Origin of the sequence: Pantoea sp. ICBG 1758, from assembly GCF_002928325.1 — a bacterium.
Taxonomy (GTDB): domain Bacteria; phylum Pseudomonadota; class Gammaproteobacteria; order Enterobacterales; family Enterobacteriaceae; genus Pantoea; species Pantoea eucrina.
Genome location: NZ_POWL01000007.1, coordinates 1 through 114,916, shown reverse-complemented (window position 1 = coordinate 114,916; position 114,916 = coordinate 1). Strand labels below are relative to the sequence as shown.

At 58.0% G+C, this 114,916-nt stretch carries 99 protein-coding genes, 2 tRNA genes and 1 riboswitch; of the genes, 40 read left to right on the top strand and 61 right to left on the bottom strand.

The genetic code is table 11. The features are described from left to right. Positions 1–72: 72 nt before the first annotated feature. From aroB to pilM, 7 genes are all read right to left on the bottom strand, one after another. Entirely contained in the window at positions 73–1,161 is a 1,089-nt protein-coding gene (gene aroB / locus C1Y41_RS17900) for a 3-dehydroquinate synthase (RefSeq protein ID WP_039380926.1), read from the bottom strand. 39 nt (positions 1,162–1,200) lie between these two features. Then, complete coding sequence (gene aroK, locus C1Y41_RS17895; RefSeq protein WP_039380929.1) at positions 1,201–1,722, bottom strand: shikimate kinase AroK; 522 nt, start codon at positions 1,720–1,722, stop codon at positions 1,201–1,203. Positions 1,723–2,205: 483 nt separating this feature from the next. Continuing rightward, positions 2,206–3,465: a DNA uptake porin HofQ gene (gene hofQ, locus C1Y41_RS17890; RefSeq protein WP_071669289.1), complete on the bottom strand. Its 1,260-nt coding sequence runs from the start codon at positions 3,463–3,465 to the stop codon at positions 2,206–2,208. After that, complete coding sequence (locus C1Y41_RS17885; RefSeq protein WP_039380932.1) at positions 3,383–3,790, bottom strand: HofP DNA utilization family protein; 408 nt, start codon at positions 3,788–3,790, stop codon at positions 3,383–3,385. Before C1Y41_RS17885 ends, hofQ begins: the two co-directional genes overlap by 83 nt. Further along, complete coding sequence (locus tag C1Y41_RS17880; RefSeq protein WP_233207461.1) at positions 3,780–4,268, bottom strand: hypothetical protein; 489 nt, start codon at positions 4,266–4,268, stop codon at positions 3,780–3,782. Before C1Y41_RS17880 ends, C1Y41_RS17885 begins: the two co-directional genes overlap by 11 nt. After that, entirely contained in the window at positions 4,261–4,803 is a 543-nt protein-coding gene (locus tag C1Y41_RS17875) for a PilN domain-containing protein (protein WP_104086021.1), read from the bottom strand. The genes C1Y41_RS17880 and C1Y41_RS17875 overlap by 8 nt, the downstream gene beginning before the upstream one ends. Continuing rightward, positions 4,797–5,612, bottom strand: coding sequence for a pilus assembly protein PilM (gene pilM, locus C1Y41_RS17870; protein ID WP_039380938.1), 816 nt, complete (start codon positions 5,610–5,612; stop codon positions 4,797–4,799). The genes C1Y41_RS17875 and pilM overlap by 7 nt, the downstream gene beginning before the upstream one ends. A gap of 153 nt (positions 5,613–5,765) precedes the next feature. Between pilM and mrcA the strand changes: the two genes are divergently transcribed. After that, entirely contained in the window at positions 5,766–8,315 is a 2,550-nt protein-coding gene (gene mrcA, locus C1Y41_RS17865) for a peptidoglycan glycosyltransferase/peptidoglycan DD-transpeptidase MrcA (protein ID WP_104086020.1), read from the top strand. Between the two features lie 30 nt (positions 8,316–8,345). Here the strand turns inward: mrcA and nudE are convergent, their stop codons facing one another. Then, positions 8,346–8,912 (bottom strand): ADP compounds hydrolase NudE, encoded by a 567-nt coding sequence (gene nudE / locus C1Y41_RS17860; protein WP_104086019.1) that lies wholly within the window; start codon positions 8,910–8,912, stop codon positions 8,346–8,348. Between the two features lie 388 nt (positions 8,913–9,300). Between nudE and C1Y41_RS17855 the strand changes: the two genes are divergently transcribed. The 4 genes from C1Y41_RS17855 (at position 9,301) to pckA (ending at position 14,961) form a co-directional block, all read left to right on the top strand. Next, complete coding sequence (locus tag C1Y41_RS17855) at positions 9,301–11,436, top strand: intracellular growth attenuator family protein (RefSeq protein WP_071669286.1); 2,136 nt, start codon at positions 9,301–9,303, stop codon at positions 11,434–11,436. A 337-nt stretch (positions 11,437–11,773) separates the two neighbouring features. Next, on the top strand, positions 11,774–12,175 hold the full coding sequence (hslR, locus tag C1Y41_RS17850; protein ID WP_039380949.1) for a ribosome-associated heat shock protein Hsp15: 402 nt from the start codon (positions 11,774–11,776) through the stop codon (positions 12,173–12,175). A gap of 25 nt (positions 12,176–12,200) precedes the next feature. Beyond that, positions 12,201–13,073 (top strand): Hsp33 family molecular chaperone HslO, encoded by an 873-nt coding sequence (gene hslO, locus C1Y41_RS17845; RefSeq protein ID WP_039380951.1) that lies wholly within the window; start codon positions 12,201–12,203, stop codon positions 13,071–13,073. Positions 13,074–13,341: 268 nt separating this feature from the next. After that, the gene (gene pckA / locus C1Y41_RS17840) at positions 13,342–14,961 is read left to right on the top strand and encodes a phosphoenolpyruvate carboxykinase (ATP) (RefSeq protein ID WP_039380954.1); all 1,620 of its coding nucleotides are present in this window, start codon (positions 13,342–13,344) and stop codon (positions 14,959–14,961) included. 55 nt (positions 14,962–15,016) lie between these two features. Here pckA and envZ read toward each other — a convergent pair whose 3' ends face one another. Together envZ and ompR are read right to left on the bottom strand one after the other, a co-directional pair. Then, positions 15,017–16,375, bottom strand: coding sequence for a two-component system sensor histidine kinase EnvZ (gene envZ / locus C1Y41_RS17835; RefSeq protein WP_039380956.1), 1,359 nt, complete (start codon positions 16,373–16,375; stop codon positions 15,017–15,019). Next, on the bottom strand, positions 16,372–17,091 hold the full coding sequence (gene ompR, locus C1Y41_RS17830) for a two-component system response regulator OmpR (protein ID WP_001157751.1): 720 nt from the start codon (positions 17,089–17,091) through the stop codon (positions 16,372–16,374). The genes envZ and ompR overlap by 4 nt, the downstream gene beginning before the upstream one ends. Before the next feature lie 498 nt (positions 17,092–17,589). Between ompR and yjbE the strand changes: the two genes are divergently transcribed. Beyond that, a complete protein-coding gene (gene yjbE / locus C1Y41_RS17825) occupies positions 17,590–17,835 on the top strand; it encodes an exopolysaccharide production protein YjbE (protein WP_039380960.1) in 246 nt (81 codons plus the stop codon). 53 nt (positions 17,836–17,888) lie between these two features. Here the strand turns inward: yjbE and greB are convergent, their stop codons facing one another. Then, complete coding sequence (gene greB / locus C1Y41_RS17820) at positions 17,889–18,374, bottom strand: transcription elongation factor GreB (RefSeq protein ID WP_039380962.1); 486 nt, start codon at positions 18,372–18,374, stop codon at positions 17,889–17,891. Positions 18,375–18,565: 191 nt separating this feature from the next. Here greB and C1Y41_RS17815 point away from each other — a divergent pair, with 191 nt between their 5' ends. Continuing rightward, the gene (locus tag C1Y41_RS17815) at positions 18,566–20,887 is read left to right on the top strand and encodes a Tex family protein (RefSeq protein ID WP_104086031.1); all 2,322 of its coding nucleotides are present in this window, start codon (positions 18,566–18,568) and stop codon (positions 20,885–20,887) included. 126 nt (positions 20,888–21,013) lie between these two features. Continuing rightward, positions 21,014–22,699 (top strand): alpha-amylase family glycosyl hydrolase, encoded by a 1,686-nt coding sequence (locus C1Y41_RS17810; protein WP_094111189.1) that lies wholly within the window; start codon positions 21,014–21,016, stop codon positions 22,697–22,699. Here C1Y41_RS17810 and bioH read toward each other — a convergent pair. Continuing rightward, entirely contained in the window at positions 22,680–23,453 is a 774-nt protein-coding gene (bioH, locus tag C1Y41_RS17805) for a pimeloyl-ACP methyl ester esterase BioH (RefSeq protein WP_104086018.1), read from the bottom strand. The genes C1Y41_RS17810 and bioH overlap by 20 nt on opposite strands. Positions 23,454–23,488: 35 nt before the next feature. Here bioH and C1Y41_RS17800 point away from each other — a divergent pair, with 35 nt between their 5' ends. Both C1Y41_RS17800 and nfuA read left to right on the top strand, forming a co-directional pair. Then, positions 23,489–24,157: a phosphoribosyltransferase family protein gene (locus tag C1Y41_RS17800; protein WP_104086017.1), complete on the top strand. Its 669-nt coding sequence runs from the start codon at positions 23,489–23,491 to the stop codon at positions 24,155–24,157. A gap of 58 nt (positions 24,158–24,215) precedes the next feature. Beyond that, the gene (nfuA, locus tag C1Y41_RS17795) at positions 24,216–24,791 is read left to right on the top strand and encodes a Fe-S biogenesis protein NfuA (RefSeq protein WP_039380973.1); all 576 of its coding nucleotides are present in this window, start codon (positions 24,216–24,218) and stop codon (positions 24,789–24,791) included. 38 nt (positions 24,792–24,829) lie between these two features. On the opposite strand, the gene malQ is transcribed toward nfuA, so the two are convergent. The 4 genes from malQ to glpE form a co-directional block, all read right to left on the bottom strand. Beyond that, positions 24,830–26,884 (bottom strand): 4-alpha-glucanotransferase, encoded by a 2,055-nt coding sequence (malQ, locus tag C1Y41_RS17790; RefSeq protein ID WP_104086016.1) that lies wholly within the window; start codon positions 26,882–26,884, stop codon positions 24,830–24,832. Between the two features lie 132 nt (positions 26,885–27,016). Continuing rightward, entirely contained in the window at positions 27,017–27,775 is a 759-nt protein-coding gene (locus tag C1Y41_RS17785) for a DeoR/GlpR family transcriptional regulator (RefSeq protein WP_039380978.1), read from the bottom strand. A gap of 32 nt (positions 27,776–27,807) precedes the next feature. After that, the gene (glpG, locus tag C1Y41_RS17780) at positions 27,808–28,638 is read right to left on the bottom strand and encodes a rhomboid family intramembrane serine protease GlpG (RefSeq protein WP_039385660.1); all 831 of its coding nucleotides are present in this window, start codon (positions 28,636–28,638) and stop codon (positions 27,808–27,810) included. Between the two features lie 28 nt (positions 28,639–28,666). Beyond that, positions 28,667–28,993: a thiosulfate sulfurtransferase GlpE gene (gene glpE / locus C1Y41_RS17775; RefSeq protein ID WP_104086015.1), complete on the bottom strand. Its 327-nt coding sequence runs from the start codon at positions 28,991–28,993 to the stop codon at positions 28,667–28,669. Between the two features lie 228 nt (positions 28,994–29,221). Here glpE and glpD point away from each other — a divergent pair, with 228 nt between their 5' ends. Next, complete coding sequence (gene glpD / locus C1Y41_RS17765; RefSeq protein ID WP_039380983.1) at positions 29,222–30,730, top strand: glycerol-3-phosphate dehydrogenase; 1,509 nt, start codon at positions 29,222–29,224, stop codon at positions 30,728–30,730. Between the two features lie 144 nt (positions 30,731–30,874). Here glpD and iolE read toward each other — a convergent pair whose 3' ends face one another. Genes iolE through iolD form a run of 3 tightly spaced genes read right to left on the bottom strand, consistent with a single transcriptional unit; the run spans position 30,875 to position 34,838 of the window. Next, on the bottom strand, positions 30,875–31,771 hold the full coding sequence (iolE, locus tag C1Y41_RS17760) for a myo-inosose-2 dehydratase (protein ID WP_094111187.1): 897 nt from the start codon (positions 31,769–31,771) through the stop codon (positions 30,875–30,877). A gap of 59 nt (positions 31,772–31,830) precedes the next feature. Continuing rightward, positions 31,831–32,844, bottom strand: coding sequence for a Gfo/Idh/MocA family protein (locus C1Y41_RS17755; protein ID WP_039380988.1), 1,014 nt, complete (start codon positions 32,842–32,844; stop codon positions 31,831–31,833). Between the two features lie 59 nt (positions 32,845–32,903). Further along, complete coding sequence (gene iolD, locus C1Y41_RS17750; RefSeq protein WP_104086013.1) at positions 32,904–34,838, bottom strand: 3D-(3,5/4)-trihydroxycyclohexane-1,2-dione acylhydrolase (decyclizing); 1,935 nt, start codon at positions 34,836–34,838, stop codon at positions 32,904–32,906. 537 nt (positions 34,839–35,375) lie between these two features. Between iolD and iolC the strand changes: the two genes are divergently transcribed. Then, positions 35,376–37,289 carry a 5-dehydro-2-deoxygluconokinase gene (gene iolC / locus C1Y41_RS17740; protein WP_104086011.1) on the top strand — a complete coding sequence of 638 codons (1,914 nt, stop codon included), beginning with the start codon at positions 35,376–35,378 and terminating at the stop codon, positions 37,287–37,289. Between the two features lie 262 nt (positions 37,290–37,551). Further along, positions 37,552–38,397 carry a MurR/RpiR family transcriptional regulator gene (locus C1Y41_RS17735; protein WP_039380996.1) on the top strand — a complete coding sequence of 282 codons (846 nt, stop codon included), beginning with the start codon at positions 37,552–37,554 and terminating at the stop codon, positions 38,395–38,397. A 57-nt stretch (positions 38,398–38,454) separates the two neighbouring features. Here the strand turns inward: C1Y41_RS17735 and iolB are convergent, their stop codons facing one another. The 3 genes from iolB to C1Y41_RS17720 all read right to left on the bottom strand — a co-directional run bounded on the left by iolB (position 38,455) and on the right by C1Y41_RS17720 (position 42,413). After that, positions 38,455–39,273 carry a 5-deoxy-glucuronate isomerase gene (gene iolB / locus C1Y41_RS17730; RefSeq protein WP_104086010.1) on the bottom strand — a complete coding sequence of 273 codons (819 nt, stop codon included), beginning with the start codon at positions 39,271–39,273 and terminating at the stop codon, positions 38,455–38,457. A 20-nt stretch (positions 39,274–39,293) separates the two neighbouring features. Continuing rightward, a complete protein-coding gene (locus C1Y41_RS17725; RefSeq protein WP_104086009.1) occupies positions 39,294–40,799 on the bottom strand; it encodes a CoA-acylating methylmalonate-semialdehyde dehydrogenase in 1,506 nt (501 codons plus the stop codon). A gap of 405 nt (positions 40,800–41,204) precedes the next feature. Continuing rightward, a complete protein-coding gene (locus C1Y41_RS17720) occupies positions 41,205–42,413 on the bottom strand; it encodes an MFS transporter (protein WP_104086008.1) in 1,209 nt (402 codons plus the stop codon). Positions 42,414–42,617: 204 nt separating this feature from the next. Here C1Y41_RS17720 and C1Y41_RS17715 point away from each other — a divergent pair, with 204 nt between their 5' ends. From C1Y41_RS17715 to C1Y41_RS17695, 5 genes are all read left to right on the top strand, one after another. Further along, entirely contained in the window at positions 42,618–43,685 is a 1,068-nt protein-coding gene (locus C1Y41_RS17715; protein ID WP_104086007.1) for an AI-2E family transporter, read from the top strand. A 251-nt stretch (positions 43,686–43,936) separates the two neighbouring features. After that, complete coding sequence (locus C1Y41_RS17710; RefSeq protein ID WP_104086030.1) at positions 43,937–45,526, top strand: EAL domain-containing protein; 1,590 nt, start codon at positions 43,937–43,939, stop codon at positions 45,524–45,526. A gap of 314 nt (positions 45,527–45,840) precedes the next feature. Then, the gene (gene proP / locus C1Y41_RS17705) at positions 45,841–47,346 is read left to right on the top strand and encodes a glycine betaine/L-proline transporter ProP (RefSeq protein WP_104086006.1); all 1,506 of its coding nucleotides are present in this window, start codon (positions 45,841–45,843) and stop codon (positions 47,344–47,346) included. Between the two features lie 135 nt (positions 47,347–47,481). Beyond that, on the top strand, positions 47,482–48,459 hold the full coding sequence (gene hemB, locus C1Y41_RS17700; protein WP_039381009.1) for a porphobilinogen synthase: 978 nt from the start codon (positions 47,482–47,484) through the stop codon (positions 48,457–48,459). 273 nt (positions 48,460–48,732) lie between these two features. Further along, positions 48,733–49,167 (top strand): helix-turn-helix domain-containing protein, encoded by a 435-nt coding sequence (locus C1Y41_RS17695; protein WP_104086005.1) that lies wholly within the window; start codon positions 48,733–48,735, stop codon positions 49,165–49,167. A 48-nt stretch (positions 49,168–49,215) separates the two neighbouring features. Here C1Y41_RS17695 and C1Y41_RS17690 read toward each other — a convergent pair whose 3' ends face one another. Continuing rightward, positions 49,216–49,563, bottom strand: coding sequence for a hypothetical protein (locus tag C1Y41_RS17690; protein ID WP_039381011.1), 348 nt, complete (start codon positions 49,561–49,563; stop codon positions 49,216–49,218). 269 nt (positions 49,564–49,832) lie between these two features. On the opposite strand from C1Y41_RS17690, the gene C1Y41_RS17685 reads away from it, so the two are divergent. Beyond that, positions 49,833–50,777 carry a glycosyltransferase family 32 protein gene (locus C1Y41_RS17685; protein WP_052246458.1) on the top strand — a complete coding sequence of 315 codons (945 nt, stop codon included), beginning with the start codon at positions 49,833–49,835 and terminating at the stop codon, positions 50,775–50,777. Between the two features lie 3 nt (positions 50,778–50,780). Here the strand turns inward: C1Y41_RS17685 and C1Y41_RS17680 are convergent, their stop codons facing one another. After that, positions 50,781–51,965: an NAD(P)/FAD-dependent oxidoreductase gene (locus tag C1Y41_RS17680; protein ID WP_071669272.1), complete on the bottom strand. Its 1,185-nt coding sequence runs from the start codon at positions 51,963–51,965 to the stop codon at positions 50,781–50,783. Between the two features lie 241 nt (positions 51,966–52,206). Between C1Y41_RS17680 and pitA the strand changes: the two genes are divergently transcribed. Continuing rightward, positions 52,207–53,706 (top strand): inorganic phosphate transporter PitA, encoded by a 1,500-nt coding sequence (pitA, locus tag C1Y41_RS17675; RefSeq protein WP_104086004.1) that lies wholly within the window; start codon positions 52,207–52,209, stop codon positions 53,704–53,706. 77 nt (positions 53,707–53,783) lie between these two features. On the opposite strand, the gene uspB is transcribed toward pitA, so the two are convergent. Then, complete coding sequence (gene uspB / locus C1Y41_RS17670) at positions 53,784–54,119, bottom strand: universal stress protein UspB (protein WP_039381017.1); 336 nt, start codon at positions 54,117–54,119, stop codon at positions 53,784–53,786. A 416-nt stretch (positions 54,120–54,535) separates the two neighbouring features. Here uspB and uspA point away from each other — a divergent pair, with 416 nt between their 5' ends. Continuing rightward, positions 54,536–54,973 carry a universal stress protein UspA gene (gene uspA, locus C1Y41_RS17665; protein WP_039381019.1) on the top strand — a complete coding sequence of 146 codons (438 nt, stop codon included), beginning with the start codon at positions 54,536–54,538 and terminating at the stop codon, positions 54,971–54,973. Positions 54,974–55,028: 55 nt separating this feature from the next. On the opposite strand, the gene rsmJ is transcribed toward uspA, so the two are convergent. Together rsmJ and prlC are read right to left on the bottom strand one after the other, a co-directional pair. Continuing rightward, positions 55,029–55,778, bottom strand: a complete 750-nt coding sequence (rsmJ, locus tag C1Y41_RS17660) for a 16S rRNA (guanine(1516)-N(2))-methyltransferase RsmJ (protein WP_071669270.1) — start codon at positions 55,776–55,778, stop codon at positions 55,029–55,031. A gap of 8 nt (positions 55,779–55,786) precedes the next feature. Then, a complete protein-coding gene (prlC, locus tag C1Y41_RS17655) occupies positions 55,787–57,829 on the bottom strand; it encodes an oligopeptidase A (protein WP_039381023.1) in 2,043 nt (680 codons plus the stop codon). A 357-nt stretch (positions 57,830–58,186) separates the two neighbouring features. Between prlC and C1Y41_RS17650 the strand changes: the two genes are divergently transcribed. Next, positions 58,187–59,029 (top strand): 23S rRNA (adenine(2030)-N(6))-methyltransferase RlmJ, encoded by an 843-nt coding sequence (locus tag C1Y41_RS17650; protein ID WP_039381025.1) that lies wholly within the window; start codon positions 58,187–58,189, stop codon positions 59,027–59,029. 12 nt (positions 59,030–59,041) lie between these two features. Here the strand turns inward: C1Y41_RS17650 and rnz are convergent, their stop codons facing one another. Continuing rightward, positions 59,042–59,953 carry a ribonuclease Z gene (rnz, locus tag C1Y41_RS17645; protein WP_094112214.1) on the bottom strand — a complete coding sequence of 304 codons (912 nt, stop codon included), beginning with the start codon at positions 59,951–59,953 and terminating at the stop codon, positions 59,042–59,044. Between the two features lie 125 nt (positions 59,954–60,078). On the opposite strand from rnz, the gene gorA reads away from it, so the two are divergent. Further along, a complete protein-coding gene (gene gorA / locus C1Y41_RS17640; RefSeq protein WP_104086003.1) occupies positions 60,079–61,431 on the top strand; it encodes a glutathione-disulfide reductase in 1,353 nt (450 codons plus the stop codon). A gap of 45 nt (positions 61,432–61,476) precedes the next feature. Here gorA and C1Y41_RS17635 read toward each other — a convergent pair whose 3' ends face one another. After that, positions 61,477–62,493 (bottom strand): NAD(P)-dependent alcohol dehydrogenase, encoded by a 1,017-nt coding sequence (locus tag C1Y41_RS17635; protein ID WP_104086002.1) that lies wholly within the window; start codon positions 62,491–62,493, stop codon positions 61,477–61,479. A gap of 102 nt (positions 62,494–62,595) precedes the next feature. Beyond that, on the bottom strand, positions 62,596–63,006 hold the full coding sequence (gene tnpA, locus C1Y41_RS17630) for an IS200/IS605 family transposase (protein ID WP_104086001.1): 411 nt from the start codon (positions 63,004–63,006) through the stop codon (positions 62,596–62,598). Positions 63,007–63,052: 46 nt separating this feature from the next. Between tnpA and C1Y41_RS17625 the strand changes: the two genes are divergently transcribed. Next, positions 63,053–64,144 (top strand): RNA-guided endonuclease TnpB family protein, encoded by a 1,092-nt coding sequence (locus tag C1Y41_RS17625; RefSeq protein WP_104086000.1) that lies wholly within the window; start codon positions 63,053–63,055, stop codon positions 64,142–64,144. Positions 64,145–64,230: 86 nt separating this feature from the next. Here C1Y41_RS17625 and C1Y41_RS17620 read toward each other — a convergent pair whose 3' ends face one another. The 4 genes from C1Y41_RS17620 to C1Y41_RS17605 form a co-directional block, all read right to left on the bottom strand. Then, positions 64,231–65,127 carry an alpha/beta hydrolase gene (locus C1Y41_RS17620; protein ID WP_039381033.1) on the bottom strand — a complete coding sequence of 299 codons (897 nt, stop codon included), beginning with the start codon at positions 65,125–65,127 and terminating at the stop codon, positions 64,231–64,233. Positions 65,128–65,316: 189 nt separating this feature from the next. Next, the gene (locus tag C1Y41_RS17615) at positions 65,317–65,658 is read right to left on the bottom strand and encodes a hypothetical protein (protein WP_104085999.1); all 342 of its coding nucleotides are present in this window, start codon (positions 65,656–65,658) and stop codon (positions 65,317–65,319) included. 25 nt (positions 65,659–65,683) lie between these two features. Next, positions 65,684–67,033 carry a sodium:proton antiporter gene (locus C1Y41_RS17610; RefSeq protein WP_039381038.1) on the bottom strand — a complete coding sequence of 450 codons (1,350 nt, stop codon included), beginning with the start codon at positions 67,031–67,033 and terminating at the stop codon, positions 65,684–65,686. A 54-nt stretch (positions 67,034–67,087) separates the two neighbouring features. Continuing rightward, positions 67,088–68,293 (bottom strand): MFS transporter, encoded by a 1,206-nt coding sequence (locus C1Y41_RS17605; protein WP_104085998.1) that lies wholly within the window; start codon positions 68,291–68,293, stop codon positions 67,088–67,090. Between the two features lie 92 nt (positions 68,294–68,385). Between C1Y41_RS17605 and C1Y41_RS17600 the strand changes: the two genes are divergently transcribed. Then, complete coding sequence (locus C1Y41_RS17600; RefSeq protein WP_039381040.1) at positions 68,386–69,318, top strand: LysR family transcriptional regulator; 933 nt, start codon at positions 68,386–68,388, stop codon at positions 69,316–69,318. Between the two features lie 5 nt (positions 69,319–69,323). On the opposite strand, the gene C1Y41_RS17595 is transcribed toward C1Y41_RS17600, so the two are convergent. From C1Y41_RS17595 to C1Y41_RS17560, 8 genes are all read right to left on the bottom strand, one after another. Beyond that, the gene (locus C1Y41_RS17595) at positions 69,324–69,830 is read right to left on the bottom strand and encodes a TIGR00645 family protein (protein ID WP_039381043.1); all 507 of its coding nucleotides are present in this window, start codon (positions 69,828–69,830) and stop codon (positions 69,324–69,326) included. 54 nt (positions 69,831–69,884) lie between these two features. Then, a complete protein-coding gene (kdpD, locus tag C1Y41_RS17590; protein WP_039381045.1) occupies positions 69,885–72,560 on the bottom strand; it encodes a two-component system sensor histidine kinase KdpD in 2,676 nt (891 codons plus the stop codon). 97 nt (positions 72,561–72,657) lie between these two features. Continuing rightward, positions 72,658–73,230 carry a potassium-transporting ATPase subunit KdpC gene (gene kdpC / locus C1Y41_RS17585; protein WP_039381048.1) on the bottom strand — a complete coding sequence of 191 codons (573 nt, stop codon included), beginning with the start codon at positions 73,228–73,230 and terminating at the stop codon, positions 72,658–72,660. Positions 73,231–73,241: 11 nt separating this feature from the next. After that, the gene (gene kdpB / locus C1Y41_RS17580; protein WP_104085997.1) at positions 73,242–75,290 is read right to left on the bottom strand and encodes a potassium-transporting ATPase subunit KdpB; all 2,049 of its coding nucleotides are present in this window, start codon (positions 75,288–75,290) and stop codon (positions 73,242–73,244) included. 7 nt (positions 75,291–75,297) lie between these two features. Further along, positions 75,298–76,977, bottom strand: a complete 1,680-nt coding sequence (kdpA, locus tag C1Y41_RS17575; protein WP_071669266.1) for a potassium-transporting ATPase subunit KdpA — start codon at positions 76,975–76,977, stop codon at positions 75,298–75,300. Further along, on the bottom strand, positions 76,977–77,066 hold the full coding sequence (kdpF, locus tag C1Y41_RS17570; protein WP_071669265.1) for a K(+)-transporting ATPase subunit F: 90 nt from the start codon (positions 77,064–77,066) through the stop codon (positions 76,977–76,979). Before kdpF ends, kdpA begins: the two co-directional genes overlap by 1 nt. A gap of 108 nt (positions 77,067–77,174) precedes the next feature. Next, on the bottom strand, positions 77,175–78,338 hold the full coding sequence (locus tag C1Y41_RS17565; protein WP_039381059.1) for an HD-GYP domain-containing protein: 1,164 nt from the start codon (positions 78,336–78,338) through the stop codon (positions 77,175–77,177). A gap of 146 nt (positions 78,339–78,484) precedes the next feature. Further along, positions 78,485–79,879: an MFS transporter gene (locus tag C1Y41_RS17560; protein WP_104085996.1), complete on the bottom strand. Its 1,395-nt coding sequence runs from the start codon at positions 79,877–79,879 to the stop codon at positions 78,485–78,487. A 420-nt stretch (positions 79,880–80,299) separates the two neighbouring features. Between C1Y41_RS17560 and C1Y41_RS17555 the strand changes: the two genes are divergently transcribed. Beyond that, positions 80,300–81,214 (top strand): sugar ABC transporter substrate-binding protein, encoded by a 915-nt coding sequence (locus C1Y41_RS17555; protein WP_094112260.1) that lies wholly within the window; start codon positions 80,300–80,302, stop codon positions 81,212–81,214. 88 nt (positions 81,215–81,302) lie between these two features. On the opposite strand, the gene C1Y41_RS17550 is transcribed toward C1Y41_RS17555, so the two are convergent. Then, entirely contained in the window at positions 81,303–81,803 is a 501-nt protein-coding gene (locus tag C1Y41_RS17550) for a GNAT family N-acetyltransferase (RefSeq protein ID WP_071669262.1), read from the bottom strand. Between the two features lie 63 nt (positions 81,804–81,866). Between C1Y41_RS17550 and C1Y41_RS17545 the strand changes: the two genes are divergently transcribed. Next, positions 81,867–83,699 (top strand): ABC transporter ATP-binding protein, encoded by a 1,833-nt coding sequence (locus C1Y41_RS17545; RefSeq protein WP_039381067.1) that lies wholly within the window; start codon positions 81,867–81,869, stop codon positions 83,697–83,699. Here C1Y41_RS17545 and C1Y41_RS17540 read toward each other — a convergent pair. Next, the gene (locus C1Y41_RS17540; RefSeq protein WP_039381070.1) at positions 83,696–84,820 is read right to left on the bottom strand and encodes a GNAT family N-acetyltransferase; all 1,125 of its coding nucleotides are present in this window, start codon (positions 84,818–84,820) and stop codon (positions 83,696–83,698) included. The two genes, C1Y41_RS17545 and C1Y41_RS17540, sit on opposite strands and share 4 nt — an antisense overlap. Before the next feature lie 523 nt (positions 84,821–85,343). Between C1Y41_RS17540 and C1Y41_RS17535 the strand changes: the two genes are divergently transcribed. From C1Y41_RS17535 to C1Y41_RS17525, 3 genes are all read left to right on the top strand, one after another. Further along, a complete protein-coding gene (locus C1Y41_RS17535) occupies positions 85,344–86,243 on the top strand; it encodes a LysR family transcriptional regulator (protein WP_104085995.1) in 900 nt (299 codons plus the stop codon). 99 nt (positions 86,244–86,342) lie between these two features. Beyond that, positions 86,343–87,284 (top strand): glutathione S-transferase family protein, encoded by a 942-nt coding sequence (locus C1Y41_RS17530; protein ID WP_039381074.1) that lies wholly within the window; start codon positions 86,343–86,345, stop codon positions 87,282–87,284. Positions 87,285–87,293: 9 nt separating this feature from the next. Next, the gene (locus C1Y41_RS17525; RefSeq protein ID WP_094112041.1) at positions 87,294–87,899 is read left to right on the top strand and encodes an alpha/beta hydrolase; all 606 of its coding nucleotides are present in this window, start codon (positions 87,294–87,296) and stop codon (positions 87,897–87,899) included. Here C1Y41_RS17525 and C1Y41_RS17520 read toward each other — a convergent pair. The 4 genes from C1Y41_RS17520 to mntP form a co-directional block, all read right to left on the bottom strand. Continuing rightward, positions 87,896–88,693: a sugar phosphate isomerase/epimerase gene (locus C1Y41_RS17520; RefSeq protein WP_071669260.1), complete on the bottom strand. Its 798-nt coding sequence runs from the start codon at positions 88,691–88,693 to the stop codon at positions 87,896–87,898. The two genes, C1Y41_RS17525 and C1Y41_RS17520, sit on opposite strands and share 4 nt — an antisense overlap. Before the next feature lie 56 nt (positions 88,694–88,749). After that, positions 88,750–89,127: a fluoride efflux transporter CrcB gene (crcB, locus tag C1Y41_RS17515; RefSeq protein WP_039381082.1), complete on the bottom strand. Its 378-nt coding sequence runs from the start codon at positions 89,125–89,127 to the stop codon at positions 88,750–88,752. Between the two features lie 86 nt (positions 89,128–89,213). Beyond that, a riboswitch (Fluoride riboswitch) is annotated at positions 89,214–89,287 on the bottom strand. A gap of 56 nt (positions 89,288–89,343) precedes the next feature. Continuing rightward, positions 89,344–90,180, bottom strand: coding sequence for a fumarylacetoacetate hydrolase family protein (locus C1Y41_RS17510; RefSeq protein ID WP_104086029.1), 837 nt, complete (start codon positions 90,178–90,180; stop codon positions 89,344–89,346). Between the two features lie 359 nt (positions 90,181–90,539). Beyond that, positions 90,540–91,112, bottom strand: a complete 573-nt coding sequence (gene mntP, locus C1Y41_RS17505) for a manganese efflux pump MntP (protein WP_039381085.1) — start codon at positions 91,110–91,112, stop codon at positions 90,540–90,542. Between the two features lie 284 nt (positions 91,113–91,396). Here mntP and C1Y41_RS17500 point away from each other — a divergent pair, with 284 nt between their 5' ends. Next, positions 91,397–91,642, top strand: coding sequence for a DUF1158 domain-containing protein (locus C1Y41_RS17500; protein ID WP_104085994.1), 246 nt, complete (start codon positions 91,397–91,399; stop codon positions 91,640–91,642). A gap of 498 nt (positions 91,643–92,140) precedes the next feature. Continuing rightward, positions 92,141–93,751, top strand: coding sequence for a malate dehydrogenase (quinone) (mqo, locus tag C1Y41_RS17495; protein ID WP_104085993.1), 1,611 nt, complete (start codon positions 92,141–92,143; stop codon positions 93,749–93,751). Positions 93,752–93,786: 35 nt separating this feature from the next. On the opposite strand, the gene C1Y41_RS17490 is transcribed toward mqo, so the two are convergent. Further along, positions 93,787–94,374: a LysE family translocator gene (locus C1Y41_RS17490; RefSeq protein WP_104085992.1), complete on the bottom strand. Its 588-nt coding sequence runs from the start codon at positions 94,372–94,374 to the stop codon at positions 93,787–93,789. A 135-nt stretch (positions 94,375–94,509) separates the two neighbouring features. Between C1Y41_RS17490 and C1Y41_RS17485 the strand changes: the two genes are divergently transcribed. Beyond that, entirely contained in the window at positions 94,510–95,970 is a 1,461-nt protein-coding gene (locus C1Y41_RS17485; RefSeq protein WP_071669258.1) for a PLP-dependent aminotransferase family protein, read from the top strand. Here the strand turns inward: C1Y41_RS17485 and C1Y41_RS17480 are convergent. Continuing rightward, entirely contained in the window at positions 95,967–96,590 is a 624-nt protein-coding gene (locus tag C1Y41_RS17480; protein WP_039381100.1) for a glutathione S-transferase family protein, read from the bottom strand. The genes C1Y41_RS17485 and C1Y41_RS17480 overlap by 4 nt on opposite strands. Positions 96,591–96,697: 107 nt before the next feature. Between C1Y41_RS17480 and C1Y41_RS17475 the strand changes: the two genes are divergently transcribed. Next, a complete protein-coding gene (locus C1Y41_RS17475; protein WP_104085990.1) occupies positions 96,698–97,546 on the top strand; it encodes a PhzF family phenazine biosynthesis protein in 849 nt (282 codons plus the stop codon). Positions 97,547–97,572: 26 nt separating this feature from the next. On the opposite strand, the gene C1Y41_RS17470 is transcribed toward C1Y41_RS17475, so the two are convergent. Then, positions 97,573–98,331: an SDR family NAD(P)-dependent oxidoreductase gene (locus tag C1Y41_RS17470; protein ID WP_104085989.1), complete on the bottom strand. Its 759-nt coding sequence runs from the start codon at positions 98,329–98,331 to the stop codon at positions 97,573–97,575. A 115-nt stretch (positions 98,332–98,446) separates the two neighbouring features. Here C1Y41_RS17470 and C1Y41_RS17465 point away from each other — a divergent pair, with 115 nt between their 5' ends. The 3 genes from C1Y41_RS17465 to C1Y41_RS17455 all read left to right on the top strand — a co-directional run bounded on the left by C1Y41_RS17465 (position 98,447) and on the right by C1Y41_RS17455 (position 102,039). Further along, on the top strand, positions 98,447–99,346 hold the full coding sequence (locus C1Y41_RS17465) for a LysR family transcriptional regulator (protein ID WP_104085988.1): 900 nt from the start codon (positions 98,447–98,449) through the stop codon (positions 99,344–99,346). A gap of 69 nt (positions 99,347–99,415) precedes the next feature. After that, complete coding sequence (gene yhjD, locus C1Y41_RS17460; protein WP_104085987.1) at positions 99,416–100,417, top strand: inner membrane protein YhjD; 1,002 nt, start codon at positions 99,416–99,418, stop codon at positions 100,415–100,417. Between the two features lie 287 nt (positions 100,418–100,704). Beyond that, complete coding sequence (locus C1Y41_RS17455; protein ID WP_039381113.1) at positions 100,705–102,039, top strand: MFS transporter; 1,335 nt, start codon at positions 100,705–100,707, stop codon at positions 102,037–102,039. A gap of 300 nt (positions 102,040–102,339) precedes the next feature. Here the strand turns inward: C1Y41_RS17455 and ilvC are convergent, their stop codons facing one another. After that, positions 102,340–103,815 (bottom strand): ketol-acid reductoisomerase, encoded by a 1,476-nt coding sequence (ilvC, locus tag C1Y41_RS17450; RefSeq protein WP_039381116.1) that lies wholly within the window; start codon positions 103,813–103,815, stop codon positions 102,340–102,342. 164 nt (positions 103,816–103,979) lie between these two features. On the opposite strand from ilvC, the gene ilvY reads away from it, so the two are divergent. Beyond that, positions 103,980–104,861 carry an HTH-type transcriptional activator IlvY gene (gene ilvY, locus C1Y41_RS17445; RefSeq protein WP_039381119.1) on the top strand — a complete coding sequence of 294 codons (882 nt, stop codon included), beginning with the start codon at positions 103,980–103,982 and terminating at the stop codon, positions 104,859–104,861. Here the strand turns inward: ilvY and ilvA are convergent, their stop codons facing one another. The 6 genes from ilvA to ilvL form a co-directional block, all read right to left on the bottom strand. Next, positions 104,862–106,409, bottom strand: a complete 1,548-nt coding sequence (gene ilvA / locus C1Y41_RS17440) for a threonine ammonia-lyase, biosynthetic (RefSeq protein ID WP_071669255.1) — start codon at positions 106,407–106,409, stop codon at positions 104,862–104,864. Positions 106,410–106,413: 4 nt separating this feature from the next. Beyond that, positions 106,414–108,264, bottom strand: a complete 1,851-nt coding sequence (gene ilvD / locus C1Y41_RS17435) for a dihydroxy-acid dehydratase (protein WP_039381124.1) — start codon at positions 108,262–108,264, stop codon at positions 106,414–106,416. Positions 108,265–108,325: 61 nt separating this feature from the next. Further along, positions 108,326–109,255 carry a branched-chain amino acid transaminase gene (locus C1Y41_RS17430; RefSeq protein WP_039381127.1) on the bottom strand — a complete coding sequence of 310 codons (930 nt, stop codon included), beginning with the start codon at positions 109,253–109,255 and terminating at the stop codon, positions 108,326–108,328. Positions 109,256–109,273: 18 nt separating this feature from the next. Next, complete coding sequence (gene ilvM, locus C1Y41_RS17425; RefSeq protein WP_104085986.1) at positions 109,274–109,531, bottom strand: acetolactate synthase 2 small subunit; 258 nt, start codon at positions 109,529–109,531, stop codon at positions 109,274–109,276. Beyond that, on the bottom strand, positions 109,528–111,174 hold the full coding sequence (ilvG, locus tag C1Y41_RS17420; protein ID WP_104085985.1) for an acetolactate synthase 2 catalytic subunit: 1,647 nt from the start codon (positions 111,172–111,174) through the stop codon (positions 109,528–109,530). The genes ilvM and ilvG overlap by 4 nt, the downstream gene beginning before the upstream one ends. A 149-nt stretch (positions 111,175–111,323) precedes the next feature. After that, positions 111,324–111,422, bottom strand: coding sequence for an ilv operon leader peptide (gene ilvL, locus C1Y41_RS17415; RefSeq protein WP_071669254.1), 99 nt, complete (start codon positions 111,420–111,422; stop codon positions 111,324–111,326). Between the two features lie 327 nt (positions 111,423–111,749). Between ilvL and C1Y41_RS17410 the strand changes: the two genes are divergently transcribed. After that, positions 111,750–113,270: a YifB family Mg chelatase-like AAA ATPase gene (locus C1Y41_RS17410; protein ID WP_071669253.1), complete on the top strand. Its 1,521-nt coding sequence runs from the start codon at positions 111,750–111,752 to the stop codon at positions 113,268–113,270. 28 nt (positions 113,271–113,298) lie between these two features. On the opposite strand, the gene C1Y41_RS17405 is transcribed toward C1Y41_RS17410, so the two are convergent. Continuing rightward, a complete protein-coding gene (locus tag C1Y41_RS17405; protein ID WP_039381138.1) occupies positions 113,299–113,637 on the bottom strand; it encodes a DUF413 domain-containing protein in 339 nt (112 codons plus the stop codon). Between the two features lie 121 nt (positions 113,638–113,758). Here C1Y41_RS17405 and hdfR point away from each other — a divergent pair, with 121 nt between their 5' ends. Continuing rightward, complete coding sequence (gene hdfR, locus C1Y41_RS17400) at positions 113,759–114,580, top strand: HTH-type transcriptional regulator HdfR (protein WP_039381140.1); 822 nt, start codon at positions 113,759–113,761, stop codon at positions 114,578–114,580. A gap of 126 nt (positions 114,581–114,706) precedes the next feature. On the opposite strand, the gene C1Y41_RS17395 is transcribed toward hdfR, so the two are convergent. After that, positions 114,707–114,782: transfer RNA gene (locus C1Y41_RS17395), tRNA-Trp, on the bottom strand. Positions 114,783–114,790: 8 nt separating this feature from the next. Then, positions 114,791–114,867, bottom strand: a tRNA-Asp gene (locus C1Y41_RS17390). Positions 114,868–114,916: the final 49 nt, after the last annotated feature.

The window sequence follows — 114,916 nt, the reverse complement described above, 5'->3', positions numbered from 1 at the left end:
GTTCTTCTTCAGCCTGAACTTGCCTGCCGCAGCGTTATATGACGGTCTGCTGTCAGAACGCTACATTCGCGCTCAGTTACTGCGACAATCGTTAATTGCAGCCAGCACCATATCATGTGCAACACCGGCACGCACTTCAGAGCGACCAATAGCGAGAGGCAGCACCAGACGCAGCTCGCCCCCGATCACTTTTTTGTCGCGCATCATGTGCGGCAGATACGCTTCAGCTGTCATCTCAGCGGGACCGGTTACCGGCAAGCCAGCACGCTGCAGCAGCGCAATCACGCGTTCGCTCTCTGCTGCGGTAAATTGCCCCAGCCGTTGCGCCGTACGCGCGGCCATCACCATACCTGCGGCCACGGCTTCGCCATGCAGCCAGTTGCCATAGCCCATATGCGCTTCAATCGCATGACCAAACGTATGGCCCAGATTGAGCAGCGCACGCTGGCCGTTTTCACGCTCGTCGGCAGCAACCACTTCCGCTTTCAGCTCGCAGCAGCGGCGAATACACCAGGCGATTGCGCGCGCATCCAGCGCCAGCAGCGCATCAAGATTTTGCTCCAGCCAGTGGAAGAATTCACCGTCCAGAATAATGCCGTATTTGATCACCTCTGCCAGGCCAGACGCCAGTTCGCGCGGCGGTAGCGTGGAGAGGCAATCCGTGTCAATGACCACCGAGGCGGGCTGATAAAACGCGCCAATCATATTTTTGCCGAGCGGATGATTGACGGCGGTTTTTCCGCCTACTGACGAGTCAACCTGCGCCAGCAGCGTGGTGGGCACCTGAATAAATCGGACGCCGCGCTGATAGCTGGCAGCGGCAAATCCGGTGAGATCGCCAATCACGCCGCCACCCAGCGCAATCAGCGTGGTGTCGCGGCCGTGCGGCTTCTGCAGCAGCGCGGTAAAGACCTCATCCATGACGGTCAGCGTTTTATACTGCTCACCGTCAGGCAAAATCACCTGATCAACATGGATGCCCGCCTGGGTCAGCAGCGTTGCGACTTTCCCGAGATAGAGCGGGGCCAGCGTCTGGTTGGTTACCAGCATGGCGCGATCGCCTGCCTTCAGCGGCCAAAAAGAAGCCGGATCCTTAAACAATCCGGCAGCAATGGTAATGGGGTAACTACGATCCCCCAGTGAGACAGTGATCTTCTCCATGATGACCGATACCTGTTGCTGAGCCCTCAGGATGCTGGATTAATTTTTTTCCAGCATGTTGATGATCTGATTGGCGACCACTTTGGCACTTTGATCATCAGTGCGAATAGTGACGTCAGCGATCTCTTCATAAAGCGGATTGCGTTCATCTGCCAGTGCTTCGAGCACTTCACGAGGCGGTTCATCAACCTGCAGCAGCGGGCGCTTTTTATCGCGCTGCGTGCGGGCAAGCTGCTTTTCGATGGTGGTTTCCAGATAGACAACCACGCCGCGGGCGGAGAGACGATTGCGCGTTTCACGGGATTTGACGGAACCGCCGCCGGTCGCCAGTACGATGCCTTGTTTCTCGGTCAGCTCGTTAATGATTTTTTCTTCGCGATCGCGGAAACCAGCTTCGCCTTCCACATCAAATACCCAGCCTACATCCGCTCCGGTACGTCGCTCAATTTCCTGATCGGAATCGAAAAATTCCATATTGAGTTGCTGAGCTAACTGACGACCAATAGTGCTTTTGCCGGCACCCATCGGCCCAACCAGAAAGATATTGCGTTTCTCTGCCATTTTGTCGGTATTACTAAGAATTCGTTGATGATACCCCGCGTTCAGCGCGTTGCTGGCGGGACAGGAACTGAGACCTCATAAGCATTAGCAAGAGTCAGATAGAAAATTATCTCAACACTCATGGCCGTTTGGCAACCGAATAAATCGCCTCCGGCAACCTGCACACAGGTATGGTCTTTGGTTCGCGAGACGGTAACGCTCTTCCTTACGTGCCTTCATTAAACGGGCTACAGCTGCGCAGGCCGGGGGTTGCCGGTGCTTATCATCGGCTGATATTAGCGCTGAAAACGGCCCTTTATCTGCTTGCTGCTGCCCACTTTATGCTGGCATATTTCTTTTTTGACGCCAGTATCGCTTGTGACTGACGCCCGTCGGAAGATTATCCTGCCGCGTACCGCTACACCGTTTTAAAATCGCTAAACCTTGTAAGCTAATTCCTCTCTGGCGTCAACGCGCACGGCACTACAGAACGAATTTTCCGCTTTATCCGGCAGAAAGCGCTGCTTCCCTGACCAGTCTGGGGGTAATAAAGATAACCAGCTCACGTTTTTTCTGCTCCTGCAGCTGCTGCCGGAACAGCGCGCCCAGCAGGGGCACTTCTCCCAGCCACGGCACGCGCTTTTCACTCTGCGTGCGCTGCTGCTGAAAAATGCCGCCCAGCGCCAGCGTTTCGCCATCACGCAGCGTCACCTGCGTCTCAATTTCCTGCTTTTCAATGCTCAGCACCTGGTTCTCTCCCAGCGTCAGGCTGCGGCCAGGCATGTTCTGGCTCAGCCGCAGCCGCAGCTGAATGCGACCGTTGCCCAGAACCGTGGGAGTGACCTCCATACCCAGCACCGCCTCTTTGAACTCGATTGCCGTCGCACCGCTGTTGCCTGACTTCACCTCGTACGGAATTTCGGTGCCCTGTTTGATGGTGGCCGTCTGCTGATGCGCAGTAAAGAGCCGCGGGCTGGCGATGATATCGATCTGATTCTCCTGCTCCAGCGCGCTCAGCTCAAGATTCAGCAATTCACCGCTCATTTTACCCAGCGTCACCCCGGCGCGCAGTGCTGGCGTACTGACCGCCAGCGGCAGGCTAAGCTGCGGATTGCGCAGCGTCGCCGCTACCGCATCTGCCGGAGAGAGCTGCCAGCTGACGCCCAGTTCACGCAGATGCTCTTCGTTAAGCGTCACGATATGCGCCTGCAGCTCCACCTGCTCCAGCGGCCGGTCGAGGGCTTTGATCCAGCGCGTCGTGCTTTCCAGAGCCGGTGCCGTGTCGCGCAGCAGCAGTGAGTTAGTACGGCTATCGACCGTGACGCTGCCGCGTGCTGACATCAGTGAAGGCTCTCCCTGCAGGCTGCGGTGAATATCGCTGGCGCTGGCATAATGAAGCGTAACGGTGCGCTGCTCCAGCGTCCGCTGCGCCTGTTTATCTTCCTGCTCCTGCCGGACCCGCTGCATCTGACGCTGCTGCCAGCTTTGCGGATAGACCAGCAGCACCCCCTCCTCTTCTATCAGAACAAGATCGGTCAGGCGGGAAATCAGCGACAGGGCATGCTCTGCGCTTACCTTCTCCAGGCGCAGCGACAGTCGTCCCTCAACCCCGGGCGCAATCAGCAGATTAGTCTGCTGATAATCCGCCAGCGCCTGCAGAATGCGCTCTACCGGCGCATCGTCAAATACCAGGCTCAGCGTGCTGGTCTGCGCCTGCAGCGGGGTGCTTAACATAAGCCCCAGCAGCATCACGATCCGTTTCATAAAAGCCTCCTTTAATTACCCAAACGATCTGTTGCTTCACACAGCGGCGCGGCGCGGTTAACGTCAGCGTGCGCGCGGTTATCCCCGCGACCTGCCAGGGATAAACCGGAAAAGGAATGGATGGCTCCAGCCGGTAGCTTTTCCCCTCGGGCGATATTACCCAGGCGACAAAGTGGGGTGCGCGACCTGCCACGCCCTGCAGACGCCAGTTCTGCGGCGTGGCGGCAGGCGGTTCGCAGGCGCGGGTGGTCAGAGGGACGAAAGGATTGCGTGCTGCGACGGCACCGACCCAGAGCAGCAGGCACAGCAGCGCGCTACTCCGCATCGGATTGCTCCAGCCACAGCTCTGCCGTCAGCAGACGCGCGCCGGACCGCAGTGAAAAACGCTGCGGTACCGGCTGAGCGGTTCCGGCCAGCTCACTGAACAGCGGCATAAATTCACGCCACTCCAGCTGCAGCACCAGTTCTGATGGCTGAGCCTGCGGCTGCCAGTTTTGCAGCTGCGCGCCACGCGTGTTCACCAGCTGCTCCAGCGATGCGCTGGCCGCGCTGCCGCGCTGCGGCATCTGTAACATAGCGATCTCCAGCGAAAGCATGGCGACTGACGGCTGCAGCGCCTGCTGCAGCTGGCTTTGCTGCGCGGTAAGCGCTGTCAGCGCTGTCCGCTGCTGTGCCAGCGCCTGCTGCTGGGGTTGCAGCAGCAGCAGCCAGAGCAGCAGCAGCACGGCTGCGGCAACCAGCGTGCTGCAACCGGCACGCCAGGCAAAAGGCCACAGCGCATAGCGCCACATCAGCTCATTCATTGCGCGGCTCCCGCATCCGCGCCTGCAGCGTGAAGCGGTATCGGCCATCAGACTGCCGGGTTATCGCCCTCTGCCTGACGGCGGCAAACAGCGGCTGTGCCAGCAACCGATGGCGCAGCTCGCTCACCGCAGCCACACTTTCACTCCACCCTTCGACGCGCAGCAGCTGCTGCTGACGATCGATACGCTCCAGCCACAATGCATCCGGCAGCAGCCCCGGCAGCTGCTGCCAGAAACGTTGCCAGTGCTGATACTGCAGCGCCACCTGCTGACGCTGCTGCTGTAAGTCCAGCAGCCTGTCGCGCGCCTGCAGCAGTGATTGCTGTTGCGTGCGCAGGTGCCGCAGCGCGATCAGTCGCTGCCGGGCCTGTTCTGTCGCGCTTTCAGCCTGAGTCAGCTGCTGTCTGCTATATCCTCCCAGCACCAGCGCAACGAGCAGCGGCAGTGTTAACGCGGTAATCAGCAGATATTTCGTCTGCCGGCAGCACTTCTGCCACTGCCGCTCACGCCACGGCAGCAGATTAACCCTTAGCATGAGCTGTCTCCGGGACGCAGCGCCAGTCCCAGCGCCAGCGTAAAGTCGCCCTGCTGTGCGGGCAGAGGCGGCTGCTGGTAGCGTAATAATGAGAGCGGCAGGCACAGCTTCGCCTGTAGTGTGGTCAGGGCTGACGAAGAGGTACAAAGCGAGTCCGATACCTGCGGAAAGAGCTGTGTAACAGTGTCTGCATCGAGCGCGCCTGTGACGCTCCCGCAGCGCAGCGCGCCATCATTAAACACCCAGAACCCGTGCTCGCCTGCCGGGTGGATCAGCAGCGTATGGGGGGCAAGCGGCAGCTGCTGTGCGACCTGCATCAGGGCCTGCGTGCTCAGTTCAAAGATGTCAGGCTCCAGACCCGCCTGCTGCAGCGGCTGCAGCCATTGCGCCATTACGTCCCGCCGTGCCGCCGTAACCTGCAGCCTGTTTTCAGCCGCGTCACACTGATAGTCAAACGCCAGCAGCGCGGTTTCCACCGGAAAGAGGGTACGGGCGGCGGCAGTGACATAACGATTTAAAGCGGGTTCGCGCAGCGAGGTGTCGGGCAGCGGCAAGGTCCGCTGCAGAACCAGCTGTGGCGGCAGGCCAACGCGCAGGGAAAACTGCGCCGGCAGCTGCCGCCGCCACGACGCTAACATCTCCTGTAACAGCGGCGAGCTTTGCAACACGCCGTTGCGTAACGTATCGTGCGGCAGCGCTTGCTGCCACCAGTGTCGCAGCTGCCAGCCATGACGACGGCGTTCAATACCCAGCGCACACAGGTGCCTGTTCTGAATATCCAGTCCAATTTGCCAGCGCTGAAAAGCCATACGCGCGATCTCCTTATCATCAAAGGTAAACGCTAAACCCGGCTATGCTGAATGACAGGCAAATGACGGGTATATCAAAGCGTCAGGCTTGCCTTTATACTACCGCGCGATTGTTTATAAACTGCCCAAACGCCAACAGATGGGAATTCTCAGGTGAAGTTCGTAAAGTATTTATTGATTCTTGCAGTGTGTTGCATTTTGCTGGGAGCCGGTACGGTTTATGGCTTGTACAAGTATATAGAGCCGCAGCTGCCCGATGTGAACACATTGAAAGATGTGCGTTTGCAGACGCCGATGCAGGTTTACAGCGCCGATGGCGAGCTGATCGCCCAGTATGGTGAAAAACGCCGCGTACCGCTGACGCTGAAGCAGATGCCGCCAGAGCTGATCAAAGCATTTATCGCGACCGAAGATAGCCGCTTTTATGAGCATCACGGCGTCGATCCGGTGGGGATTTTCCGTGCCGCCAGCATCGCGCTGATGTCAGGCCATGCGTCGCAGGGTGCCAGTACGATTACTCAGCAGCTGGCACGCAACTTCTTTCTGAGCCCTGAACGTACGCTGATGCGTAAAATCAAGGAAGCGTTCCTGGCCATCCGCATTGAGCAGCTGCTGAGCAAAGATGAGATCCTTGAGCTTTACCTCAATAAAATCTATCTCGGCTATCGCGCGTATGGCGTTGGCGCGGCGGCGCAGGTCTATTTCGGTAAAACGGTCGATCAGCTGTCGCTGAGTGAAATGGCGATAATCGCTGGCCTGCCGAAAGCGCCCTCAACCTTCAACCCGCTCTATTCGCACAGCCGGGCGCTGGCGCGTCGTAATGTGGTGCTGGCGCGCATGCTGGATCAGAACGACATCACACAGCAGCAGTATGAAGAGGCCCGTAATACGCCGCTGACCGCCAGCTATCACGGTCCTGAGATCGCCTTTTCTGCCCCTTATCTCAGTGAAATGGTGCGTCAGGAGATGGTGAAACGTTACGGCGATCGCGCCTATGACGACGGCTACAAGGTGTATACCACCGTAACCCGTCGCCTGCAGGAGGCGGCGCAGCAGGCGGTGCGTAATAACGTTATGGCTTATGATATGCGCCACGGCTATCGCGGCCCGACCGCCGTATTATGGAAAGTGGGCGAGACCAGCTGGGATCAGCCGCGTATTCTTAAAACGCTGAAAACACTGCCCGCCTACGGACCGCTGAATGCCGCAGTGGTGACCAGCGCCAGCGCTCAGGAGGCCACGGCCTTACTGAAAGATGGCAGCACGGTCGCGCTGAAACTCTCCGGCGTGCGCTGGGCGCGCCCTTATAAATCAGACACGCTGCAGGGCCCGACGCCGCGCAGTATCACGCAGGTGCTGCAGGCTGGTCAGCAGATCTGGGTACGTAAAGTGGGCGATGAGTGGTGGCTGGGTCAGGTACCGCTGGTGAACTCTGCGCTGGTGTCGCTGAATCCGGAAGATGGCGCAGTGCGCGCGCTGGTGGGCGGATTCGATTTCAATCAGAGCATGTTTAACCGTGCCACCCAGGCGCTGCGCCAGGTGGGATCGAACATCAAGCCTTTCCTCTATACCGCCGCTATGGATCGTGGTCTGACGCTGGCTTCTATCCTCAACGATGTGCCGATTTCCCGCTGGGACGCCGGCGCAGGCGCAGACTGGCGGCCTAAAAACTCGCCGCCAACCTATGCTGGTCCTATCCGTTTACGGCAGGGGCTGGGAGAGTCTAAAAACGTGGTGATGGTACGCGCCATGCGCGCGATGGGCGTCGATTATGCTGCGGAATATCTGCAGCGCTTTGGCTTCCCGGCGCAAAATATTATTCATACCGAGTCGCTGGCGCTGGGTGCGGCTTCATTCACCCCACTGCAAGTGGCGCGTGGCTATGCGGTCATGGCAAACGGCGGTTTCCTGGTTGACCCCTATTTCATCACCCGCATTGAGGATGAGCAGGGAGGCGTGATTTTTGAAACAAAGCCTAAGATTGCCTGTCCGCAGTGTAATCTGCCGGTGATCTATGGTGATACGAAGAAGTCAGTTGCCCTGAATGAAGAGAGCGTGGAGAACGTCGCCACCTCTGATGAGTCGAAGAATCAGACGGTGCCACAGCCAGCGCTGGAGCAGGTTCCGGCACAGCCGCAGCCAGCAGGCGATCAGCAGTATGCGCCGCACGTGATTAATACCCCGCTCTCTTTCCTGATCAAAAGCGCGCTTAACTCCAATATCTTTGGCGAGCCGGGCTGGATGGGTACCGGCTGGCGTGCCGGACGCGATCTGAAGCGAAATGATATTGGCGGAAAAACCGGTACGACAAACAGCTCTAAAGATGCCTGGTTCTCCGGCTATGGCCCGGGTGTGGTGACGTCGGTCTGGATTGGCTTTGATGATTCACGCGCGCTGGGACGTTCAACCGTATCAGGTGCGATTCCGGATCAGATTTCCGGTTACGAGGGCGGAGCCAAGAGCGCGCAGCCGGCGTGGGATGACTATATGAAATCTGCGCTGGAGGGCGTACCGGTGCAGCCGCTGACGCCGCCGGAAGGCGTGGTCACCGTGACTATTGACCGGGCAACCGGCAAACTGGCTAACGGTGGTGGCAATACGCGTCAGGAGTATTTCATTGACGGCACGCAGCCGGTGGAATATAGCGTGCACGACGTCGGCACAACCATTATGGACAATGGCGAAAGCCACGAACTGTTCTGATAAACAGGCGCCTGCGGGCGCCTTTTCTATTCAGTAATCAAGCCGGCCCTGTTTTACCAGCCATTCGCGCACCAGAAACAGCGCACTGACGTTACGCGCTTCGCTGAAGTCGGGTTCTTCCAGCAGCGCCAGCAAATTCTTCAGCGGCCAGCGTCGTACCACCAGCGGTTCCGGCTCATCCCCTTCCAGCTTCTCTTCATAGAGGCCTTCAGCCACAACGATATTCATTTTGCTGGAGAAGTAAGAGGGTGCCATGGTGAGCTTGCCGAGGGCTTCAAGATGCGTCGCGCCGTAGCCAGCCTCTTCTTTAAGTTCCCGGTCGGCCGCCTCAAAGGCGCTTTCGCCCGGATCGATTAGCCCTTTTGGAAAACCAAGTTCATAGCTTTCCAGCCCCACCCCATACTCCTGAATCAGGATAACGTCGTCGCCGAGAATCGGCACAATCATTACCGCTTCGCGTTCAGAAGGCTTCATGCGCTCATAAACGCGGCGTGCACCATTGCTGAAAGCGAGATCGACGGCTTCAATGGTAAACAGGCGGGAGCGGGCCACCGCTTCTACCTTGAGGATGTCAGGTTTTTTCAATGGAGTGGTCATATCAGCCTCAGACGTTGCACAACCTTGTGAAATGCGATAGCGCCAGCATACCGAAGGCCGCGCAAATGTGCGACAGGCAACGCAGGCTAAGCCGCTGCCGGATTGCGCGGCCCGCCGTATAGCGCGCTATGCGCTCGCTCGCTTTAAGCATAAGTCAACGCCTCAGCGCGAAATTCAGAAAATACCGATATTTAATTGAGTATTGCCTGGTTAACATCCTATCAGGGATTAATCTAATAATTTATAATCCGATGATTTAGCGCATTATTTTATCTGTGTTTCTTCTTGTCAGAACCTCTTCTGCTCGCCAGAATTGACACATCTTACGATTTTCGCCGGGAGTAGAACGTTAACGTGAAGGCATTTCGTTGGCTGGAATGAGCTGAGCATGAGCACTTTTATTGTCATCCTGACAGTGATGCTGATCGGCTCATCATTAGCAGGTATCACTTACTGGTACGCTATGCGGCATCGTCCGCCGTTAGCGCGACCTCTGCCGTTTATCAGTCCGCCCTGCCGCAAACTCTCTGATGATGAGCGCATCGCAGTAGAAAAGTATCTGGCTGCGCTGGCAAAACGTCAGCCGCCGCGCACCCGCGCCCGCTTTGCCACGGAAGCGGAAGCGCTGACGCTGACGGCTCAAAGCAATCATGTCTACCCGGTTACCCGTTCCATCACCCGCTACGGTCTCTCAACCGACGATCCGCACAAATGGCGCTACTATCTCGATGAAGTGGAAGTGCATCTGCCACCGCTCTGGGAACAGTATATTGCCGATGAAAATTACGTTGAGCTGATCCGCACGCAGACGCTGCCGCTGGTCATCTCGCTGAATGGTCACTCGCTGGTTAACTACGCCATTGAGCAACCCGCCCTGCCGCCGCTGATCCAGCCTGCCAGTACCAACGCCTCTATCCGTAAAGCAGAGAGTGAAAACGTTGAGTTACTGCGGGTGCGCAAAGAGTCGCACGAGGAGTACCAGCTTTCGCGGCCTGACGGTACGCGTGAAGCGGTCGTTATCAGCTGCGCTTTTTTGCTGTTTTTTCTCGGTCTGGTGCTGCCGGGCAATCTCCTGCTCTGGCTGGTGGTGCCTGGCTGCGTAATGATCGCCGTCAGCCTCTGGTTCCTCTGTCGTTTTCCCGGTGAGAAAAGACTGCGTGATATTCACTGCCTGCGCGGTGCGCCGAAACGCTGGGGCCTGTTTGGTGAATCGAACCAGGAGCAGAGCAACATTTCGCTGGGCATTATCGATCTCATCTACCCGCCGCACTGGCAGCCTTATATCGCTCACGATCTGGGACAGATCACCGAAGTGGATATCTATCTGAACCGCCAGGTTGTGCGTCAGGGGCGTTTTTTGTCGCTGCAGGATGAAGTCAGGAATTTCCCGGTCCAGCGGTGGCGCAAGAATCTGGTACTGGCCTGCGGTTCACTGCTGGTACTGGCAATGCTGCTGACCTGGATCCCGCTCAGTATGCCGCTCAAGCTGAGCCTGGCCTGGGTCAAAGGCACGGAAAGTCTTGAGGTCGACAGCGTGGATAAGCTCTCTGCCCTGCCGCTGCACGTCGGCGATGTGCTCAGGGTGACGGGAACCGGTATGTGCTCGGTGCCAGGCAATTACCAGAGCAATCGCACCTACGCTTACATGCCTTTTGACTGCTCTGCTATCTACTGGAACAAAGCTGCTCCGCTGCCTCAGCCGCAGTCTGACATTATTGACAAGGCCGCTGCGCTGCTGGATACCACCCTGCGCCAGCTGCATCCGGAAACCAGTACCGATCCCAAGCTTAATCCGCAGCTCGCCTCAGCAATTCAGAAGTCAGGCATGATTTTGCTGGATGATTTTTCCGAGCTGGTGCTAAGGACGCAGGATCTCTGCAGCCAGCAGCAGGATTGCGTCCGGCTGAAAAATGCGCTGGTTAACCTGGGCAATGCAAAAGACTGGGATTCGCTGATCCACCGCGCGGACACCGGCAAACTCAGCGGCATGAATGTGCTGTTAAGGCCTGTCAGTGCCGAGGCGCTGGAGAATCTTGTGAATACCGCGACGTCGACCTTCTTTTCCCGTGAAACCCGTCGTGCGGCGGAAACGCTTAACAGCCCGCCGCCGGGCGGCTTTCTTATCATCAGCGATGAAGGCCGGCAGCTGGTGACGCAGCCGCAGCCTGCCGTCTCCCTGTTTGATCTGGACGCGCCTTCACAGTGGCGCGAGCTGCAGCGTATCGCGGGCATGCTGCTGCATACGCCGTTCAGCGCCAGCGGCATCATTACCAGTATGAGTACCGACGCTAACGGGACACGCCATATCATGCTGCATAATGAACCGGATGCCATGGCGCAATGGCGCTACATCGGCAGCGTTGTGCTGATGCTGATACTGCTGATTTCCGCGCTGGTGAACGGGTTACTGACGCTGCGTCGCATCCATCGTAACCGGCTGCGCATGGCTGAAATTCAGCAATATTACGATAAATGCTTTAACCACAATCTCAGCACTATGCAGAGTGTGCGCTCGCTGTTCTGACCCTCCGCCCTTCTGTGCTACCCTGACGCGCATTTTTTTGCGACGGCTGTCGGGGCCGGCATTTACGCTAAACTGATAGGGTGCGGCATCGCGTCGCACCTTGATTTATCACTTTCTGCCCATATCTCCGGGTATCTGCAGCTTTTCCTCTGCGAAGTTCGCGTCAGAGCCGGTTGCATATAGCGCGACGCGGTGATGAGAGCCCGGCCAGCGTCTGGTGCAGAGGCCCGGGCGTCAGCCGCTTCCGACGCCGACTGGCCGCCACCCTTTTTCAGCGCCGCCCTGCCGGACCCGTTTACCGGTAAAGGTGAAACGCTGCGTTAAAGCAGGAGCCACAATGAAAGAGAAAATCAGCGACGGCGTACGCCTTGATAAATGGCTGTGGGCCGCGCGCTTCTATAAAACCCGCGCGCTGGCACGTGAAATGATCGAAGGCGGCAAGGTTCACTATAACGGTCAGCGCAGCAAACCCAGCAAGCTGGTTGAATCCGGCGCGGAGTTAACGCTGCGACAGGGAAACGATGAGCGGACGGTGATCGTTAACGCCATCAGCGATCAGCGCCGCCCCGCCAGCGAAGCGCAACTGATGTATAGCGAAACCGCCGCCAGCGTGGAAAAACGGGAAAAAACGGCGCTGGCACGCAAACTGAACGCGCTGACTATGCCACATCCGGATCGCCGGCCTGATAAAAAAGAGCGCCGCGATCTGATGAAATTTAAACTGTCGGGTGATGAATAGTTTCCACCCCTGCGAGAGAAAACTTATGTCTGTTCAAGATCAATTACACCGTTACCTGTTCGAAAACGTTGCCGTGCGCGGCGAGCTGGTCAATGTCTCCCACACCTGGCAGGACATTATCCGCAATCATGACTACGCAGAGCCGGTAAAAACGCTGCTGGGCGAGCTGCTGGTTGCGACCAGTCTGCTGACCGCCACGCTGAAATTTGACGGTGATATCACGGTGCAGCTGCAGGGTGACGGTCCGCTGACGCTGGCAGTGATCAACGGTAATAACCGTCAGGAGCTGCGTGGCGTGGCGCGCGTGAAAGAAGGTGCAGAGATTGCGCCCGGCAGCACGCTGAAAGAGATGACAGGTAACGGCTATCTGGTTATCACCATTACACCAGAAAAAGGCGAACGTTATCAGGGCGTGGTGGGTCTTGAGGCGGATACGCTGGCAGGCTGTCTGGAAGACTATTTCATGCGTTCTGAGCAGCTGCCTACCCGCCTGTTTATCCGTACTACTGAGCAGGGCGCAGCCGGTATTTTACTGCAGGTGCTGCCCGCGCAGGAGACCAGTCAGGATGATTTCAATCATCTGGCCATGCTGACGGAGACGGTGAAAGCGGAAGAGCTGATCACGCTGCCGGCAAACGATGTGCTGTGGCGTCTCTACCATCAGGAAGAAGCCACCGTTTACGATCCGCTGCCCGTTATGTTTAAGTGCACCTGCTCGCGCCAGCGCTGCGGTGAAGTGCTTAAAACGCTGCCAGAGAGCGAAGTGGATGAGATCCTCGAAGAAGATGGCAAAATCGATATGCACTGCGACTATTGCGGCACGCACTATGTCTATGACGCAGTTGATATTGCTGCCATCCGGAACGAATCTGTCAGCGACAGCGACCAGCTGCACTGATTCCGCTGCGGGCGGCCACGCCGCCCGTTTCGCGTAAAACTATACCCCCATGTTTTTTCACGGAAATTAACTAATTTTCACTAACTTTACTTTTATAAGTAGCCGATTTCTCCGCTTGTCACGTTCCAGTTCGCATTTTTAACTATCTTCACTTTCCGCTTCTGCTCAGATGTGTACACTGCGCGCGATCTGTCCTGCGCAACCGAGTGCGCCACGCGGCAGACACCCCCTAAAAATGCAATGAAGTACCGATTTAAGGAGCAGTCACATGCGCGTTAACGGCCTGACATCGCAAGACCTCGCCGACCTGGGCATCAGCGGCACTACCGAAGTGGTGTATAACCCTGACTATGACACGCTGTTTCAGGAAGAAACCCGCCCGGAGCTGGAGGGTTATGCGCGAGGCACCCTGACGCAGAGCGGCGCAATCGCCGTGGATACCGGCATCTTTACCGGCCGCTCACCGAAAGATAAATATATTGTCCGCGATGACACGACGCGCGATACGCTGTGGTGGAATGGCACCGGCAACGGTAAAAACGATAATCAGCCGCTTTCGCAGGAGACCTGGCAGGCGCTGAAGGATCGCTGTACCCAGCAGCTTTCAGGCAAACGCCTGTTTGTGGTGGATGCCTTTTGCGGTGCCAATCCTGACTCCCGCCTGAGCGTACGCTTTGTGATGGAAGTGGCCTGGCAGGCACACTTTGTGAAAAACATGTTTATCCGCCCGAGCGATGAAGAGCTGGCCAGCTTCACGCCTGATTTTGTGGTGATGAACGCGGCGCAGTGTACCAATCCGGACTGGCAGGCGCAGGGGCTGAACTCAGAAAATTTTGTTGCATTTAACCTGACAGAACGCATGCAGCTGATTGGCGGTACCTGGTACGGCGGCGAAATGAAGAAGGGCCTCTTCGCCATCATGAACTATCTGCTGCCGCTGAAAGGCATCGCCTCCATGCACTGCTCCGCGAACGTGGGTAAAGCGGGCGACGTGGCCGTGTTCTTTGGCCTCTCCGGCACCGGTAAGACCACGCTCTCCACCGATCCTGAGCGGCAGCTGATTGGCGATGATGAGCACGGCTGGGATGACGACGGCGTCTTCAATTTTGAAGGCGGCTGCTATGCAAAAACCATCAACCTGTCTGAACAGGCAGAGCCGGAAATCTATCGCGCTATCCGCCGCGATGCGCTGCTGGAAAACGTGGTGGTGCGTGCCGACGGCAGCGTGGATTACGCCGATGGCAGCAAAACAGAAAACACCCGCGTCTCCTATCCGATCAATCACATTGAAAACATTGTGCAGCCGGTTTCCAAAGCGGGTCATGCGAAAAAGGTCATTTTCCTTACGGCTGATGCGTTTGGCGTGCTGCCGCCGGTTTCGCGGCTGACGCCAGAGCAGACGCAGTATCACTTCCTTTCCGGCTTCACAGCCAAGCTGGCCGGCACTGAACGCGGCGTCACGCAGCCAACGCCAACCTTCTCTGCCTGCTTTGGCGCCGCATTTCTGACCCTGCATCCGACGCAATATGCTGAAGTGCTGGTTAAGCGCATGGAAGCGGCGGGCGCGCAGGCTTATCTGGTTAACACCGGCTGGAACGGCAGCGGCAAGCGCAACTCACTGAAAGATACCCGGGCGATTATCAACGCGATTCTGGCAGGCGAGCTGGATAACGCCGCGACCGTGACCCTGCCGGTGTTCAATCTGCAGATCCCGACGCAGCTGGCCGGGGTGGACGCCGCCACGCTGGATCCGCGCCGCAGCTGGCAGAGCGAAGCGGAGTGGCAGCAGGCTGCGCAGGATCTGGCACAGCGTTTTATTACTAACTTTGAGAAGTATACCGACAACGACGCGGGTAAAGCGCTGGTACAGGCGGGTCCGCAGCTGTAAGCACGGCTGAACCACTGCAGCGGGCGGCATCACTGCCGCCCTTTTTTCTGTCTGCTCAGGTGCTGTGCGCGACGCTGGCCAGCGCGGTGCTGTTTTCCGGCATCGGCAGCCAGGCGCGGATACGTAATCCGCCGCGCTCGCTGGCACCAATCTCCAGCGATCCTTCATGCGCATCGATTATGCGCTGCACAATCGCCAGCCCCAGCCCGGTGCCGCTGGTACTGCGGGCGCTGTCGCCGCGCACAAACGGCTGAAACAGATGCTGCAGCTGATCGGGTTTAATACCGGGACCATCATCATCAACCTGGAACCAGGCGCGGTTAAGCTCCTGGCCGCTGCTGACTTTGATCCAGCCGTTACCATAACGCGCAGCATTTACCACCAGATTTGCCACCGCGCGTTTAATCGAGAGCGGATTGATATTCAGCATCAGCTCATCGGTCATCACCGCATTCTCAATCTCGCGTTCATAGCCGCTCTCGGCCGCGACCACTTCTCCCAGCACGCTATTGAGATCGGCCCGCTCGGTCTGCATCTCCTGACCCGTACGCAGATAATCGATGAACTGCTCAATGATAGCGTTGCACTCTTCGATATCTTTATTAATTGACTCCGCCAGATAGCCATCCTGCTCACCCATCATCTCGGTCGCCAGGCGGATGCGCGTCAGCGGCGTGCGCAGATCGTGACTGACGCCCGCCATCAGCAGGGTGCGATCGTCAGCCAGCTGCTTGACGCCAGCCGCCATCTGATTGAAGGCGCGCGTCACTGAACGCACTTCAGAGGCCCCGTATTCACGCAGCGGCGGCGGAATAATGCCTTTACCCACCTGCAGTGCCGCGTGCTCCAGATCCACCAGCGGCCGGTTTTGCATCCGGATAAACAGCCAGGCTCCGCCAATCGCCAGCAGCATGATTGCCAGCGTGTAGCGGAACAGCGGCGAGAAGTCGCCCTGATGAATTTCCGTCAGCGGCACCCGCACCCAGATATCGGGCGAAAGCCAGGTTTTCAGCCAGACAACCGGCGAGTTTTTATTGACCTCGACGCGCACATCGGTCGGGCCGCCCAGCTGCTGCGCCATCTGCTCACTCAGAAACTCATAGTGCTGCGCCCAGCGCAGCCCGCTCTCTTCTGCCGCCGCGTTGGTATAAAGCGAAATCCCCAGCTCGCGGTAAATTTCGCGCCGGAAGGCGGGTGGCACTTCCAGCTGTGTCCCATCTTCCAGCTGCAGCCGATCGGTCATCAGCATACGCACTTCGTAGGCCAGCACCTTATTAAACTGCTGCAGGCTGGGAAGAATAGCGAAGTTCAGCACCACCAGATACGTCGTTACCAGGCTGACAAACAGCAGGGTAACGATCAGCAGCAGGGTGCGGGCAAAGGAGCTGCGGGGCGAGAAGCGCAGTCGCCTCATGCTTTACTGCCGTCCGGCACAAAAACGTAGCCCAGACCCCAGACGGTCTGGATATAGCGCGGATGCGCGGGATCTTCTTCCACCATGCGGCGCAGGCGCGAAATCTGCACGTCGATTGAGCGTTCCATGGCGCTGTATTCACGTCCGCGCGCCAGGTTCATCAGCTTGTCACGCGAAAGCGGCTCACGCGGATGACTTACCAGCGCTTTCAGCACGGCAAATTCACCGCTGGTGAGCGGCATAGGCTCATCTTCACGGAACATTTCACGCGTGCCGAGGTTCAGTTTGAATTTGCCGAAGGCGATAACCGCCTCTTCCTGTGAAGGCGCACCCGGCAGCTCGTTGGCCTGACGACGCAGCACCGCGCGGATCCGCGCCAGCAGTTCACGCGGGTTAAACGGTTTGGGAATATAGTCATCCGCCCCAATTTCCAGCCCGACAATGCGGTCAACCTCTTCACCCTTAGCTGTCACCATGATAATCGGCATCGGGTTACTCTGGCTGCGCAGACGGCGACAGATAGAGAGGCCATCTTCGCCTGGCAGCATTAAATCCAGCACCATCAGATGAAACGATTCACGCGTCAGCAGGCGATCCATCTGTTCAGCATTAGCGACACTGCGCACCTGAAAGCCCTGTTCGGTGAGATAGCGTTCCAGCAGCGCGCGCAGACGCATATCGTCATCAACGACCAGAATTTTGTAGTTCTCTTGCATGTTCAACTCCCAAAGGCGCCATTGCCTGAAGCAATATTGTGAGGATAAGGGACCTGTCTGTGACAGATATTTATGGTTTATATTCTAAGCGAAATTGTTACAAAGCATATTAAACAGGAGCTTATATTTAATTTCTTGCCTGAAATGCGGCTCCGCTCCCGCTTTTGCCACCCGATTTTACCCTGATTAGCGCTTGTCTGAAAAAACGGCACTTTTTCTCACTGCGCGTGGCTCGACCGCACTTTTCCCGCTCTGCCAGAGCCTGCCCTGCGCTTTCACATCAATTCAGCGGGATAGCAGACCGCCGGCAGCACAAAACTGCGCAGATTCTGGTTAGCGCCTCATAACGCTCTCGGAAGAGTGCCAGCGGCGGCACAATCCAAGACCATTTATAAATAAAGACAGTTAAATCAGCGAGTAAACACCACTTTCGCCCGGCCCGATGATCTCCGACACTTCTGCTGTATCGACCCGATCGGTGTCATGTGGAGAAGAAAAATGAAAAAAGTTGTTCTGCTGAGCGCGCTGGTTCTCTCCAGCCTTACCCAGGTTCAGGCGGCAACGTCAGTCGGTGAAGCCGCCGGTGCGCAGGCGTCAACGACAGCAAAAGGCAACTCGGATGCAATTGGCGTGGGCGCAGTAGCAGCACTGCTGGGCGTGGCGCTGGCTACCATGGGCGGTGGCGGTGGCGATGGCAATGGCAGCAGCACCTCAACCACTACCGCAACGGTGCCGGGCAAGTAAGCGCTATACCGGGACTGCGCTGCCTGTGGCTCACCACGCGCAGTGCAGTTCACTTACGCCTTGTCGTGATAGGTAATCTGATTCACAAACCAGATCTTTTGTCCTTCAGGCGTGTTAACGGTGACCTCATCATCGACCTCTTTTTTGATCAGCGCCCGCGCCATAGGTGAATCGATCGAGATGTACTCTTTCACATTATCGCCATAGATTTCATCTGGTCCGACGATGCGAAAACGCTTTTGTTCCCCCTGCTCATTCTCCACTTCTACCCACGCGCCGAAAAAGACTTTGCCCTCCTGCTGCGGGGCGTAATCAACAATTTTCAGCTCAGCGAGGCATTTGCGCAGGTAGCGTACCCGCCGGTCAATCTGCCGCAGCAGCCGTTTATTGTAGGTATAGTCCGCGTTTTCTGACCGATCGCCGAGGCTGGCGGCCCAGGAGACGATACGGGTGATCTCCGGACGCTTCTCATTCCACAGATGATCGTGCTCGGCGCGCAGCTTGTTGTAGCCTTCGCGGGTAATCAGTTGAGTTTTCATTACATCGGCTCATTTATGTCAGTTTTGCAGGTCGCCAGCTGCGTACAATAAGCGACGCTGCCGCAGGCAGCAAGATGCGGGCGCGATTCAGAAAAAGATGGATTGCCGCCCGGCTGGCTGGCAATTTACGCCCTCAGTCCGTATAACTGTCCCCTGTTTTTAACCCCGGATAAGCAAGATCGTTACTGATGATGAAAGATTCGCTGAGCCAGATTATCGCAGGTGAGCTGCAGGCACGCGCCGAACAGGTTGATGCCGCCGTACGCCTGCTGGATGAAGGGAATACCGTCCCCTTTATTGCACGTTACCGTAAGGAAGTCACCGGCGGGCTGGATGATACCCAGCTGCGCGCGCTGGAGAGCCGCCTGAGCTATCTGCGCGAGCTGGACGATCGCCGCCAGTCGATTCTGAAATCGATTGACGATCAGGGCAAACTCTCGCCGGAACTGGCGCAGGCTATCAACAGCACGCTGAGTAAAACCGAGCTGGAAGATCTCTATCTGCCTTACAAGCAGAAGCGCCGTACGCGTGGCCAGATCGCCATTGAAGCGGGCCTCGAACCGCTGGCTGACACATTGTGGAACGATCCCTCGCAGCAGCCGGAAGCGGTAGCTGCAGGCTTTGTGGATGCGGATAAAGGCGTGACGGATACGCGCGCCGCGCTCGATGGCGCACGCTATATCCTGATGGAGCGGTTTGCCGAAGACGCCGCGCTGCTGGCAAAAGTGCGCGACTATCTGTGGAAAAACGCCCATCTGGTAGCACGTGTCGTTGAGGGCAAAGAAGAGGCGGGCGCTAAATTCCGCGACTATTTTGATCATCACGAAGCGCTGAGCAGCGTGCCTTCGCACCGCGCACTGGCGATGTTTCGCGGCCGCAACGAAGGCGTACTGCAGCTGTCGCTGAATGCCGATCCGCAGTCTGAAGAGGCGCCGCGTGAAAGCTATGGCGAAACGCTGATTGCCGATCACCTGGGTCTGCGCCTGAATAATGCGCCGGCTGACAGCTGGCGTAAAGCGGTGGTGAGCTGGACATGGCGCATCAAGGTGCTGCTGCATCTCGAAACCGAACTGATGGGCACCATCCGTGAACGGGCCGAAGATGAAGCGATTAACGTCTTTGCCCGCAATCTGCACGATCTGCTGATGGCCGCTCCGGCCGGTATGCGCGCCACAATGGGGCTTGACCCTGGCCTGCGCACCGGTGTGAAGGTTGCCGTAGTTGATGCGACCGGCAAACTGGTGGCCACTGATACGGTCTACCCGCACACCGGTCAGGCGGCGAAAGCGGCGGCGGCCGTCGCGGCGCTCTGTATAAAGCATCAGGTTGAGCTGGTGGCGATTGGTAACGGCACCGCTTCGCGCGAAACCGAGCGCTTTTTCCTCGATGTGCAGAAACAGTTTCCGCAGGTCAGCGCACAAAAAGTGATCGTCAGTGAAGCGGGCGCCTCCGTCTACTCCGCTTCGGAACTGGCGGCGCTGGAGTTTCCTGACCTCGACGTATCGTTGCGCGGTGCGGTCTCTATTGCCCGTCGCCTGCAGGATCCGCTGGCCGAGCTGGTCAAAATTGACCCTAAATCGATTGGTGTGGGCCAGTATCAGCATGATGTCAGTCAGAGTCAGCTGGCGAAAAAGCTGGATGCCGTGGTTGAAGATTGCGTTAACGCCGTTGGCGTCGATCTCAACACCGCCTCGGTCGCCCTGCTTACGCGCGTAGCGGGTCTGACGCGCATGATGGCGCAGAATATTGTGGGCTGGCGTGATGAAAACGGACGTTTCCAGAACCGTCAGCAGCTGCTGAAAGTGAGCCGCCTCGGACCAAAAGCGTTTGAACAGTGCGCCGGCTTTCTGCGCATCAATCACGGTGACAATCCGCTGGATGCCTCTACGGTGCATCCGGAAGCGTATCCGCTGGTGGAGCGTATTCTCTCTGCCACTGAGCAGGCGCTGAATGCGCTGATGGGAAATCCCGGCAGCCTGCGCAATCTGAACGCGCGCGACTTTACCGATGAACGCTTTGGTCTGCCTACCGTGACCGATATCATCAAAGAGCTGGAAAAGCCGGGCCGCGATCCGCGTCCTGAGTTCAAAACCGCGCAGTTTGCCGAAGGCGTGGAAACCATGAACGATCTGCTGCCCGGCATGATTCTGGAAGGCGCCGTGACCAACGTGACTAACTTTGGTGCCTTTGTGGATATCGGCGTGCATCAGGATGGACTGGTGCATATCTCCTCTCTCTCCGATCGCTTCGTGGAAGATCCGCATCAGGTGGTGAAAGCAGGCGATATCGTGAAGGTCAAAGTCATGGAAGTGGATCTGCAGCGTAAACGTATTGCGCTCACTATGCGTCTGGATGAACAGCCGGGTGAGAGCAATGCACGCAGCGGTAGCCGACCTGCTGCCAGAGAACCGGCGCGCGCCGCAAATCCGGCCAAAGGGCGCGGCAAGCCTGCGCCTGCAGGCAACAGTGCCATGGGTGATGCGCTGGCTGCGGCTTTTGGTAAAAAGCGCTGATTTCAGCCTGCTAATCTGCCTGCAGCCGGCAAATGGCTGCAGGTAACAGGTTGCGAAATTGTCCCGTCAGGCTACGCTGAAAAAATCTGTGTGATCCACTGACCTTCCGCGTGGCCTGACAATCTGATGGATAAAATCAACGCCCTGCTCGATGAGATCTATGAAGGAGACCTGCCCGCCATCGCGCGCGAGCGTCTGCTGTCACATATTCGCGCCGCGCGCGACAGCGTGAAAATGCCACGCAAAGCGCACTGGGATGAGAAAGATGTGGTGCTCATCACCTACGCCGATCAGTTTCGTGAGCCGGAGCAGCCCACCCTCGCCAGCTTTACACGCTTTTATCAGCAGCACCTGCAGTCTGCTTTTAACCTGGTGCACCTGCTGCCATTCTTTCCCTACTCGTCCGATGATGGCTTTTCGGTTATCGACTACCACAAAGTCAATCCGATCTGCGGTGACTGGCAGCAGATTGCGGCGCTGCACAGCCAGACGCGGCTGATGTTCGACTTTGTCTGCAACCATATCTCGGCGCACAGCGCCTGGTTTCGTCACTATCTGGCGCAGGACCCGGGCTGGGATGATTTTTTTATCAGTATGCCGCCGGCCACCGATCTCAGCGCCGTGACCCGCCCGCGCACTTCGCCGCTGCTTACGCCTTTTACCCTGGCCGACGGCAGCACGCGCTATATCTGGACCACCTTCAGCGCCGATCAGATCGATCTTAACTTCGCCAGCCCGGATGTGCTGATCCGTATGATCGGCGTGCTGCTCGACTACCTGAAAAAAGGTGCGGATTATGTGCGGCTGGATGCGGTTGGCTATATGTGGAAAACGCCGGGCACGCGCTGCATTCACCTGCATAAAACCCATTTGCTGGTGAAGCTGTTCCGCGCCGTCGCCGATGTTGTTGCGCCGGGCACGGTGATCATCACGGAAACCAACGTGCCGCACCAGGATAACATCAGCTATTTTGGCCGCGGGGATGATGAAGCGCAGATGGTATATCAGTTTTCTCTGCCGCCGCTGGTGCTGCAGGCGATCCATGCCGGTTCAGCGCGCGCGCTGCGTCAGTGGGCCGCCTCGCTGACGCCCGGCAGCGGCAGCACCACCTTTTTTAACTTTCTCGCCTCGCATGACGGTATCGGCCTGAATCCGGCGCGTGGCATTCTGTCAGAGCCTGAAATTGTTGCCCTGGTGCGTGAGCTGGCGCTGGAAGGCGCGCTGGTGTCATATAAAAACAACCCCGACGGCACCACCAGCCCCTATGAAATCAACGTTACCTATCTCGATGCGCTTAACCATCAGACCGATGATGATGAGACGCGCCTGCGCCGTTTCCTGCTGGCGCACGCCATCCTGCTGGCGTTTCCGGGCGTGCCCGCGATTTATATTCAGAGCATCCTCGGCTCGCGTAACGATAACGAAGGGGTGCGCGCTGCCGGCCACAACCGCGCCATCAATCGAGAAAAATATAGCCTGCGTGAAATGGAGCAGTGGATCAGCGGCGGCGACTGGCTGCGTCAGCAGGTGTTTGAACGGCTGAGTGCGCTGATCCAGCTGCGCACCCGCCAGCCCGCTTTTCATCCCGATAACGCCATGACTCTGCTGGAGAGCGACAATGCAATCCTGCTGTTTCGCCGCCACGCGCCAGATGAAGAAGGGCTGCTGTGCCTGTTTAACCTGAGCAGCCGTGAAATTACCGCCACGCTGCCGCAGGCGCGCCACTACCAGGATATCGTCAGCGGGCAAAAGGTGGACGGCAGCGCGCCGGTGACGCTCGCTGCCTGGCAGTTTATGTGGCTGCGTGGATAAACTGCGTCACGTGCCCGCAGAACGCCTCAGGATGTGAGATAAACGGCGCATGCGCTGCCTTTTCCATGACCACTGACGGGGAGCCGGGCCAGCGCGCATCCAGCTCGGCGGCAATACGTCGCGGTACCAGCCCATCCAGCGCCCCATAGAGGCGCAGAAACGGCACGCTAAGAGTGTCCAGCGCCGGGCGCAAATCGCTCTGCCGCAGAATCTCCAGCCCGCTCTGCAGCGCCGCAACTGACGGCATCGGCTGCGACAGCACCACCTCTTTCAGCTGACGCGCATCCTGACGCGCATTTTCTGTCCCCATGGTCTGTAATGCCAGAAAGCGCTCAACGGTGCGCCGGAAATCGTCACTGAGCTGCTGCTGAAAACCGGTCAGGGTGTCGGGCTTAATCCCCGGCCACTCCGCCTGCGCGGTAAAACAGGGCGAGGAGGCTACGCTGATCAATGCAGAAACGCGCGCCGGCTGCAGCAGCGCCAGCTGGCTGGCCACCAGCCCGCCCAGTGACCAGCCCAGCAGCGTGGCGCGTTCAGGCAGCTGCGGCAGCAGCTGTTGCGCCATCTGTATCAGCGTCAGCGGACCGGCCGCTGCGCTGCGGCCAAATCCGGGCAGATCCACCAGATGCAGGCGAAAATGGGGGCTGAGTCGCGGAACAATGTGTTGCCACACTTCGGCATTCAGTCCCCAGCCGTGCAGCAGCACAAGATCGCGATCGCCCGCGCCCGTGGTGTGCCAGTAAAGCGAACTCATCGGTTACACTCCCGAAAAGTGAAAAAGAGGTCGCTATGCTATCAACTCCGGCCCGCTGCTGGCTATGCCATCTTCCGCTGCAGATTGCACACCACGGCTTGTGCACTCTCTGTCTGCATCAGCTGCCGCTCCTGCCGGCGCTCTGCCCCTGCTGCGGCCTGCCAGCCACTGCAGCGCAGCGCTGCCTGCGTCAGCCGCCGCCGTGGCATCGCTTAACCTGCGTCAGCGATTACACTCCGCCGCTGAGTGACTGGGTACAGCAGCTGAAATTTTCCGGCGCGATCGCACTCAGGGTGATGCTGGCGCGGCTGCTTTTGTTAAAATTGTTAACAACGCGCCGGAATGAACCCGCTACGGCGTTCGATCTGGTGCTGAGCGTGCCGCTGCATCATCAGCGCGCCTGGCAGCGCGGCTTTAATCAGTCAGCGCTGCTTGCGCAGCCGCTCGCACGCTGGCTGAGGTGTGAGTATCGTGAAGGTGTCAGCCGGATACGTCGCGGTGGCACCCAGCATCAGCTTAATGCCCGCGCGCGCCGTCATAATCTGCGCAGCGCGTTCCGCCTTGAAATGCCGGTGCAGGATCGCCATATCCTGCTGATTGATGATGTGGTCACCACCGGCAGCACCGTAGCGGAGATCAGCCGCCTGCTGCAGGCTGAGGGCGCCGCCAGCATCCATATTGGCTGCCTGTGCCGTACCTTGTAGAGCGTCGGTGTTGGGCGTATTATAACCAGGTAATTTAGTCAACTATTGAGCAATCGCCATGATCCGTATTACTGATACTGCGCAAGAGCATTTCGCAAAACTGCTGTCAAAACAGGAAGATGGCACCCAGATCCGCGTATTCGTTATTAACCCGGGTACGCCAACCGCCGAGTGCGGCGTCTCCTACTGCCCGCCTGACGCGGTAGAAGCAACGGATACCGAACTGAAGTTCGATAAACTCTCTGCCTATGTGGATGAGCTGAGCGCACCCTATCTTGAAGATGCAGAGATTGACTTCGTTACGGATAATCTCGGCTCTCAGCTGACCCTGAAAGCGCCAAACGCGAAAATGCGTAAAGTTTCTGACGATGCGCCGATGGCAGAGCGGGTCGAATATCTGCTGCAGGCGCAGATCAATCCGCAGCTGGCCAGCCACGGCGGCCGCGTGTCGCTGATGGAGATCACCGATGACGGCATCGCCGTGCTGCAGTTTGGCGGCGGCTGTAACGGCTGCTCGATGATTGATGTCACGCTGAAAGATGGCATTGAGAAAGAGCTGCTGGCTGCCTTCCCGGAGCTGAAAGGGGTTCGCGATCTCACTGAACACCAGCGCGGCGAACACTCCTACTACTGATAGTTTATGCGGCAGCGCCCTGCGCTGCCGCGGTTTTACTACGCTTTACGCGCCTCGCTTACCGTTTTCAGCAGTTTCTTCACGCCCTTATCCGCAAACGCCTCTTCCAGCGTAAAGCTCCACTTGCGTCGCCAGTTAGGATACTCATCTGTTGTGCCCGGCACGTTAACCGGCGTTGTCATGCCCATCCAGTCCTCCGGCTGCAGGCCCAGCAGCGTGCTGCGGGTAAGCGCCAGAAAGCGATGGATAGCCTGATTAAAGGCTGGCGTCAGCGCCTGTTTTTCCGCCTGCTTTGCACTGCGCGCCGGCATGGCCCCGGCCTGATGCAGCGCATCCAGCAGCGCCTGTTTCTGTTCCACGCGCTGCGCCTGCAGCGACTGCAGCGTACTGCCTTTATACATACCCAGCTTCTCGCCCAGTGCCAGATCCTCCGCCTGCCAGAAGCCGCTCAGCGTCGGCAGATCGTGCGTGCTGGCACTGGCGATGGACTGCGGCGGATAGCTGTCGGGCAGGCGATAGCGCCCCTCTTTTTCCTGCTCGAAGAACAGTACTTTCCAGGAGAAAACCCCGCTGTCGCGCAGCAGTTTGACAATTTCCTGCGGCACGGTGCCGAGATCTTCGCCAATCACCATGCAGCGCATCCGCTGGCTCTCCAGCGCCAGAACCGCCAGCAGATCCTCTACCGGATAGGAGACGTAGGCGCCTTTATCCGCACCTTCCCCATGCGGGATCCACCACAGTCGCAGCAGCGACATCACATGGTCGATGCGCAGCGCGCCGCAGTCGCGCATATTCGCGCGCAGCAGGTCGATAAACGGCTGATAGCCACGCGCGCGCAGCACGTGCGGATCGAGCGGCGGCAGCCCCCAGTTTTGTCCCAGCGGTCCCAGCGGATCGGGCGGCGCGCCGACCGAAGCGCCAAGTTTATATAGCTGCGGATCCTGCCAGGTTTCGGCACTATGTTCAGCCACACCTACCGCCAGGTCACGGTAAAGCCCCACCGCCATACCCAGCTCCTGACTGCGCTGCCAGCAGTCACTGAACTGCTGATGCGCCAGCCACTGCAGCCAGCTCCAGAAGCCAATCTCCTCTTCATGCTGCGCGCACCAGGCCTGGACTTCCGGCTGCGCGGCACTGCGTAAACCCTCCGGCCAGGTTTCCCAGCCCCACCCCTGCTCATCCTGCCCGCTGCGCTCAGCCAGAATGCCATCAAACGCGGCCTGATAACGCAACGCGTCGCCGCCCGCCGTCAGAAACGCCTGGTAATCCGCTTCCTCTGCCGCCTGCGGCTGATACTGCTGCCAGGCCAGACGCAGCGCCTCCAGCTTGAGTGCCGCCACTGCCGCATAGTCAACTGCCTCCACCGCGCGCGCCTTCTCCAGCGCCTTGCGGGTTTTCGCACTCTTCCACCAGCGCTGTGCCGCGGCGCTCTGCTGAAATGCTGCCACCTGGCTGACGTCAATATAGAGAATATTCAGCCAGCGGCGCGACGCCGGGCTGTAGGGGCTGGCGAGATCGGGCTGAGCCGGATAGAGCGCATGCAGCGGGTTAAGGCCAATAAAGTCGCCGCCGTGCGCCGCTACCTGCTCCAGCATCCGTTTTAAATCGCCAAAGTCACCGATACCCCAGTTCTGCTCTGAGCGCAGCGTATAGAGCTGCACCAGCGCACCCCAGCGTTTTTCTCCCTGTGCCAGCGGTTCAGGCAGGTAGCAGCGACGCGGCGCAATAATCAGGCGCGACTGCCACTCCTGACGCCCTTTACGCAGGCTGAGCTGATGATAGCCCTGCGTCAGACGCGGCGGCAGCGTCAGCATCTCGCCACCCTGTACCGTGCCGCTGTGGCTTTTGCCCTGCTCAGTGGTCAGCTGCCAGGTAAATTCACCTTTGCCACCCACCGCAAGCTCGCGCCGGGCGCGTGCCACAAAGACCTGCACCGGCGGCACCGGCGGCGCTTTACCTGCCGGCGCCTCCATTACCGCCAGCAGCGCCTCTTTGGTCTCATCGCTGATGGTTTCCTTTTCCCCTCTGGCATTCACAAAACGCAAGGCAATTCCCGCCACTTCTGCGGCCTGATCCAGTTTATTGAGAGACATCAACGCTCCTTTCGCGTCCGGGCTGGCGGATAGAGATCAAAAGGATAAGTAAAGTCGCGCCTGGTGAAAAAAGCGACCGGATCGGAAGGGAGAGGGAAAAAATAGCTGCCGGGCGCGTGGCCCGGCGCAGGATCAGCAGAGTTCGAGATGGACCTCATGCTGCTCAATTACTTTAAGCACGCTGGCGGGAGGCTTCTGATCGGTAAACATGTAATCAATCAGTCCCATATTGCCCAGATTGACCATAGCGTTACGCCCGAACTTTGAGTGATCCACAACCAGCATTACGCAGCGCGAATTGTCGATGATGGCTCGTTTGGTCCGGACTTCATGGTAGTCAAACTCCAGCAGCGAGCCATCCATATCGATGCCGCTGATACCGAGAATGCCGTAGTCGAGGCGGAACTGCGAGATAAAGTCGAGCGTGGCTTCGCCCATGATCCCGCCGTCACGCGTGCGCACTTCTCCGCCGGCGATGATCACCCGGAAATCGGGCTTGCCCATCAGCAGAATGGCAACGTTAAGGTTGTTCGTGACAATCCGCAGATCGTTATGGTTCAGCAGCGCATGGGCAACCGCTTCGGGTGTAGTACCGATATCAATAAACAGCGTTGCGCCATCCGGGATCTGACTGGCCACGCGCGCGGCGATGCGTGCCTTTTCTGCCGACCACATCATTTTACGATCCTGCCAGGCGGTATTTTCCGAACTGGAGGGCAGCGCCGCGCCGCCGTGATGGCGCTGAATTTTATTCTGATCGGCCAGATCGTTTAAATCCCGGCGGATGGTCTGCGGACTGACCGCAAAATGCTCAACCAGCTCTTCCGTACTGACATACCCCTGACGCCGGACCAGATCGATAATGGCGTCATGACGTTGCGTCTGCTTCACATCTCTCTCCTCGGCTTGCAGCCGTGTTCTTTTTATCTCTGATGACGGGCAGCGTGGCGCGTATCCACAAACGCCATAGCCAGCCCGACCAGCAGGCCGGTCACGTGCGCGGCATTAGCAATTGCCAGACCAAATGCGCCGTACCAGCCAATTACCAGCCATACAATAGCGAAACCAATCAGTCCGCGCTCCAGATAAATACCGCTTTCGGGATCGCGCTCGCCGCGCAGCCAGCAATAGCCCATCAGCGCATAGACCACACCCGAAAGACCGCCAAACAGCACGCCGCTGAATTTGGCCTGCATCCAGCCGCTGAGCAGCGCAGAGATCAGCATAATCACAAACAGCTTGCCGCTGCCGAGTCGCTTCTCGACCGCTCCGCCGAGATACCACCACCACATCAGGTTAAACAGGATATGCAGCAACGAAAAGTGCAGCAGCGCATGGCTGAACCAGCGCCAGACCTGAAAATATTGCGAGGCGTCAGCCGGCCAGCCCAGCCAGGCCAGCGCGACATCATCACCCGCAATCTGCATCAGAATAAACACTGCGACGCAGAGCGCCATCACCGAAAGCGTCAGCGGTCCGGCGCGTTCGCGAATCGTGGCCCAGACGTTGCTGCGCTCATAGTGCAGCCCGCTGCGGGTGCTGCCGCTGCGCCAGCTGGCCGCCTGATAGCGCGGGTGATTAGGGTCGCGAACGAATTGCGCAAGTTCGTTTTCGACCATCTGCAGCTGGCTCTCATCATCCAGCACGATCACAAAGTGACTTTCCTGCTCTATGCGCAGCGTCACACCGCGCGTCGCCATATAATCCACAAACGCCTGCGCGGTGCGGGCGTGGCTGAACCGGGTAATACGCATCATGCTGCGCTCTCCTTAAGGTGGCGGGTCAGAGACTACCGGTCGCGGTCTGCGCAGGAAACGCTGCACGCCAGGCGTCAAACCCGCCATCAATGCTGTACACCTCACTGAAACCCTGCCCCAGCAGAAACTGCGCGGCGCCTTTGCTGCTGTTGCCGTGATAACACATCACCAGCACCGGCAGATCGCGGCGCGCCTGCGCGATAAAGTCCGCCAGGTTGTCATTGGAGAGATGCTGCGCGCCAGCGGCATGTCCCAGGGCGAAACTCTGTGGATCGCGAATATCGACTAACTGCGCGCCCTGCGCCAGCTGCGCGTTTGCCTGCTGAACGTTAATACACTCGAAGATTTCCATCGTTATCTCTCATTTCACTGTTCTGTTTGCGCCTAGTTTACCCTGAGAAACAGGTGCCATAACCTGATAAAGAAAAGGGTTATCTGTTTTTTTTCCTGCCGGAATGTTAGCTGCATCACGCAGGAATGTTTTTATTGCGTTAAAGACTGGCGAAAATGTTGGTTTCCGATTATTATTACGCTCGAAAACGAACATTTTAGAACTATTCCGAACATCGGAGGAGATGACGTGGAAACCAAAGACCTGATCGTGATCGGCGGCGGCATCAACGGAGCCGGCATTGCAGTGGACGCTGCAGGACGCGGACTGTCTGTGCTGATGCTGGAGGCGCGGGATCTGGCGTGTGCCACCTCCTCCGCCAGTTCCAAACTGATTCACGGCGGCCTGCGCTACCTTGAACACTACGAGTTTCGTCTGGTTGGCGAAGCGCTGGCCGAGCGTGAAGTGCTGTTAAAAATGGCGCCGCATATCGCTTTCCCGATGCGCTTCCGCCTGCCGCACCGCCCGCACCTGCGTCCGGCGTGGATGATCCGTATGGGCCTGTTTATGTATGACCGCCTCGGCAAGCGCACTACGCTGCCGGGCAGTAAAGGTCTGCGCTTTGGCGCGGAGTCGGCGCTGAAGCCGGAAATTACGCGCGGTTTTGAATATTCCGACTGCTGGGTGGATGATGCCCGCATGGTGGTGCTGAACGCGCAGGAAGTTGAGCGTAAAGGTGGCGAAGTGCGCACCCGTACCCGCGTTAACCGCGCATGGCGTGAAGGCGGCATGTGGATGGTTGAGGCAGAAGAGGTCGATACCGGCAAAATTCTGACCTGGCGCGCTAAAGGCCTGGTTAATGCGGCCGGCCCGTGGGTTAAACAGCTGTTTGACGACGGCCTGAAGCTGAAATCCCCTTATGGCATTCGCCTTATTAAAGGCAGCCATATCGTGGTGCCGCGCGTGCACACCGAAAAGCAGGCTTATATTCTGCAGAACGAAGATAACCGTATCGTGTTTGTTATTCCGTGGATGGATGAGTTCTCTATCATCGGTACCACCGACGTTGAGTACAAAGGCGATCCGAAAAACGTTAAAATTGATGAGGAAGAGACGCGCTATCTGCTGAAGGTGTTTAACGCGCACTTCAAAAAGCAGCTGACCTCAGATGATATCGTCTGGAGCTACTCCGGCGTGCGTCCGCTGTGTGATGATGAGTCAGATTCACCGCAGGCGATCACCCGTGACTATACGCTGGACGTGCGTGATGATAACGGCGGGGCGCCGCTGCTGTCGGTGTTTGGCGGCAAGCTGACTACCTATCGCAAGCTGGCAGAGCATGCGATGGAGAAACTGGCGAAGTACTACCCGAACGCCGGCCCGGCCTGGACAAAAAATGCCGTGCTGCCGGGTGGTGATTTCTCCGGTACGCGTGAGGACTACGCTGCCGGTCTGCGTCGCCGCTATCCCTTTATCAGCGAAAACATGGCGCGGCACTATGCCCGCACCTACGGCAGTCGCACCGAAATGCTGCTTGAGGGTGCCACCAGCCTGACCGATCTGGGCGAGAATTTTGGTCATGAGTTCTATGAAGCTGAACTGCGTTATCTGGTCAAAAACGAGTGGGTACGTGAACTGGATGATGCTATCTGGCGCCGTACCAAGCAGGGTATGTGGCTGAACACGGCCCAGCAGGCGCGCATCAGCGAGTGGCTGGCGCGCAACAGCCAGAAGCCGGCGCTTTCGCTCGCATCGTAAGGTCTGTTATCCGCTTTACCGACCCCGCACCCGCTGCGGGGTTTTTTATGTCGCCGGATAACCGATTCAGGAAGAGCGTGCAGGGATAACAGAACAGCGCCGCTGCCCCACAGAAGCGGCAGCGGCGCTGGCACAGAGCAGCAATCAGAGCCCGGCGTGTTCGCGGATATATTTGCGCGCTTTTACCGCATATTCAAACGGGTTGGCGATAGCCGGATCCTGCTCCGCCTCTACCACCATCCAGCCTTTATAGCCTGCCTCGTCGAGAATTTTAAACACCGGCGCGAAATCGATCGCACCATCTCCCGGCACGGTGAAGGTGCCTTTCTTCACGCCATCAAGAAACGACAGGGATTTCCCGCGCACTTCAGCCACCACTTCGTCGCGCACATCTTTCAGATGCACGTGGAAAATACGCGGCAGATGCGTGGTCAGTACGTCCAGCATCGCCTGCTGCGATCCTTCAGAGTAGTAAATATGGCCGGTATCATAGAGCAGGCCTACGCTGTCGTGGGTCAGCGCCATAAAACGGTCAATCTCTTCCGGCGTCTGGATCCCGGTTCCCATATGGTGGTGCAGCGTCACGCGCATGCCCTTTTCTGCGGCAAGCTGCGCCAGTTCGTTATAGCCTTCCGCCGTCAGGCGCCACTCTTCGTCACTGAACACCGGTTTCTGCTCAAACACGGCCAGCGTGGTACCCTGAATACTTTTGCTCTGCTCTGAACAGCCGATAACGCGCGCGCCCATCGCATGCAGGAAGTTCATATGGTTGATGAACTCATCGATGGTCTTCGCCTTATCGCCGTTAGCAAAAAAGGTGCTGAACCACGCGTTGCAGATCTCAATGCCGCGGATATCGAGCATCGGTTTCAGAATCGCCGGATCGCGCGGGTATTTACTGCCGACTTCGCTGCCGGTAAAACCGGCCAGCGCCATTTCACTGACCGTCTGCTGGAATGTGTTCTCTTTGCCCAGATCGGGCATGTCGTCATTGGTCCAGCCGATCGGCGCTATCGCCAGCTTTACATTCTCTTTGTTCATCTTCAGATCCCGGAATCAGGGCGGCGGAGCAGCCGCGCCGCCGCAAAAAAAGTAGCAGGTTATTTGCTGTAGAATGCCGGACGCGGTGGCATTTCAACCGGCTCAATCGCGCCGCTGTTCTGTGCTTTCAGGCAGGCGTCAGCTGCTACTGAAGCGGCAAAGCCATCCCATGCGGAAGGTCCGGTAAGCTCACCGGCTTTAACATCGTTGATAAACGCCTGCAGCTCGACGTCATAGGCGTCGATAAAGCGATCTTTCCAGTCGGTCAGCAGCGGCGTACCGAGGCGCGCATTTTTACGCGTCTGGATCGCCGACGGTTCTGGCAGACGGGCGATGCCCTCTTCTCCCACCACTTCACACTGGATATCGTAGCCATAGGCGCAGTTCACGAAGATCTCCACATCGATGCGGATCCCTTTCTGCGTTTCAAACAGCACAATCTGCGGATCTTTCAGCTGCGCATGCGATTTTGACGTTACGCGCGGAAAGACCACCTGCACCGATTTATAGTCATCCTCCGTCAGCCAGCGCAGCACATCCAGCTCGTGGATCAGCGTGTTGGTGATGGCCATGTCGGTGGTGTAGTTCTCACCCACGCTCTGATTACGGTGCGCACAGTGCAGCATCAGCGGTTCGCCAATCTCACCTTCAGTAATCACTTTTTTCAGGGCGCGGTAGCCCGCGTCATACGGGCGCATAAAGCCCACCTGCACCAGCCGTTTACCGTGCTGAATTTCCGCATCCACAATACGGCGGCAGCCTTCCGCACTCATCGCCAGCGGCTTTTCACAGAATACCGGCTTGCCGGCAGCGATAGCCGCCAGGGTAAACTCTTCATGCGTCGGGTCCCAGGAGGTCACCAGAATGGCGTCAACCTCCGGCGAGGCGATCACCTGATGACCATCCTGATAAACCTCCGCGCTGATATTCAGCCGCTGCAGCGCCGCCCGGGCCCCCTCAACGTTGATGTCGGAAACCGCCACCACTTTTGCGCCCTGCAGTACGTTGTTACAGCGACGGATATGCTCCTGACCAATTGCACCGGTCCCGATTACCCCGAGTTTGAGCGTCATGATTACACCTGTAGAGTCAGATAAGAGATAAGACGGCCGATCTGCGCCGGCCAGAAGCGTTAATATTTACGTGCCTGCTGAATGTGCTGATTCAGCTTGTCAGCGACCTGCTGCGTACGCTCAGATTCAGAGGTTTGCGCCACGCCAACGTTCCACCAGCTGAAATATTTGTGCACCATGGTTTTTGGCAGCACTTTGATATCAATCAGGGTGGAGATGCTTTGCTGCTGTGCGTCGGCCAGCGCCGCCTTCAGCTGCTCAAGCGTGGTGACGCAGTAGGTTTTGCAGCCGTACCCGGCAGCAATGGCCGCAAAGTTCACCGGCACAAAGCCGCCATCGAGCCGCCCCCCTTCCGGATTACGGAAGCGGAATTCGGTCGTAAAGCTGTCCATACCGTGTTCCATCTGCAGGTTGTTAATGCAGCCGTTGGTCATGTTATCCAGCAGGATGACGTTGATCTTCGCGCCCTCCTGAATCGACGTCACCAGCTCTGAGTGCAGCATCATGAAAGAGCCATCACCGACCATGGCATAGACCTCACGCTGCGGCTGGGCCAGCTTTGCCCCCAGCGCGGCGTTGACTTCATAACCCATGCAGGAGTAGCCATACTCCACGTGATAGTCGTTGTAACTGCGGGTGCGCCAGACGCGCTGCAGGTCGCCCGGCAGGCTGCCCGCTGCGGCCACAATGACTGCGTCATCCGGCAGCTGCTCGTTCAGCGTGCCGAGCACGCTACTCTGCGTCAGCACGGATTGAGTAAGACGCTGAAATTCGGCAAACAGCGCGTCGCGATCGATATGGTCAGCAATTTCCGGAACGAAATCATCGCTGTTCCAGGTAGCAGCATAGACGCGCTGCGTCTCCTGCCGCAGCTGACGCTGCGCCTCTTCTATCTGATCGCCCCAGTGGCTTTCAAAGCCCTGCAGCTGCTGCGCCAGCGCGGTCAGCCCTTCGCGCGCATCGGCGAGCAGCTGCACGCCATCGAGCTTGTAGCTGTCGAAGTTGCTGACGTTAAGATTAAGGAAGCTGACCTCCGGATGGCGGAAAATCCATTTTGACGCGGTGGTGAAGTCGGTATAGCGGGTGCCGATACCGATAACCAGATCGGCCTCTTTCGCCAGCAGGTTAGCGGCCAGAGAGCCGGTTTCCCCCACGCCCCCCAGGTTCAGCGGATGTTCGGAACTCAGCGTGCCTTTGCCCGCCTGCGTTTCCGCAAACGGAATCGCGAAGCGCTCAGCAAATTTCAGCAGCGCCTCGCCCGCTCCGGAGTATTTGACGCCACCGCCCACGACAATCAGCGGCTTGTGCTTGCGCGCAATCAGCGCCAGCGCAGCCTCAAGCTGCGCAGGAGAAGGAAGGCGGCGATCGAGCCGATGCACGCGCTTCTGAAAGAAGTAGTCCGGGAAATCCCACGCTTCGCCCTGTACATCCTGCGGCAGGGCGAGCGTCACTGCACCGGTTTCGGCGGGATCGGTCAGCACGCGCATGGCGTTAATACAGGCGGACATCAGCTGCTCCGGGCGGCTGATGCGATCCCAGTATTTGCTGACGGCGCGGAAAGCATCATTGGTACTGATACTTAAATCGTGGCTCTGCTCAATCTGCTGCAGCACCGGATCGGGCTGACGGGTCGCAAACACATCGCCGGGGAGCAGCAGCAGCGGAATACGGTTGGCCGTGGCGGTTGCCGCAGCGGTAATCATGTTGGCCGCGCCCGGGCCTACCGACGAGGTACAGGCGATAATCTGACGGCGCAGCGACTGTTTGGCAAAGCCGGTCGCAGCATGCGCCATACCCTGCTCGTTGCGTCCCTGATACACAATCAGATCGCCGCTATCCTGCTCCAGCGCCTGACCCATACCGAGTACGTTACCGTGGCCGAAAATGGCGAACACGCCTTTCACAAACTTGCTCTCTGCGCCATCGACATTCAGATATTGATTATCGAGAAACTTCACCAGCGCCTGTGCCGTTGTCAGTCTGATCGTGCCCATATCTCTTTTCCTTTACTTGCCGGCATCCGCAGAGGAGCCTCGCGACCCGGAGCAGGCTGTCTGGCTGCCCCGCGCATAAGTGAAACATGCGGCGATTATAAACAAATATTTTTTCCATAAAATACAATTACAGAAGAAACATTTCATTTTGCGATGGAGATCAAATTCAGCACAGTAAAGTGGCTGAGCAGCCATTTCTGCGTGGCCAAAGTGGAACGAAGCCAGAAAGCGTGGCGCGGTTATGAACTTTTGTTTCACCCGGAGAGCTTCTGCTATTTACCTGATATTTCCTGCGATCGGCTTCACAGCCCGGAGATGCCGCGCCTGTTTACGACGTTACCCCTGCTCTGTTGCGCAGAGCGGTAATTTTACCTGGCTCACAAAATAAAGATGTATGTTTCATTTTATGTTGTTTATGAAATATTCATTCCTCATACTGATTTTCCAGCCAGTCAGGCATTCTGAGAACCCGACAGCAGCGCACCCGACACGGGTGATGATGTTCGTGCCTGCTTATCACAGAAGGAAACTATAGGTATGAGTACACAACAGAAGCGGCTTGATGTGATTTGTATCGGACGCATCGCCGTTGATCTCTATGGTCAGCAAATCGGTTCGCGCTTAGAGGATATGACCAGCTTTAATAAATATCTGGGTGGATCCTCAGGCAACGTGGCGTATGGCACAGCCATTCAGGGGCTGAAATCTGCGATGCTGGCGCGCGTCGGCGATGAACATAACGGCCGTTTTTTACGTGAAGAGCTGCAGCGCGTCGGCTGTAACACTGACGGCCTGATCACCGATAAAACGCGTCTGACCGGACTGGTGATCCTCGGCATTAAAGATGAAGAGACCTTTCCGCTGATCTTCTATCGCGATAACTGCGCGGATATGGGGCTGGTGCCGGATGATATTCAGGAGGCGTTCATTACCTCTTCACGCGCGGTCGCGATTACCGGCACGCACCTTTCCCATCCGGATACCCGCGCCGCCGTGCTGAAAGCGCTGGATATTGCCCGCCGCAACGGGCTGCGTACCGCGCTGGATATCGACTATCGGCCGGTATTGTGGGGCCTGACCTCACTGGGCGACGGTGAGACGCGCTTTATTGAATCGGGCCAGGTGACCCGCCAGCTGCAGGAAGTGCTGCACTATTTTGACCTTATCGTCGGCACCGAAGAGGAGTTTCACATTGCCGGCGGCAGTACCGATACGCTGACGGCGCTAAAAAATGTGCGCCAGGCAAGCCAGGCCACGCTGGTGTGCAAGCGCGGTCCGCTGGGCTGCGTGGTGTTTGAGGGCGATATTCCGGACAGCTGGGAACAGACCCGGCTGCAGAGCGGCGTGCAGGTTGAAGTGCTGAACGTACTGGGTGCGGGCGATGCATTTATGTCCGGTCTGCTGCGCGGCTGGCTGAACGATGAGAGCTGGGAGCAGGCGTGTCGCTACGCGAATGCCTGTGGCGCGCTGGTGGTGTCGCGGCACGGCTGCGCGCCGGCAATGCCTACTAAAGCGGAGCTGGATGATTTCCTCAGCCGCGACCGTGAGGTTAAACGACCAGATCGCGATACGCGCCTTACTCACCTGCACCGGGTCACCACGCGCCGGCAGCAGTGGCCGGAGCTGAATGTGTTCGCCTTTGACCACCGTAAACAGCTGGCCGATATGGCGCTGGAAGCGGGCGTCAGCGAGACGCGCATTCCGCAGTTGAAACTGCTGCTGCTGCAGGCGGCGCAGGAGGCGGCGGCAGAAGCAGGCCTGAATGAAAAGAGCGGCATTCTGGCCGATACCACCTACGGGCAGAAAGCGCTGAACGCAATTACCGGCAAAAAGTGGTGGATTGGTCGGCCGATTGAGCAGCCCGGATCGCGGCCGCTGCGCCTGGAGCATGGCAATATCGGCTCGCAGCTGATCGACTGGCCGGCGGAGCACGTGGTGAAGTGCCTGGTGTTTTACCATCCGCACGACAGCGCTGAGCTGCGCGATGAGCAGGATGCGCTGCTGCTGGATGTCTGGCGCGGCTGTAACAAGAGCGGGCATGAGCTGCTGGTAGAGGTGATCCTGCCGGAGAGCAATCCGGATCACAACGAGTCTTACTATCATGAGATGCTGAGCCACTTCTACAGCCTCGGCATTCAGCCCGACTGGTGGAAACTGCCGCCGCTCTCTGCAGAGAGCTGGCAGGCGATAGGTGCGCTGATTGAACAGCAGGATCCGTACTGTCGCGGCATACTGCTGCTTGGCCTGGACGCGCCGGAAGATAAGCTCAAGGCGGGCTTTGCCGCGGCGGCGCAGGCGGAGTGGGTAAAAGGATTTGCCGTCGGGCGCACAATCTTTGGTCAGCCTTCACGTCAGTGGCTGAAAGGCGAGCTGGATGACCAGACGCTGATTGAGACGGTAAAAGGCAACTATCTGCGCCTGATTGGCTACTGGCGCGCGGCGCGCGGTTAGATCCGGCGGGCATTGTTTCCGCACACCCTCTCCCCTGGCGGAGAGGGTGCAACCCTCTGCTTTAGCTCTTTCCCGTGCCTCTCTCTTTCCGGCCTCCGATAACTTCACCGCAAACCGTACTGCCGCCACGCGGTTTTGTGAGGTATTGCATAATCCAATGAAATAGATGCGCTGCTGATGACAATTGAATGAAATTTTCCATCCATCTGGTACTATAGCGCTCATTATCCAGCCATTTTTCTTTTGTTAACGGGCCGAAGCAATGACCAATAATCCAACCCAGCTCACTCTGCTACAGGACGATATCCGTCGTCGCTACGAGACGCTGAGCAAGCGTCTGAAGCAGGTGGCTCGTTATATTCTCGATAACAGCAACAGCATCGCTTTTGATACCGTCGCCTCTATCGCTCAGCAGGCTGATGTACCGCCCTCCACGCTGATCCGTTTTGCCAACGCTTTTGGCTTCAGCGGCTTCAATGAAATGAAACAGGTGTTTCGTCAGCATCTGATGGAAGAGACCGTTAATTATACCGAGCGCGCGCGCCTGTTTCGCCAGACGGCCACCGATGACAGCGCCAGCTCGCCGGAAAGCCCGATGGAGATCCTCAACGTCTTCACCATGGTTAACAGTCAGGCGCTGCAGCAGCTGGCGATGCAGATAAACCCTGAACAGCTCAACAAAGCGGTACAGATGCTGAATGAGGCGGAGAATATCTACATTATTGGCCTGCGCCGCTCCTTCAGTGTGGCTTCTTATCTGGTGTATGCGCTGCGTCACCTTGAGCGCCGCGCGTTCCTGATTGACGGTCTCGGCGGCATGTTTGCCGAGCAGCTGAGCATGGTGAATCCCAAAGATGTGGTGATCGCTATCAGCTACTCGCCCTACGCCCGCGAAGCCGTTGAGCTGGTCGAGCTGGGCGCCCGACGCGGCGCGCATCAGATCGCTATCACCGACAGTCAGGTCAGCCCGCTGGCCGCCTTCAGCGACGTCTGTTTTGTGGTTCGTGAAGCGCAGGTCGATGGATTCCGTTCTCAGGTTGCTTCACTCTGCCTGGCGCAGACGCTGGCCGTGTCGCTGGCGCTGACTAACAGCAGCGAGCCGGAATAACTGCACCCATAAAAAAGGGCAGCGCGCTGGCTGCCCTCTTACCCTCCATACCGCGACTCAGCGGCTGCGTGGATAGCTATCGCTGTTTACCCAGGCGTGATCTTTCTCCCAGGTAAATTTCCACTGCCGTACCGGTCCCGCCATCACGTTGAGATAGTAGTTGTCATAGCCCGCCAGCGTGGCGACCGGGTGGTAACCGCGTGGCACCATGACCACATCGCGATTGCCGGGCGCCATACAGACATCCAGCGAGCGATCGTCGGTATAGACCCGCTGCATAGCAAAACCGGGTTCCGGATCAAAGCGATGGTAGTAGGTCTCCTCCAGATAGGTCTCATCCGGGCTCGCTTTATCATCATGCTTATGGCTTGGCCAGGAGCTGGTCGCTCCTTCACCGGTATAAACCTCCACCACCAACAGGCTGTCCGCCGCTTTGTTATCCGGCAGAATATTATGCACCAGACGCTGGTTACGCCCTTTGCCGCGATGCTCAATGCCTACCTCTTCCGGCGGGATGAGCCGGGCCGGCAGATCGCCATGTCCCGGCGCGCTGCATACGGCCAGCTCAAGATCGGTTTCTGCGGTGATCTCCGCCTGATCGTGGTGCGGCACATAGACTGACCACGGGGGAGTCCGCTCAAACGGCGACATGCGCTTGCCAATACCGGCAAAGGCAGCGTGACGGGTTTTAACCGACGCCCGCCCGGCGACCAGCACCAGACAGAGCTCTTTCTCACCGCTCTGCAGCGTCAGCGTCTCGCCCTGCTTTAGCAGGTAAGCCGCAAAGCCAACATATTCCCAGCCTGCGCTCTGCGGCGTGACGTGCTGAATACGACCGCTGCTGTCAGGCTGCTGTGCTTTTGAAATCAGGGACATGCTTTCCTCCTGTGACCGCCTCAACCCAGCGTAGGCATACTGAATTCCGATACGGTCTGCTGGCCGCTGGGCCAGCGTACGGTGGCAGTTTTCATCCGCGTATAGAAACGTACGCCATCCGGGCCGTGCACATTCAGCGCACCAAACACGGAACGTTTCCAGCCGCCAAAGCTGTGGAACGCCATAGGAACCGGCACCGGAACGTTTACGCCCACCATGCCCGCCTCGACGTTCTGAATAAACTCGCGCGCGGTGTGGCCATTGCTGGTAAAGATGGCGCTGCCGTTACCAAACTCATGGCTGTTAACCAGCTGCAGCGCGCTGCTGAAGTCGCTGGCGCGCATAATGCTCAGCACCGGGCCAAAGATCTCCTCACGCCAGATCACCATATCGGAGGTGACATTATCGAACAGCGTGCCGCCTACATAGTAGCCCTCTTCATGGCCCGCGACCCGGATAGTGCGGCCATCGACCACCAGCTTCGCTCCCTCCTGCTCACCTTTATCGATGTAGCCGAGCACTTTTTTCTGATGAGCGGCAGAGACCACCGGACCCATCTCATTCTCTTCCGCGCCCTGCTGCATGCCTGGCCCCACGCGCAGCGCTTTGATCAGCGGCGTCAGGCGGGCGATCAGTTTGTCCGCAGTATCATCGCCGACGGCAACCACTACCGGCAGCGCCATGCAGCGCTCGCCCGCTGAGCCAAACGCACCACCCATGATGGCATTGACGGTGGCATCCAGATCGGCATCCGGCATGACGATAGCGTGGTTTTTCGCCGCGCCAAACGCCTGTACGCGTTTGCCGTGCGCGCTGGCCGTTTTATAGATGTGCTCCGCAACGCCGGACGAGCCGACAAAGCTGACGGCCGCGATGCGCGGATCTTTATACAGCTGTTCTGCATCATCATTAGATGAGTGCACAACGTTAAATACGCCATCCGGCAGGCCCGCTTCTTTCAGCAGCTCCGCCATACGCACCGATGCGGACGGATCCAGAGCCGGTGGTTTGAGAATAAAGGTATTTCCGCACGCCAGTGCGATCGGGAACATCCAGAGCGGCACCATCGCCGGGAAGTTAAATGGCGTAATGCCTGCCACCACGCCCACCGGTTGCATCAGTGAGTAGCTGTCAACGCCGGTGCCTACGCCCGGCGAGTTTTCGCCTTTCAGCAGGTGCGGAATGCCGCAGGCAAACTCAATCACCTCAATACCGCGCGTCAGCTCACCGAGCGCATCTGACCAGACCTTGCCATGTTCTGAGACGATCAGGGCTGCCAGCTCATCACGGTGCTTTTCCATCAGCGCTTTGAAATTAAACATGACGCGCGCACGACGCAGCGGCGCGGTTTTCGACCATTCCGGAAAGGCAGCGTGCGCTACCGCAATCGCCTGCTCTACTTCTGCAGCGGTGCTTTGCGTCAGCTCACGCACCACTTTGCCGGTTGCCGGATCGTAAACCGGAATGGTTTCATTACTGGCGCTGTGCGTGATGCTGCCACCGATAAAGTTTCCAATAATAGTCATGTCGATGCCTCATTGATGTAAAGGGCCCTGCAGGCAGCAAAGGGTTCGCGTCAGGCTACCCGGGCAGGTGAGATGAAAAGCGTGCTATGAAGCTATTACAATGAAATAAATTTTTCAAATAATCTTTTTTGGAAGATTTTCTTTTAGCGGGCTGGATCGCATTTTTTCTGGCTGGCGGGGCGCTGATTACTCTCATCAGCCAACGTTTTGGATACTGCAGATAATGTTAACGGCGCATTTTTGCGAAGCGGATCTACTGTTTTACATTTCATTATTTACTTATTTTGAAACAAATGTTCTCCTGCTTTCCATCAGTATCTCTGCCTGCACGAGGTGCTCAGCGATCCTTATCTGTGTCCCTCAGGGATACTTTTGCCGTTGCTGGCCCCGGTCGGGGCCTTTTTTTTATGGCGTCTCCGCGCTGTCCGGCTGGCGGGATTTCAGCATATAGAGCGTGCAGCCCAGCGCGACGCAGACCAGCAGCGCCGTCAGCAGATAGACCTGCGACACGCCGGCATAGCTCATGATCAGGCCAGCAAGGGGCCCCGTGATGCCCAGCGCCAGATCCATAAAGGCGGTATAGGTTGCCAGCGCACTGCCCTGATTCTGCTGCGGCACCGCTTTGACCGCGACAACGCCGATAGCCGGAAATACCAGAGAAAAGCCGGCGCCGGTCAGAAAGGCCCCCAGCTTCGCCATCCACGGATCGACCGCGCCTGCGACCAGAAACAGGCCCGCCGCTTCGATGGCAAAGCAGACGCTGGCGACGCGCAGCCCGCCCCATTTGTTAATCGCATCCGGAAACAGCAGGCGCATGCCCACGAACGCGCTGCTGAAGAGCGTCAGGGCAAACGCCGCCCCTTCCCAGCCACGTTCGCGGTAGAACAGGGTAATAAAGGTCGCAATCACGCCAAATCCGGCCGACCCCATCGCCAGCAGCACGCCATAGCCATATATTTTTCCCAGGACCGCACGGAACGGCAGCGGGCGCGCTTTACTGCCTTTAACCGCCGCACGCGGCAGCGCCAGCACCATCGCCAGCAGGCTGATGGCCACAATTACCCCTGAGAGCTGCAGCAGCCCGCCGCTGCGAAACAGCGCCACGCCCAGCGGCGCACCCAGCGCCATGGCGCCGTAGGTGACAATGCCGTTCCAGGAGATAACGCGCCCGATATGCAGAGAACCCGCTTTCGCCACGCCCCACAGCGATGTCCCGGTGCCGCAAAAGCTCTGACCGACGCCGAGAATAATGCGCCCCAGGCAGAGCAGCGTCAGGCTGAGTAGCGCCTGCTGCTGTGTCAGGGCGGAGAAGAGCATACAGAGTCCGCTCAGCAGGCTGCCTGCCAGCCCCAGCACCACCACGCGCTTGGGTCCCCAGCTATCGGCAAAGCGTCCGGCATAGGGCCGGCTGAGCAGCGTAGCGATATACTGCAGGCTGATCACCACCCCGGCCCAGAACGCGCTATACCCCAGATTGTCATGGACGAACCCCGGCAGCACCGCCAGCGGCAGCCCGATAGTCAGATAGGTGGCGAAATTAAACTTCACAATAGAGAGAATCTGCAGATTCAGCCGGAGACGGCTCTGTTCCGCAGCAGCAGGCAGGTCAGGCATAGATAAACGCGCTCACGACAGGCATTTGATAACAGAAAATTAACTATACGCCTTTTCAGAGGGTATGCATCTGCTGAACGCCCTGGATCGCGCTCCTGTTTCTGGCGCTGTGCCCTGGCGTCTGCCCTGCCTGCGCGTGTATAAACAATCTCTTACCCGCCTTCAGCTACACTTGGATCAGAAAAATTCCCCGCAGGAGCAGCAATGAACGAAAAGCCACAGGAGAGAATTGGCCAGAACATTCTGGTCAAGCTGGCGATGTTAGTCATTATTCTGGCAGGCATCCGCGCCGCGTCAGACATACTCGTCCCCTTTCTGCTCGCCAGTTTTCTGGCCATCGTGCTGAACCCGCTGGTCAGCACGCTGATGCGTCGCGGGCTACGCCGCGGCGTCGCTATCTCACTGGTGATTACCGTTATCTTTATTATGATGCTGCTGCTGGTCGCCGTGCTGGCAAGCTCAGTCGGTGAATTCAGCGATACCTATCCGCAGATCCGCACCATGCTGGAGCAGAAGCTGATGGTCATCCAGCATCTGGCGGCGGGTTTTCATATTAATATTTCAACCGAAACGCTGGCGCAGCACTTTGACCCGAATCTGATCATGAACATGGCAACCACGGTACTGGCGCAGTTTTCCGGCGCGATGACCAATATTGTGCTGCTGATCCTGACGGTGGTGTTTATGCTGTTTGAAGTGCACCACCTGCCTTATAAAATGCGCAACGCCCTGACAAACCCGCAGATCCGTATTGCGGGCCTGCATAAAGCGCTAAAAGGCGTGACCCACTATCTGGCTCTGAAAACGCTGGTAAGCCTGATAACCGGATTTTCTGTATGGCTGGTTCTGCTGCTGCTGGACGTGAAGTTTGCGCTCTTCTGGGGCGTGGTGGCTTTTATACTCAATTTTATTCCCAATATTGGCCCGATTATCGCCGGTATCCCGCCATTTATTCAGGCGCTGGTGCTGAATGATATTTACGATGCGATGCTGGTCGCGTTTTTGTTTAGCGCAATCCATATGGTATTTGGCAATATGCTGGAACCGCGTCTTATGGGGCGCGGGCTGGGCCTCTCTACGCTGGTGGTTTTTCTGTCGCTGATTTTCTGGGGCTGGCTGCTGGGGCCGGTCGGCATGCTGCTGTCGGTGCCGCTGACCAGCGTCACAAAAATTCTGATGGAAACCACGCCGGGCGGCAGCCGGCTGGCGATCATGCTTGGCACCGGCAGGCCGCGCCTGAAGCGACGCGAGCCGCAGCGGCAGATCAAATAGCATCCGGCCTCGTCACCGTTTTGCTTTTAGCGATTAATACCTCTTTATCGCTGCTTTTAACCGCAAAACCACGATTTATCCGCTGGATAAACGCAAATTGAGCGGGAAAAAGCGGGCGATAAGCGCAACGGGCAGCGATCGTTAACGCCAGCGGGTGGCATCGCAGACGATTCACAGCCCTGCAGAGCGTAAAGAAGATGCTATGCTGCTGGCGCGGCTGATGAATGCCTAACCCCACCGAGGAGAGTCTGGTGCCTCTGCGTAAAAAACGTCGTGATTTTGGCTGGCTCTATATTGTCTGCGCCGGACTGCTGCCGCTGGTGCTGGGCATCGTCTGTACGGCGATTGAAGCGCGCCATATGGTCAGGCAGCAGCAGGTGGCAACAGCTAATATTCTGCTGGCTCAGGCGGAGAAAATGAGCGACAACGCCTGGGGTATGATCGCCGAACTGCAGCAATACCAGCATCAGACCTGCAGCGATATCGAAAAGCATCTGCAGCGCATCGGCACGCTTAACGCCTACTTTCGTTCGGTGGGGATGCTGCAGGGCGATAACATCACCTGCTCCTCCGCTTACGGCGTTAATCACGGCGCGCTTGAATCGATGATAATGCGTCCGCTGCCGGTGACGGATAAAGCCGTCTGGAGCCTCTCACTGCCCGGCACCTCGGGCGTACCACATCGTCCGGCGGTGATTTTCGTGCGTCAGCTACCGGACAGCAGCGGCTTCTGGGCCGTTATTGATGGCCAGTATCTGATGGACTTTATGCATGCCATGGGAGAGTCCCGCGGCTATCAGATGAGCCTGCAGTTCAGCGAAGGCGCAATTATCGCCAGCGGCAACTCTAAAACGCCAGCTGAACACTATATGCAGAGCACTCTGTTTCAGAGTGAATCGCCGCGTTACCCTATTCGCGTCAGCGTAACCGTGCCGCCGGCAGAGCTGATCGCCGCCTGGCGACAGGCGCTGTTTATCTTCCTGCCGATGGCCTCAATCTTCTCAATCATGCTGATGATACTGACGGCAAACTGGCTGCGCCGGCGTATCTCCTGGGCCGATGAAATCCGCCGCGCCATGCGTAATCGTCAGTTCTCGGTTCACTATCAGCCGGTGTACAGCAACACCCTGGCGCGCTGCTCAGGCGCAGAAGCGCTGCTGCGCTGGCAGCTCCCCGATGGGGAGATGGTGCGACCCGATATTTTTATTACGCATGCGGAGTCAGAGGGGATGATTGTCGATCTCACCCGCCATCTGCTGGAACTGATGAGTGAAGATATCGCCCGCTGGCCGGTGATGCCAGGTTTTCACCTCGGGTTTAATCTGGCGGCAGATCATCTGCAACATGCAGAATTTACTGAGGATATCATGCAATTTGCGCACGCTATCCGCGACAAGCAGATGCTGCTCACGCTTGAACTTACCGAGCGCAGCCTGATTCAGGATGGCGAAGCGGTGGCGCGCAAGCTGCGCTTTCTGCAGGCGCAGGGCATGAAAGTCGCCATCGACGATTTCGGCACCGGCCACTGCTCCCTCTCCTATTTGATGACCTTCCCGCTCGACTACCTGAAGATCGATCGCGGCTTTATCAACGCTATTGAGGGGCTGGAGATCGAAACGCCGGTGCTGGATGCGATTATCACTCTCTGCCATAAGCTGAAGCTGGAGGTGCTGGGCGAAGGGGTGGAAACCGCGCTGCAGCTCGCCTATCTGCAGCAGCGTCAGGTCACGTTTATTCAGGGCTATTATTATGCCCGTCCTGTCGCCAGTCAGACCTTTCTGCGCTGGCTGGAAGAGCATGGCAGCCAGCCGCTGAGCGGTATTGTCTCTGCATCGCACTGACCTCATCACAGCCCGCATGACATGCGGGTTATGTCAAAAAAAGTAAAATATTTTTTACCCCTCTGACACCGCTTTACGACCATATAATTAGCTAAAAAGTAACCACTTACTGGCTAAAACATGACAAATATCACATAAAAACGGTATACTCTGTCGCGGTTCGCAATAATTACCTGGGTAATAATTGCTATGGCTGGCCAGGGAAAAACCCGTTTTCACGGCTATGCTTTAATTTTCTCAACGCCGCGGACTGAGTTGATAGCAGACAGCCGGCGGCGTTGAGGATTTTTCGAATTCCAATACAGGGTAACATCATGAAATTACGTAGGAAGCGTGTAAAACCTATCGGGCTGGATGACGTCACCATTATTGATGACGCCCGCTTACGCAAGGCTATTACTGCGGCATCGCTGGGTAATGCGATGGAGTGGTTCGACTTTGGTGTCTATGGCTTTGTTGCCTATGCGCTGGGTAAAGTCTTTTTCCCGGATGCATCTCCGGGCGTGCAGATGATCGCGGCGCTGGGTACCTTTTCGGTTCCGTTCCTGATCCGTCCGCTGGGTGGTCTGTTCTTCGGCATGCTGGGCGATAAGTATGGCCGCCAGAAAATTCTCTCTATCACCATTGTTATTATGTCGGTCAGTACCTTCTGTATCGGCCTGATCCCCTCTTACGCCTCTATCGGCATCTGGGCGCCGATTCTGCTGCTGCTGGCCAAAATGGCCCAGGGCTTCTCGGTCGGCGGTGAGTATACCGGCGCATCGATTTTTGTCGCAGAGTACTCCCCGGACCGTAAACGCGGCTTTATGGGCAGCTGGCTCGACTTTGGTTCTATTGCCGGCTTTGTGCTGGGTGCAGGCGTTGTGGTGCTGCTCTCGACCATCGTCGGGGAAGATAACTTCCTTGAGTGGGGCTGGCGCGTGCCGTTCTTCCTGGCGCTGCCGCTGGGCCTGATTGGCCTCTATCTGCGCCATGCGCTGGAAGAGACCCCGGCTTTCCAGCAGCACGTTGATGGTCTGGAGCAGGGCGACCGTGACGGCCTGCGCGATGGCCCGAAAGTGTCGTTTAAAGAGATCGCCACCAAACACTGGAAAAGCCTGCTGGCCTGTATCGGTCTGGTGCTTGCCACCAACGTGACCTACTACATGCTGCTGACTTACATGCCGAGCTACCTGTCGCACAACCTGCACTACTCAGAAGATCATGGGGTGCTGATTATCATCGCCATCATGATGGGTATGCTGTTTGTACAGCCGATCATGGGCATGCTGAGCGACCGCTTCGGCCGTCGTCCATTTGTTATCCTCGGCAGTATTGCGCTGTTCTTCTGTGCGATCCCGGCGTTTACGCTGATTAACAGTAACGTGCTGGGCCTGATTTTTGCCGGCCTGCTGCTGCTGGCGGTGATCCTCAACGCCTTTACTGGCGTGATGGCCTCGTCGCTGCCCGCGATGTTCCCGACGCATATTCGCTACAGCGCGCTGGCCAGCGCATTCAACATCTCGATTCTGGTGGCCGGTCTGACGCCGACCGTGACCGCCTGGGCAGTAGAAGCCAGCAATAACCTCTATATGCCTGCCTACTATCTGATGGTGGTTGCTGTCGTGGGTCTGATCACCGGTCTCTATATGAAAGAGACGGCGAACAAACCGCTGCGTGGCGCCACGCCTGCGGCATCTGACCTGGATGAAGCCCGTGAGATCCTGCAGGAGCATCACGACAACATCGAACAGAAGATTGAAGATATTGATGCCGAGATCGCACGCCTTGAGGCTAAACGCCGCAACCTGGTCGATCAGCATCCGGTTATTAAAGAGTAATATTCACCAGTCCCGCCGCCCGGCGGGACTTTTTTATCTCCCGTCTCCGCCTCTCAGCAGCACACATTCTTCATTACCCGACGTGAAAAAGAGTAAACTGTAGTCACTATTTTCATCCAAAAAAGTTGTGTGAACATGTCTGAATTTAATCTGATCCAGCGCCCGAGAAGGCTGCGTAAAAGCGCCTCTATGCGCGCAATGTTCCAGGAATCCGGCCTTAGCATCAACGATCTGGCGCTGCCGATCTTTGTTGAAGAAGAGGTGGATGACTATGTGCCGATCAACGCTATGCCAGGCGTGATGCGAATTCCGGAAAAACGTCTCGCGTATGAAATTGAGCGTATTGCCAAAGCGGGTATCCGCTCGGTAATGACCTTCGGTATTTCGCATCATACTGACGCCACCGGCAGCGATGCATGGCAGGAGAATGGCCTGGTCGCGCGTATGGCGCGTATCTGTAAAGATACCGTGCCGGAGATGATCGTGATGTCCGACACCTGCTTCTGTGAATACACCAGCCACGGCCACTGCGGTGTGCTGTGCGATCACGGCGTGGATAATGACCAGACGCTGATCAATCTGGGCAGGCAGGCGGTAGTAGCCGCGCAGGCGGGTGCTGACTTCATTGCCCCTTCAGCGGCAATGGATGGTCAGGTTAAGGCGATTCGTCAGGCGCTGGATGGGGCGGGCTTTACGGATACGGCGATTATGTCCTACTCCACTAAGTTTGCCTCTTCGTTCTACGGCCCGTTCCGTGAGGCCGCTGGCACGGCGCTGAAAGGCGATCGCAAGACCTATCAGATGAACCCGATGAACCGGCGTGAAGCGATCCGCGAATCCCTGCTGGATGAAGCCGAAGGGGCGGATTCGCTGATGGTTAAACCTGCCGGCGCCTATCTCGACATTCTGCGTGATATTCGCGAACGCACCACGCTGCCGCTGGCTGCCTACCAGGTGAGCGGTGAATATGCGATGATCAAGTTCGCCGCGCAGGCGGGTGCAATTGACGAGCGTAATGTCGTACTGGAAAGCCTGGGCGCCATTAAGCGTGCCGGTGCCGACCTGATATTCAGCTACTTTGCGCTGGATCTCGCCGAGCAGAAAGTGCTCTGATAAGCACTCTTCAGCCTGGCGGTCGCTATCGCCGGGCTGCTGATTTACACAATAATCGTGAGCACGTGAACCGCTTTTTCTGATCGAAATTTAAATAAATAACGCTGCTTTTATTCTGTTATTTCCAGAAATAACGGTAAAGCATTTATATAAAAACAAGACCATTCTTGATATGAGAATATATTAATCAAAAGCAGAAAAATAATTTAGCATGCCGCTATTTTATGCCGTTTAATTAACCTTCATAATAACGAGTGAAGGGAAAACATCGGCATGAAGCAGAAATATAATCAGCAAGTTATCGCCATAATAAAAGAGTGGATCACCGATAATCTGGAGCAGCGCCTGAGCATCGACGATATTGCAAAGAAATCAGGATATTCGAAATGGTATCTGCAGAAATTATTTGCCCGCTATTATAGTGAAACGCTGGCGCGTTATATTCGCCGGAAAAAACTGACCCACTGTATTGCGGATCTTAAATACAGCGACACGCCGATTATTCGCCTGGCGCTGAAATACCATTTTGAAAGCCAGCAGTCGCTGACCCGTTCGTTTAAGCAGACGCTGGGTTGCACGCCGCTGCAGTGCCGCAGGCGCAGGTTGAGTCACGAAGCGGAAGCGCATATCCGCAACAGTGACGACCCCTGTGCGATTTGCCGGCGTATGGAGGGTAAACCGGGCTCTCCGGATGAAGACCCGCTGTGATCGGCCGGCAATACGCTTCGCGCCGGCCGCAGAGAAGCGCAATCGCTTTTATGCCACTGGCTTACCCGGCAGCATCACGGCTGACATGATCTGCCGGCAGCGCAGCGCCTCCTGACGCGCCTGCTGCTGCTGCGGCAAGGCCAGATCCTGCCACACCTGCTGCAGATGGGTTGCCAGGCCAGGCTGGAAGCGGATTTTCTGCAGCGCGTAATCGGAGTTACCGCCTTCAATAATCTGTTGCATCGCCTGCGGGCTGTTATCGCGCCCGTCGTGGGTCAGCGTACAGAATACAGCAATATAATAAGCTTTATCTTCATCATCATAATGTGGCATCAGCCACCATACGGCTGCGCTCAGCAAAATCAGCACCGGCAGCAAAAATTTCATTTTTAACATAGTGTCACAGGATCGGCGGAGTAAAAAACCTGGCGATAATAGCAGATTAGCAGTCCGGCTACCCGCACGCGTGAGCCATCAGCGCCGGTTTCTGCGGATTCTCTTAAAGTTGTTGTTTTACGGTTTATTGATTGAGCAACTTCCCGCCCTTTGTTAATTTTAAAACTTCATTTCGCGCCGCTCAGGGTGCATTCAGGACGTTGCCACAGGGCCAGTTTTTTTGCCTGCATAAAAACTGCGATAGCTGACGGCCTGCGACAGGAAAAAGCATGAACAAAAATAACGTTAAAACCCATCTGGTCTCGCTGGGTCTGCGGGCAGAGAAGATGCTGACGCGGCGTAAACAGCTGGCAAGCTATAATCCGCGCGATGAGCAGGATATCGATATGTGCAGCCAGCCCGCCACCGGCACGCCGATCCCGCAGCAGATCTGGATGTACTGGGAGAGCGAAACGCTGCCCGCTGAAGTGCAGATTTTTGTGGATAAAATTGTCCGGGAAAACCCGGGTTACCAGATGACGGTGATTAACAATCGCAATCTCGCCCACTATCTGCCGGACCTGCAGTTTACGCATCCCGATATGCGTCCGTCGCACAAAAGCGATGTTATCCGCCTGGAGCTGCTTTACCGCTATGGCGGCATCTGGATGGATGCCACCATTATCCTCAACCGTACGCTGGATACGCTGCTGGCCGTTAACGCCGACTCGCGTTACGACCTGATTGCGTTTTATCGTGCCGGTTCAACGCACGATATGGCTTATCCGGTGATTGAGTCGTGGTTTCTTGCGGCTCCGGCGAACAATGCCTTTATTGGCCGCTGGCTGCACTATTTCCGCCCGATTGTGACGCTGGGGGCGGAGGCTTTCTTCCGGCAGCTGCTGGCGCAGCCTGACTATGACACCCTGGTGCAGGGGATTACGCCACCCGACTATCTGGTAGTCTATCTGGCGCAGCAGCAGGCGCTGCGCGAAAGCAATCATTACAATCTTTATCTGCGCAAGTGCGAAGCCAGCGCGCTGCTTTATCAAAGCCTGAGCGAGTGGCGTCCGGTCCGGCTGAGCCGCATGCTGATGGTCGATCGTCTGCCTGAGGTGCTGCCGCCGTTAACCAAACTCACCGGCTTCGATCGCAAATATCTCGCCACCAACCTGAAATATGGCGTGGTCAACCGCGACAGCCTGCTGGGACAGCTGCTGCTGAGCCGCCGGTAATGCTCAGAGCGCCTGGGCGCAGGCCCAGGCGGAACTCCACGCCCACTGGAAATTGTAGCCCCCCAGCCAGCCGGTCACGTCCGCAACTTCACCAATGAAATAGAGGCCCGGCACATCGCGCGCCTCCATGGTTTTTGAAGAGAGCTGGGTGGTATCGACGCCTCCCAGCGTGACCTCTGCGGTGCGATAACCTTCGGTGCCGTTTGGCTGTACCCGCCACTGGTGCAGTAACTGCGCCAGTTCAGCCTGCTGTTTGCTGTTGAGCTGCTTCAGGGTGACATCCGGAATCGAATTCATCGCCTGCAGAACCTCCACCAGCCGCTTCGGCAGGATCTTCGCCAGGCTGTTTTTCAGGCTGAGATTGGGATGTGCGCTGCGCTGCTCATCAAGGTAGTCGTTCAGCGCCAGCGCCGGCAGCAGGTTGACGCTGATAAACTCGCCTGGCTGCCAGTAGCTGGAGATCTGCAGCACTGCCGGACCAGAGAGACCGCGATGGGTAAACAGCATCGCCTCCTTAAACAGCGTGCCATCCTGCGCTTCGATGGTGGCCGGCAGCGCAACGCCCGACAGGGTGCTGAGCTGCTCCAGCAGCGGCTTATGCAGCGTAAACGGCACCAGCCCGGCGCGGGTCGGATAGACGCGCAGACCAAACTGCTCCGCCACTTTGTAACCAAACGGCGACGCGCCCAGTCCCGGCATCGACAGCCCGCCGCTGGCGATCACCAGCTTCTCTGCCCATACCTCTGCGCCATTAAGCTGCAGCCGGTATCCCCCGTTGTCACGCTCCGTGCTCAGCACTTCGCTGCGCAGCCGCAGCGTCACCGCACCCGCTTCACACTCTTTCAGCAGCATATCGACAATCTGCTGCGCGGAGTCATCACAGAACAGCTGACCCAGCGTTTTTTCATGCCAGGCGATGCCGTACCGGCTGACCAGATCGATAAAATCCCACTGGGTGTAACGCGCCAGTGCAGATTTGCAGAAGTGCGGATTGTGCGACAGGTAGGCCGCCGGCTCGGTATACAGATTGGTAAAGTTGCAGCGGCCGCCGCCTGACATCAGAATCTTACGGCCCGCTTTTTTGCCGTTATCCAGCAGCAGTACGCGGCGCCCGCGCTGTCCCGCCTGCGCTGCACAGAACATTCCGGCAGCACCTGCCCCTATTACGATAACGTCAAACTTTTCCACTGCGATGTCCACCTGATTACGAAAGGCGCTGATTGTAGTGATCTGCGGCTTTTTGCGCCACCTTCAAAAAAATGCCGTAAATATGTCATAATGTAACTGTTTCATTTTTCGGCTCTTTTGCCTTGTTTTGTCCTCTGAGTTACCAATTTAAGACAAAAAAAGGCTATATTTCTCTTTCCCATACAGTGCGTTGTCGCAGATAATGCGCCGCGTTCATGTCCTCCAAAATGGCGTAACGTTTATGCTACATCTGTTTGCTGGTCTTGACCTGAGTACCGGCCTGTTATTGGTTCTTGCCCTGCTGTTTGTATTGTTTTATGAGGCAATCAACGGCTTCCACGACACCGCCAACGCGGTCGCTACCGTCATCTACACCCGTGCGATGCGGGCGCAGCTGGCAGTGGTGATGGCAGGTGTGTTCAACTTTTTTGGCGTGCTGCTCGGCGGTCTGAGCGTGGCCTACGCCATCGTACATATGCTTCCTACCGACCTGCTCCTGAATGTCGGTTCGGCGCACGGCCTCGCCATGGTCTTTTCCATGCTGCTGGCTGCCATTATCTGGAACCTCGGCACCTGGTATCTGGGCCTGCCGGCCTCCAGCTCCCATACGCTGATTGGCGCCATTATCGGTATTGGTCTCACCAATGCGCTGATGACCGGCACCTCTGTAGTGGATGCGCTTAATCTGCCAAAAGTGATCAATATCTTTCTGTCGCTGATCCTGTCACCGATTATCGGATTGATCATCGCCGGCGGCCTGATTTTCCTGCTGCGCCGCTACTGGAGCAGTACGAAGAAACGCGCGCGTATTCATATGACCCCCGCTGACCGTGAAAAGATCGATGGCAAGAAAAAGCCGCCGTTCTGGACGCGCATCGCGCTGATTGTTTCGGCCATCGGTGTCAGCTATTCACACGGCGCTAACGACGGACAGAAAGGCATTGGTCTGATCATGCTGGTGCTGATTGGCGTGGCTCCGGCAGGTTTTGTCGTGAATATGAATGCTTCCGGTTATGACATCACCCGCACGCGCGATGCCGTTAATCATCTGGAGCAGTATTACCGCCAGCACGGCGATTCGCTGACGCACATTGTGCAGATGGCACCGCCTGCGCTGCCGACGCCGGAAGAAGTTTCGAGTGGCCCGCAGGAGTTCCACTGTGACAGCGCCCGTGCGCTGCAGGCTATCGGCCGGGCCCAGGGCCTGCTGAACAATCTGCAGAGCTACGATCAGCTCTCTGTCGATCAGCGCAGCCAGATGCGTCGTCTGCTGCTGTGCATCTCTGACACTGCAGATAAGGCGGCCAAGCTGCCGGAAACCGGCGCGGATGATAAGCGCTTCCTCAGCAAGCTGAAGGGCGATCTGCTTGGCACCATCGAGTATGCTCCGGTCTGGATTATTGTGGCCGTGGCACTGGCGCTGGGTATCGGCACCATGATTGGCTGGCGACGTGTGGCGACCACCATCGGTGAAAAAATCGGTAAGAAAGGCATGACCTATGCGCAGGGTATGTCAGCGCAGGTGACCGCCGCCGTATCGATTGGCGTGGCAAGCTATACCGGTATGCCGGTTTCAACCACGCATATCCTCTCCTCCTCTGTGGCCGGCACCATGCTGGTTGACGGTGGCGGACTGCAGAGTCGCACCATTAAAAATATCGCCATGGCGTGGATCTTCACGCTGCCGGTCTGTATTTTGCTCTCGGGCGGACTCTACTGGATTGCGCTGCATCTGATTTGATACCGCACTATTCCGGCAAAAGGGCGACAGCAGTGTCGCCCTTTTTTATTGCCTGTGCGCGGAATAACGGTGTCGCTTTACTGCCAGATCGCCATCGCCACCAGGCTCACCACGACCAGAAAACAGAGTCCGCTGGTCAGTACAAACTGACTGCGCACCCGTTCACAGCGGCGGATAAACTCATCGTCATGATGGTCAAGATAGCGCTTTAACCAGATATAGCGCACCAGCCGCACCTGTTTACCCGGCTGGCCGTGAGACGTAAAAAAGCCGGCACCGTCAACATACTGGTACAACAGCGGATCGCAGCCGCGCAATACGTAGAGCAGCGCACGCAGGGAAGAGAAGTAGCGCGCCATATTCACCAGACAAACCACACAAAGAGCCCAAAAAAGCGCGATAGTGCTGATCATATTTCCCCCTTCTGGCTGGTACCGCAATGACGTGATATGCAGCGGGGAAGTGCTGCAGACGCCCTGTGGAAAATAAGCCAGCCATCGATAAGCAGATTGGCGTTGTTGTTTTACAGATCTGCGCCTCGCCACCAGAGAAAAGTGGCACGCAATTTCAGTGTAGAATATCTGCTCAAACTTTTTCCAGCGACGCGCTTCGTCAATATATGCATAACCCCCTGCTCAATGGATCGTTATCACGCTCAGGCGCAGCGGTGCAGCATTTGCCGGTGACACTGGCTATACTCAGCAGATAACAACAGATCCTGCAGTTTCATTGAGTCACCGGCGCATCATCGCCGCTTCGCGCTAAGGAAAACGCCCGCCGTGGTTTGCGGGAGGGTAGCCCCCCAGAATATTGAGAAAGGAGTTTTATCATGGCCTATAAACATATCCTGATTGCAGTCGATCTCTCTCCGGAAAGCCAGCTGCTGGTGGATAAAGCGGTATCGCTGGCGCGTCCTTATGATGCCAAAATCTCGCTGATCCACGTTGACGTTAACTATTCCGATCTCTATACCGGCCTGATTGACGTGAATCTCGGCGATATGCAGAAGCGCATTTCAGAGGAGACGCACAGCGCCCTGAAAGCTCTCTCCGTCAGCGCAGGCTATCCGGTTGGCGAAACGCTGAGCGGCAGCGGCGATCTGGGCCAGGTGCTGGTGGATGCTATCCGGAAATATGATGTGGATCTGGTGGTCTGCGGACATCACCAGGATTTCTGGAGCAAGCTGATGTCATCCGCGCGTCAGCTGATCAATACCGTGCATATCGATATGCTGATTGTGCCGCTGCGCGACGCAGAAGAAGAATAAAAAAACAGGCCGGGATAACCGGCCTGTTTTATATCTGACGCCCTGCTCTGCCGCTTCAGGTTAGCGGCGGATAGATATCAAAGCGGTGACTTTTTGTTACCACGGCAGACTGTGTCACCACGCCTGCCAGCGGCGGTGCGTAATCAGGACGCTTGACCACGATACGCTTTTTCGCCAGACGCCGCGCAGGCTCCAGCAGCGCATCGGCATCCTCATCAGCCCCCACCAGCGACTGAAATACGCGCATCTCTTTTTTTACCATCGCACTTTTCTGCCGGTGCGGATACATGGGGTCGAGATAGACCACATCCGGCGCGGGCGCGATATCGCTCAGCGCCTGCTGGCTCGCCACGTGCAGCAGCGTCAGCCGCTCGCGCAGCCAGCCGCCGATTTCGCTGTCGGCGTAGCCACGCTGCAGGCCATCCTCAAGCAGCGCGGCGACCACCGGGTGGCGCTCCAGCATCCGCACCCGGCACCCCAGCGCGGCAAGCACAAACGCATCGCGTCCGAGACCGGCCGTTGCGTCGACCACATCCGGCAGATAGCCGCCTTTGATGCCCACGGCTTTGGCCACCGCTTCGCCGCGTCCGCCGCCAAATTTGCGCCGGTGCGCCATGGCACCGGAAACAAAATCGACAAAAATACCGCCCAGCTTAGGCTCATCGCGCTTGCGCAGCTCAAGATGCGCAGACGTGAGCACCAGCGCCAGCGGCGCGTTCTCATCCTGCTCAAGGCCCCAGCGCGTTGCCAGCTGTAATAAGGCGCCGTCTCCGGCGCCTGTTTCATCCACTAAACCGATTTTCACAAGCCGGTTTATCCCTGGATGCCGTAGCTTTTCAGCATGGCATCAAGCTGCGGCTCGCGGCCGCGGAAGCGTTTGAACAGCTCCATTGGCTCTTCAGCACCGCCGCGCGTCAGGATATTGTCAAGGAAAGCCTGGCCGGTTTCGCGATTGAAAATGCCCTCATCGCTGAGGCGCGCCCACGCATCTGCTGCCAGCACATCGGCCCATAAATAGCTGTAGTAACCGGCGGCATATCCGCCTGCAAAGATATGGCTGAACGCATGCGGGAAGCGTCCCCACTGCGGCGATTCCACAACGGCAACCTGCTTCTTGACGGCATGCAGGGTATCCATAACCTTCGGCCCCTGCTGCGGGTCAAAACCTGTGTGAAGCTGCAGATCGAACAGGCCGAATTCAAGCTGACGCAGGATAAACAGCGCCGCATGGTAATTCTTCGCTTTCAGCATTTTTTCCAGCAGCTCGTCCGGCAGGGATGAACCGGTTTGGTAGTGACCGGAGATAAAATCCAGCGCATCCGGTTCCCAGCACCAGTTTTCCATAAACTGGCTCGGCAGTTCGACCGCATCCCACGGTACGCCGTTGATACCCGATATTCCCGGGACTTCAACCTGCGTCAGCATGTGGTGCAGACCATGGCCAAATTCGTGGAACAGCGTGATAACTTCGTCGTGCGTAAACAGGGCAGGCTTATCCGACAGCGGCTGGCTGAAATTACAGGTCAGATAGGCGATAGGCTTCTGCAGGCTGCCGTCCGCCTTGCGCATTTTATCAACGCAATTATCCATCCAGGCACCACCGCGCTTATGCTCGCGCGCGTAGAGATCGAGATAGAAACTGCCGCGCAGTTCGCCGCTTTCATCAAACAGGTCGAAGAAGCGGACATCATGATGGTAGATCTCAACGCCCTTGCGCTCTTTAACGTTGATGCCGTAGATACGTTTTACGACTTCAAACAGGCCTTTTAATACGCGGGCTTCCGGAAAATAGGGACGCAGCTGTTCATCACTGATCGCGAAGAGATGCTGCTTCTGCTTTTCACTAAAATAGGTGATATCCCAGGGCTGCATGTTATCAACCCCGTACACCTCTTTAGCGAACTCACGCAGCTGCGCCAGCTCCTGCTCAGCCTGTGGACGGGCGCGTTTTGCCAGATCGCCCAGGAAGTCGATGACCTGAGACGGGCTGTCGGCCATTTTGGTTACCAGCGACTTATCCGCGTAGGAGTCGTAGCCAAGCAGCTGGGCCAGCTCGTGGCGCAGCGCCAGCTGCTCTTCCATTATCGGGCCATTATCCCATTTGCCTGCGTTGGGTCCCTGATCGGAAGCGCGCGTAGCGTACGCACGGTACATCTCTTCACGCAGGGCGGCGTTGTCGCAATAGGTGATAATTGGCAGATAGCTCGGGATATCCAGCGTCAGCAGCCAGCCTTCCTGCTTGCGTAGCTTAGCCTGCGCCTCGGCAGCGGCAAGCGCATCTTCAGGCACACCCGCCAGCTCCGCTTTATCGGTGACAAGTTTGGTCCAGCCCATGGTCGCATCCAGCACATTGTTGCTATAGGCTGAGCCCAGCTCTGACAGGCGCGCCATAATTTTGCCATAGCGCCGCTGTTTGTCTCTTTCCAGCCCGATGCCTGACAGCTCGAAATCACGCAGGCTGTTATCAATAGCGCGCTGCTGCTCCGGGCTGAGTGCAGCAAAGCCTTCGCTTTGCTTCAGGCTGCGATACGCCTTGTAGAGGCCCTCATGCTGTCCAACCCAAGTAGAATATTCAGAAAGCAGCGGCAGCACTTTGTCGAAGGCGTCGCGCAGATCGGGGTTATTTTTTACCGCATTCAGATGGCTGACAGGTGAAAATACGCGGCTCAGACGATCGTCTGCTTCTGCAATAGGCTGAACCAGGCTCTCCCAGGTGTAAGGCGCTCCCCGCGTTACCGCACGATCTACCGTATCACGGCACTCTTCAAGAACCTGAGTCACGGCAGGCACCACATGCTCGGGTTTAATGGCGGTAAAAGGGGGCAGGGTAAAAGGGGTAAGTAATGGGTTAGTCATAAGCGCGATCCTTTCATCATGGAATTATGGGCGCGAATACTCGCGCTACGCAATTTTACTAAAATGCGGGCGCCGGACATTAAAATCAATGCCGTAAAATGGAATAGAAGTAGGAAAAAACGCTCAAAATTGCATTTCCAGGCGCGATCTGGCAGCAAATTAAGCGTGAGCCTGAATCGGCCTGTCACTATTTTGCCGTGCCCTGCCCGCTTTCCCGCGGCTGGCCCGATGCGTACTGCGCTGCCGCAGCGCCGGGGCGGAGGCCGCAAAAGCCCAGCAATTTCTGTACGGTCCGGCTATAATCGCGCCATATTCAATCGTCAACTCCTTTGATCCAACTGCGGACCCCCATCTTTTATGCTGAGTTATCGCCACAGTTTTCACGCCGGCAACCACGCCGACGTGCTGAAACACACCGTTGAAAGCCTGATCCTCACCGCGCTCATGGAGAAGGATAAGCCCTTTCTCTATCTGGATACGCACGCGGGTGCCGGACGCTACCAGCTGAGCAGCGCGCACGCCGAGCGCACGGGTGAATATCTAGAAGGCATCGCCCGCATCTGGCAGCAGCCTGACGCGCCTGCGCTGCTGAAACCCTATCTGAACGCGGTGCGTAACCTGAATCCCGGTGGCACCCTGCGCTACTATCCAGGTTCACCGCTGATCGCCCGTTACCTGCTGCGCGAAGAGGATAAGCTGCAGCTGACCGAACTGCACCCCAGCGACTATCCGCTACTACGCACCGAGTTCAGCAAAGATGCGCGCGCGCGCGTGGAACGCGGCGATGGCTATCAGCAGCTGAAGGCGAAACTGCCACCGCCGGCGCGGCGCGGCCTGATCCTGATCGATCCCCCTTATGAGATGAAAAGCGACTACCAGGATGTGGTGAAAGGGATTCAGGAAGGCTATAAGCGCTTTGCTACCGGTATCTATGCGCTCTGGTATCCGGTGGTAATGCGCCAGCAAATCAAACATATGCTGCGCGATCTGGAAGCTACCGGTATCCGCAATATTCTGCAGATTGAGCTGGCGGTGCGTCCGGACAGCGACCAGCGCGGCATGACCGCCTCCGGCATGATCGTCATTAATCCGCCGTGGAAACTCAAAGCGCAGATGGAAGAGCTGCTGCCGTGGCTGCATAAAACGCTGGTCCCTGCCGGCACGGGGCACTATAGCGTGACGCAGGTAGTACCAGAGTAACCGCCCGGCGCGTTAAATCTCCACAACAGCAAAATCGTGTGCCAGTTCGGTTGCCGCAAACACCGACTGGCACTCCGCCAGCAGCTTGTCCCGATCTGCAGAGAGATAGCGCGAGCTGAAGTGCGTCGCGATCATACGCTTAACCCCCGCCTGCTGCGCCACGGCTGCCGCCTGCACCGTCGTTGAGTGACCGCGCCCGTTGGCCTTCTCCGCCATTGCTGCCTCAAGCGTGGTTTCATGCACCATGACATCGGCGTTGGCCGCCAGCGCCAGCGCGGCGTCGGTCGGCGCGGTATCGCCAAATATTGCCAGCACCTTACCTGGCGTCGCGGGCCCCAGATAGTCTGCGCCGTTAATTTCGCGCCCATCCTCCAGCCGGATAACTTTTCCCTGCTTTAGATCCTGATACCAGGGGCCGCGCGGCACGCCCTCTGCTTTAAGCCGTGCGGCATCCAGAAATCCGGGCTTATCATGCTGCTCAATGCGGTAGCCGTAGCACTCTACGACATGATTCATCGGATAAGCGGTCACCCGGAACTCGCCGTTATCCAGTACCAGACCCGCCTCAATCTCCACGATTTCCAGCGGATAAGTGGTCCATGAACTGCTCAGGCTCAGCGCGTTTTCAACAAATGCCTTCAGCCCCTCAGGGCCATACAGCGTCAGCGGATCGAGCATGCCCGCCATCGAGCGGCTGGTAAGCAGGCCCGGCAGGCCAAAAATGTGATCGCCATGCAGGTGCGTAATGAAAATCTTCTCCAGTTTGCCAGGGCGAAGCGCCGAGCGCATAAACTGATGCTGCGTCGCCTCACCGCAGTCAAACAGCCAGGTGTCGCCACGCTTTGAGAGCGTCAGGGCGATCGCGCTGACATTGCGCTGTAAACTGGGCGCGCCCGCGCCGGTGCCTAAAAAAGTCAGATGCATAATAGCCTTACCTGTAAGCGAAACCTGGATTTCACTCTATCATAATCATAGGCGGAACCTTTGCGCCGCTCCGCCAGGTAGCGGTAAACTTTACGCCATATTTTCTCAACAGACGGAAACAACGGATGACCAGACATTTTGACTACCTCGCTATCGGCGGCGGCAGCGGCGGCATCGCCTCCATTAATCGTGCAGCCATGCACGGCCAGACGTGTGCGCTGATCGAAGCGAAAGAGCTGGGTGGCACCTGCGTTAACGTCGGTTGCGTGCCCAAAAAAGTGATGTGGCATGCGGCACAGATCGCCGAAGCCATTCATCTGTATGGACCCGATTACGGCTTTGATACTACGATGAACCGCTTTGACTGGGCCACGCTGGTAAAGAACCGCAGCGCCTATATCGATCGCATTCACACCTCTTATGACAACGTGCTGGGCAAAAACAAAGTCGAAGTCATCAAAGGCTTTGCCCGCTTTGTGGATGCGCACACGGTGGAAGTTAATGGTGAAACGATCACCGCCGATCATATTCTGATCGCCACCGGCGGACGCCCGGTGCGCCCTGCTGTGCCAGGTGCCGAATATGGTATCGATTCTGACGGTTTCTTTGAGCTGGGATCCTTACCGCGGCGCGTGGCCGTAGTGGGTGCAGGCTATATCGCCGTCGAGCTGGCAGGCGTGGTCAACGCGCTGGGCGCGGAAACGCATCTGTTCGTGCGTAAACACGCTCCGCTGCGCAGTTTTGATCCGCTCCTGAGCGAAACGCTGGTGGAGGTGATGCAGGCGGAAGGCCCGCAGCTGCATACCGAAGCGACGCCAAAAGCCGTGGTTAAAAATGCTGACGGCAGCCTGACGCTGCAGCTGGAAAATGGCAGCGAACAGACCGTGGATTGCCTGGTCTGGGCGGTGGGTCGTGAACCGGCAACCGATAATCTTAACCTTGACGTGACCGGCGTTGCGCTCGATGAGAAAGGCTATATCCGCGTCGATAAGTTTCAGAATACCAGCGTCGCAGGCATTTATGCGGTAGGAGATAACACCGGTGCCGTCGAGCTGACGCCGGTAGCGGTGGCGGCAGGCCGTCGTCTCTCTGAGCGTCTGTTTAACAACAAACCGGATGAGCATCTCGACTACAGCAATATTCCGACAGTGGTGTTCAGCCATCCGCCGATTGGCACGGTGGGCCTGACCGAACCGCAGGCGCGCGAGCAGTATGGTGATGACCAGGTGAAAGTCTATAAATCCTCTTTTACCGCCATGTACACCGCGGTCACGCAGCATCGCCAGCCGTGCCGCATGAAGCTGGTCTGCGTCGGCCCGGAAGAGAAGATTGTCGGTATTCACGGCATCGGCAGCGGCATGGATGAGATGCTGCAGGGCTTTGCCGTGGCGCTGAAGATGGGTGCCACGAAAAAAGATTTCGACAATACCGTGGCGATTCACCCCACCGCAGCGGAAGAGTTTGTGACGATGCGTTAACAAAAAGGCGCCCGGACGGGCGCCTTTTTTGATCGCCGTAGCCGGTTACCAGGAGACGGTAATTTTGCCAAAGTGGCTGGCGCCCTGCTGATGGCGGAACGCCGCCGGCAGATCGTCAAGCGCCGCAAAATGCTCACCAATCACCGGCCGCACCGCAATCTGCTCCAGCGCCCGCACAAACTCCTGCTGCTGCCGGCGATGGCCCACTATCAGCCCCTGGATCCGCGCCTGCTTCGCCATCAACAGCGAGGTCGGGATCACGCCTTCATGGCCGGTCAGTACGCCAATCAGCGCGATATGTCCGCCGATACGCACCGCTTTGATCGACTCTGCCATGGTGCCCGGTCCGCCCAGCTCAATCACCACGTCCGCACCGATCCCATCCGTCAGCTGCTGTACTTCGCTGCCCCACCCGGGCGTGGTGCGGTAGTTAATGCCGGCATCGGCGCCCAGCTCGCGCGCACGCGCCAGCTTCTCATCAGAGGATGAGGTGACAATCACCCGCGCGCCCATCGCTTTGGCGATCTGCAGTGCGGTAATGGAGACGCCGCCGGTGCCGAGCGTAACGATAGTATCGCCCGCCTTGATCTGCGCATCGCCTACCAGCGCCCGCCACGCCGTCAGCCCGGAGGTGGTGATAGTGGCCGCTTCAGCATGGCTCCAGCCGCGCGGCGCCAGGGTGAAGTGATGCGCCGGGCGCACCACGGTTTCCGCGGCAAAGCCCTGCGCGCCATCTCCCGGCGTGCGGGTGAAGTCGCCCACGCGGGCGTAAGGCAGGCCATCCTGCCACTGCGGGAAAAAGCAGGAAACCACGTGGTCGCCGGGGCGGAATTCGCTGACGCTGCTGCCCACCGCCTCCACGACGCCGGCGCCGTCCGCCATCATAATGCGCCCCGCTTCGGTCGGGATCGATCCGTCGGCAACCAGCAGATCGTGATAATTAAGTGAGGTGGCGTGGATACGGACGCGGATCTCGTCAGCGGCGGGCTTGCCGGGATCGGGCAGATCCACCAGCCGCAGATTATCCAGCCCGCCGGGCTGGTTAAGAATCATCGCTTTCATTCGCTTTTCTCCTGTCAGGACACAATAACGCGTTACCAGGCTTTTCGCGGAAAGCCCCTTCCTTTTAGGTAGGGGATGCAGAGCGAAGCGCCCGCAAGGGCGCTAATGAGGGCGGCTCTGATCCTCAATATATTTTTTTATCATTTCAGGGGGCGCACCGCCCACGGTTCCAGCGAAATAAGACGGCGACCAGAGCGCGTCTGACTTCCACGCGGGCTTATGCAATTCAGGATGATGCAATTTCATCTTGCGACTGCTAACCCCTTTCAGGCTATTAACCAGCTTGCTGATCGCCACCTTCGGCGGGAAGTTAAGCAGAATATGAACGTGATCCGCCCCCCCGTTAAACTCCACAACTTCGCATTCAAATTGTTCGCATACGTTGCGAATTATCTTTTCCAGCGTTTCCAGTTGCACGGCGTTAAACACCTTGCCCCGATACTTAGTGATAAAGATTAAATGGCAGTGCAGCACAAAGACACAATGCCGCCCCGTTCGATAAGTTAACTCCATAGACCAACCTTGTAAACATGCTTCAAATTGCGTAGTGTAGCGAACTATGAATGTTAAGACCAAAACCTTATCAGTCAGAGTTAAAGACAAACACGCCGCTTTATTGCGCCAAATGGCGTATGAGGTGAATCAGATCTTTAATCTGGCAAACGAGATAACCAGCAAGGCATATAGCAATGCTGGCGAGTTTGGTGCGCAGGTTCCAAAGTGGCTAACCGCGTATGATGTTCAAAAGCAAACCGCCGGACTCCGCAAGGAAAAAGGCTATCTGATCGATAGCGCCAGCATTCAGGAAGTGATCGCCGTCCACGGCAAAGCCCGCAAGCAGTTTAAACGGGCAAAATTGCGCTGGCGTATCAGCGGCGGATCTAAACGCTCGTTAGGCTGGATTCCGTTTAAAGTCGGTTTTGCGAAGTGGCAAAATGGGCAAGTTAAGTTTGCTGGCAAGCTGTTTAAAGTGTGGGATTCATACGGCTTGAGCGCCTATAAATTCCGCGCGGGTAGCTTCTCCGAAGATAGCCGGGGGCGCTGGTATTTCAACGTAGCAGTAGACTACACCGCACAGCCAACCGAAGGCGTTAGCGCCGTTGGTATCGACTTAGGGTTAAAGGATATTGCCACCACGTCAGACGGTGAAAAGCTGGCGGCGGGGCGGTTCTATCGTGATCTTGAATCGTCGTTAGGCAAGGCACAACGGGCGAACAAAAAGCGCCGTGTGAAGGCTATATACGCCAAAATTAAAAACCGTCGCAAAGACGCATTGCACAAATTCAGTACAGCTATTGTGAATGCGAATGCGGCGATCTTCGTGGGCGACGTGAGCACCAGCAAGCTAATCAAAACAAAGATGGCAAAAAGCGTTTTAGACGCTGGCTGGTCAATGCTCAAAACACAACTGGAATATAAAGCGATTGCGCGATCAGCCGTGTTTCAGGTAGTCAACGAAAGCTATTCCACCCAGGCTTGTTCGTGTTGTGGGGCACTATCCCCCAACAGTCCGAAAGGTAGAGCAGGCTTGCGAATAAGAGTATGGACTTGTAGCGAGTGCGGAACGCTACATGATCGCGATGTGAACGCGTCAAAGAATATACTCGCGGCGGGGCATCGCCGTCTGGCTGTAGAAATCCCCGCCCTTTAGGGCGGGGAGGATGTCAACGGTTACTGAGTGTGGCAGTGCAACAGCATTCCCGCCTGGTAGGGTGTGCGGCAGGTGCGCCGCAGCGATCAGCTCAGTTTATCGAGCCAGCGCACATACGCCTGGTCCCAGAGCGCAGCAGGCGTGCCCGCTTTACCCAGGCCAAATCCGTGCCCGCCGCTGCTGAGCTCAATCAGCTCAACCGGTACGCGCATGCGCCGGCAGACGTCGCGCATCAGTTCGGTGTTGTAAGGATTAGAGGTGCGATCGTCCTCTGCCTGGGCGAGAAACGTCGGCGGATAGGCGCGGGTAACATAGTTTTGCACGGACCAGTTCGCCGCCTGGGTCGCGGTGGCGTGCGCCCCCACCATCATCAGGCGGGTCTGCGTATGCTGAAACGGCGCTTCCAGCGTGATCACCGGGTAGATAAGCCCCACGCTGCTGGCTGAAGGCACGATCTCATCCAGCGCGTCCTGCTGCGGATAAGTGCGAAAGTCAGGTCGCGCGGCGGCCATACCCAGCAGATGGCCGCCGGCCGAAAAGCCGAGCAGGTGCACTTTCGACTCCATCGCGCGCACCATGCGAATGGCGCGCTGTGCATCCTGCAGCGGTGCCAGATTGCCCGCCTGCCACTTTTCACCGGGCAGGCGATAGCTCAGCACATAGGCGGTATAGCCATTGGCATTCAGCCAGCGCGCCACCGGCCACGCCTCCCGGCCCATGCCGATGAAGCGATAGCCACCGCCCGCGGCAATCAGTACCGCCTCGCCGTTGGGGTTTTCCGGACGAAAGCGCTGGATAGCGGGTGAAACGATATTGGTCCATGAGCCTTTAGTATTGACCCTTAACAGGCCGGACGGACCGCCCCCACCCGGCGGCTCATCCGGCCAGAGCGGAATGATGTCATCACGGGCAAACAGCTTGCCGGTGGTCATCGCGAGAACGGTTGCCCCGCTCGCCTGTAAAAAACGACGACGTGTCATCATGTTGCGTGCCAGCCACTCTCAGGAAACACCCGGCCACGGGTCAGATTATTGGTGTGACGAAAGTCTGATTTCTATCCGGCGATAATGTACGCATTCCGCACCAAAAAGCCATAAAAAAACGCGCCATAAAAGGCGCGTATAACGTGATGGCTGTCGCTGCCGCGGTGGCACATACCGCAAAGCGGCGGCTTAATCCTGCTGCTGAAACTGCGTCATGACGGTCTGCTCGCACTGCTGCTGATCGCGGCGCAGCTTACCGCGCTCCTCTTCGCCGAGTTCCAGCCAGCCGTTGATCACTTCCTGCGCGATCTCTTCATCAAATTCAGTCTTGTTCATGGCAGAAGGTGACTGGCTGGCGGCCATTTGCGCCTTCAGCTTGGCGGTATAGCTCTCCATGTCACCGGTTTTCTGTTCGCTGCTGACCAGATGGCAGAGCTGGCCGGCGTAGACATTTTCCTGCGCATCCGCATCTGCCGCCAGCGCGCTGGCGGAAAGGGTTAAGCCCGTCAGGGCAATCAATAAGCGTTTCATAAAGGCTCCTGTTGTTTCCGGAAACTCAGGTTTCATCCTGTTGCGTGCGTGCCGCCTGGCGGGCAGCACGCCAGTTTAAAAGCGGTGTCACCGTGATACCGTGCAGCACCACGCTGCATACTACAATGGTCAGGGCCATATCCACCATCTGCTGCGCTTCAGCGCCCTGCAGGCCGTGCACCCAGGCAAAAGCGATATAGTTGATACTGCCGATCCCGCGAATGCCGAGCCAGCCAATCAGCAGCCGGCGCGCGCGCGGCATTTCGCAGCGCCAGGTGGTGAGCCAGACCGCCAGCGGTCGCACCACGACAAACAGCAGCAGCGCCAGGCCGATGCCCATCGGATTCCAGTGGTGCGCCAGCGTAATGCCCAGCACCACCATCAGCGCGGCAGCCAGCAGGCGCTCTACCGTATCGCCAAATGAGAGCGCATCGCCAATGACCAGACCCACGGACTTAACCATGCCGCCGCCGCTCTGCCGCACGCGCTGATTAGGATTCACCATGACTTCAGCCGGCAGATGCTGCTTCTCCTCCGGCAGATCTTCCAGCGGAAAACAGCGCGTGACGCGCAGTTCAGCGCGCCGCAGGCCGACGCCTGCAGCAAAGGTTGCCAGGAAGCCGGAGGCATCCAGCGCCTGCGAGGCGGCATAGCTGAACGCAATAAGCGCCAGCGCGAGAAAATCGTTTGGCGCCACATCGTCGTGCGCGCTGCGCAGCCGCGCCGCGAGCTGGCCGATAACGCGCCCCAGCAGATAGCCAATTGCAATCCCCCCGCCAATAGACCAGAGCACATCCAGCGTCGCCCACTCCCCCAGGCTGGCGAGATCAAAGCCTTCCGGGCGCATCAGCAGCAGCGCCAGGATCAGCAGCGGCAGCGCCGAGCCATCGTTCATTCCCGCCTCGCTGGAGAGCGCAACGCGCAGCGCATCATCATCGCGCGCATCGTTGACTGAAATCAGGCTGGCCAGCACCGGATCGGTTGGCGCAACAATGGCGCCAAACGCCAGCGACAGCGGCCAGTTAAAGCCGGTGATCCAGTGCACCAGGCACGCCATACCGCCTACCGTCAGCAGCATCGCCGGAAACGCCAGCCGCAGTCCGACCCGCCAGGCGTGCGCTTTCAGCGGCAGGCGCAGCTTCAGACCGGTGATAAACAGCGACGCGGCCATGGTGATTTCGGTGATATGCGCCACCAGCTCAGAGTGACCAACAATATCGATACGCAGCAGGTCCAGCACCCAGGGACCGCAGATAATCCCGGCGATAAGATAGAGGCCAAATGAGGTCACCGGCCCGCGGTGGATCCAGCCGGAGGCCAGTGACATGATCAGTAACAGACCGCCGACAACGGCGGTCCAGGCAAGGAAATTCATAACGCTCCGCTTTTCAAAAACATAACTCCCTTAAGCCTGGCACAGGATTGAAAATTAGTGTCTGAGATGCGCACTGCCCAGGCGTACCAGCAGCGCCAGCAGCGCCGCCGTCGTTGCCAGCGTGACCACGCCGTTCCAGCCAAAATGCGCCAGCGCCAGGCTGCCGAGGGCCGCGCCGGCGGCCATGCCGACAAACACCACGGTAAACATCAGGGCATTCAGGCGGCTGCGCGCCTCAGGTGCCAGGCTGTAGACCAGCGTCTGATGCGCCACCAGCGTCGCCTGCACCCCCAGATCAAATCCCACCGTACTCAGGATAATCACGCCCGGCTGCGCCGCCAGCGGCAGCAGCGGCAGCAGAAACATCAGCGCGAACGACACCATCACCAGCGCAGAGCCATACTGCGTCACCCGCGCCGGACCGATGCGATCGGCTACGCTGCCGGCCAGCGGAGCAGCCAGCGCCCCTGCCGCGCCCGCCAGGCCAAACGCACCCGCGATGGCACTGTCGAAATGAAAGCGCTCGCTCAGCATCAGCGCCAGCGTTGACCAGAAGGCGCTGAATCCCACCGATAGCAGCCCCTGTGCCAGCGCGGCGCGGCGCAGCGTCTGATGCTGACGCCACAGCTGCGCCAGCGACAGCAGCAGGCGCGGATAGCTGACGGCGGTACCGGGTGTGAAGCGCGGCAGCACGCGCCAGAGCGCCAGCGTCATCAGCAGCATGGCACCCGCAGCGATAAAATAGAGCGTACGCCAGCCGGCATACTCCGCCACCAGGCCGCTGATCACGCGCGACAGCAGAATGCCCGCCAGCAGCCCGGTCATTACCACGCCAACCGTCTTGCCCCGGCGATGCTCCGGTGCCAGCGCGGCAGAGGCGGGCACAATATCCTGCGCGACGGTAGCGGTCAGCCCGGTGACAAAGCTGGCGATCAGCAGCGCGCCGATTCCGCCGGCAAAGCCACACAGCAGCAGCGAGGCCACCAGCAGTAGCCCCTTAATCAGAATAATGGTCCGCCGGTCGTGGCGATCGCCCAGCGGGGCCAGCAGCAGGATCCCCAGCGCATAGCCCGCCTGCGTCAGCATCGGCACCATACCGGTGCTGCTGATGCCGGTATTAAACGTTTTACTGATGATATCCAGCATGGGCTGACTGTAGTAGATAGAGGCGACGCTCAGGCCGGCACCGGCGGCAAGCGTAAACAGCAGCGGAGCGGGAAGCGTTTCTGCGCGACGGGCAGATGACGATAAAACAGACATAGGTGGCTCTCCTGAAAAGTTGCGCCTATTAAAGCGCGCGGCAGCCATACGCGGTAGAGTGTGACAGGACACAACCGTTATGCGTGGTACGTATGAATAACCTGACCAGCACTGATCGTATTGCCCTGATGCAGACCTTTATCCGTATCGTTGAGAGTGGCTCCCTCTCCGCCGCCGCGCGGCAGCTTAATACCACCCAGCCCACCGTCAGCCGCCGGCTGCAGGCGCTGGAGCACTATCTCGGCCTGAAGCTGATACTGCGCACCACCCATGCGCTCAAGCTGACTGATGACGGAGAGCGCTGCTATACGCAGGCGCGCCAGCTGCTGGCAACGTGGTACGCGCTGGAGGATGAACTGACCGGCTCACATGACGAACCAGCGGGCACGCTGCGGGTGCGCGCACCGCACGCTTTCGGGCAGGATCAGCTGATTACGCCGCTGGTCGCCTGGCTGGAGCGTTATCCGCGTCTGAATGTAGAGTGGATGCTTAACGATCGCACGCCGGACTTTATCAGTGAAAACGTGGACTGTGCGATTCAGGTCGGTGCGCCGGACGATCCGGGCATAGTGGCCGTGCTGCTGGCGGAAGTGCCGCGTATTGTAGTGGCAGCGCCGGCGCTGCTGGCCGCCCATCCGCCCGTGACGCAGGCAGAAGAACTGACACAGCTGCCGTGGCTGGCGCTGACCAGCTTTTATCGCAATGAGATTGCGCTGCAGCGCGTCAGCGATAGCGCAATGGTGAACCTGGCGATCGCGCCGCGGCTCGCCAGCGACAGCCTTTATGCGGTGCGCAAGGCCGCGCTGGCCGGAATGGGCGTGGCGCTGGTTTCATCGTGGGTGGTACAGGACGATCTGGAGAGCGGCGCGCTGGTGCAGCTGCTGCCGGCGTGGCAGGCGCCGCCGCTGCCGGTCTGGCTGACCTACCCGTGGGCCAGCTACTATCCGGCAAGGCTGCGCCATTTTTTTACGCTGATTAAAACGGTCATGCCGCAGCTGCTCGGCACCCGCCCCCCGGCACGCTGAGCAGATCAGCCAGCGTGCTTTTTCTCCATTTTTGACATGTTATCCAGCCAGCCCATAACAAACGCGGAGAGCACAAAGGTCAGATGGATGATCACGTACCACATCAGCTTGTCGTTGGCGACGTTGCGCGCATCCATAAAGATACGCAGCAGATGGATAGAGGAGATCGCCACAATGGAGGCGGCGACTTTATTTTTAAGCGAGCCGGAGTCCATCTTGCCCAGCCAGCTCAGCTTCTCTTTGTGTTCGGCGATATCGAGCTTCGAGACAAAGTTTTCATAGCCTGAGAGCATCACCATCACCAGCAGCCCTCCGACCAGTGTCATGTCAACCAGCGACAGCAGCAGCAGGATCAGATCGTTTTCCGCAATGCTGAGGATGTTCGGCAGCAGATGGAAAATTTCCTGAAAAAATTTAACGGTCAGCGCCAGCAGGCCCAGCGAAAGTCCAATGTAAACCGGTGCCAGCAGCCAGCGGGATGAATACATCAGGTTTTCGGTAAAACGTTCCATAAGTTTCCATAAGTTAGCAGCGAAGCTGCCGAGTATACCCGAACTTGTGTGAAGTTATTTAAGTGCGGCCTCGGAAATTTCCGGCGGCGCCGGGAGCGGGAGCGACAGACGAAACTCAGCGCCGCCGCTGGCACGGTTTTCCGCCCAGATGCGTCCGCGATGCGCTTCAGTGATGGTCTTGCTGATCGCCAGCCCCAGTCCGACCCCCGGTACGGCAGACTCTTTATCACCCCGGGCAAACTTTTCAAAAATCTGCGTCAGGCTGTCGCCCGCGATGCCCGGCCCGCTGTCCCAGACGCCAATCTCCAGCCTGCTGCCGTCGCGCCAGGCGCGAATACCGTGCTGCGCCGCGTTACCGGCATACTTCAGGCTGTTCTCAATCAGATTGGAAAATACCCGCTCCAGCATCGCGCTGTCGCCTTTAATCAGTACCAGCTCGGACGGCAGCGCCAGCTCAAACGCGTGGCCTTTAAGCATCGGCCCCATGCTGCGCAGCGCGCCATCGATCACCTCATCCAGCGCCACCCACTCTTCGCGCAGCTGCAGGCCGCCGGACTGAATGCGCGCCATATCCAGCATATTGCTGACCAGACGAATCGTGCTCAGCGTCTGTTCACGGATCTGGCCGGCCTGCGCGACAAACGGCGACTGCGCATGCGCCAGATCGAGCATCAGCATCTCTGCCTGACCAAACAGCACCGTCAGCGGCGTGCGTAAATCGTGTGACAGTGCCGATAGCAGCGCATTGCGCAGCTGCTCGCGCTCTGCTGCGAGGCGCGAAGCCGCTTCGCTCTGCGTCAGCGCCATGCGCTCCAGCGCGTTGGCGATCAGCACGGTAAACGTCTCCACCAGCCGCTGCTGCTCCGGGATCATCAGCTGGCGCAGGTTCTCCGGCTCAACCACCAGCAGACCCCGGCACTGCTGGCCGCTCTTCAGCGGAACAATCTGGTAGGGCACGGCCGGCAGCGTATCGGTGCCGGCGCCAGCAGGCTGACCTTTGCTGTAGCTCCATTTTGCGATTCCGGCATCGGGCGGCGTGCCGCGTAAGTCCGGTCCGGTTGCCTGCAGCTCCCCCTGCTCATCGGGCAGCAGCAGCTGACTGCGCGCCTGCAGCGTCACCTCAATCACTCGCTGTGCGGTAGCGGCAATATCCTGCGGCGTCAGCGCGCTGCCGAGCGATTTCGCCATTTCATAGAGATAGCGGGCGCGCTGCTCGCGATAGCGCGCCACCCTGGCCTGGTAGCGCACGCCGGCGGTGAGATTTCCTACGATCACGCCGACCGCCAGCATCACGCCAAAGGTGACCAGATACTGCAGGTCAGAGACGGCGACGGTGCCGGTGGGCGCGACAAACATCAGATCAAACGCGACGATATTGATCACGGTGGCAAACACCGAGGGCCAGCGCCCGTAGCGTAGTGCCACCAGCACGACCGACAGCAGATAGATCATGACGGCGTTGGCGCTATCGAACTCTGCAAGCAGGCCGCGTCCGATAAACGTCACCGCAAGGCAGAGCAGCAGCGCCATGATGCAGCCGCGCAGCCGCAGCCGCCACTTATCGCTGCTGACCGGTTTGCTGCTGGCCGCATGCAGCGCCGGGCGCAGCGGCTCATCCAGCGCCACGACCAGCAGATCGAGATCCGGCCCCAGCTCGCCGAGACGCTGGGCGAAGCTGTCGCGGCGGAAGCGCCGGTGCGGCTGGCGTCCGGCGACAATTTTGCCCAGATTATGCTCCCGCGCGTAGCGCAGCACCGCGCGCACCTCATCGGGATCGGCGAGCGTGGCCGTTTCCGCGCCCAGCTCCTGCGCCAGCTGTAGCGTACGCAGGATCGCGCGCCGCTGCGCCTCCGGCAGGCGATGCAGGCGCGGGGTTTCCACATAAACGGCGTGCCAGACGCTGCCGAGCCGCGCGGCCAGACGTGCGGCGGTTCGCACCAGCTTTTCGCTGCCGGTATCATCACCAATACAGAGCAGAATCGCATCCCGCGTATGCCAGACCCGATCGCGTCCCTGCTGGTCACGCCAGGCGCGCATCTGATCGTCCACGCGATCGGCGGTGCGACGCAGCGCCAGTTCACGCAGCGCAAACAGATTGCCTTTGCGGAAAAAGTTTTCAATCGCGCGCTCGGCCCGGTCGCCGACGTAGACTTTGCCCTCTTTCAGCCGCTGACGCAGATCGTCCGGCGGCAGGTCCACCAGCACTACCTCATCTGCGCTGTCAAAAAAGGGATCGGGCACGGTTTCGCGCACCTGAATTCCGGTGATACCGGCTACTACGTCATTGAGGCTTTCGAGGTGCTGCACGTTTACCGTGGTGATGACATCGATGCCGGCATCAAGCAGCTCGTCAATATCCTGCCAGCGTTTGGGATGGCGCGCGCCCTGAACGTTGGTATGCGCCAGCTCATCCATCAGGATCACCGCCGGATGACGCGCCAGCGCCGCATCCAGATCGAACTCCGTGTGGTGCGAGCGACCGGTGGTGCGACGCGGCAGCAGCGTCAGGCCATGCAGCAGCGCGGCCGTTTCTGCGCGATTGTGGGTTTCCACGATACCGGCCAGCACATCCAGCCCCTGCGCGCGCAGCCGCTGCGCCTCCTGCAGCATCGCAAAGGTTTTGCCCACGCCGGCACAGGCGCCAAAATAGATTTTCAGCTTGCCGCGATGGCTGTCGCTATGGCTGAGCAGCAGCGCATCGGGGTCCGGACGAGGCAGTTCATCATTCATGTCGTTCAAATAGTGAATTCCGTACGATCGGTGAAAGGGTCGCCATACATGGCGACCCTGCGTTGCAGGGTGCGCATTTATGCGCACCGAATGTGCCTCATCCCTGCAAATTATCCAGCGCCATATTAAGCCGCAGCACGTTCACCGTCTCTTCGCCGATAAACGGCAGCAGCGGACGCCCGGTGTTACGCGCAATCAGCGCCTCAACGTCTTTCAGCGTCATATTGCGCGCTGCCGCAATGCGCGGTGCCTGCCACAGCGCGGCTTCAGGAGAGATATCCGGATCCAGGCCGCTGCCTGAAGCGGTGACCAGCTCCACCGGCACCGCTGACGGCGCCTGCGGATTCGCCGCCCGCAGCGCGGCCACGCGCGCGGCGACGGCGCTGTCCAGCGCCGGGTTACTCCCGGCCAGGTTGCTGCCACCGGAAGCCTGCGCGTTATAAGGCCGCTCCGCCGTGGCCGATGGCCGACCCTGGAAATAGCCGGGCTGAGTGAACTGCTGCCCAATCAGCGCTGAGCCGCGCACGCTGCCCGCCTGCCTCAGCAGCGAACCGCTCGCCTGCTGCGGAAACCACCACTGTGCCAGCCCGGTGGTCAGCAGCGGATAGAGAACACCGGTAAACAGCATCAGCACCATAAACAATACAACAGCCGGACGTAACTGACTCATCTCTCTTCTCCTTACACCAGGCCTGACAGCGTGAGCAGCAGGTCAATCGCTTTAATACCGATAAAAGGCACCACCAGCCCGCCCGCACCGTAAATCCACAGATTGCGTCGCAGCAGCGCTGCCGCGCTCACCGGCCGGTAACTCACCCCTTTCAGCGCCAGCGGAATAAGAAACACAATCACCAGTGCGTTGAAGATCACCGCCGACAGGATCGCGGAGGCGGGAGAGTGCAGCGCCATGATATTGAGCATACTGAGCTGCGGGTAGGTCACGGCAAACGCCGCCGGAATGATGGCAAAATATTTCGCCACGTCGTTGGCGATGCTAAAGGTGGTCAGCGACCCCCGCGTCATCAGCATCTGCTTACCGATATGCACCACCTCCAGCAGCTTGGTCGGATTCGAGTCGAGATCGACCATGTTCCCCGCCTCTTTCGCCGCCTGGGTGCCGGAGTTCATCGCCACCGCGACATCCGCCTGCGCCAGCGCAGGCGCATCGTTGGTGCCGTCGCCGGTCATCGCGACCAGCCGTCCTTCTGACTGATACTGACGGATCAGCGCCAGTTTAGCCTCCGGCGTCGCTTCTGACAGAAAGTCATCCACGCCCGCCTCTGCGGCGATAGCCGCTGCGGTCAGCGGGTTGTCGCCGGTGATCATCACGGTTTTAATGCCCATCCGGCGCAGTTCAGCAAAACGCTCTTTGATGCCGCCTTTGACAATGTCTTTCAACGCCACCACGCCCAGAACCTGCGCGCCTTCGGCTACCACCAGCGGCGTGCCGCCCGCGCGCGCGACCTCCTCAACCCGGGCGTTGACCTCCGCCGGAAAGCGTCCATTGCCGGCGTCGATGTAGCGGCGCACGGCGTCCACGGCGCCTTTACGGATCAGCCGATCCTGCACGTTCACGCCGCTCATGCGGGTCTGAGCGGAAAAAGGGATAAAGCTGGCGCCCATTGCGCTGAGATCGCGTTCGCGCAGGTTAAACCGCTGCTTCGCCAGCACCACAATGCTGCGTCCTTCCGGCGTTTCATCTGCCAGAGAGGCGAGCTGTGCCGCATCCGCCAGCTGCTCTTCGCTGACGCCTGGCGCGGGCAGAAACTGCGTCGCCTGGCGATTACCGAGCGTGATGGTGCCGGTTTTATCCAGCAGCAGCACGTCAACGTCCCCTGCCGCCTCCACCGCGCGTCCGCTGGTGGCGATCACGTTTGCCCCCAGCATGCGGCTCATGCCCGCCACGCCAATGGCCGACAGCAGGCCACCAATCGTGGTGGGAATAAGACAGACCAGCAGCGCCACCAGTACCGTGACGCTGACCGGTGTACCGCCGTACGCGGAAAATGGCCACAGCGTGGCGGTCACCAGCAGAAATACGATGGTCAGTGAAACCAGCAGAATGGTCAGCGCGACCTCATTCGGGGTTTTACGACGTTTTGCGCCCTCCACCATGGCGATCATCCGATCGAGAAAGGTTTCGCCCGGATTGACGCTGCACCGGATCACCAGCCAGTCAGACAGAATGCGCGTGCCGCCGGTAACGGAAGCAAAATCACCGCCGGACTCGCGTATCACCGGCGCCGATTCGCCGGTAATGGCGCTCTCATCTACCGACGCGCCGCCCTCCAGTACATCGCCGTCGCACGGGAGCACATCGCCCGCCTCAACCAGGACCACGTCACCTTTGCGCAGCGTATCCGCAGAGACTGGCTGCCATGCAGCACCATAGTGCGCTGCCGCAAGCTTCTTCGCCTCGCTGGTTTTCTTAATGCCTTTCAGGCTGTTGGCCTGCGCCTTGCTGCGCCCTTCCGCCAGCGCTTCTGCAAAGCTGGCGAACAGCACGGTTATCCAGAGCCAGAAGGCAATGGCGCCGGTAAAGCCGGCGCTGCCGCTCAGCCAGCCCGCCAGCATGCCGCCGGCCAGCAGCGACGTCAGCACGCTGCCCAGCCATACCAGAAACATCACCGGGTTGCGAAACTGCACGCGCGGATCGAGTTTTTTTACCGCATCCAGCAGCGCGGTGCGGGTCAGCTGCGCATCAAACAGCGCCAGTTGTTGACGACTCATGATTGCGTTATTCCTGAATCAGTTGCAGATGTTCCGCGACCGGCCCAAGCGCCAGCGCGGGAATAAAGGTCAGCGCACCCACCAGCAGCACGGTGCCTGTGAGCAGGCCGATAAACAGCGGGCCGTGCGTCGGCAGCGTACCGTTACCCGCGGGCTGAACGTTTTTCGCCGCCAGCGATCCGGCAATCGCCATGACCGGAATAATGATGCCGAAGCGGCCAGCCAGCATGCAGACGCCGAGCAGCAGGTTCCAGAACGGCGTGTTGGCGCTGAGTCCGGCAAAAGCGCTGCCGTTGTTATTTGCCGCAGATGAGACCGCATAGAGTATTTCGCTGAATCCGTGAATGCCGGGGTTGGCCATCGCCGCGCGACCGGCATCGGTCATCAGCGCCAGTGCGGTACCCAGCAGCACCAGCGCGGGCGTGACCAGAATCGCCAGCGCGGTCATTTTCATCTCCCACACGTCGATTTTTTTACCGCGATACTCCGGCGTGCGCCCGATCATCAGCCCGGCGATAAACACCGCCAGCAGAACGAACAGCAGCATGCCGTACAGCCCTGCGCCCACGCCGCCGAATACCACTTCGCCCAGCTGCATCAGCCACATCGGCACCATACCGCCCAGCGCGGTAAAGGAGTCATGCATTGCATTAACCGCGCCGCAGGAGGCTGCCGTGGTAATTACCGCGAACAGGCCCGAGTTGAGTATGCCGAAGCGCGTCTCCTTGCCCTCCATGTTGAGCGCGCTGTCAGCGCCCAGCGCCAGGAAATGCGGGTTGCCCCGTACCTCTGCCCACATCACCGCCGAGGCCGCGAGGACAAACAGAATACTCATGCTCCACAGCAGCATATGGCCCTGCCGGCGATCGTTCAGGTGCTGCCCGAACGTAAAGCAGAGCGACGCCGGGATCAGGAAAATGCTCAGCATCTGAACAAAGTTGGTCAGGGCGGTCGGATTCTCAAACGGGTGGGCAGAGTTCGCGTTAAAGAACCCACCGCCGTTGGTGCCGAGCATCTTGATGGCTTCCTGTGAGGCTACCGGACCGAGCGGCAGCGTCTGCTGTGCGCCCTCCAGCGTGGTAAGGGTGTGATACGCCGCAAAGCTCTGGATGGTGCCCTGGCTGACATAAAACAGCGCAATCACCAGGCTGAGCGGCAGCAGGACGTAGAGCGTGATGCGCGTCAGGTCACGCCAGGCGTTGCCGAGCGTCGCCAGCGAGCGGTTAGCAAACCCGCGCATCAGGGCAAACGCTACGGCGATACCGGTTGCCGCAGAGAGAAAGTTTTGTACCGTCAGCCCCGCCATCTGGCTGAAGTAGCTCAGGCTGCTCTCACCGCCATACGCCTGCCAGTTGGTATTGGTGACAAAGCTTACCGCAGTGTTAAACGCCAGATCCCAGCTCAGGCCCGGCATCTGCTGCGGATTAAGCGGCAGCGCCCCCTGCAGCATCAGTATCGCCAGCAGCACCACGAAGCCCACGGCGTTAAACAGTAGCAGCGCCAGCAGATAGTGCTGCCAGCGCATCGCCGCTGTGCCGCTGCCCGTCAGCTGCCACAGCAGGTGCTCGGTGCGCGGCAGCAGCGGTTTATCCGCCACCAGCCGCGCCAGAAACCGACCCAGCGGCTGCGCCAGCGCCATCAGCACCAGCAGAAACAGCGCGATCAGTAAGAATGCATTCGCCGCCATCAGAATGCCTCCGCATTAAGCAGGGCATAAACCAGATAGCCCAGTAACAAAATCAGCAGCACAATGCCCGCTATTACGCCCACGCTCACAGCAACCTCCGGAGTAGTCAGTAGTGCGACAAGCATGCGCGGCGCGGCATAAAGAAGGGATAAAAAGGCGGAGGACGGGCGTAAAGAAAGTATAAATATGGCGTAAAATTAAGCGCTTTCCAGCGCCCAGACGCGGTTAAGGTCGATGTTCTGCCACAGCGACCCCTCTTCAGCACCGGTAATGCTGTCGGTACAGAAGCTGTCGCCTAAATCGACAATTTCCGGTTTCACTTCGCGCCGGGCATGCAGCGACCAGAAGACGTGCAGTTTAGGCTTCAGCAGCGATTTTTCACCCGCCTGCACCACCAGCGCGACCCGTCCCGATGCCAGACGTACCAGCGATCCGACCGGATAGATGCCAATCGACCGTACAAAACTGTGCAGCAGCGCGGGATCGAAATGGCCGCGCCAGCTCAGCATATTGTGCATCGCTTCTGCAGGCGTCCAGCCTTTACGGTAGGGACGATGCGAGGTGAGCGCGTCATAGACATCACAGACGGAGGCCATGCGGGCATAGAGCGTGATCTCCTCGCCGCGCAGGCCGTGCGGGTAGCCGCTGCCGTCAAATTTTTCGTGATGATGCAGCGCCACATCCAGCAGATCGTAGCCCGCATCCGCCTCCATCAGCATCTGCGCGCCAACAATCGGGTGTTCACGCATGACCGCGAACTCATCGTCGCTCAGCTTGCCGGGCTTATTGAGGATCGCCAGCGGCACGGCCGCTTTGCCGACGTCGTGCAGCAGGCCAGCCATGCCTGCGCGACGCAGCCGGTCGGCCTCCAGCCCCAGTTTCTTCCCGAGCGAGATCATCAGCCCGCACACCGCCATGGAGTGCAGATAGGTGTAGTCATCGTGATTTTTCAGGCGCGCCACGCTGAGCAGCGCTGAAGGCTCACGCGCAATCGATCCCGCTATCTGATCAACCAGATCGAGCGTGAAGCTGAGATCGAGGCGCTGCCCCATACGGGCCTCATTAAACATCGCCAGCACGCGCGGCTTGCCCTGGGCGAAAATCTGCTGCGCCTGATCCAGCTCGCGGAAAAAGGCACTCTCCGCAACCGGCGCTCTGACGGGCTGGCTGTGCGGGATCGGCACCGACTTATCGAGATCGATCCAGACCTGGCGGATCCCTTCACTGCGGATCATGGCGATCTGGCGGCGGTCAGTGATCAGCATAAGGTTGCGAATGCGCCGATCTTTCAGCCACCAGACCTCAAGTTTGTGGATAAACATGCCCTCTTGCAGTTCGTCCACGGAAATCAGCTTTATCACACGTACTCTCCTGACTCGCTGTGGATGGTCAGGAGGGGTATCGGCAGCTGATCAAAAAATCTTCAGAGGCGTTTTGTGCGGCTGTGAGCCCGCCGGTAAAGCGCACATTTTCCCGCGGGTGCCCTTTACCGGTGGCGGTGAACAGACTACCGGCTCAGAGCGCCTTCGCCCTGCTCACGGCGCGGCGTGCGCGTCTGGCCCGCAGGCGTCTGGCTCTTTGCGCGCTGAATCGGCCCCATCACCAGCAGAAACAGCAGGGCCGCGATAATACAGTGCGCGCCAACAAACAGCAGGCCGACGCTGTAGCTGCCGGTCAGGCCGACGATAATGCCAAACAGCAGCGGCGTGATGAAGCCAGCCATATTGCCGATACCGTTGAAGATGGCACCCGCCAGCCCTACCGCCTCTTTTGGCGCGGTATCGCTGACAATGGTCCAGGTGCCCGCGCCCGCCGCCACGCCCTTGCCGAAGAACGCGAAAGACATGATAGCGATAATACCGGCGTTGCTCGGGATCACCGCGGCCAGCGTCAGCGAAGCCGCCATCACCATACCGGCGATAAACGGCCCCTTGCGCGCCCAGGAGAGGCTCCAGCCGCGCGCCAGCAGCCTGTCAGAGAGGAAACCGCCGCTGATGCCGCCGAGAAATCCAAACAGCGCCGGCGCAATGGTGGCAAAACCGGCATCCATGATATTCATGCCGCGCGCCTGAACCAGATAGATAGGGAACCAGGTAATGAAGAAGTAGCTGAGTGCAATCGTGCAGTACTGCCCCAGATAGGCGCACCACAGCATGCGGCTGCTGAGCAGCAGTTTAAACATGCGTTTATCGACCGGAGGACGGGCTTTCAGCGTCTCTGCGGCATCAATATCCACCAGCGCACCGCCCTGCTCAATGTAGTCCAGCTCGCTTTTTGTCACGCGCGGATGCTGACGCGGCGTGTGCATCCACGCCATCCAGCCAAACACGGCCAGAATGCCGATGGTGCCCAGCACAAAGAACGGCCACTCCCAGCCAAACCGCATGACCAGCCAGCCTGAGATGGGCGAAAAAATGGCGACGGCAAAATATTGCGCCGAGGCAAACAGCGATGAGGCGCGGCCGCGTTCGGCTCCGGGAAACCACATAATGACCGCGCGGGCGTTGGCGGGAAAGCTCGGCGCTTCTATCAGCCCCAGCGCAAAACGCAGCGCAAACATCAGCGTCAGCGTCATGGTTACGCCAGCGGAGAACTCACCGACAAAGCCCATCAGCAGCGTGGAGACCGACCAGAGCACCAGCGTCGCGCCGTAGACTTTTTTGGTGCCAAAGCGGTCGAGCAGCAGGCCGCCGGGGATCTGACCAATCACGTAAGCCCAGCTGAAGGCGGAGAGGATCAGGCCAAGCTGGATCGCTGAAAGACCAAACTCCTCTTTGATTGCGGAACCGGAGATCGACAGGATCGAACGGTCAGCATAGGCCACTACCGACAGAAACAGGATCAGACACAGGATCCAGAGGCGCACACGGCTGGTTTCACTGCGGGTTTGACGTTGCAACATAGGCTCAGTTCCTTGAAAGGGGAAGCGTCCTGTCGCGATGCGACAGGGATCAGCAATACCGCGCAATCTTTACTGTTCAGCAACTATAGAAAGCGGGCTGGTGCGCGGTCATTGTGCGGTTGCAGGGATCGGCAGGTTAAAAACGGTCCCGCTTTCAGCGTTTGGCACAATGCCGCGTGCTGTGCCGCACAGATTGCCGATCTTTCTCCGGTGACCGCCGCAGAGTGTGCGCCAGGCGAAAGAAAAGGCGGCTGGCGCTGGCTATGTGGGAGCCGATCTGTGCTCCCGGCAGCAAAACGCGCACCGGCAGATTGTCAGGCTTGCGCGCCGATCGTAGTCTCAAATGGTTGCAAAAGGTCATTTTTAATTTTACTGAAATATTTGTTCCACCCTCTCTTCTCTCATGCTCTGGAGTACGCAATGAAAACAGTAAAAGCGGTGCTGCTGGTGGGATTGCTTTCGGCTTCTGCGTCGTCGCTGGCGGATAAAATCGGCGTGTCGATGGCCTACTTTGATCAGAACTTTTTAACCATCATCCGCCAGTCGATCGATAAAGAGGCGAAAGCGCGCGGGCTGGCGGTGCAGTTTGAAGATGCACGCGGCGATGTCGGCCGTCAGACCGATCAGGTACAGAGTTTTATCGGCGCGGGCGTGGATGCCATCATTGTCGATCCGGTGGACTCGGCCAGCACGCCGCAGCTGACCCGTCTGGCACAGCAGGCAAAAATTCCGCTGGTGTATGTGAACCGTACGCCGGGCGATAAAACGCTGCCGCCGGGAGTGGTGTTCGTGGGCTCGGATGAGCGTGAGTCGGGCACGCTGCAGATGGAAGCGCTGGCTAAAATGGCTGATTACAAAGGCAATGTGGCGATTATGATCGGCAATCTCACTGATGCCGGTGCCCTGCAGCGCACGAAAGATGTGGAGCAGGTGGTAGCAAAATATCCCGGCATGAAAGTGGTGCAGAAACAGCCGGCTAACTATGCGCGCAACGAAGGCATGGATTTAATGCTTAACTGGCTTGGCAACGGCGAGGCGATTGATATTGTCGCGGCGAACAACGATGAGATGGCGATTGGCGCAGCCATGGCGCTGGCAAAAAGCAACAAAAAGCTGCTGATTGGCGGCATTGACGCCACGCCGGATGGTCTGCAGGCGCTGGCGCAGGATAAAATTCAGGTCACCGTATTTCAGGACGCCATCGGCCAGGGCAAAACGTCCGTTGAGGTCGCGCAAAAGCTGATTGCCGGTGAAAAAGTCGCTTCTCACGTCTGGATCCCGTTTGAGCTGGTCACCAAAGAGAATATGCAGAACTACGTTAAAAAGAGCCAGTAGCCCCGCCTGAGAACGCAGCAGAGCCGCACGGTGCGGCGGCTCTGCTGTCAGCTCTTCTTTTCGTGCGCTTCAGAAGGCGCGCGCAGCGTCACTGCGGGTCGCGCAGTTTCGCCATCACCACAATATCGTGATAGTCGCCATCGCGCAGGCACGCTTTGCGCTTTACGCCCTCATGCTCAAAGCCCAGACGCGTATAGAGGCGCAGCGCGCGCGCGTTGTCATGAAACGCTTCCAGCTCCACGCGGATAATCCCCATCCAGTTAAAGGCGTAGTCGAGCCCGGTGCGGATTAGCTGCTCACCGATGCCGCGTCCGGCAAACGCCGGATCAACGCTGATGCCAAAGCTCAGGCTGTGGCGGGTGCGCAGCCGCTGTTCGGTAAACAGCGTCAGTTCGCCCACCAGCTGCCCCTCCAGCTCAGCGACAAACGCGATATAGCCTTCAGCGTCCATGCGCTCAAATTTTTTCTCCCACGTGGCCACGCTGGGAAAGGGCAGCTGCGTGGTCCAGCGATATACCTCTGGCTGACTGTAGAGACGCTGGTAAGCCGCGGCGTCGCGCGGTTCGCGGCCGCGAATCTTTATCTCCATATCCGTGATCTCCGTCTGATTGCACTAAGCTGTTAACTCTGACCTTCCGGAAAGAGTGACCCTATGTTGTTTCGCCGTTTTGAACGTTTTATCAATATTTTTCAGGATGCACCAACGGATTCTCCCCCTGCCACCCTCGGCGCGTTCTACCGCTACTATCTGCGTCAGGTATGGCCAGGTTTCGCCGCGCTGCTGGTAGTGGGCCTGGCGCAGGCGCTGATTGAAGTGGCGCTGTTCAGCTATCTCAGCCGCATTATCGACCTCGTCAGCCATGCCACGCCGGCGACGCTCTTCAGTGAACACTGGCCGACGCTGCTCTGGATGGCGGCGGTGGCGCTGATCCTGCGGCCGGTGGTGATCGCCCTGCACGACCTGCTGGTTCACCAGAGCATCAACCCCGGCATGACCAGCATGATCCGCTGGCAGCATCATAACTATGTACTGCGCCAGAGCCTGAACTTCTTTCAGAACGATTTTGCCGGCCGCATCGCCCAGCGCATCATGCAGACCGGCAACGCGCTGCGCGATTCAGCGGTACAGCTGGTGGACGCCATCTGGCATGTGGTGATTTACGCCGGTACCTCGCTGGTGCTGTTTGCAGAAGCGGACTGGCGGCTGATGATCCCGCTGGTAATCTGGCTGATCGCTTACAGCCTGTCACTGCGCTTTTTTGTCCCGCGCGTGAAGCAGCGGTCGGTGGTCTCTTCAGAGGCGCGATCGCGCCTGATGGGCACCATTGTGGATGGTTACACCAACATTGCCACCATCAAGCTGTTTGCGCATACCGATCTGGAGAAGCGCTACGCACGCGAGGCGATTCAGGACCAGACCGACAAAACCCGCCACGCCAGCCGCATGGTGACCAGCATGGACATCACGCTCTCTGCGCTCAATGGCCTGCTGATTGTCAGCACCTCCGGGCTGGCGCTGTGGCTCTGGAGCCAGTCGCTGATCAGCGTCGGCGCCATTGCACTGGCGACCGGGCTGGTGATCCGGCTGGTGAATATGTCAGGCTGGATCATGTGGGTGGTGAACGGTATTTTTGAAAATATCGGCATGGTGCAGGATGGGCTGGGTACTATTGCGCAGCCGCTCAGCGTCCAGGATGCGCCGGCGGCGCCACCGCTGCGGGTGACGCGCGGTCAGATCCGCTTTGAAGATGTGCGCTTTGATTATGGCACTAACCGTCAGGTGATTAACCGGCTGAATCTGACGATTAAACCGGGTGAAAAAATCGGCCTGATTGGCCCTTCCGGTGCCGGTAAATCCACGCTGGTGAATCTGCTGCTGCGCCTGTATGACCTCAACGGCGGCCGCATTGCGATTGACGATCAAAACATTGCGGATGTGACTCAGGCGAGCCTGCGCGGGCAGATTGGTATGATCACGCAGGATACCTCACTGCTGCACCGTTCCATCCGCGACAATCTGCTCTATGGTCGTCCCGACGCCACGGAAGCGGAGCTGCAGGCGGCCATCACGCAGGCGCGTGCCGATGAGTTTATTCCGCTGCTCTCTGATTCTCAGGGGCGCACCGGGCTGGAGGCGCACGTCGGTGAGCGCGGCGTCAAGCTCTCCGGCGGTCAGCGACAGCGTATCGCTATCGCCCGCGTGCTGCTCAAAGATGCGCCGATTCTGATTATGGATGAAGCCACCTCGGCGCTGGACTCTGAAGTGGAAGCGGCCATTCAGGAGAGCCTGGAGAGCCTGATGCAGGGCAAAACGGTGATCGCTATCGCCCATCGTCTGTCGACCATTGCGAAGATGGACCGGCTGGTGGTGCTGGAGCAGGGGGAGATCGTGGAGATGGGCAATCATCACGAGCTGCTGGCGCAGAACGGTCTCTATGCCCGCCTGTGGCAGCATCAGACCGGCGGTTTTGTCGGCACCGATTAATCGCCACGCCGGAACGGCAGGGCTGCACGCGCCTCATCGGCCCAGTCGTGCACCCCTGCCCGTTCCTGCTGCAGAAAATCCTCCACCGCCGCGCGCAGTCCCGGATGCGCCAGATAGTGCCACGAGTGCGTTATCACCGGCTCAAAACCGCGCACCAGTTTGTGCTCACCCTGCGCTCCCGCATCAAAGCGCTGCAGCCCTTCTGCGATAGCAAACTCCATGCCCTGATAGAAACAGGTTTCAAAATGCAGGCGGTCAAACTCTGCCAGACAGCCCCAGTAGCGGCCATAAAGCGTGGTGCTGTCGCACAGGTAAAAGGCCATCGCGGCAGGCCGCTCATCCAGCGTGGCGATAACCACGCGAATCGCCTGCGGCATACGCTCTGCCAGCAGACTGAAAAATGCACGCGTCAGGTAAGGACGCTGGCCGCGTACCGCATAGGTGCTGACGTAGCAGGTGTAGACAAAATCCCACTGATCCTCCCGCAGTTCATCACCGCGATACCAGCTAAAGACAAAGCCGCTCTGCTGCACCAGCTCCCGCTCTTTGCGCAGCTGCTTGCGTTTACGCGACATCAGCGTATCAAGGAAGTCGGCAAAGTCGCGGTAGTGACGGTTGTGCCAGTGATACTGCAGGCCGAGGCGCATCAGCCAGTCGGACTGCTCTGCGATCAGGGCATTGGCGGGCGGCGTGGTGAAGTTGATATGCGCCCCGCTTATCTGTCGCGCCAGCAGCGCGTCCGGCAGCGCGGTCAGCAGCTGAGTGATGGCGGACGCTTCGCCCAGCAGACGCTGCCCCGTTACCGGACTGAACGGAACGGCACCGAGCCATTTGGGGTAGTAGCGGATCCCCGCGCGCTGGCACGCCTCGGCCCAGGCCTGATCGAAGACATATTCTCCGCGCGAGTGGGATTTAACATAGCCCGGTAGCGCAGCGACGGTTTTGCCCTGCTCCCGCCAGAGCAGGTGTGCCGGCTGCCAGCCCGTTTCAGCGCGCACGCTGCCGCTCTCCTCAAGGGTGGTCAGAAAGGCGTGGCGTAAAAAGGGCTGATCGTCAGGCAGCAGCGCGTCCCATTCAGCAGCCGCGATCTCCGTCAGTGATGATAGAAAATGCAGTGACATGCAGCTCTCCCGGCCAGGGGCGCCCTTTATGACGCCCGGATGAATGCGTATACGATACGTCACGGCGCCCTTTCCCGCCATGATGCAATGCAGGGGCGGTGCGAGCTGCGGCCAGGGGCGCATTAATGCACCCCCTGCGATGCCCCGTAGGGGCGCCATTAATGGCGCCCGGGTTAATGCGCGGGCGGAACGTGATGACGCCATTAATGGCGCCCTGGGTTAATGCGCGGGCGGAACGCGATGACGCCGGCGCAGTGCGAGCTGCGGCCAGGGGCGCATTAATGCACCCCCTGCGATGCCCCCGCAGGGGCGCCATTAATGGCGCCTTGGGTTAATGCGCGGGCGGAACGTGATGACGCCATTTATGGCGCCCGGGTTAATCCGCGTGCGAAACGCGATGACGCCGGTACGGCGCGGTGCGCGTTGCGGCCAGGGGCGCATTAATGCACCCCCTGCGACGGAATTCCTGCCCGGGAGCGCCGGTTGATGCGTATACTCTGGCTTTGGCCTGCCTGGAGAGAAGATGGATCGACTTGATTGTGACCGGATGTTTGTCGCTGTACTGGAGACGGGCAGCTTTGCCGCTGCGGCAATGCGCCTTGGCGCCAGCAGCGGGCAGGCGTCAAAGCTGGTGTCGCGGCTTGAGCAGCTGCTGGGCGTTCAGCTGCTCAAACGTACCACGCGGGCGCTCTCTCCGACCGATGCGGGCCGCGCTTACTATGAACGCATTAAAACGCTGCTGGATGCGTTTGATGCGCTGGATGACGCTATGCGCGAAAATGCCAGCCTGCCCTCTGGCCGGCTGCGTATCAGCGCGCCTGGCACCTTTGGAACGGCGGTACTGGCACCGGTGCTGGTCGCGTTTGCCCGTCACTATCCGTTAATCGAGCTGGACGTCAGCTTTTCCGATCGCGCTGTCAATATCGTGGATGAAGGGTTCGATCTGGCGGTGCGCATCGGCCGCCTCGATGACAGCAGCCTGATCGCCCGGCGACTGGGTGACGTGCCGGTACATATTGCCGCATCGCCGGCCTACCTGCTCCGGCATGGCACGCCACAGCACTGGCGCGATCTCGCCCGACACCAGTGCATCAGCGACACCAACTTTCGCGATCCGTGGAACTGGCCTTTTGTCACGGCTGCAGGCGACAGCGCCACAGTACCGATCCGCGGCCGCCTCTGTTTTTCCAACACCGAAGCGTGCCTGCACGCTGCCGTCGCCGGGCTCGGTATCGCCCGCCTGCCCGGCTTTATCGCCACGCCCGCTCTGCAGCGTCAGGAGATTGTTACGCTGCTGGCGGAGTTTGCGCCGCCGCCCATGGGGCTGTTTGCACTTTACCCCTCTGCCCGTTTTCTGGCGCAGAAAACCCGGCTGCTGATCGACTTTCTGGCCAGCCACTTCCTCCATCAGCCGCCCGCCTGATTACTTCCATTTCGGAAAGAATGAAAGCCGTTTTGCCTGGATTATCACCAGGCCCGCGGCGCGCTACTCTCTGCGCCCTGATTACACAGGAGCAGCGTTATGTTAGTGAATGGCAAATGGAGTGAAGCCTGGCATCCGGTACAGGCCACCGATCGGCAGGGTGGATTTGTACGACAGACCTCGCAGTTTCGTCACTGGATCAGTGCTGATGGCACAACCGAATTTGCCGCAGAGCCGGATCGCTACCATCTCTACGTGGCGCTGATCTGCCCGTGGGCATCGCGTACGCTGATTGCGCGCAGCCTGAAAGGTCTGGAACAGGTGATTACTGTTTCCGTGGTTGAACCGCAGCTGGGCAGCGCCGGCTGGCGCTTTGGCGATTATCCGGGGGCGCAGCGCGACACGCTGAACCAGGCTGAGTATCTGCATGAACTCTATACCCGCGCCGATGCCGCTTTTACCGGACGCGCCACCGTCCCGGTGCTGTGGGATAAAAAGACGCAGACTATCGTCAATAACGAGTCGGCCGATATTCTGCGCATGCTGAACAGCGGCTTTGGCGATCTGGCTGACGATCGCCTGGATCTCTATCCCGCCGATCTGCGCACGGAGATCGATGCGCTGAATGAAACGATCTACACCCGGTTAAATAATGGCGTTTATCGTACCGGCTTTGCCACTACCCAGGTAAGTTATCAGCAGGCTTTCAGCGACGTTTTTGCGCAGCTGGACGAGCTGGAAGCGCTGCTGAAAGATGGCCGTACCTTTGTGCTGGGCGAACGCCTGACTGAAACCGACATCCGGCTGTTTGTCACGCTGATTCGTTTTGACGCCGCCTACTATGGCCTGTTCAAATGCAACCTGCGTCGTCTGTGCGACTATCCGCTGCTGGATCGCTATCTGAAAAGCGTTCTGGCGGTCTCGGGCATACGACAGACGGTGAACATGGACCATATCAAACAGGGCTACTATTCGATTAACGCTCTGAACCCCAACGGCATCGTGCCCGCCGGGCCGGATATGGCAGCGTACGGTTTTTAAGGAGCAGGCATGGCAAAAGCACTGGTTATTTTTCTGCATGGCGTTGGCAGCAGCGGTGACGATCTGGCGGTGCTCGGGGAGCACTGGAGCGGGCTGCTGCCCGACGTGGCGTTTGCTTCCCCCGACGCGCCCTGGCCATTTGAGCATGCGATGGGCTATCAGTGGTTCAGCCTGACCGGCGTTACGCCGGAGAATCGTCCGGCGCGCGTGCGTGCGGCGCGCGATGCATTTGATGATACGCTGCAGCGCCTGATGGCGCAGCACGGCATGCCGGATGCCTGGGAAAACGTTATTCTGGTCGGCTTCTCGCAGGGATCGATCATGGCGCTGGATGCACTGGCTTCAGGACGCTACCCGCTGGCCGGCGTGGTGGCATTTTCCGGCCGGCTGGCATTCGACGAACCGCTAACCCCGCAGCCCTGCGCTTCCGCGCTGCTGATCCACGGCAAAGCGGATGAGGTGATCCCCTTCAGCGAAACAGCGTCCGCCGTCAGCCGGTTACAGGCGGCAGGCGTTAACGTAACGGCCGCTTTCGAAGCCACCACCGGCCACACCATCTCGCCGCAGGGCGCAAGAGAGGCGGTAACCTATATTGCGCAGTGCCTGCAGGATTAGCGCCAGCAGCGATTCAGCGCCTGCCAGGCGCGCCGTGCGCTCTCTGCCGCCGGCTGCGCTTTCAGCTGGTCATTGAATACTTCAATGCCAACCGGACCAGCATAACCGGCTCGCTGCAGGCGACTGACAAAGCTGGCCACATCAATAATGCCGTCGCCCGGCAGCAGCCGCTGGTGACGCGCATAGTCGCTCAGCGCCTGATTATTCTGCGGCGGCTGTTCAGCCATATCGCACAGCTGGACTTCATAGATACGGCTGGCCGGGATGCCCTCAAGGTGCGACGCGTCACCACCCAGCGCGCAGATATGAAACAGATCCACCACCAGGCCAACATTAGGCAGATCAAGACGCTGCAGGCGCTGCCAGGCAAGCGGCAGCGTATTGTCCACGCTACTCCACGCCATAGGCTCATACATGATGCGCATCTCATGGCGCGCCGCTTCCGCCGCCAGCCAGCGCAGATCGTCATCAATGCGTTCCGGGATGCAATCCTGTCGCGTGGTGGCAGGCGCCTGGATGGTGTCGCAGCCAATCGCACGCGCCAGCCGGATAAACTGCTGCAGCTCCTCACGCTTTTGCTGGCGCTCGCTGTCCGGCGCGCCGGTAAAATCGCGCAGCACCTGCAGATTAGTGAAACGGATCGCGGAGTGCGCTAAGTGCGCCGTCTCCATCTTTTCTACATCCTCGCGCCAGATTTCAGCCTGATCAAACCCTGCATCCTGCGCCGCGCGCAGCTTTGCTGCAGGCTCGCCCTGCAGCAGGACCAGATTAAGAAAAAGTGGATTGCCCGGCATGGTTACGCTCCTTTGCGTCTGAACAGAATCCTCCCTGACGGGCCGCTGGCGGGCGCTCAGCCGAGCAGGTTAACCACTGCAAAGCCCGCAAAGGTCATCAGCAGCGAACCCACGACATGCACCAGCACGCTCGACATTGCCCACAGGTATTTACCTGATTGTAGCAGGCTGACAATTTCTGCTGAGAAGGTAGAAAACGTGGTCAGGCCGCCGCACAGACCGGTAACGATCAGCAGTTTCCATGCCGGATCGAGCTGTGGGTAACGCATAAACCACGCCAGAGCGGCGCCAATAATGAAACCGCCCACCAGGTTGACGATCAGCGTGCCTGGCGGCAAATCAGGAAACAGCGCGTTAAAACGTAGCGAGATAAGCCAGCGCAGGGTGCAGCCAGCAGCTCCGCCGACGATTACGGCACACAGCGACTTCAGCATAATTTGATCTCCGGAATGAAGCGCGCGTAACGGCAGCAGGAAACGAAAAACGCCTGACCCGCCGCCCTCTCCGCGCAGGGATAAGCGTATAGTCAGGCGTCATCAGCCGTCTGAAAACAGCGGCGGTTGGATCGGGTGGTACGCCATCACCCGTGCTGAGATAATACGCTATCGCCGGTAAACGATCACCCTGCCGGCAGCAGCGCCGGGTTACGGTCAGACCACCCGGTGACGCAGACGACCGATTTTTTCAATCTCCACTTCAATCTCATCACCCGGGAACATAAACAGCGGTGGCGTACGCTTTTTGCCGACGCCGCCGGGCGATCCGGTAATAATAACGTCTCCCGGCGAGAGCGGGCTAAACGCAGAGATATACTCAATAATTTTCGCCACCGGATGCACCATACTGGCCGTGGTGTCGTTCTGCACTTCGCGCTGGTTAAGCCAGGTTTTGATCGCCAGCTGCTGCGGATCGGGGATCTCATCAGCCGTGGTCATCCACGGGCCAAAGCCGCCGGTCTGCTGCCAGTTTTTTCCGGCGGTAAACCAGGTAAACTGCATATCGCGGACAGTGGCATCCATAAAGCAGCTATAGCCCGCCACATACGCCAGCGCGTCGCTTGCCGACACCTGCGAGGCGGCTTTGCCGATAATCACGGCCAGCTCGCCCTCATAATCAAACTCTTCGGTGGTCGCAGGCTTCAGCAGCGGCTGTTCATGCGCCGCCAGTGAGTCAGCGAAACGGACAAACAGCGTGGGCGCTTCCAGCGTTTCCGCAAACTCTTTACGTTTATCGGCATAGTTCATACCGACGCAGAAAACTTTTCCCGGCTGCTCAATGACCGGCAGAAAACGAATGGCACTAAACGCATGATCCGCTGGCAGATGCTCAAATGCGGCCAGATCGCTGATACCGCCGCGCGCCAGCAGGGTTTTCAGGTCGGGACAGACGTCACCGAAGCGCAGCCCCAGATCGACCACACCCTCTTTCTGCACGATGCCATAGCTTTTGCGTGCACAATCAATCAGATAAAAACTGCAAAGCTGCATAACCGCCTCGTTATAATAAGAAATGGCGCGCAGCGTATCAAAAGCCAGCCAGAAATGCGGTATGACCTGCAAAGAAAGTGGTGAAGGTTTGTGTCAGTCTGCGTGCGGGAAAGGACAAAGATGAGAGGTGATAATCATCCTTCGATCCCTGAAGGCGATTATCGAGGGTAACTCTGGACGCTTAAGAAAGCGCGCCCGGCGGTACGTGTTTAAAGGTTGCGACATAGGCGCGAAACACATAACGGAAAAAAGCTTTCATGAAACACCTGACTCAAATATTGTTGAAAAATTACGCGCAAATTATAGCGGCAGCGCGTTTTTCATGCAATTTTATTTGAGCCAGATCACAAAATTAACGTTCAGCTCATCAATCCCAGATGCTCGATCAGAATCGTGCTGCCGATACAGATCAGGACCACACCCCCCAGCACTTCTGCCCACTTGCCCAGCACCGGGCCGATAAAGCGTCCCACCAGCACACCGGTTGTCGCCATCAGCGTGGTTGCAGCACCAATGGTCAGCGCGGTGAACAGAATATTAACCTGCAGGAAAGCGAGACCGACGCCGACGGCCAGCGCATCAAGGCTGGTGGCAACCGCCGTCAGCGCCAGCACCATAAAGCCGTGCTGCTGCGGCGCTTCGCAGGGCTCATCTGCTGTCTGGCGGAAACCTTCCATAATCATACGGCCGCCCAGTACGCTAAGCAGACCAAAGGCCACCCAGTGATCCCACGCCATGATGTAGTGACTGGCCGCCAGGCCGATTGCCCAGCCGATCAGCGGCGTCAGCATTTCGATGGCACCAAAAATCAGGCCAGTGCGTAAGGCTTCTTTTATTCCCGGACGGTGCAACGACGCACCTTTACCCAGTGCAGCGGCAAAGGCGTCCATTGACATGCCAAAAGCCAGGATCAGGGTTGCGATGAATGTCATGGGTTTTTAGCCAGTTAGCGAACAAATGCGTAAATCCTCTGCTTTGTTCGTATTAATAAGTCAGTCATAAAAAAGTGCGCGCAGTCTAGCATGCAAACACCCCAAAAAAAAGACAACAAAATCATGGGTTTAAGTATAGCAAAGGCTATAACTCTTAACTGCCGCTATTTTTAACGCTAAGTTGATGGAATCGCAGAAATTTCCTGGCGTCATCTGATTCACAGATTGCACTGCCCGCCCCTTTTATGCGCTAATGCACGCGCAATATTGACAGGAAAAGAGCGATGAAAAACCCTTTCGAAACAATGATTATTCCAGGCGGGATCCTGCTGCTGGGCTTTCTTTCGGCGCTTCTGCTGCCCGCCCCCTCTTTTGGTCTGATATGGGCGCAGCGACTGCAGCAGAGCTTACACCTCCAGGATCTCAACCAGCTCTATACGCTGGTATTTTGCCTGTGGTTTTTGCTGCTTGGCACGCTGGAGTTTTTTGTTATCCGTTTTATCTGGCGTCGCTGGTTTCAGATGCGCTGACCCTTCTCTCAAACGCTTCGCCCGTTAAAATCAGAATCACAGAAATGTAACACTATTTTTACACAAACGGGCGACATATCACGCAACAAAAAATCCCCGTTTCCAGCTCACCATAAATATTTCTTATTATTCAGAATGTTATTTTGTGATACCTGTCACTGTTCAACTTTCAACCTCTGCGACCTCGTCACAATTACATAACATTGATATCTGCATAACCTGCTGATTAGCGGATAAAAATATCTTATAAGCTGCCGCTCAGGCTGATTAATTCTTATGCTGAATCATTTCGGCATTTAAAAAATAAACAAACGTTTAATTCCAATACGAGAATGTTATATTCAGAAGCATATGCATAACGTGTAGTTAACCGTTATCGCCCCATTGGCTTAACCTGAGTCTTAACCCTTTGAGATAGCGCAGCGCGCGTAAGCCGCGCGGCTATTTTGCCTGCCAACCTGTTGAGCTTCAGGTCAACAGAAGAGGAGATGTCGCCTCATGAGCAACACTGCGGTAAACCTGGCGCTGAGCAGCGCTGCAATGGATGGTGCAAAACGTCAGGAACGGAAAGAAGTTGATGTCCTGCTGATTGGCGCAGGCGTGATGAGCGCTACGCTCGGCACCTGGCTGCAGGAGCTGGAGCCAGACTGGTCCATTGAAATGGTTGAGCGTCTGAATGACGTCGCAGTGGAATCCTCTAACGGCTGGAATAATGCCGGTACCGGTCACGCCGCGCTGGCGGAGCTTAACTACACGCCGCAAAAGGCGGATGGTTCGATCGATATCGCTAAAGCAGTAGCCATCAACGAATCTTTCCAGATGTCGCGTCAGTTCTGGGCGCATCACGTGCAGAAAGGCAACCTGCAGGATCCCAAAAGCTTTATCCATACCACGCCACACATGAGTTTTGTCTGGGGTGACGCTAACGTCGACTTCCTGCGCAAGCGTTTCCAGGCGCTGCAGAAGAGCACGCTGTTCCGCGGTATGCACTATTCCGAAGATCGCGATCAGATTGCGCAGTGGATCCCGCTGGTGATGAAAGGACGCGATCCGCAGCAGAAGGTAGCCGCCACCTGGACCGATATGGGTACAGACGTCAACTTTGGTGAAGTGACGCGTCAGCTGATCGCCGCCCTGGAGAAAAAAACGCATTTCCGCCTGCGTATGCGGCAGGAAGTGCGTGACCTGGTGCGCCTGAACGATGGCCGCTGGCAGGTTACGCTGATGAACCTGGATACCAGTGAACAGCGCACCCTGATTACCCGCCAGCTGTTTATCGGTGCCGGCGGTGCGGCGCTGCCGCTGCTGCAGAAGTCAGGCATTCCTGAGGTCAAAGGTTACGCCGGCTTCCCGGTAGGCGGCTCTTTCCTTGTCACTGAAAATCCGGATGTGGTCGCGCAGCATATGGCCAAGGTCTACGGCAAAGCCAGCGTCGGCGCACCGCCTATGTCAGTGCCGCACGTTGATACGCGCGTGCTGGATGGCAAACAGGTGCTGCTGTTTGGCCCGTTCGCCACCTTCTCCACTAAGTTCCTGAAACAGGGTTCGCTGCTGGATATGTTTGGCGCGATGAACACCAGCAACCTGCTGCCGATGATGCAGGTCGGCCTGAAGAGTTTTGACCTGGTGAAATATCTGGTTGATCAGGTGCTGCAGAGCGATGCCGATCGCATGGAGGCGCTGCGCGCCTATGTGCCGCAGGCGAAACAGGAAGACTGGCGCCTGGTCACGGCGGGCCAGCGCGTGCAGATCATCAAAAATGATGAGCTGGAAGGCGGCGTGCTGCGCCTCGGCACTGAAGTGGTGACGTCTGCTGATGGCTCTATTTCTGCGCTGCTGGGCGCCTCACCAGGCGCATCGACCGCGCCACCGATTATGCTGGAGCTGATGGCTAAAGCTTTCCCTGAGCAGATGCGCTCACCGGAGTGGCAGACTAAAATCCGGGCCGTTATTCCATCATGGGGCCGCAAGCTCAATGGTGACGTGGCGCTGACCGAGAAAGTACTGGCCGATACCAGTCGCATACTGCAGCTGGAATATGAGCCGGTGATCACCTCGCACGCGGCAAACGACGAAGCGCGAATCACCGCTCACGTGGTCGGCAAATAGCTGACTGCTCAGGTGCGCCGCCCGGCGCACCTGCTCTATATTGCGCTCAGCGCGTCATACCCCATCCAGCCGGTCGTTGCCACCAGCGATAGCGCCATCAGCGTGTTAAACAGGCGCCGCTTCCAGTGCGTCTGCAGGTACGTCCGCAGCCGATCGCCCAGCGCTGCCCAGAGCAGAATGCAGGGCAGATTGAGCGCGGCAAAACCGGTCAGCACCAGCCAGACGTTGCTACTGCTGGCGTAAAGCAGCGCAACGTTTGTGACCATCAGCCAGGCCTTGGGATTAACCGCCTGAAAAGCCACGCCGCCCAGCAGCGTCATCGGACGCGGACGGGCGCTGGCCTGCGGCGCACCGGCGCGAAAAATTTTCCATGACAGCCACAGCAGATAGCCGCAGCCCGCCAGCGTCAGCGGCAGGCGTACGGCTGCCATCCACGTCAGCAGCAGCTCCAGCGCCACGCTTGCCAGCAGCATCTGCAGCACGCAGCCGAGCAGTATACCGCCCAGCACTGGCAGCGTGCGACGAAAGCCGAAATTGACCCCTGATGTGGCCAGCAGCAGATTGTTCGGGCCGGGCGTAATAGACATGATGGTGACATAACTGAAAAAGGCGGGATCGAGCATAGACGTTCTCCGGACTGAATAAGCTGACTCCATCGTAATGCCGCCGCCGCAATGGCAACAGAGACAGTAATTCAGTATTGTAATGGGTACAGTCACACTTTTTCTGCTTTGTACCTGTCACTTCCGGAGGCCATTGTGTCCCTCGCGTTTACTGACGATCAACCGCGCTACCAGCAGCTGGCAGCAAAATTTGCCGACGCTATTCATCAGGGTTCGCTGCGGCCGGGCGCCCGCCTGCCCGCTATCCGGCGAGTGGCGCAGTCGCACCAGCTCAGCGTAAATACCGTGATCAGCGCCTGGCAACTGCTGGAAGATCGCGGCCTGATTGAGGCGCGGCCGCAGTCAGGTTATTACGTTCGCGGCGTATTGCCTGCCGTTACGCTGCAGCCGCAGCCGCCCACCGCAGAGAGTGGCGATCCGGATGCACAGAAGCTGGCGCTGATTGAACAGGTTTTTGCCGCGCAGAATAATCCCGACTACACCAATATTTCGCTGGCCTGTCCGCAGGACAGTGAGCTTTTTCCTTCAGCGAAGCTGGGCCGTATCACCGCCGCGCTGATCCGGCGCCAGGGCGACATTATCGGTCGTTATGCGCTGCCTCCCGGCAGCGAGCGGCTGCGCGAGGAGATCGCCCGGCGCAGCGTGCATACCGGACTGAACCTTACCGCTCAGGCGATTACCCTGACCCACGGCTGCATGGAGGCGCTGCAGCTGGCGCTGCGCGCTGTCACGCAGCCCGGCGACTGTATCGGACTGGAATCCCCCACCTATTTTTTCCTGTTTCCGCTGCTCGCCTCGCTCGGACTGAAAGCGCTGGAGATCCCCACCGATCCGCAGCGCGGTCTTTCGCTGGACGCGCTGGAGATGCTGCTGCAGGAACAGCGCATTCAGGCGCTGATCGCTATGCCGGGCGCGCAAAACCCGCTGGGCTACGTGATGCCGCTGGAGAACAAAAAACGGCTCGCTGCGCTGATGAATCACTATCGCATTCCGCTGATTGAAGACGGGCTCTACGATGAATTGCAGTTTGACTGGCCGCTGTCACCGCCGGTTAAGGCGTTCGATCGCGATGGCTGGGTGATTTACTGCACCAGCTTTACCAAAACCGTGGCGCCTGATTTTCGTATCGGCTGGACCGCCGCGGGCCGGTTTCATGCCAGCATTGCGCGGCTGAAAGCGGTCTCGTCGATGACTGAATCGCGGCTGCTGAGCGAGACGCTGGCAGAGTTCCTCGCCAGCGGGGGGTACGATCATCATTTGCGCTCGCTGCGCCGGCGCTATGCGGCAAATCTGGATGCGGCGCGGGGCATTCTGGCGCGCCATTTTCCGCAGGGAACACGCGCCACGCTGCCGCGCGGTGGCTTTGTCTTCTGGGTCGAGCTGCCGGGTAAGATTGATACCGTGCTGCTGTTTAATCGTCTGCTGCAGGAGCAGATCTGCGTCACGCCAGGCGCGCTCTACACGCTGAGCGAACGCTACCGGCATGCGCTGCGCCTCTCCTGCTGTTATCCGTTCGACGCGCGTTACACCCGTGCCTTAGCGCGCACGGGTGCTCTGGCGTGCGAGATGAGCGGCATTGCCCCTGCTGCGTCTTAAGGCGTGCCGTTGCGTCCCCAGGTGGTAAATCCGGGGCGCTCGGTCAGCCGCTCATAGTAGGTCTGTATTGCCGGAAAATCGGGGTGATCCAGCGGCGTTTCAAACCAGCGGTTTACGGCCAGTCCAATGGGAATATCCGCCAGGCTAAAGTGACGCCCGGCCACATAGCGGCCCGATTTTTCCAGCTGCTGATTGAGTATCCCCATGGTGTGCGTCCAGCCTTTCACCGCTGCTGCGAGCAGACGGGGATCCTGATGCGCTGGTGAATTTCGTACCAGCGACATAAAGGCGTAGCGCCAGGAGGTGTTAAGCTCGGTAGCCTGCCAGTCGATCCACTGATCCACCGGCGCGCGTAAGCGCGGCTCCTCCGGATAGAGCCATGCACCACCGTAGCTGTTGGCCAGGTAGCGCAGAATAGCGTTGGATTCCCATATCACCAGCCCGTCGTCGATGATGACCGGCACCAGGGCGTTGGGGTTCAGCGCCATAAACTGCGGTGCATGCAGCGACAGACCCTCGTCGCCCCAGGCTTCATGCTTATAGGTGATATTCAGCTCAGCGCAGAGCCACAGCACCTTGCGCACGTTGATTGACGTTTTACGGCCTAAAATTTTTAACATCGCGGACTCCGCCTGCAGAATTATTAATCTATTCATAGCCCTGTTAGCGCGTTTTTACCATGCGCAGGGTATCATTCCACATATTGGCTGACAGAAAAGGAATTGTTATGAGAGTGGCGTTTAAACAGGTGGATGTCTTTACCGCAACGGCATTTCGGGGAAATCCGCTGGCCGTGATTATGGATGCACAGGGATTAGCTGACGAACAGATGGCAGCGATTGCGCGCTGGACCAATCTGTCAGAGACCACGTTTGTGCTGCCGCCAGAGAGCAGCGCGGCGGACTATCGCATCCGCATTTTTACCCCTTCGGGTGAGCTGCCGTTTGCCGGTCACCCGACGCTGGGTACAGCCCATGCGCTGCTGGAAGCGGGCTGGCCGCGGAAAAACGCCGGCTGTATTGTTCAGGAGTGCGGCGTCGGACTGGTTGAGGTGCGTATCGCCGCCGATGGCGCACTGGCATTCGCTGCCCCTGCGGCAACCCTGACGCCGTTCAGCGATGCGCTGATGAGCCGCGCGCTTAACAGCGAGGCCGTTGATCTGACGCAGTCGCCTGCCGTAGCGGATATGGGTATTCGCTGGCTGCTGATCCCGCTCAGCAGCGCGCAGGCGGTCGTCGACGTCACGGCTTCCGTGGCCGATCTGCAGCAGCTGCAGCAGCGGGCGGGCGTCAGCGGCGCGCTGATTTTCGGCGCGCTGCCGCCGGGGGAACCGGAGCAGTATGAGGTCCGCGCGCTGCTTGTGGAGAATGGCAGCCTGACTGAAGATCCGGTCACCGGCAGCGCCAACGCCTGTCTGGCTCGCTACCTGGCGGCCCAGGGCCAGACGCGCAGCTACCGGGCGCGCCAGGGCAGCGCGATCCAGCGCAACGGCCGTATTGACGTTACCTATACGGAAGAGGCGATCTGGATCGGCGGCCAGACGGTAACGGTTATCGACGGTACCATCACGCTCTGACGCGCCGCTCTTACGTCAGCAGGCGATCACAACGCCTGACCGCCCGATGCTTCAATGCGCTGGGCGGTGATCCAGCCGCTCTCCTCGCTCAGCAGCATGCAGATAGCGTCCCCGATGTCGTCCGGCAGCCCGACCCGCCCCAGCGCGGTGACGGACGCAATCTGCGCGTTAAGTTCACGCGTATCGCGCACCCGTCCGCCGCCAAAGTCAGTCTCAATGGCGCCCGGTGCCAGAATATTGACGCGAATGCGGCGCGCGCCCAGCTCCTTCGCCTGATAGCGCGTCAGCACCTCCATGGCGCCTTTCATTGCGGCATAGGTTCCGGAGCCAGGCTGCGTGATACGGGTCAGCCCGCTGGAGATATTCAGAATACGGCCGCCGTCGTTCAGCAGCGGCAGCAGCGCCTGGGTCAGAAAAAACGGGCCTTTCAGGTGCACATTGACCAGCGCATCAAACTCCGCCTCGGTGGTATCGGTCAGCAGCTGATAGTGACCATGACCGGCGTTATTCACCAGAAAATCGAACCGGTCGCGCTGCCAGACGCGCTGCAGCGTCTGCGTAAGCTGTTGTGCAAAGGCAGCGAACTGGCTGCTGTCGCCAACGTCCAGCGGCAGCGCAGCCGCCTGCACGCCCAGCGCTTCGATCGCCTCTGCCACTTTCTGCGCTTCATCAGCGTGACTTCGGTAAGTAAACACAATATGCGTGCCGCGTGCGGCCAGTTTCAGGGCTGCATTACGTCCCAGGCCGCGGTTTCCGCCGGTAATCAGCGCTATTTTGTGACTCATAACTCTCTCCTGCTGAAAAAGTGAACTCCTGATAAAGATATTCAAACCGAAGTGATCTATAAACGCAGATAACTGCGCAGCACTGTTTCAATAACAACAACAATCGGTGAACAATATGGATAAAATTCATGCAATGCAGGTTTTTGTACGCGTTGCGGAGATGGGCAGTTTTACCCGCGCCGCTGAAAGTCTGGGTTTACCAAAAGGCAGCGTGTCGCGTCAGCTGCAGGCGCTGGAGAACCAGATGGGCACGCGCCTGCTGCATCGCACTACCCGGCGCGTGCACCTCACCCAGGATGGACTGGTCTATTACGATCGCTGCCTCGATCTGCTGTCGATGATGGAGGATATGGACAGTCTGTTTCAGCATGACCCGGCGACGCTGAGCGGCAAGCTGCGGGTCGATATGTCGGTGGCGATGGCCACCAGCTTTATTCTGCCGCGCCTGCCGGAGTTTCTGCAGCACTATCCCGGCGTTGAGATTGAGCTGAGCAGCAGCGATCGCCAGGTGGATGTGATTCGGGAGGGATTTGACTGCGTGGTGCGCGTGGGCGAGCTGAAAGATTCCGGTCTGATTGCGCGAAAAATTGGCACCTATGCCTTGATCAACTGCGCCAGTCCCGACTACCTTTCCCGCTTTGGCCGTCCGATACGGCTGGAGGAGCTGTCGCAGCACGCCATGGTGCACTATACCCAGCAGCTGGGTCAGCCTGCGCCGGGATTTGAATATTTCGATGGCCGCCAGTGTCACTATGTGCAGACCGGCGGCGTGGTGACGGTAAACAGTACTGAAACCTACCGTGCCGCCTGCCTCGCCGGACTGGGCATTATTCAGGTGCCGGCAATGGGCGTTCAGCCGCTGCTGGAGTCGGGTCAGCTGGTGGAGGTGCTGCACGCTTTTCCGGCAAAACCGATGCCGATTACGCTGCTCTATCCGCACCGCCGCAACGTGGCGCGCCGCGTGCGGGTGTTTATGGAGTGGCTGAGCCAGGTGCTGCAGGAGTATGTCACCTGACACATCCGCCGCCGCCGTTATTTACGGTATATAATTTCAGTTTCGCAGTGAACAGGATGCCTATCGTCTATGACAGACAAAACAACTCAGGAGTCAGCCGCCGATTCAAAGCCGCTGATCGATATCCACACCGGTAACAAAACTGTGGATGGCTCAATTCGTCGCGTGTCGCGCTTCGCCACGTGGTTTCAGTCTATTCCGGCCGTCGCGCACTTTATCCGGGCGCTGGATCGCTTTAATGACCGGCTGGGCAGCCAGTTTGGCGCGGCGATCACCTACTTCTCCTTTTTATCGCTGATCCCGATTCTGATGGTGTCGTTTGCCGCCGTGGGGTTTGTGCTGGCCTCTAATCAGGATCTGCTGTCAGAGCTGATTAACAAAATTGTCAGCAGCATCAGCGATCCTACGCTCGCCACCACGTTAAAAAATACCGTGAACACTGCGATTCAGCAGCGCGCTACCGTGGGTCTGACCGGTCTGCTGCTGGCACTCTATTCCGGTATCAACTGGATGGGCAACCTGCGCGAAGCGGTCCGCGCGCAGTCGCGCGATGTCTGGGAGCGGACGCCGGATGATAAAGAGGTGTTCTGGAAAAAATATCTGCGCGATCTCTTCTCACTCCTGGGGCTGATGCTGGCGCTGGTGATCACCCTTTCGCTGACGTCGATTGCCGGTGCGGCTCAGGCAGCGATCGTCAGCGCGCTGGGGCTGGATGGCATCGACTGGCTGCGTCCGGTAATGACAATTATTGCCCTCTCCATCTCCGTGCTGGCGAACTATCTGCTGTTCCTGTGGATTTTCTGGATCCTGCCGCGCCATAAGCCGCGTAAAAGAGCGCTGCTGCGCGGCACGCTGCTGGCAGCTATCGGCTTTGAGGTGATTAAATTTGTTATGACGCTGACGCTGCCGAAGCTGGCGACCTCTCCTTCAGGCGCTGCCTTTGGTTCAGTACTCGGCCTGATGGCATTTTTCTACTTCTTTGCCCGCCTGACGCTGTTTTGCGCCGCGTGGATCGCCACGGCGAAATATAAAGGTGATACGGAGATGCCGCAGCCGCGCCAGCCCTCCTGACAACGGGCACAGGGCAACCACCTGAACAGTAAAACCTGTTTCCTGCTGGCGAATTTTAGCGCTCCCGCCAGCAGGAAACGCCAGCCAGTCACTTTTATTTAGCGGTTTAGCAGCGATTCACGCCAGAAAAACGTTTCCTGCCGCTGCCATTCGCCACCATTCCGGTTAACTCAGACATTATCCTCTTTTTCGCCGAAAATCGTCGTTTTGCGACGCTTTTTGCTCATTGAATGCCGCATACCAGGTGCGTAATATTTCTGGTTTACATTTACAATTAAGAAACATTTATGCAAGCCTCCATTACAGAAACACCTGACGCGCTGCACGACGAAGCGCCGGTCAATTCACGCGGTAAAGTTGTCGTAGCTTCTCTGGTCGGTACGGCTATCGAGTTCTTCGATTTCTATATTTACGCCACCGCAGCGGTTATCGTCTTTCCGCATATTTTCTTTCCTCAGGGGGACGCCACGGTTGCGACGCTGCAGTCGCTGGCAACCTTTGCCATCGCCTTTGTCGCGCGGCCAATCGGCTCAGCGGTGTTTGGCCACTTTGGCGACCGCGTTGGTCGTAAAGCGACGCTGGTCGCTTCACTGCTGACGATGGGCGTCTCAACGGTGCTGATCGGCCTGCTGCCTGGCTATGAAACTATTGGCGTTGCCGCGCCACTGCTGCTGGCGCTGGCGCGCTTCGGTCAGGGGCTGGGACTGGGCGGCGAATGGGGCGGTGCCGCGCTGCTGGCAACGGAGAATGCGCCGGCGAAAAAGCGCGCGCTGTATGGATCGTTCCCCCAACTGGGCGCGCCGATTGGCTTTTTCTTTGCCAATGGTACGTTCCTGCTGCTCTCCTGGCTGCTGACCGACGAGCAGTTTATGCAGTGGGGCTGGCGCGTGCCGTTTATCCTTTCTGCAGTACTGGTGCTAATCGGCCTCTACGTGCGCGTCTCGCTGCATGAGAGTCCGGTTTTTGCCAAAGTGCAGAAGGAGCAGAAGCAGGTGCGTATGCCTATTGGCACGCTGCTGAGCAAACATATGACGGCGACCATACTCGGCACCTTTATCATGCTGGCGACCTACACGCTGTTCTATATCATGACCGTCTATTCGATGAGCTACGGCACCGCCCCGGCGCCGGTCGGACTGGGCTACTCGCGCAACAGTTTCCTGTGGATGCTGATGGTGGCGGTAATCGGATTTGGCGTGATGGTGCCCATTGCCGGTCTGCTGGCCGATCGTTTTGGTCGCCGCAGAACGATGATCACTATTACGCTGATGATTATCGCTTTTGCGCTGATGTTCCCGCTGCTGCTCGGCTCCGGCTCGCAGATTCTGGTGATGGGCTTTCTGCTGCTGGGCCTGAGCATTATGGGCCTGACGTTTGGCCCGATGGGTGCGCTGCTGCCGGAGCTGTTCCCGACCGAAGTGCGCTATACCGGTGCCTCTTTCTCTTATAATTTGTCATCCATTCTGGGAGCGTCCGTAGCACCCTATATCGCCACCTGGCTCAATGCAAACTATGGCCTGCAGGCAGTGGGTTTCTATCTTGCCGCCATGGCGGTGCTGACGCTGATTGCCCTGATCGCCTGTAAAGAGACGCGGCACCAGACGCTGTATGATGCGGCGTAAACGCGTATCCTGATGCAGCATAAAAACCCGGCCAGTCCGGGTTTTTTATTGCGTAATGCCGCGGGACGGTGCGGCGCGGGGTATATCGTACAGGGGCCGCATTTATGCGGCCCTTTGTACCAGGGCGCCATTAATGGCGCCCCTACAGGATATATCTCGTAGGGGCCGCATTTATGCGGCCCGTTGTGCCGGGACGGTGCGGCGTTGGGCGCCATTAATGGCGCCCCTACGGGAGGTGTGGCGCAATAAAAAACCCCGGCAGGCCGGGGTTTGATAAGGCTGAAAATTGTCGGTGGGAACTTAGCCAGCTACCGCGATACGTTTCATATCGGTCATGTAGCCACGCAGCTTGCGACCAACGGTTTCAATCGGATGCTGACGAATCGCTTCGTTAACGTCGCGCAGCTGTGCGTTATCAACCTGAGTGCCTTCTGTCGCTTTGCCCAGATCGCCCGGCTGCAGCGTGGTCATAAACTCCTCCAGCAGCGGTACAGCGGCGAATGAGAACAGGTAGTTGCCATACTCAGCGGTATCGGAGATCACCACGTTCATCTCATACAGGCGCTTACGTGCGATGGTGTTAGCAATCAGCGGCAGCTCATGCAGCGACTCATAGTATGCAGACTCTTCAATGATGCCGGCATCTACCATGGTTTCAAACGCCAGCTCAACGCCCGCTTTTACCATCGCGACCATCACCACGCCTTTGTCGTAGTACTCCTGCTCTTCGATTTTGCCCTCAAACTGTGGCGCATTTTCAAACGCCGTTTTACCGGTCTCTTCACGCCAGGTCAGCAGGTTTTTATCATCGTTCGCCCAGTCAGCCATCATACCGGAGGAGAATTCACCCGAGATGATATCATCCATATGCTTCTGGAACAGCGGAGCCATGATCGTTTTCAGCTGCTCAGAAAGCGCCCAGGCACGGATTTTTGCCGGATTAGACAGGCGATCCATCATCAGCGTAATACCGCCAAACTTCAGTGATTCAGTGATGGTTTCCCAGCCGAACTGGATCAGTTTTTCGGTATAGGCGACATCGTGCCCTTCAGCCACCAGCTTGTCGAAGCAGAGCAGCGAACCCGCCTGCAGCATACCGCACAGAATGGTCTGCTCACCCATCAGATCCGATTTTACTTCCGCTACAAAGGAGGATTCCAGCACGCCTGCGCGGTCACCGCCGGTAGCCGCAGCCCAGGCTTTCGCGATAGCCATGCCTTCGCCTTTCGGATCGTTTTCCGGGTGCACGGCGATAAGCGTCGGAACACCAAAACCGCGTTTATATTCTTCACGCACTTCTGTACCCGGGCACTTCGGTGCCACCATCACCACGGTGATGTCTTTGCGGATGGTTTCGCCCACTTCAACAATGTTAAAGCCATGCGAGTAGCCCAGCGCAGCGCCATCTTTCATCAGGGGCTGAACCGCCTTCACAACAGAAGAGTGCTGTTTGTCTGGCGTCAGGTTAACCACCAGATCCGCCTGCGGGATCAGCTCTTCATAGGTACCGACTTTAAAACCGTTTTCTGTTGCTTTGCGGAACGAGGCGCGCTTCTCTGCAATCGCTTCTGCACGCAGCGCATAGGCTACATCCAGCCCGGAGTCGCGCATATTGAGCCCCTGGTTCAGGCCCTGTGCGCCGCAGCCCACGATCACTACTTTTTTACCTTTCAGGAAGCTGGCGCCATCGGCGAACTCATCGCGCGCCATAAAGCGACATTTGCCCAGCTGCGCTAACTGATTGCGCAGGTTTAATGTGTTGAAGTAGTTAGCCATGGGGTACTCCGCATCAATGTTGTGTTTGCATTATTGTCTGATAGCGGCGCCTGTTTCAGCGCTGCGAATGACCCCATCATATGACAGGAAATCCATTGCTTAAATTGATATATTAACAACGTTACGTTGCAATTTTTGCAATACGAAATGTCAGGAGATCCCGGATGGATTTACGCGATTTAAAACTCTTTCTGCATCTGGCAGAAAGCTGCCATTTTGGCCGTACGGCACGCGCCATGCACGTCAGCCCCTCTACGCTGTCGCGCCAGATCCAGCGGCTGGAAGAGGATGTCGGCCATGCGCTGTTTCTGCGTGATAACCGCACCGTGACGCTGACGGAAGCGGGTGAGCGGCTGCGCCAGTTTGCCCAGCAGACGCTGCTGCAGTATCAGCAGCTGCGTCACGTCATGGATCTCAACGGCCCCTCGCTAAGCGGTGAGCTGCGTCTGTTCTGCTCGGTGACTGCCGCTTACAGCCATCTGCCGCCGATTCTCGATCGCTTTCGCGCTGAACATCCGCAGGTGGAGATCAAGCTCACGACCGGCGACGCGGCGGACGCCATTGAGATGGTGCAGTCTGGCGAGGCGGATCTGGCCATCGCCGGCCGGCCGGAGTCGCTGCCCGCCAGCATCGGCTTTACACCGCTGGGGCTGATCCCGCTGGTGCTGATTGCACCGGCGCTGCCCTGCCCGGTACGCAGCCAGGCCACGCAGACGGAGCCCGACTGGTCGCAGATCCCGTTTATTATTCCGGATCAGGGACCGGCGCGGCGCGGCATCGATCTCTGGTTCCGGCGCTATCGTCTCGCTAATCCGCAGATCTACGCTACGGTGGCGGGCCATGAGGCGATCATCTCTATGGTGGCGCTGGGCTGCGGAATTGCGCTGGTGCCGGATGTGGTGCTGGAGAACAGCCCTGAGCCGGTGCGAAACCGGGTTATGACGCTGGAGAACGTGGAGTCAGTGGCGCCGCTGCAGCTGGGCGTTTGCGTACAAAAAAAGCGGCTCGGGGAGCCGCTGATTCATGCATTCTGGCATCTGCTCTGATTACTGGCCGGCGAGAAAGAAACGGAACGCCGGATTATTCGCCTCATCGTGCCACTCGTAACCCAGTGCCGTCAGGTGAGTTTCAAAATCGGGTTCTTTATCATTCACTTCAAATGCCGCCAGCACGCGACCAAAATCGGTGCCGTGGCTGCGGTAGTGGAACAGTGAGATATTCCAGTGCGCGCCCAACGTCTGCAGAAACTTCAGCAGCGCGCCCGGCGCCTCCGGGAACTCAAAGCTGAACAGCCGCTCGCGCAGCGGTTTTGACGGACGCCCGCCGACCATATAACGCACATGCAGCTTGGCCATCTCATCATCAGAGAGATCCACCACCTGGTAGCCCCCTTCAGTAAGCTGACTGATGATCTCGCCGCGCTCTTCAAGGCCGCGCGTCAGACGCACGCCGACAAAGATGCAGGCGCTGTCCGCATCCGCATAGCGGTAGTTGAATTCCGTGACCGATCGGCCGCCCAGCGTCTGACAGAACGTCAGAAAGCTGCCCTGCTGCTCAGGAATGGTCACCGCCAGCAGCGCTTCCCGCTGCTCTCCCAGCTCGCAGCGTTCGGAAACATAGCGCAGGCCGTGGAAGTTGACGTTGGCGCCCGACAGCACGTGTGCCAGGCGCTCGCCTTTGATGTCGTGCTGCTGGATATACTTTTTCATTCCCGCCAGCGCCAGCGCACCTGAGGGTTCCGCCACGGCCCGCACATCCTCAAACAGATCTTTCATCGCCGCACAGATGGCATCGCTGTCAACGGTGATGATGTCGTCGAGATACTCCTGGCAGAGCCGGAAAGTTTCGCTGCCGATACGTTTCACCGCCACGCCCTCGGCAAACAGCCCGACGCGCGGCAGATCCACCGGCTCGCCCGCCGTCAGCGCAGCTTTCAGGCAGGCGGAGTCTTCAGACTCCACCGCGATGACTTTGATCTGCGGCATCAGCTGTTTAATCAGCACCGCCACGCCGGCTGCCAGCCCGCCGCCGCCAACCGGAACAAATACGCGATCAAGATGCGCATCCTGCTGCAGCAGCTCCATCGCCAGCGTGCCCTGCCCGGCAATCACCGCCGGATGGTCAAACGGCGGCACAAAGGTGTACCCCTGCTGCTGCGCCAGCTCAATCGCTTTGGCTTTCGCCTCATCGAAATTTGCGCCAAACAGAAAGGCTTCGCCGCCAAACGCCCGCACCGCATCGACTTTGATATCCGCCGTGGTGACCGGCATGACAATCAGCGATTTAATTCCCAGCGTGCTGGCTGAGAGTGCAACCCCCTGCGCGTGGTTACCGGCAGAAGCGGTCACCACGCCGCGCGCTTTCTGCTCTTCGTTTAATCCGGCGATCATCGCATAGGCACCGCGCAGCTTGAAGCTGTGCACCGGCTGCCGATCTTCACGTTTCACCAGAACGGTGTTGCCGAGCCTTGATGAGAGTTTCTCCATCTTCTGCAGCGGCGTTACCTGCGCAATTTCATAAACCGGCGCACGCAGAATGGCACGCAGGTATTCCGCGCCGCCAGGCGACGCAGACAGGGGTTGAGACTCAGCCATACCATCAGCCTCCCAGCTTCGACTTGTCGCGCACTGCGCCTTTATCCGCGCTGGTCGCCAGTGAGGCGTAAGCACGCAGCGCAAAAGAGACCTGACGTTCGCGATTATGCGGCGTCCAGGCGGCTTCTCCGCGCGCAGCTTCTTCTTCACGACGGGCGTGCAGCTCATTATCCGGTACCGCCAGCTTAATGCCGCGATTCGGGATATCGATCTCAATCAGATCGCCATCTTTTACCAGCGCAATGGTGCCGCCGCTTGCCGCTTCCGGCGAGGCGTGGCCGATAGAGAGGCCGGATGTGCCGCCAGAGAAGCGCCCGTCGGTGATCAGCGCGCAGCTTTTGCCAAGGCCCATCGACTTCAGATAGGTCGTCGGATAAAGCATCTCCTGCATGCCCGGCCCCCCTTTTGGCCCTTCGTAGCGAATGACGACGACATCACCGGCCACCACTTTACCGCCCAGGATCGCTTCAACGGCATCATCCTGGCTTTCATAGACTTTAGCCGGCCCTTTAAAGGTCAGGATCTCTTTATCGACGCCCGCCGTTTTAACGATACAGCCATCTTCTGCCAGGTTACCGTACAGAACCGCCAGGCCGCCATCCTGTGAGTAGGCGTGTTCGCGCGTACGGATACAGCCCTCAGCGCGATCGTCATCCAGCGTGTCCCAGCGACAGCTTTGCGAGAAAGCCTGCGTGGTGCGGATGCCCGCCGGACCGGCGCGGAACATATCTTTTACGGCCTGGTCCTGCGTCAGCATGATGTCGTACTGATCCAGCGTTTCACGCATCGTCTGCTGCAGAATATTGCGCGCGCTGGTGTCAATCAGGCCAGCCCGATCCAGCTCGCCAAGAATACCGATTACGCCGCCGGCGCGGTGCACATCTTCCATATGATATTTCGGAGTGCTGGGCGCCACTTTACACAGCTGCGGTACTTTACGTGACAGGCGGTCGATATCGGAGATATTGAAGTCGATCTCGCCCTCCTGCGCCGCCGCCAGCAGATGCAGTACGGTATTGGTGGAGCCGCCCATGGCGATATCCAGCGTCATGGCGTTCTCAAATGCTGCTTTGGTCGCGATATTACGCGGCAGCATATTGGCGTCATCCTGCTCGTAGTAGCGTTTGGTCAGGCTCACAATGCGTTTACCGGCATTGATGAACAGCGCTTTACGATCGGCGTGGGTGGCCAGCAGCGAGCCGTTGCCCGGCTGTGACAGGCCCAGCGCTTCTGTCAGGCAGTTCATGGAGTTAGCGGTAAACATTCCGGAGCAGGAGCCGCAGGTTGGGCAGGCTGAGCGCTCAATCTGCTCACTGTCGGCGTCGCTGACGTTGGGGTTCGCCCCCTGAATCATCGCATCTACCAGATCCAGCTTGATGATCTGGTCGGAGAGTTTGGTTTTCCCCGCTTCCATCGGGCCGCCGGAGACAAAGATCACCGGAATGTTGAGGCGCAGTGCCGCCATCAGCATGCCCGGGGTGATTTTGTCGCAGTTGGAGATACAGACCATCGCATCCGCGCAGTGGGCGTTGACCATATACTCTACGGAGTCGGCGATCAGCTCACGTGACGGAAGTGAATACAGCATGCCGCCATGTCCCATGGCGATACCATCATCTACCGCGATGGTGTTGAACTCTTTTGCCACACCGCCCGCTGCTTCAATCTGCTCTGCAACCAGCTTGCCGAGGTCGCGCAGGTGCACGTGCCCTGGTACAAACTGTGTGAATGAGTTCACTACCGCAATAATCGGCTTGCCGAAATCATCATCGGTCATTCCGGTGGCGCGCCACAGGGCACGGGCACCCGCCATATTACGGCCGTGGGTGGTGGTGGCTGAACGGTACTTAGGCATGCTCTATTTACTCCAGTCTGAAAAATGACGCGGGCGCTGCTGCCCCCGCGCTGATCTCTTGTTACGGATTAACCTGATCCAGCCAGCCATATTTATCTTCGGTTTCGCCGGTAAACAGGCCAAAGAACGCTTTCTGAATTCGGGTGGTCACCGGACCACGCTTGCCTTCGCCGACCTGAATGCCGTCAACGCTGCGCACCGGGGTGATTTCAGCAGCGGTGCCTGACATGAAGATCTCATCGGCCAGATAGAGCGACTCGCGTGACAGCACCTGCTCGCGCACTTCAATACCGAGATCGTGCGCCAGCTTGATAATTGCATCACGGGTGATGCCTGGCAGAGCGGAAGAGGTAAACGGCGGCGTAAACAGGATGCCATCTTTGACTTCAAACAGGTTTTCGCCTGCGCCTTCAGAGATGTAGCCCTGCGTATCCAGCGCGATCCCTTCCTGATAGCCGTGGCGGCGTGCTTCGCTGCCCACCAGCAGGGAGGAGAGATAGTTACCGCCCGCTTTGGCTGCGGTAGGCAGTGTGTTAGGCGCCACGCGATTCCACGAAGAGACCATGGCGTTGATACCCTGCTCCAGCGCTTCCGGACCGAGGTAGGCTCCCCACGGGAAAGCCGCAATAATCACGTCAGTGGTAAAACCGTCCGGCGGGTTAACGCCCAGGCCTACATCGCCGACAAACGCCAGCGGGCGGATATAGGCACTCTTCAGATTGTTAACGCGGATCACTTCGCGGCAGGCTTCCATCAGCTCATCGACGCTGGCTTTGATGGGAAAACGATAGATTTTTGCGGAGTCGTGCAGACGCTGCATATGTTCACGGTGACGGAACACTACCGGGCCTTTGTGCGAGTCGTAGCAGCGTACGCCTTCAAACACGGAAGTGCCGTAATGCAGTGCGTGAGACATAACGCTGACCTTGGCGTCTTCCCACTTAACCATCTCTCCGTTGAACCAAATAAAGTCTGCTTTCTTCGTACTCATCGTTATGTCCTTTGGCGACTAAGCGCGGATTTGTTGTGTTGTCTGCTGCTGGATCTCGACACAGGCGACATCCAAAAGTTTGCGTAACTGAGAAGACAGTAAATCGACTGAGCGCTGGCTGGCAACGGTCATTTCGATATTAGTATTGTCTGCGTTGCTGGCGGAGCCCATATTCATCGCGCAGACCTGAAAGCCGCGGTGGCGAACAACGCGTAAAATGCGCTCCAGCACTTCCGGGCGAAAACGGGCTTCAATTGATAACTGATGCTGATTCATATGCTCTTCTCCATCATGTTTGCGTTGCTGGCACCCGGCGGGACCAGTGGCCAGACGTTTTCATGCTCATCAATCGAAACATGCAGGAAATAAGGTCCTTCGCTGTTCAGCAGAGCATCAATCGCGGCGTCAACTTCATCTTTACGGCTGATACGCTGGCCTGGAATATCAAACGCGCGGGCCAGCATCAGAAAATCGGGGTTATCGGTCAGGATGGTCTCGCTATAGCGGCCATCGAAAAACAGCTGCTGCCACTGGCGCACCATGCCCAGCCGCTGGTTATCCAGCAGCAGAATTTTTACCGGCAGCTGTTTGCGTTTAATCGTGCCCAGCTCCTGAATGTTCATCATGACGGAACCATCACCGGAGACGCAGATTACCGTATCATCAGGGCGGGCAATCTGCGCCCCCACGGCTGCCGGCAGACCAAATCCCATGGTGCCGAGACCGCTGGAGGTGATGAAATTTTCCGGCGCGCTGAACTGCATATGCTGCGCGGTCCACATCTGATGCTGACCCACATCGGTGGTCACAACCGTACTGTCCGGTTTGCGATCGGAAACCTGCTTCAGCAGCAGCGGTGCGTAAATAGCGTCACCGGGATGATCGTAGCGCCAGCTAAACTCCGCTTTCATCGCGCGGACTTCCTGACGCCATGCATCGATCTGCAGAGGCATACTCAGCGCGGGCAGTATCTGCCGGAGGTCGCCCGGCAGCGAAACATGAGCACGGCGCAGTTTGTTCAGCTCCGCCGGATCGATATCGATATGAATAACGCTGGCATGCGGGGCGAAGGTATCCAGCTTGCCGGTCACGCGGTCATCAAAGCGGGCGCCTACTGCAATCAGCAAATCGCACGACTGTACGGCAAGGTTGGCCGCTTTAGTGCCGTGCATGCCCAGCATCCCGAGATAAAGCTCGCTGCTGCTCTCTGCACAGCCAAGCCCTTTCAGGGTTGAGACGACCGGGATGCCGCTTTCTTTTGCCAGCGCACGCAGTGCCGGTACCGCCTGCGCCATACCCACGCCACCCCCTACATAGAGGATGGGTTTTGCCGCACGTGCCATTAAGGCGCGCGCGTCATCAATGTGCTGCGGCGAATGGGAAAGGGTCTCCTCAACCGGCAGCAGATGGGGCGTCAGTTCCGCGCTGGCAATCTGGATATCTTTTGGGATATCAACCAGTACCGGCCCCGGGCGTCCCGACTGCGCGATAGCAAAGGCTTCGGCCATCACTGAAGGCAGATCGTCAAGCGATTCAACCAGAAAACTGTGTTTGGTGCAGGCCAGCGACAGCCCAAGGACGTCAATCTCCTGAAAAGCGTCGGTTCCCATCACAGCGGATGAAACCTGTCCGGTGATGGCTACTACGGGAACAGAATCCATCATCGCATCCGCCAGGCCAGTGATCAGGTTAGTGGCTCCCGGACCAGAGGTTGCGATGCAGACGCCGGTTTTACCCGTAGCACGGGCATAGCCGATAGCCGCTATCACCGCGCCCTGCTCATGACGGCACAACAGATGTTCTACGCCGCCATCATATAGCGCATCGTACACGGGCATGATAGCGCCGCCAGGATAACCGAACACGGTATCAACGCCCTGCGCGCGTAATGCCTGAACTACCCATTGTGCACCTGTCATGGTTATTCTCCTGTAATCCTGTGAGAACAACAGAATTTTATGCTACTGCTCATAATCTGCTCCTCGCTAATCAGCTGATAGTTTGTCTGGTCAAAAAAAAACCCCCGGACCTTTCGGTGCGGGGGTTTTTGGGATTTCAGACTTGATTTTTAAGCCTTTCTTTCTCCAGACGCAGCCCCGCACGGTGGGTTAATAATCACCACCACGCTAATCACGACTAGGCTAATCACGGATAGAAGGGCTTTCATACGTTGTCTTTTTTTCACTTGTTCGAAGTAATGCCTACAGAGTTATCATAGTTACCTGGTCATTTACAATAATTTTCATCAGCCAATTTTTCGCGGTTCTGATGCAATCATCGTTATCACCTTGTAAAAACTAGGTTATTCAGATTTGTGATAAATATTCATCACGCCCGGCGCGTAATTGCATAATGCTTAGCGGAAGAGATCGCTCATTTTTGGCGAAAACAGTGAAACAATAGAGAAAAATATGGAATAAGGCGGTCAAAATGGCACAACCGGGATCGCAGATAGCGCGCTGAGGAGCAAGGATAGAGGCAACAAGGAGGGGTGATGTCTTTATCTAAAGTTCTGACCCGTGCGGCACTGGGAATCGAAGCGCCGCTGGTAACCGTCGAGGTTCATATCAGTAATGGATTGCCTGCGCTGACGCTGGTCGGCCTGCCTGAAACCACGGTTAAGGAGGCTCGCGAACGGGTACGCAGCGCTATTATTAATAGCGGATTCAGCTTTCCGGCCAAACGTATCACCATCAATCTGGCGCCTGCTGACCTGCCTAAGGAGGGTGGTCGCTACGATCTGCCGATTGCTATCGCGCTTCTCGCAGCCTCAGAACAGCTGCCAGGGGATAAACTTACGCGCTATGAGTTCCTGGGTGAGCTGGCGCTTAACGGCGCGCTCTGTGGCGTGCAGGCCGCAATTCCGGCCGCTATGGCAGCGCTCAGAGCCGGCCGCCAGATGATTGTTGCTGAACAGAATCAGCAGGATGTGGGATTAATCCAGCAGGGCGAAACGCTGACCGGCGTGCATCTTAGTGAAATATGCGCTTTTCTGCACAATCAGACCACGCTCAGAGTGGCGCAGACCGTTGCCGAAGAGGCCACGGACTCACCGCAGGATCTGCGTGACGTTATTGGTCAGCAGCAGGGACGACGCGCGCTGGAGATTGCAGCAGCAGGCGGACATAATCTGCTGCTGCTCGGACCACCCGGTACAGGCAAAACGATGCTGGCGACGCGTCTGCCGGGCATTATGCCCCCGCTGGACGACGGTGAAGCGCTGGAGTGTGCGGCAATTGCCAGCCTGGTCAGCAATGGTGAACAGCGCGCTCAGTGGCGCAAGCGCCCTTTCAGGGCACCTCATCACAGCGCCTCACTCTATGCGCTGGTTGGCGGAGGCTCTATACCCCGCCCGGGTGAAATATCACTGGCACACAATGGCGTACTGTTTCTGGATGAGTTACCGGAATTTGATCGCCGCGTCCTTGATGCGCTGCGTGAACCTATTGAATCAGGCGAAATTGCGCTCTCCCGTACGCGGGCTAAAGTGACTTATCCTGCGCGCTTTCAGCTGATAGGCGCAATGAACCCCAGCCCCACCGGGCATTACCAGGGCAATCACAACCGCTGTTCACCACAGCAGGTACTGCGTTATCTCAGCCGGTTGTCAGGGCCCTTTCTGGACCGCTTTGATTTATCGCTTGAGATCCCGCTGCTGCCAGGCGGAACCCTGAGTCAGCAGGCTGTCACCGGCGAGAGCACTGCACAGGTCAGGGAACGGGTGCTGGCAGCCAGAGCACGACAGCAGGCGCGCGCCGGCAAAATTAATGCCCATCTTACTAATGCGGAGATCGCACGCGACTGTGCGTTGTTACAGGCTGATGCAGAGTGGCTGGAAGGAATACTTAATACGCTGGGTTTGTCGGTGCGTGCATGGCAGCGCATCCTGAAAGTGGCCAGAACCATCACCGATCTTGCCGGGGAAACACAGATAGTACGGCCACATCTGCAGGAAGCGGTGAGCTACCGCAGTATCGATCGTTTAATGATTTATCTGCATAAGACGCTGGAATAAAAACGGGGCCGTTCATAGCCCCGTTTTATCAGTCATCACTGTCGCTGAAATCTTCAACCGTATCCATCTGCGGCTTGCCACCCGAGAGGGTGTGAAAGCGCTTAGGACGCTTGATGCGGGCGATATACTTAGACCAGACGCGCTCTGCTTCGGTCAGCGGCTCACGTTGTCCGCGGCACACTTCAAGAAACGACCGCTCTTCTTCTGTTACCGGTTCGCGTTTTGCCAGATCAAGCTCATTAAAAGCGTATCCGTGACGCTCCAGAAGCTGGGCTTCTTTAATGGTGAAATCACCGTGACGTGAAAATCCACGTGGATAATGTTTGTTATCGAAGAAACGATTTGTTGTTGCGAAGCTTTCCGCCATTTTACACGCTCCTGATTCTCATATGGCCGTGCTATTTATGGCGCGGAGTATTAGATAGGCTTGACAGAGTGTAAAACAAAACATTTAAATCAGTACGACAAACAAATTTTGGGAGAATAGTGTGGATACGGAATTACTGAAAACTTTTCTGGAGGTGAGCAGAACGCGTCATTTTGGACGTGCTGCGGAGGCGCTGTACCTTACGCAATCTGCTGTCAGTTTTCGCATCCGTCAATTGGAAAACCAGCTGGGCGTAAATCTCTTTACCCGCCATCGTAATAACATCCGCCTGACTTCAGCAGGTGAGCGGTTATTACCTTATGCGGAAAGCCTGATGAGTACCTGGCTGATGGCAAAGAAAGAGGTTTCGCATACGCAGCAGCATCATGAGCTCTCAATCGGTGCCAGCGCTTCCCTGTGGGAGGCTTATCTCACGCCCTGGCTTCAGACGCTCTATGAGAACCGTGAGAGCCTGCATATGGAAGCCCGTATTGCCCAGCGTCATCTGCTGGTTAAACAGCTGCATGAGCGGCAGCTTGATCTGCTAATCACCACGGAAGCGCCAAAAATGGATGAGCTGACCAGCCAGCAGATTGGTCATATTTCACTTGCTCTGTTCCGGGCGCGTAAAACGGAAAAACGCGAGAAGTATGATTATATCAAACTGGAATGGGGCGCAGATTTTCATCAGCATGAGAGCTATTTGTCGAGTGATGATGTTCCGGTGTTAACCACGACATCGGCACATGTAACGCGGGAACTGTTACACACTACCGGGGCCTGTGCTTTCTTACCCGATTCCTGGCAGGGGATATATAACGATATTGTGCCGATCCCCGATACACCGGTAGCGGTGCGCCCGCTATATGCCGTCTGGCTGCAGAATAGCGATCAGCAAACGCATATTCGTCAGCTGCTTAAATTTCCGGTTCTGACGCATTGAGATAGCAGATTGAGAAGGGTCTGAAGCTGTGAAAGCGGGCGCAGACTCTTTATTTTTTGAAAGGATGCAAAAAGATCCTGAATTTCAGGCAAAAAAAATCCTTTGCCGAAGCAAAGGATTGTTTTCTGGCAGGGGCGGAGGGACTCGAACCCCCAACACCCGGTTTTGGAGACCGGTGCTCTACCAATTGAACTACGCCCCTAAATAGGGTGGCGGAACGGACGGGGCTCGAACCCGCGACCCCCTGCGTGACAGGCAGGTATTCTAACCAACTGAACTACCGCTCCACCGATTCTTTACTGCCCTCAGGACCGCGCCTGAAGCCAGGTGTTTCGC

What these genes read in the sequence shown, in the direction of transcription:
- ilvA (WP_071669255.1), bottom strand. Translation starts at nt 106,409, where the DNA reads ATGGCTGAGTCTCAACCCCTGTCTGCGTCGCCTGGCGGCGCGGAATAC.
- C1Y41_RS17815 (WP_104086031.1), top strand. Translation starts at nt 18,566, where the DNA reads ATGAAAGATTCGCTGAGCCAGATTATCGCAGGTGAGCTGCAGGCACGC.
- C1Y41_RS17480 (WP_039381100.1), bottom strand. Translation starts at nt 96,590, where the DNA reads ATGTTAAAAATTTTAGGCCGTAAAACGTCAATCAACGTGCGCAAGGTG.
- C1Y41_RS17715 (WP_104086007.1), top strand. Translation starts at nt 42,618, where the DNA reads ATGAACGAAAAGCCACAGGAGAGAATTGGCCAGAACATTCTGGTCAAG.
- C1Y41_RS17880 (WP_233207461.1), bottom strand. Translation starts at nt 4,268, where the DNA reads ATGAATGAGCTGATGTGGCGCTATGCGCTGTGGCCTTTTGCCTGGCGT.
- kdpB (WP_104085997.1), bottom strand. Translation starts at nt 75,290, where the DNA reads ATGAGTCGTCAACAACTGGCGCTGTTTGATGCGCAGCTGACCCGCACC.
- nfuA (WP_039380973.1), top strand. Translation starts at nt 24,216, where the DNA reads ATGATCCGTATTACTGATACTGCGCAAGAGCATTTCGCAAAACTGCTG.
- malQ (WP_104086016.1), bottom strand. Translation starts at nt 26,884, where the DNA reads ATGTCTCTCAATAAACTGGATCAGGCCGCAGAAGTGGCGGGAATTGCC.
- pitA (WP_104086004.1), top strand. Translation starts at nt 52,207, where the DNA reads ATGCTACATCTGTTTGCTGGTCTTGACCTGAGTACCGGCCTGTTATTG.
- prlC (WP_039381023.1), bottom strand. Translation starts at nt 57,829, where the DNA reads ATGACTAACCCATTACTTACCCCTTTTACCCTGCCCCCTTTTACCGCC.
- iolC (WP_104086011.1), top strand. Translation starts at nt 35,376, where the DNA reads ATGAGTACACAACAGAAGCGGCTTGATGTGATTTGTATCGGACGCATC.
- hslR (WP_039380949.1), top strand. Translation starts at nt 11,774, where the DNA reads ATGAAAGAGAAAATCAGCGACGGCGTACGCCTTGATAAATGGCTGTGG.
- iolB (WP_104086010.1), bottom strand. Translation starts at nt 39,273, where the DNA reads ATGTCCCTGATTTCAAAAGCACAGCAGCCTGACAGCAGCGGTCGTATT.
- hslO (WP_039380951.1), top strand. Translation starts at nt 12,201, where the DNA reads ATGTCTGTTCAAGATCAATTACACCGTTACCTGTTCGAAAACGTTGCC.
- C1Y41_RS17520 (WP_071669260.1), bottom strand. Translation starts at nt 88,693, where the DNA reads ATGCCGGGCAATCCACTTTTTCTTAATCTGGTCCTGCTGCAGGGCGAG.
- C1Y41_RS17725 (WP_104086009.1), bottom strand. Translation starts at nt 40,799, where the DNA reads ATGACTATTATTGGAAACTTTATCGGTGGCAGCATCACGCACAGCGCC.
- ilvY (WP_039381119.1), top strand. Translation starts at nt 103,980, where the DNA reads ATGGATTTACGCGATTTAAAACTCTTTCTGCATCTGGCAGAAAGCTGC.
- C1Y41_RS17695 (WP_104086005.1), top strand. Translation starts at nt 48,733, where the DNA reads ATGAAGCAGAAATATAATCAGCAAGTTATCGCCATAATAAAAGAGTGG.
- ilvG (WP_104085985.1), bottom strand. Translation starts at nt 111,174, where the DNA reads ATGACAGGTGCACAATGGGTAGTTCAGGCATTACGCGCGCAGGGCGTT.
- C1Y41_RS17510 (WP_104086029.1), bottom strand. Translation starts at nt 90,180, where the DNA reads ATGCAGCTTTGCAGTTTTTATCTGATTGATTGTGCACGCAAAAGCTAT.
- rnz (WP_094112214.1), bottom strand. Translation starts at nt 59,953, where the DNA reads ATGCATCTGACTTTTTTAGGCACCGGCGCGGGCGCGCCCAGTTTACAG.
- bioH (WP_104086018.1), bottom strand. Translation starts at nt 23,453, where the DNA reads ATGAGTTCGCTTTACTGGCACACCACGGGCGCGGGCGATCGCGATCTT.
- kdpD (WP_039381045.1), bottom strand. Translation starts at nt 72,560, where the DNA reads ATGAATGATGAACTGCCTCGTCCGGACCCCGATGCGCTGCTGCTCAGC.
- hofQ (WP_071669289.1), bottom strand. Translation starts at nt 3,465, where the DNA reads ATGAAACGGATCGTGATGCTGCTGGGGCTTATGTTAAGCACCCCGCTG.
- crcB (WP_039381082.1), bottom strand. Translation starts at nt 89,127, where the DNA reads ATGCTGAAGTCGCTGTGTGCCGTAATCGTCGGCGGAGCTGCTGGCTGC.
- iolE (WP_094111187.1), bottom strand. Translation starts at nt 31,771, where the DNA reads ATGAACAAAGAGAATGTAAAGCTGGCGATAGCGCCGATCGGCTGGACC.
- aroK (WP_039380929.1), bottom strand. Translation starts at nt 1,722, where the DNA reads ATGGCAGAGAAACGCAATATCTTTCTGGTTGGGCCGATGGGTGCCGGC.
- yjbE (WP_039380960.1), top strand. Translation starts at nt 17,590, where the DNA reads ATGAAAAAAGTTGTTCTGCTGAGCGCGCTGGTTCTCTCCAGCCTTACC.
- mqo (WP_104085993.1), top strand. Translation starts at nt 92,141, where the DNA reads ATGAGCAACACTGCGGTAAACCTGGCGCTGAGCAGCGCTGCAATGGAT.
- C1Y41_RS17555 (WP_094112260.1), top strand. Translation starts at nt 80,300, where the DNA reads ATGAAAACAGTAAAAGCGGTGCTGCTGGTGGGATTGCTTTCGGCTTCT.
- ilvL (WP_071669254.1), bottom strand. Translation starts at nt 111,422, where the DNA reads ATGAAAGCCCTTCTATCCGTGATTAGCCTAGTCGTGATTAGCGTGGTG.
- mntP (WP_039381085.1), bottom strand. Translation starts at nt 91,112, where the DNA reads ATGACATTCATCGCAACCCTGATCCTGGCTTTTGGCATGTCAATGGAC.
- ompR (WP_001157751.1), bottom strand. Translation starts at nt 17,091, where the DNA reads ATGCAAGAGAACTACAAAATTCTGGTCGTTGATGACGATATGCGTCTG.
- nudE (WP_104086019.1), bottom strand. Translation starts at nt 8,912, where the DNA reads ATGACCACTCCATTGAAAAAACCTGACATCCTCAAGGTAGAAGCGGTG.
- C1Y41_RS17465 (WP_104085988.1), top strand. Translation starts at nt 98,447, where the DNA reads ATGGATAAAATTCATGCAATGCAGGTTTTTGTACGCGTTGCGGAGATG.
- C1Y41_RS17810 (WP_094111189.1), top strand. Translation starts at nt 21,014, where the DNA reads ATGGATAAAATCAACGCCCTGCTCGATGAGATCTATGAAGGAGACCTG.
- C1Y41_RS17535 (WP_104085995.1), top strand. Translation starts at nt 85,344, where the DNA reads ATGGATCGACTTGATTGTGACCGGATGTTTGTCGCTGTACTGGAGACG.
- C1Y41_RS17605 (WP_104085998.1), bottom strand. Translation starts at nt 68,293, where the DNA reads ATGTCTGTTTTATCGTCATCTGCCCGTCGCGCAGAAACGCTTCCCGCT.
- C1Y41_RS17855 (WP_071669286.1), top strand. Translation starts at nt 9,301, where the DNA reads ATGAGCACTTTTATTGTCATCCTGACAGTGATGCTGATCGGCTCATCA.
- C1Y41_RS17540 (WP_039381070.1), bottom strand. Translation starts at nt 84,820, where the DNA reads ATGTCACTGCATTTTCTATCATCACTGACGGAGATCGCGGCTGCTGAA.
- greB (WP_039380962.1), bottom strand. Translation starts at nt 18,374, where the DNA reads ATGAAAACTCAACTGATTACCCGCGAAGGCTACAACAAGCTGCGCGCC.
- C1Y41_RS17620 (WP_039381033.1), bottom strand. Translation starts at nt 65,127, where the DNA reads ATGATGACACGTCGTCGTTTTTTACAGGCGAGCGGGGCAACCGTTCTC.
- C1Y41_RS17560 (WP_104085996.1), bottom strand. Translation starts at nt 79,879, where the DNA reads ATGTTGCAACGTCAAACCCGCAGTGAAACCAGCCGTGTGCGCCTCTGG.
- C1Y41_RS17635 (WP_104086002.1), bottom strand. Translation starts at nt 62,493, where the DNA reads ATGAAAGCGATGATTCTTAACCAGCCCGGCGGGCTGGATAATCTGCGG.
- C1Y41_RS17500 (WP_104085994.1), top strand. Translation starts at nt 91,397, where the DNA reads ATGAAAAACCCTTTCGAAACAATGATTATTCCAGGCGGGATCCTGCTG.
- C1Y41_RS17490 (WP_104085992.1), bottom strand. Translation starts at nt 94,374, where the DNA reads ATGCTCGATCCCGCCTTTTTCAGTTATGTCACCATCATGTCTATTACG.
- C1Y41_RS17410 (WP_071669253.1), top strand. Translation starts at nt 111,750, where the DNA reads ATGTCTTTATCTAAAGTTCTGACCCGTGCGGCACTGGGAATCGAAGCG.
- gorA (WP_104086003.1), top strand. Translation starts at nt 60,079, where the DNA reads ATGACCAGACATTTTGACTACCTCGCTATCGGCGGCGGCAGCGGCGGC.
- C1Y41_RS17550 (WP_071669262.1), bottom strand. Translation starts at nt 81,803, where the DNA reads ATGGAGATAAAGATTCGCGGCCGCGAACCGCGCGACGCCGCGGCTTAC.
- ilvD (WP_039381124.1), bottom strand. Translation starts at nt 108,264, where the DNA reads ATGCCTAAGTACCGTTCAGCCACCACCACCCACGGCCGTAATATGGCG.
- kdpA (WP_071669266.1), bottom strand. Translation starts at nt 76,977, where the DNA reads ATGGCGGCGAATGCATTCTTACTGATCGCGCTGTTTCTGCTGGTGCTG.
- ilvM (WP_104085986.1), bottom strand. Translation starts at nt 109,531, where the DNA reads ATGAATCAGCATCAGTTATCAATTGAAGCCCGTTTTCGCCCGGAAGTG.
- C1Y41_RS17875 (WP_104086021.1), bottom strand. Translation starts at nt 4,803, where the DNA reads ATGCTAAGGGTTAATCTGCTGCCGTGGCGTGAGCGGCAGTGGCAGAAG.
- C1Y41_RS17610 (WP_039381038.1), bottom strand. Translation starts at nt 67,033, where the DNA reads ATGAATTTCCTTGCCTGGACCGCCGTTGTCGGCGGTCTGTTACTGATC.
- ilvC (WP_039381116.1), bottom strand. Translation starts at nt 103,815, where the DNA reads ATGGCTAACTACTTCAACACATTAAACCTGCGCAATCAGTTAGCGCAG.
- proP (WP_104086006.1), top strand. Translation starts at nt 45,841, where the DNA reads ATGAAATTACGTAGGAAGCGTGTAAAACCTATCGGGCTGGATGACGTC.
- tnpA (WP_104086001.1), bottom strand. Translation starts at nt 63,006, where the DNA reads ATGGAGTTAACTTATCGAACGGGGCGGCATTGTGTCTTTGTGCTGCAC.
- C1Y41_RS17800 (WP_104086017.1), top strand. Translation starts at nt 23,489, where the DNA reads ATGCTATCAACTCCGGCCCGCTGCTGGCTATGCCATCTTCCGCTGCAG.
- C1Y41_RS17650 (WP_039381025.1), top strand. Translation starts at nt 58,187, where the DNA reads ATGCTGAGTTATCGCCACAGTTTTCACGCCGGCAACCACGCCGACGTG.
- C1Y41_RS17595 (WP_039381043.1), bottom strand. Translation starts at nt 69,830, where the DNA reads ATGGAACGTTTTACCGAAAACCTGATGTATTCATCCCGCTGGCTGCTG.
- glpE (WP_104086015.1), bottom strand. Translation starts at nt 28,993, where the DNA reads ATGGAAATCTTCGAGTGTATTAACGTTCAGCAGGCAAACGCGCAGCTG.
- C1Y41_RS17735 (WP_039380996.1), top strand. Translation starts at nt 37,552, where the DNA reads ATGACCAATAATCCAACCCAGCTCACTCTGCTACAGGACGATATCCGT.
- C1Y41_RS17530 (WP_039381074.1), top strand. Translation starts at nt 86,343, where the DNA reads ATGTTAGTGAATGGCAAATGGAGTGAAGCCTGGCATCCGGTACAGGCC.
- pckA (WP_039380954.1), top strand. Translation starts at nt 13,342, where the DNA reads ATGCGCGTTAACGGCCTGACATCGCAAGACCTCGCCGACCTGGGCATC.
- uspA (WP_039381019.1), top strand. Translation starts at nt 54,536, where the DNA reads ATGGCCTATAAACATATCCTGATTGCAGTCGATCTCTCTCCGGAAAGC.
- C1Y41_RS17430 (WP_039381127.1), bottom strand. Translation starts at nt 109,255, where the DNA reads ATGAGTACGAAGAAAGCAGACTTTATTTGGTTCAACGGAGAGATGGTT.
- C1Y41_RS17885 (WP_039380932.1), bottom strand. Translation starts at nt 3,790, where the DNA reads ATGCGGAGTAGCGCGCTGCTGTGCCTGCTGCTCTGGGTCGGTGCCGTC.
- hemB (WP_039381009.1), top strand. Translation starts at nt 47,482, where the DNA reads ATGTCTGAATTTAATCTGATCCAGCGCCCGAGAAGGCTGCGTAAAAGC.
- C1Y41_RS17690 (WP_039381011.1), bottom strand. Translation starts at nt 49,563, where the DNA reads ATGTTAAAAATGAAATTTTTGCTGCCGGTGCTGATTTTGCTGAGCGCA.
- C1Y41_RS17720 (WP_104086008.1), bottom strand. Translation starts at nt 42,413, where the DNA reads ATGCCTGACCTGCCTGCTGCTGCGGAACAGAGCCGTCTCCGGCTGAAT.
- C1Y41_RS17525 (WP_094112041.1), top strand. Translation starts at nt 87,294, where the DNA reads ATGGCAAAAGCACTGGTTATTTTTCTGCATGGCGTTGGCAGCAGCGGT.
- C1Y41_RS17545 (WP_039381067.1), top strand. Translation starts at nt 81,867, where the DNA reads ATGTTGTTTCGCCGTTTTGAACGTTTTATCAATATTTTTCAGGATGCA.
- C1Y41_RS17685 (WP_052246458.1), top strand. Translation starts at nt 49,833, where the DNA reads ATGAACAAAAATAACGTTAAAACCCATCTGGTCTCGCTGGGTCTGCGG.
- C1Y41_RS17600 (WP_039381040.1), top strand. Translation starts at nt 68,386, where the DNA reads ATGAATAACCTGACCAGCACTGATCGTATTGCCCTGATGCAGACCTTT.
- C1Y41_RS17455 (WP_039381113.1), top strand. Translation starts at nt 100,705, where the DNA reads ATGCAAGCCTCCATTACAGAAACACCTGACGCGCTGCACGACGAAGCG.
- C1Y41_RS17615 (WP_104085999.1), bottom strand. Translation starts at nt 65,658, where the DNA reads ATGAAACGCTTATTGATTGCCCTGACGGGCTTAACCCTTTCCGCCAGC.
- envZ (WP_039380956.1), bottom strand. Translation starts at nt 16,375, where the DNA reads ATGAGGCGACTGCGCTTCTCGCCCCGCAGCTCCTTTGCCCGCACCCTG.
- C1Y41_RS17475 (WP_104085990.1), top strand. Translation starts at nt 96,698, where the DNA reads ATGAGAGTGGCGTTTAAACAGGTGGATGTCTTTACCGCAACGGCATTT.
- pilM (WP_039380938.1), bottom strand. Translation starts at nt 5,612, where the DNA reads ATGGCTTTTCAGCGCTGGCAAATTGGACTGGATATTCAGAACAGGCAC.
- glpG (WP_039385660.1), bottom strand. Translation starts at nt 28,638, where the DNA reads ATGCGTATTACCCGGTTCAGCCACGCCCGCACCGCGCAGGCGTTTGTG.
- yhjD (WP_104085987.1), top strand. Translation starts at nt 99,416, where the DNA reads ATGACAGACAAAACAACTCAGGAGTCAGCCGCCGATTCAAAGCCGCTG.
- C1Y41_RS17625 (WP_104086000.1), top strand. Translation starts at nt 63,053, where the DNA reads ATGAATGTTAAGACCAAAACCTTATCAGTCAGAGTTAAAGACAAACAC.
- C1Y41_RS17755 (WP_039380988.1), bottom strand. Translation starts at nt 32,844, where the DNA reads ATGACGCTCAAACTCGGGGTAATCGGGACCGGTGCAATTGGTCAGGAG.
- C1Y41_RS17470 (WP_104085989.1), bottom strand. Translation starts at nt 98,331, where the DNA reads ATGAGTCACAAAATAGCGCTGATTACCGGCGGAAACCGCGGCCTGGGA.
- uspB (WP_039381017.1), bottom strand. Translation starts at nt 54,119, where the DNA reads ATGATCAGCACTATCGCGCTTTTTTGGGCTCTTTGTGTGGTTTGTCTG.
- C1Y41_RS17405 (WP_039381138.1), bottom strand. Translation starts at nt 113,637, where the DNA reads ATGGCGGAAAGCTTCGCAACAACAAATCGTTTCTTCGATAACAAACAT.
- kdpC (WP_039381048.1), bottom strand. Translation starts at nt 73,230, where the DNA reads ATGAGTCAGTTACGTCCGGCTGTTGTATTGTTTATGGTGCTGATGCTG.
- aroB (WP_039380926.1), bottom strand. Translation starts at nt 1,161, where the DNA reads ATGGAGAAGATCACTGTCTCACTGGGGGATCGTAGTTACCCCATTACC.
- iolD (WP_104086013.1), bottom strand. Translation starts at nt 34,838, where the DNA reads ATGGGCACGATCAGACTGACAACGGCACAGGCGCTGGTGAAGTTTCTC.